Annotated in this window: 76 protein-coding genes and 1 pseudogene; 37 read left to right on the forward strand and 40 right to left on the reverse strand. The window is 71.2% G+C overall.

Annotated features, from left to right (window positions below; translation table 11 throughout):
* The first annotated feature begins 145 nt into the window (after nt 1–145).
* A complete protein-coding gene (locus ACWGDX_RS25465; RefSeq protein ID WP_453629078.1) occupies nt 146–814 on the forward strand; it encodes a TetR/AcrR family transcriptional regulator in 669 nt (222 codons plus the stop codon).
* Nucleotides 815–981: 167 nt separating this feature from the next.
* Here the strand turns inward: ACWGDX_RS25465 and ACWGDX_RS25470 are convergent, their stop codons facing one another.
* On the reverse strand, nt 982–2,121 hold the full coding sequence (locus ACWGDX_RS25470; RefSeq protein ID WP_453629080.1) for a permease: 1,140 nt from the start codon (nt 2,119–2,121) through the stop codon (nt 982–984).
* Nucleotides 2,122–2,374: 253 nt separating this feature from the next.
* Between ACWGDX_RS25470 and ACWGDX_RS25475 the strand changes: the two genes are divergently transcribed.
* The 5 genes from ACWGDX_RS25475 to ACWGDX_RS25495 all read left to right on the forward strand — a co-directional run bounded on the left by ACWGDX_RS25475 (nt 2,375) and on the right by ACWGDX_RS25495 (nt 7,503).
* Nucleotides 2,375–3,718, forward strand: a complete 1,344-nt coding sequence (locus ACWGDX_RS25475) for a helix-turn-helix domain-containing protein (RefSeq protein ID WP_453629201.1) — start codon at nt 2,375–2,377, stop codon at nt 3,716–3,718.
* Between the two features lie 218 nt (nt 3,719–3,936).
* The gene (locus ACWGDX_RS25480) at nt 3,937–4,452 is read left to right on the forward strand and encodes a hypothetical protein (protein WP_453629082.1); all 516 of its coding nucleotides are present in this window, start codon (nt 3,937–3,939) and stop codon (nt 4,450–4,452) included.
* 215 nt (nt 4,453–4,667) lie between these two features.
* Nucleotides 4,668–6,131 (forward strand): flotillin family protein, encoded by a 1,464-nt coding sequence (locus tag ACWGDX_RS25485; protein ID WP_453629084.1) that lies wholly within the window; start codon nt 4,668–4,670, stop codon nt 6,129–6,131.
* 190 nt (nt 6,132–6,321) lie between these two features.
* Complete coding sequence (locus tag ACWGDX_RS25490) at nt 6,322–6,732, forward strand: TOBE domain-containing protein (protein ID WP_363079401.1); 411 nt, start codon at nt 6,322–6,324, stop codon at nt 6,730–6,732.
* A 213-nt stretch (nt 6,733–6,945) separates the two neighbouring features.
* The gene (locus ACWGDX_RS25495) at nt 6,946–7,503 is read left to right on the forward strand and encodes a molybdopterin-dependent oxidoreductase (RefSeq protein WP_453629086.1); all 558 of its coding nucleotides are present in this window, start codon (nt 6,946–6,948) and stop codon (nt 7,501–7,503) included.
* 10 nt (nt 7,504–7,513) lie between these two features.
* Here the strand turns inward: ACWGDX_RS25495 and ACWGDX_RS25500 are convergent, their stop codons facing one another.
* Both ACWGDX_RS25500 and ACWGDX_RS25505 read right to left on the reverse strand, forming a co-directional pair.
* Nucleotides 7,514–8,302 (reverse strand): SAM-dependent methyltransferase, encoded by a 789-nt coding sequence (locus tag ACWGDX_RS25500; protein ID WP_453629088.1) that lies wholly within the window; start codon nt 8,300–8,302, stop codon nt 7,514–7,516.
* A 172-nt stretch (nt 8,303–8,474) separates the two neighbouring features.
* Complete coding sequence (locus tag ACWGDX_RS25505; protein WP_453629090.1) at nt 8,475–9,338, reverse strand: helix-turn-helix domain-containing protein; 864 nt, start codon at nt 9,336–9,338, stop codon at nt 8,475–8,477.
* Nucleotides 9,339–9,813: 475 nt separating this feature from the next.
* Here ACWGDX_RS25505 and ACWGDX_RS25510 point away from each other — a divergent pair, with 475 nt between their 5' ends.
* The gene (locus tag ACWGDX_RS25510) at nt 9,814–10,653 is read left to right on the forward strand and encodes a glycosyltransferase family 2 protein (protein WP_453629203.1); all 840 of its coding nucleotides are present in this window, start codon (nt 9,814–9,816) and stop codon (nt 10,651–10,653) included.
* A gap of 73 nt (nt 10,654–10,726) precedes the next feature.
* A complete protein-coding gene (locus ACWGDX_RS25515) occupies nt 10,727–11,284 on the forward strand; it encodes a hypothetical protein (protein ID WP_453629092.1) in 558 nt (185 codons plus the stop codon).
* 44 nt (nt 11,285–11,328) lie between these two features.
* On the opposite strand, the gene ACWGDX_RS25520 is transcribed toward ACWGDX_RS25515, so the two are convergent.
* Entirely contained in the window at nt 11,329–12,411 is a 1,083-nt protein-coding gene (locus ACWGDX_RS25520) for an aldo/keto reductase (RefSeq protein ID WP_453629094.1), read from the reverse strand.
* Between the two features lie 214 nt (nt 12,412–12,625).
* Nucleotides 12,626–13,567, reverse strand: a complete 942-nt coding sequence (locus ACWGDX_RS25525) for a GlxA family transcriptional regulator (RefSeq protein WP_453629096.1) — start codon at nt 13,565–13,567, stop codon at nt 12,626–12,628.
* A 71-nt stretch (nt 13,568–13,638) separates the two neighbouring features.
* On the opposite strand from ACWGDX_RS25525, the gene ACWGDX_RS25530 reads away from it, so the two are divergent.
* Nucleotides 13,639–14,529 carry an NAD-dependent epimerase gene (locus ACWGDX_RS25530; RefSeq protein WP_453629098.1) on the forward strand — a complete coding sequence of 297 codons (891 nt, stop codon included), beginning with the start codon at nt 13,639–13,641 and terminating at the stop codon, nt 14,527–14,529.
* 169 nt (nt 14,530–14,698) lie between these two features.
* Here ACWGDX_RS25530 and ACWGDX_RS25535 read toward each other — a convergent pair whose 3' ends face one another.
* Nucleotides 14,699–16,081, reverse strand: a complete 1,383-nt coding sequence (locus tag ACWGDX_RS25535) for an EF-hand domain-containing protein (RefSeq protein ID WP_453629100.1) — start codon at nt 16,079–16,081, stop codon at nt 14,699–14,701.
* Entirely contained in the window at nt 16,074–16,520 is a 447-nt protein-coding gene (locus ACWGDX_RS25540) for an ATP-binding protein (RefSeq protein ID WP_453629102.1), read from the reverse strand. Before ACWGDX_RS25540 ends, ACWGDX_RS25535 begins: the two co-directional genes overlap by 8 nt.
* Nucleotides 16,521–16,659: 139 nt before the next feature.
* On the opposite strand from ACWGDX_RS25540, the gene ACWGDX_RS25545 reads away from it, so the two are divergent.
* Genes ACWGDX_RS25545 through ACWGDX_RS25555 form a run of 3 tightly spaced genes read left to right on the forward strand, consistent with a single transcriptional unit; the run spans nt 16,660 to nt 17,874 of the window.
* Nucleotides 16,660–17,484, forward strand: coding sequence for a helix-turn-helix domain-containing protein (locus ACWGDX_RS25545; RefSeq protein WP_453629104.1), 825 nt, complete (start codon nt 16,660–16,662; stop codon nt 17,482–17,484).
* Nucleotides 17,471–17,674: a DUF397 domain-containing protein gene (locus ACWGDX_RS25550; protein WP_453629106.1), complete on the forward strand. Its 204-nt coding sequence runs from the start codon at nt 17,471–17,473 to the stop codon at nt 17,672–17,674. Before ACWGDX_RS25545 ends, ACWGDX_RS25550 begins: the two co-directional genes overlap by 14 nt.
* Nucleotides 17,671–17,874 carry a DUF397 domain-containing protein gene (locus ACWGDX_RS25555; protein ID WP_453629108.1) on the forward strand — a complete coding sequence of 68 codons (204 nt, stop codon included), beginning with the start codon at nt 17,671–17,673 and terminating at the stop codon, nt 17,872–17,874. Before ACWGDX_RS25550 ends, ACWGDX_RS25555 begins: the two co-directional genes overlap by 4 nt.
* 24 nt (nt 17,875–17,898) lie before the next feature.
* Here the strand turns inward: ACWGDX_RS25555 and ACWGDX_RS25560 are convergent, their stop codons facing one another.
* A complete protein-coding gene (locus ACWGDX_RS25560; protein ID WP_453629205.1) occupies nt 17,899–18,243 on the reverse strand; it encodes a winged helix-turn-helix transcriptional regulator in 345 nt (114 codons plus the stop codon).
* 110 nt (nt 18,244–18,353) lie between these two features.
* Here ACWGDX_RS25560 and ACWGDX_RS25565 point away from each other — a divergent pair, with 110 nt between their 5' ends.
* Complete coding sequence (locus ACWGDX_RS25565; RefSeq protein ID WP_453629110.1) at nt 18,354–19,280, forward strand: NAD(P)-dependent oxidoreductase; 927 nt, start codon at nt 18,354–18,356, stop codon at nt 19,278–19,280.
* A 79-nt stretch (nt 19,281–19,359) separates the two neighbouring features.
* Here the strand turns inward: ACWGDX_RS25565 and ACWGDX_RS25570 are convergent, their stop codons facing one another.
* From ACWGDX_RS25570 to ACWGDX_RS25580, 3 genes are all read right to left on the reverse strand, one after another.
* Nucleotides 19,360–19,767, reverse strand: a complete 408-nt coding sequence (locus tag ACWGDX_RS25570) for a hypothetical protein (RefSeq protein ID WP_453629112.1) — start codon at nt 19,765–19,767, stop codon at nt 19,360–19,362.
* Entirely contained in the window at nt 19,764–20,426 is a 663-nt protein-coding gene (locus ACWGDX_RS25575; RefSeq protein ID WP_453629114.1) for a SigE family RNA polymerase sigma factor, read from the reverse strand. The genes ACWGDX_RS25570 and ACWGDX_RS25575 overlap by 4 nt, the downstream gene beginning before the upstream one ends.
* Nucleotides 20,427–20,522: 96 nt before the next feature.
* The gene (locus ACWGDX_RS25580) at nt 20,523–20,927 is read right to left on the reverse strand and encodes a hypothetical protein (protein ID WP_453629116.1); all 405 of its coding nucleotides are present in this window, start codon (nt 20,925–20,927) and stop codon (nt 20,523–20,525) included.
* Between the two features lie 219 nt (nt 20,928–21,146).
* On the opposite strand from ACWGDX_RS25580, the gene ACWGDX_RS25585 reads away from it, so the two are divergent.
* Nucleotides 21,147–21,884 (forward strand): alpha/beta fold hydrolase, encoded by a 738-nt coding sequence (locus ACWGDX_RS25585; RefSeq protein WP_453629118.1) that lies wholly within the window; start codon nt 21,147–21,149, stop codon nt 21,882–21,884.
* 141 nt (nt 21,885–22,025) lie between these two features.
* Entirely contained in the window at nt 22,026–23,057 is a 1,032-nt protein-coding gene (locus tag ACWGDX_RS25590; protein ID WP_453629207.1) for an ABC transporter substrate-binding protein, read from the forward strand.
* A 37-nt stretch (nt 23,058–23,094) separates the two neighbouring features.
* On the opposite strand, the gene ACWGDX_RS25595 is transcribed toward ACWGDX_RS25590, so the two are convergent.
* The 3 genes from ACWGDX_RS25595 to ACWGDX_RS25605 form a co-directional block, all read right to left on the reverse strand.
* Nucleotides 23,095–24,609 carry a lysine N(6)-hydroxylase/L-ornithine N(5)-oxygenase family protein gene (locus ACWGDX_RS25595; RefSeq protein ID WP_453629120.1) on the reverse strand — a complete coding sequence of 505 codons (1,515 nt, stop codon included), beginning with the start codon at nt 24,607–24,609 and terminating at the stop codon, nt 23,095–23,097.
* Nucleotides 24,610–24,719: 110 nt separating this feature from the next.
* Nucleotides 24,720–26,099 (reverse strand): pyridoxal phosphate-dependent decarboxylase family protein, encoded by a 1,380-nt coding sequence (locus ACWGDX_RS25600; RefSeq protein WP_453629122.1) that lies wholly within the window; start codon nt 26,097–26,099, stop codon nt 24,720–24,722.
* Nucleotides 26,100–26,866: 767 nt separating this feature from the next.
* Entirely contained in the window at nt 26,867–28,327 is a 1,461-nt protein-coding gene (locus ACWGDX_RS25605; protein ID WP_453629124.1) for a diaminobutyrate--2-oxoglutarate transaminase, read from the reverse strand.
* A 751-nt stretch (nt 28,328–29,078) separates the two neighbouring features.
* Between ACWGDX_RS25605 and ACWGDX_RS25610 the strand changes: the two genes are divergently transcribed.
* The gene (locus tag ACWGDX_RS25610) at nt 29,079–29,426 is read left to right on the forward strand and encodes a hypothetical protein (protein WP_453629126.1); all 348 of its coding nucleotides are present in this window, start codon (nt 29,079–29,081) and stop codon (nt 29,424–29,426) included.
* Here ACWGDX_RS25610 and ACWGDX_RS25615 read toward each other — a convergent pair.
* Nucleotides 29,383–29,526, reverse strand: coding sequence for a DUF6126 family protein (locus ACWGDX_RS25615; RefSeq protein WP_453629128.1), 144 nt, complete (start codon nt 29,524–29,526; stop codon nt 29,383–29,385). The two genes, ACWGDX_RS25610 and ACWGDX_RS25615, sit on opposite strands and share 44 nt — an antisense overlap.
* Nucleotides 29,527–29,976: 450 nt before the next feature.
* On the opposite strand from ACWGDX_RS25615, the gene ACWGDX_RS25620 reads away from it, so the two are divergent.
* Together ACWGDX_RS25620 and ACWGDX_RS25625 are read left to right on the forward strand one after the other, a co-directional pair.
* Complete coding sequence (locus tag ACWGDX_RS25620; RefSeq protein WP_453629130.1) at nt 29,977–31,086, forward strand: LLM class flavin-dependent oxidoreductase; 1,110 nt, start codon at nt 29,977–29,979, stop codon at nt 31,084–31,086.
* A 2-nt stretch (nt 31,087–31,088) separates the two neighbouring features.
* Complete coding sequence (locus ACWGDX_RS25625; RefSeq protein WP_453629132.1) at nt 31,089–31,778, forward strand: FMN reductase; 690 nt, start codon at nt 31,089–31,091, stop codon at nt 31,776–31,778.
* 176 nt (nt 31,779–31,954) lie between these two features.
* Here the strand turns inward: ACWGDX_RS25625 and ACWGDX_RS25630 are convergent, their stop codons facing one another.
* Nucleotides 31,955–32,362: a hypothetical protein gene (locus ACWGDX_RS25630; RefSeq protein ID WP_453629133.1), complete on the reverse strand. Its 408-nt coding sequence runs from the start codon at nt 32,360–32,362 to the stop codon at nt 31,955–31,957.
* Between the two features lie 183 nt (nt 32,363–32,545).
* Between ACWGDX_RS25630 and ACWGDX_RS25635 the strand changes: the two genes are divergently transcribed.
* From ACWGDX_RS25635 to ACWGDX_RS25650, 4 genes are all read left to right on the forward strand, one after another.
* Entirely contained in the window at nt 32,546–33,436 is an 891-nt protein-coding gene (locus tag ACWGDX_RS25635) for a hypothetical protein (protein WP_453629134.1), read from the forward strand.
* Between the two features lie 88 nt (nt 33,437–33,524).
* Complete coding sequence (locus tag ACWGDX_RS25640) at nt 33,525–34,076, forward strand: DUF7144 family membrane protein (protein ID WP_363079055.1); 552 nt, start codon at nt 33,525–33,527, stop codon at nt 34,074–34,076.
* Between the two features lie 178 nt (nt 34,077–34,254).
* The gene (locus ACWGDX_RS25645) at nt 34,255–35,328 is read left to right on the forward strand and encodes an endonuclease/exonuclease/phosphatase family protein (RefSeq protein ID WP_453629136.1); all 1,074 of its coding nucleotides are present in this window, start codon (nt 34,255–34,257) and stop codon (nt 35,326–35,328) included.
* A gap of 95 nt (nt 35,329–35,423) precedes the next feature.
* Nucleotides 35,424–35,681 carry a DUF2630 family protein gene (locus tag ACWGDX_RS25650; protein WP_453629138.1) on the forward strand — a complete coding sequence of 86 codons (258 nt, stop codon included), beginning with the start codon at nt 35,424–35,426 and terminating at the stop codon, nt 35,679–35,681.
* Nucleotides 35,682–35,750: 69 nt separating this feature from the next.
* Here ACWGDX_RS25650 and ACWGDX_RS25655 read toward each other — a convergent pair whose 3' ends face one another.
* The gene (locus ACWGDX_RS25655; protein ID WP_453629140.1) at nt 35,751–36,191 is read right to left on the reverse strand and encodes an ATP-binding protein; all 441 of its coding nucleotides are present in this window, start codon (nt 36,189–36,191) and stop codon (nt 35,751–35,753) included.
* A 233-nt stretch (nt 36,192–36,424) separates the two neighbouring features.
* On the opposite strand from ACWGDX_RS25655, the gene ACWGDX_RS25660 reads away from it, so the two are divergent.
* Nucleotides 36,425–37,138 carry an AAA family ATPase gene (locus ACWGDX_RS25660; protein WP_453629142.1) on the forward strand — a complete coding sequence of 238 codons (714 nt, stop codon included), beginning with the start codon at nt 36,425–36,427 and terminating at the stop codon, nt 37,136–37,138.
* 94 nt (nt 37,139–37,232) lie between these two features.
* On the opposite strand, the gene ACWGDX_RS25665 is transcribed toward ACWGDX_RS25660, so the two are convergent.
* Entirely contained in the window at nt 37,233–37,637 is a 405-nt protein-coding gene (locus tag ACWGDX_RS25665; RefSeq protein ID WP_453629144.1) for an RNA-binding S4 domain-containing protein, read from the reverse strand.
* 264 nt (nt 37,638–37,901) lie between these two features.
* A complete protein-coding gene (locus ACWGDX_RS25670) occupies nt 37,902–39,962 on the reverse strand; it encodes a PhoX family protein (protein ID WP_453629146.1) in 2,061 nt (686 codons plus the stop codon).
* Between the two features lie 439 nt (nt 39,963–40,401).
* Here ACWGDX_RS25670 and ACWGDX_RS25675 point away from each other — a divergent pair, with 439 nt between their 5' ends.
* A complete protein-coding gene (locus ACWGDX_RS25675; protein ID WP_453629148.1) occupies nt 40,402–41,886 on the forward strand; it encodes a VWA domain-containing protein in 1,485 nt (494 codons plus the stop codon).
* Nucleotides 41,887–42,006: 120 nt separating this feature from the next.
* Here the strand turns inward: ACWGDX_RS25675 and ACWGDX_RS25680 are convergent, their stop codons facing one another.
* A complete protein-coding gene (locus ACWGDX_RS25680; protein ID WP_453629150.1) occupies nt 42,007–43,176 on the reverse strand; it encodes a HAMP domain-containing sensor histidine kinase in 1,170 nt (389 codons plus the stop codon).
* A complete protein-coding gene (locus ACWGDX_RS25685; RefSeq protein ID WP_363079063.1) occupies nt 43,173–43,826 on the reverse strand; it encodes a response regulator transcription factor in 654 nt (217 codons plus the stop codon). The genes ACWGDX_RS25680 and ACWGDX_RS25685 overlap by 4 nt, the downstream gene beginning before the upstream one ends.
* Before the next feature lie 242 nt (nt 43,827–44,068).
* Between ACWGDX_RS25685 and metG the strand changes: the two genes are divergently transcribed.
* Nucleotides 44,069–45,823: a methionine--tRNA ligase gene (metG, locus tag ACWGDX_RS25690; RefSeq protein ID WP_453629152.1), complete on the forward strand. Its 1,755-nt coding sequence runs from the start codon at nt 44,069–44,071 to the stop codon at nt 45,821–45,823.
* Nucleotides 45,824–45,918: 95 nt separating this feature from the next.
* Here metG and ACWGDX_RS25695 read toward each other — a convergent pair whose 3' ends face one another.
* From ACWGDX_RS25695 to aspS, 4 genes are all read right to left on the reverse strand, one after another.
* On the reverse strand, nt 45,919–46,755 hold the full coding sequence (locus tag ACWGDX_RS25695; RefSeq protein WP_453629154.1) for a L,D-transpeptidase family protein: 837 nt from the start codon (nt 46,753–46,755) through the stop codon (nt 45,919–45,921).
* A gap of 22 nt (nt 46,756–46,777) precedes the next feature.
* Complete coding sequence (locus ACWGDX_RS25700; RefSeq protein WP_453629156.1) at nt 46,778–47,710, reverse strand: hypothetical protein; 933 nt, start codon at nt 47,708–47,710, stop codon at nt 46,778–46,780.
* Entirely contained in the window at nt 47,703–48,212 is a 510-nt protein-coding gene (locus ACWGDX_RS25705; protein ID WP_453629158.1) for a SigE family RNA polymerase sigma factor, read from the reverse strand. Before ACWGDX_RS25705 ends, ACWGDX_RS25700 begins: the two co-directional genes overlap by 8 nt.
* 264 nt (nt 48,213–48,476) lie before the next feature.
* Complete coding sequence (gene aspS, locus ACWGDX_RS25710) at nt 48,477–50,249, reverse strand: aspartate--tRNA ligase (protein WP_453629160.1); 1,773 nt, start codon at nt 50,247–50,249, stop codon at nt 48,477–48,479.
* 254 nt (nt 50,250–50,503) lie between these two features.
* Here aspS and ACWGDX_RS25715 point away from each other — a divergent pair, with 254 nt between their 5' ends.
* On the forward strand, nt 50,504–52,819 hold the full coding sequence (locus ACWGDX_RS25715) for an ATP-binding SpoIIE family protein phosphatase (RefSeq protein ID WP_453629162.1): 2,316 nt from the start codon (nt 50,504–50,506) through the stop codon (nt 52,817–52,819).
* Here the strand turns inward: ACWGDX_RS25715 and ACWGDX_RS25720 are convergent.
* The 3 genes from ACWGDX_RS25720 to ACWGDX_RS25730 all read right to left on the reverse strand — a co-directional run bounded on the left by ACWGDX_RS25720 (nt 52,801) and on the right by ACWGDX_RS25730 (nt 55,650).
* A complete protein-coding gene (locus ACWGDX_RS25720; RefSeq protein ID WP_453629164.1) occupies nt 52,801–53,844 on the reverse strand; it encodes an AI-2E family transporter in 1,044 nt (347 codons plus the stop codon). The two genes, ACWGDX_RS25715 and ACWGDX_RS25720, sit on opposite strands and share 19 nt — an antisense overlap.
* 152 nt (nt 53,845–53,996) lie before the next feature.
* Nucleotides 53,997–54,950: a pirin family protein gene (locus tag ACWGDX_RS25725; protein WP_453629166.1), complete on the reverse strand. Its 954-nt coding sequence runs from the start codon at nt 54,948–54,950 to the stop codon at nt 53,997–53,999.
* A 196-nt stretch (nt 54,951–55,146) separates the two neighbouring features.
* Nucleotides 55,147–55,650, reverse strand: a complete 504-nt coding sequence (locus ACWGDX_RS25730) for an SseB family protein (protein ID WP_363079034.1) — start codon at nt 55,648–55,650, stop codon at nt 55,147–55,149.
* 203 nt (nt 55,651–55,853) lie between these two features.
* Between ACWGDX_RS25730 and ACWGDX_RS25735 the strand changes: the two genes are divergently transcribed.
* The 3 genes from ACWGDX_RS25735 (at nt 55,854) to ACWGDX_RS25745 (ending at nt 59,727) form a co-directional block, all read left to right on the forward strand.
* Nucleotides 55,854–57,680 (forward strand): acyl-CoA dehydrogenase, encoded by a 1,827-nt coding sequence (locus ACWGDX_RS25735; RefSeq protein WP_453629168.1) that lies wholly within the window; start codon nt 55,854–55,856, stop codon nt 57,678–57,680.
* A 283-nt stretch (nt 57,681–57,963) separates the two neighbouring features.
* The gene (locus ACWGDX_RS25740; protein WP_453629169.1) at nt 57,964–59,352 is read left to right on the forward strand and encodes a M18 family aminopeptidase; all 1,389 of its coding nucleotides are present in this window, start codon (nt 57,964–57,966) and stop codon (nt 59,350–59,352) included.
* Nucleotides 59,353–59,499: 147 nt separating this feature from the next.
* On the forward strand, nt 59,500–59,727 hold the full coding sequence (locus tag ACWGDX_RS25745; protein ID WP_453629171.1) for a DUF6458 family protein: 228 nt from the start codon (nt 59,500–59,502) through the stop codon (nt 59,725–59,727).
* A gap of 87 nt (nt 59,728–59,814) precedes the next feature.
* On the opposite strand, the gene ACWGDX_RS25750 is transcribed toward ACWGDX_RS25745, so the two are convergent.
* Both ACWGDX_RS25750 and ACWGDX_RS25755 read right to left on the reverse strand, forming a co-directional pair.
* Nucleotides 59,815–61,692, reverse strand: a complete 1,878-nt coding sequence (locus ACWGDX_RS25750) for an NHL domain-containing thioredoxin family protein (RefSeq protein WP_453629173.1) — start codon at nt 61,690–61,692, stop codon at nt 59,815–59,817.
* Nucleotides 61,693–61,830: 138 nt separating this feature from the next.
* Nucleotides 61,831–62,691: a carbon-nitrogen family hydrolase gene (locus ACWGDX_RS25755; RefSeq protein WP_453629175.1), complete on the reverse strand. Its 861-nt coding sequence runs from the start codon at nt 62,689–62,691 to the stop codon at nt 61,831–61,833.
* Nucleotides 62,692–62,858: 167 nt separating this feature from the next.
* On the opposite strand from ACWGDX_RS25755, the gene ACWGDX_RS25760 reads away from it, so the two are divergent.
* Complete coding sequence (locus ACWGDX_RS25760) at nt 62,859–63,683, forward strand: maleylpyruvate isomerase family mycothiol-dependent enzyme (RefSeq protein WP_453629177.1); 825 nt, start codon at nt 62,859–62,861, stop codon at nt 63,681–63,683.
* A 288-nt stretch (nt 63,684–63,971) separates the two neighbouring features.
* Here ACWGDX_RS25760 and ACWGDX_RS25765 read toward each other — a convergent pair whose 3' ends face one another.
* Both ACWGDX_RS25765 and ACWGDX_RS25770 read right to left on the reverse strand, forming a co-directional pair.
* Nucleotides 63,972–65,285, reverse strand: a complete 1,314-nt coding sequence (locus tag ACWGDX_RS25765) for an MFS transporter (protein ID WP_453629179.1) — start codon at nt 65,283–65,285, stop codon at nt 63,972–63,974.
* Nucleotides 65,282–65,953 (reverse strand): GntR family transcriptional regulator, encoded by a 672-nt coding sequence (locus ACWGDX_RS25770; protein ID WP_453629181.1) that lies wholly within the window; start codon nt 65,951–65,953, stop codon nt 65,282–65,284. The genes ACWGDX_RS25765 and ACWGDX_RS25770 overlap by 4 nt, the downstream gene beginning before the upstream one ends.
* A gap of 206 nt (nt 65,954–66,159) precedes the next feature.
* Here ACWGDX_RS25770 and ACWGDX_RS25775 point away from each other — a divergent pair, with 206 nt between their 5' ends.
* Nucleotides 66,160–67,095 (forward strand): D-alanyl-D-alanine carboxypeptidase family protein, encoded by a 936-nt coding sequence (locus ACWGDX_RS25775; RefSeq protein WP_365902212.1) that lies wholly within the window; start codon nt 66,160–66,162, stop codon nt 67,093–67,095.
* 152 nt (nt 67,096–67,247) lie between these two features.
* Here the strand turns inward: ACWGDX_RS25775 and ACWGDX_RS25780 are convergent, their stop codons facing one another.
* Complete coding sequence (locus tag ACWGDX_RS25780; RefSeq protein ID WP_453629183.1) at nt 67,248–67,928, reverse strand: TetR/AcrR family transcriptional regulator; 681 nt, start codon at nt 67,926–67,928, stop codon at nt 67,248–67,250.
* A 161-nt stretch (nt 67,929–68,089) separates the two neighbouring features.
* Here ACWGDX_RS25780 and ACWGDX_RS25785 point away from each other — a divergent pair, with 161 nt between their 5' ends.
* Nucleotides 68,090–69,022: an SDR family oxidoreductase gene (locus ACWGDX_RS25785; RefSeq protein WP_453629185.1), complete on the forward strand. Its 933-nt coding sequence runs from the start codon at nt 68,090–68,092 to the stop codon at nt 69,020–69,022.
* A gap of 289 nt (nt 69,023–69,311) precedes the next feature.
* Nucleotides 69,312–70,793 carry an MFS transporter gene (locus ACWGDX_RS25790; protein WP_453629187.1) on the forward strand — a complete coding sequence of 494 codons (1,482 nt, stop codon included), beginning with the start codon at nt 69,312–69,314 and terminating at the stop codon, nt 70,791–70,793.
* A gap of 55 nt (nt 70,794–70,848) precedes the next feature.
* On the opposite strand, the gene ACWGDX_RS25795 is transcribed toward ACWGDX_RS25790, so the two are convergent.
* From ACWGDX_RS25795 to ACWGDX_RS25810, 4 genes are all read right to left on the reverse strand, one after another.
* A complete protein-coding gene (locus tag ACWGDX_RS25795; RefSeq protein ID WP_453629210.1) occupies nt 70,849–71,406 on the reverse strand; it encodes a GNAT family N-acetyltransferase in 558 nt (185 codons plus the stop codon).
* A gap of 4 nt (nt 71,407–71,410) precedes the next feature.
* The gene (locus ACWGDX_RS25800; RefSeq protein ID WP_453629189.1) at nt 71,411–72,145 is read right to left on the reverse strand and encodes a lasso peptide biosynthesis B2 protein; all 735 of its coding nucleotides are present in this window, start codon (nt 72,143–72,145) and stop codon (nt 71,411–71,413) included.
* Nucleotides 72,138–73,991, reverse strand: coding sequence for an albusnodin/ikarugamycin family macrolactam cyclase (locus ACWGDX_RS25805; RefSeq protein ID WP_453629191.1), 1,854 nt, complete (start codon nt 73,989–73,991; stop codon nt 72,138–72,140). Before ACWGDX_RS25805 ends, ACWGDX_RS25800 begins: the two co-directional genes overlap by 8 nt.
* Nucleotides 73,992–74,062: 71 nt before the next feature.
* Entirely contained in the window at nt 74,063–74,197 is a 135-nt protein-coding gene (locus ACWGDX_RS25810) for an albusnodin family lasso peptide (RefSeq protein WP_453629193.1), read from the reverse strand.
* Between the two features lie 345 nt (nt 74,198–74,542).
* Here ACWGDX_RS25810 and ACWGDX_RS25815 point away from each other — a divergent pair, with 345 nt between their 5' ends.
* Complete coding sequence (locus tag ACWGDX_RS25815) at nt 74,543–75,742, forward strand: twin-arginine translocation signal domain-containing protein (protein ID WP_453629195.1); 1,200 nt, start codon at nt 74,543–74,545, stop codon at nt 75,740–75,742.
* 188 nt (nt 75,743–75,930) lie between these two features.
* Here the strand turns inward: ACWGDX_RS25815 and ACWGDX_RS25820 are convergent, their stop codons facing one another.
* From ACWGDX_RS25820 to pdhA, 3 genes and pseudogenes are all read right to left on the reverse strand, one after another.
* Nucleotides 75,931–77,412, reverse strand: coding sequence for a dihydrolipoamide acetyltransferase family protein (locus ACWGDX_RS25820; RefSeq protein ID WP_453629197.1), 1,482 nt, complete (start codon nt 77,410–77,412; stop codon nt 75,931–75,933).
* Between the two features lie 14 nt (nt 77,413–77,426).
* The gene (locus tag ACWGDX_RS25825) at nt 77,427–78,407 is read right to left on the reverse strand and encodes an alpha-ketoacid dehydrogenase subunit beta (protein ID WP_363079018.1); all 981 of its coding nucleotides are present in this window, start codon (nt 78,405–78,407) and stop codon (nt 77,427–77,429) included.
* Between the two features lie 113 nt (nt 78,408–78,520).
* Nucleotides 78,521–79,672: pseudogene (gene pdhA / locus ACWGDX_RS25830) on the reverse strand (pyruvate dehydrogenase (acetyl-transferring) E1 component subunit alpha); the annotation flags it as partial.
* A gap of 324 nt (nt 79,673–79,996) precedes the next feature.
* Here pdhA and ACWGDX_RS25835 point away from each other — a divergent pair.
* From ACWGDX_RS25835 to ACWGDX_RS25845, 3 genes are all read left to right on the forward strand, one after another.
* Nucleotides 79,997–80,656, forward strand: coding sequence for a response regulator transcription factor (locus tag ACWGDX_RS25835; protein WP_365902330.1), 660 nt, complete (start codon nt 79,997–79,999; stop codon nt 80,654–80,656).
* 170 nt (nt 80,657–80,826) lie between these two features.
* Nucleotides 80,827–81,243 carry a pyridoxamine 5'-phosphate oxidase family protein gene (locus tag ACWGDX_RS25840; RefSeq protein ID WP_453629199.1) on the forward strand — a complete coding sequence of 139 codons (417 nt, stop codon included), beginning with the start codon at nt 80,827–80,829 and terminating at the stop codon, nt 81,241–81,243.
* A 246-nt stretch (nt 81,244–81,489) separates the two neighbouring features.
* Nucleotides 81,490–82,518, forward strand: coding sequence for a phosphotransferase (locus tag ACWGDX_RS25845; RefSeq protein WP_453629212.1), 1,029 nt, complete (start codon nt 81,490–81,492; stop codon nt 82,516–82,518).
* Nucleotides 82,519–82,588: the final 70 nt, after the last annotated feature.

The raw sequence follows: 82,588 nt of genomic DNA on the forward strand, positions 1-82,588 counted from the left end.
CACCCCCCCGCCGCCCCCCGGGGGGCGCCCCCCAATCACCCCCCCCCCCCCCGCCCGCGGGTAGCATCGGCGACCACCGGACCGACCGGTAAAACGCGTGGACGGTACGCGCGGGCGGTACGGATCTCTGGGAGGCGGTGAGCCGGTGACGGGAGCGAGCGAGCGGAAAGGCGCGGCGCCGCTGCGGCGCGACGCCCGGCGCAATCGCGCGCTGCTGACCGAGGCCGCCCGGGACGTCTTCGCCGAGCAGGGTCTGGACGCGTCGCTGGACGAGATCGCCCGCAGGGCGGGGGTCGGCAACGCCACGCTGTACCGTCACTTCCCCGACCGGGGGGCGCTCGTCGAGGCCGTCTTCCACGAGACGCTCGCCGAGACGTCCCGCGCCGGTGCGAAGGCGCGGGAGTGCGAGGACGCCTGGACGGGCCTCACCACGTACTTCGTCTCCGTCTTCGCGGGCCTGGCCGCCGACCGCGGGGCCAACGACCTGATGACCACCGGGATCCCGGGCGTCCCCTCGCTGGAGGCCCTCCACGAGCAGAACCGCGAGACCGTCCGGCTGCTGGTGGAACGCGCCCAGCGGCAGGGCACGATGCGCGACGACATCACCACCGAGGACGTGCTCTTCGTCCTGGCCGCGCTGGGCCGTACCGTACCCGCACTGGCGGCCACCGCCCCCGACGCCTGGCGCCGCTATCTCGGCCTCAGCCTCGACGGCCTGCGCACGGAACCGGCCGGCGGGCTCCCCGCACCGGCCCTGACCCGCGACGAACTCGGCACGGTCCTGAGAGACCTCGGCCCCCACCGCACCCGCTGAGTCGCGTCCCAGGAGAAGGAGAAGGAGGACGACGACGACGCGGGAGCCGTCACCCACCCCCGAGGCGCCCCGACCGCGCCCTTCCCCGCCACAGGCTCAACCACCTCCGCCCCCGCACCCCGTCCCGCCCGCGCGGGCACACGATTCTGCCCCGCGCCCGCGCGCGGTCAGGAGTGGGTCGGCGGTCTGTTCATCGCGCGGAGCATCGCCGGGCCGCCCGTGCGGAGGAAGCGGTGGATCAGGGTCGCGGCGAGGAGGAGGAAGACGATGTTGAGGGCGGTGGTGTAGTTCCAGGAGACGCCCTCGTCCGGGACTCTGGCGTGGGAGTGGTCCGGGACGAGGTCCAGGGCGCCGAAGAGGAACTCGACCGCGTAGCCCGCCGCCGCCATCGCCGTGAAGAAGACCGCGAGGATGAGGGCCGTCATGCGCGGGCCGTAGTACTTCCGGTAGATGTTGAGGATCGGGAGGATCAGGAGGTCGGCGTAGAGGAAGGCGATCACGCCCCCGAAGCTGATGCCCCCCTTCCACAGGACCACGGCCAGCGGCACATTGCCGATGGAGCAGACGAACGAGGCGATCGCCACGAGCGGGCCGATCAGGGGGCCCGTCAGTTTCGCGGCCAGGGGGTGGTCTTCGAGGAAGAAGGCGCTCCAGAAGGAGTCCGGGACCCAGGCGGCGATCGCGCCCGCGATGAGCAGGCCCAGCACCAGGTCGCGCAGGATCGCGGCCCACTCCATGACGAAGACGTGCGCCACCGCGGTACGGCCCTCGGGGGACAGGAGCCGCCGGGCGAACGATCCTTCGCCCGGTACGGACGAGTCCATCTCCGCGTGGCCCTCCATGGAACCGGTCAGGCCCCGCCCGGCCTGGGCCCGCGCCCGCGCGAGAAGCCGTCCGCGCAGGAAGATCCGGAACAGCACCGCCATGATCACGATCATCACCGGCCCGCCCACGAACTCCGCCAGAGTGAACTGCCAGCCCAGCAGCAGGGCCAGGATCACACCCAGTTCGACCACCAGATTGGTGGAGGCGATCTCGAAGGCCATGGCGGCGGTGAAGTTCGCGCCCTGGCGGAAGAGCGAGCGCGCCAGCGCGACGGCGGCGTACGAGCACGACGACGAGGCCACGCCGAGGCCCGTGGCCAGGGTGAGCGTACGGGGACGGTCGTCGCCCAGCAGCCGTACGACGGTCGAGCGGCGCACCACCGCCTGCACCACCGCCGAGAGCGCGAAGCCGAGGATCAGCGCCCAGGTGATCTCCCAGGCCATCGATCCCGCGATGGACAGCGCACGACCGATCGCCGACATGGTCACTTACCTCCCGAAGTGTCCCGCCATCCTCCCCTCGCGCACCCGTCCGGCACGTCAGCGGCACCGGCGCGCCATGGGCCCCTCGGACTCCATGGGTTAGAAAGGCGAGGCGACGCCGACGGCGACCACGACCGCGACAGCGACAGCCACGGGCGCGAACAGGTGGGCTCGGACAGGTGGGCTCGGACGGATGCGAACGGTACGGACAGGAGTCGATGTGACGGGACAGACGGCGGTACCCGACGAGTATCTGACGGGGTACGCGAAGATCCTCGCGGCCGTCGCCTCGACCGGCCGCCGGCTCACCCGGGACGAACTGCTGGCCCGCCGGGAACTGGGGCGGCAGGCCGCCGAAGCCGGATTCGGGCTGCGCGCCCTCGTCGTCGCGCATCTCGCCGAGGCACGCGCCCACTGGCCCGCCACCGCCGCCACCTCGGGCCCCGGCGCGGCCTCGGGCCCCGGCGCCGCCCCGGGCCACAGCGCACGCTCGGCCACCGGCCCAAGTCCGGCCGCCGCGCCGGTCTCCGGGTCCCCCGCCGTGCCGGTCTCCGGGGCGGTCGCCAACTCCCCGACCGGGTCGGTCACCGGGTCGCCCGCCGGGTCGACCACCCGCCCGGACACGGCCGTCGGCCCCGCCCCCGGCCACGCCTCCGCCCCCGGCCACGCCTCCGCCCCCGGCTACGGCTCAGCTCCCGGCTCAGCTCCCCGCTCGGCTCCCGCCCACGGCCCGGTCTCCGCCCGCGGCACCGTCGACAGTGTCCTCGCCGCCGTCGAGCAGGCCGTCGACGCGTTCGCCGAGGGGTACGAACGGGCCCAGCGGCTCGCCATACGGCAGGAGGCCGCCGCGCGCCGGGAGTTCATCGACGACCTGCTGTACGGACGCAGCGATCTGGGGCGCCTGGCGGAACACGCCGAGCGGTTCGGGCTGCGGCTCTCCTACGCGCACGCCGTCGCGGTCGCCGAGGGCGCCGTCCCGTACGACGAGGAGGAACCCGTCCCGCGCGCCGTCGAGGAGGCCCTGATCGGCCGGTTCGGCGACCGCAGCGTGCTGCTCACCACCAAGGCCGGCCGGCTGGTCTGTGTCGCGCCCGGCGACCAGGGGGAGGTCCTGGCCTACTTCGCCAAGCAGGCCTTCGCGGCGACGGACGGCGGCCGGGTCGCCATCGGGCGCCCGCAGCCCGGGGTGGGCGGGGTGGTCCAGTCGTACGAGGAGGCCCTGAACGTCCTCGACCTCGCCGCCCGGCTCGCCCTGGACGCCCCCGTCCTGCACGCCGCCGATCTGCTCGTCTATCCGGTCCTCACCCGCGACCGGCAGGCCATGACCGAACTCGTCCTCGGCACCCTCGGTCCCCTGGAGGCCGCCCGGGGCGGGGCCCAGCCGCTCATCGAGACCCTCGCCGTCTACTTCGACGCGGGATGCGTGGCGGCGGAGGCCGCGCGCCGGCTGTCGCTGAGCGTCCGGGCCCTGACCTACCGACTGGCGCGGATCCACCAGCTCACCGGCGCCGATCCCGCCGATCCCATGCACCGCTACACCCTCCAGACGGCCGTCATCGGGGCGAGACTGCTCGACTGGCCGGCGAAACCATTCTGAGTCCGCAAGCGTGACTACACGTGAGTAAAGGTGAGTGCAGGTGTGTGGTCGCGCGGTCGGCACTCGGCGGCGGGCGGTCGACAGTCGGCACTCGGCATTAAGAACGCGTTAAGACTGCCGGAACCCGGCAATGCGCACTGATGTCCATGGATGGGAACATGGCGCCCTGCCCGAGGGAGACCGCGGGGGATCCAGGGCAGTGGGGGAGGGGGGATCCGATGACCTTGTTTCTGGGTCTCGGCATCGCGGGGATCGTGCTGCTCGTCCTGTCGTTGATCTTCGACGGGATTCTGGAAGGGCTCTTCGGCGGGGTCGGGATGCTCAACGGCCTCTTCGACGGGCTGCTGTCGCTGCCGGTGATCGCCGGTTTCGTCTCGATGCTCGGTTTCGGCGGCGCGATCGTCCAGGGCACCACGGATCTCGGCACGGTACCGGCCGCCGTCGCGGGGGCGGCGGCCGGTGCCGGGGCGGGATGGCTGACCTGGCGGTTCAGCAAGGCGCTGATGCGTGACCAGACGGCGGCGACCCCGCGGGGCGACGATCTCGTGGGCACCGCGGGCACGGTCGTCACCGCGATCCCGGCCACCGGGTACGGCGAGGTGCTGCTGCGGCTCGGCGGCCAGACGGTGAAGTACTCCGCCAAGAGCGAGCAGCCGGTGGCGTACGGGGCGGAGATCTGGGTGGAGGCGACGCTCTCGTCGAGTTCCGTCTCCGTACGCCCGGTCGACCGCTGACCCGCGCGTCCCCGCCCACGCCAAACCCACCGCCCACACCGAACCCACCGCCCACACCGCCCACACCCCCCACGCCGACCACCGCGCGCGCCGCGGCCGGGCCGGCCGACACCCCCGTGCACCAACGCGGCGCGTGGAGCGTGGAGCGTTCCACGCGCACCGATTCGAACCGCTGTCAGAACCGCTGTCCCTCGGGGGGCAAGGGAGAGGCCACCATGAGTCCAGTCGTCATCGCCGTGCTGGGGGTCGTCGTACTCGTCGCCCTGCTGGCACTGACCGTCATCACGCGGTACAAGGTCGCGGGGCCCAGCCAGGCGTTCATCGTCACCGGCCGCCGCGGCAAGCAGTCGACCGACCCGGCCACCGGCCGGGTGTCCATGGACACCAGCGGCCAGAAGGTCGTGGTCGGCGGCGGAGTGTTCGTCGTGCCGTTCGTCCAGCAGAAGTTCACGCTCGACCTGTCCAGCCGGCACATCCCGGTCGCCGTGCGCGGCGCCGTCACCCTGCGCGGGGTGAAGGCCAACCTCGACGGTGTCGCCATCGTCAAGGTCGGCGGCACCGAGGACGCCATCAGAGCCGCGGCGCAGCGCTTCCTGCGGCAGCAGGGCGGCATCGTCGGCTTCACACAGGAGGTGCTCTCCGGCGCGCTGCGCTCCATCGTCGGCCGGATGTCGGTGGAGGACATCATCCGGGACCGGGCGGCCTTCGCCGGGCAGGTCGCGGAGGAGGCCGAGGCGAGCCTGTCCGGGCAGGGCCTGATGCTCGACGCGTTCCAGATCCAGGACATCACCACCGAGGGCTCGTATCTGGAGGACCTCGGCCGTCCCGAGGCCGCCCGCGCCAAGCAGGAGGCCGACATCGCGGAGGCCGTGGCCCGCCGGGCCGCCGAGCAGGCCAGGCTGAAGGCCGAGGAAGAGATCGCGATCGCGCAGCGGACGTTCTATCTGAAGCAGGCCGAGATCAAGGCCGAGACGGACGAGGCGGCGGCCCGCGCGGCGGCGGCCGGCCCGCTGGCCCAGGCGGCGCGCGAGCAGGACGTGCTCGCCGAGCAGGAGAAGGTCGCCCAGCGCCAGGCCGCGCTGACCGACCGCGAACTCGACACCAAGGTCCGCAAGCCCGCCGACGCGGCCCGCTACCAGGCCGAACAGGAGGCCGAGGCACGCCGTATCGCCCTGGTCAAGGAGGCCGAGGCCGACGCCGAACGCTCGCGTCTCACCGGTGAGGGCGAGAAGGCGCACCGCGCCGCGCTCGCCGCCGCCGTACGGATCGAGGGTGAGGCGGAGGCCGCCGCGATCGGCGCCAAGGGCGCGGCGGAGGCGGAGGCCATGCACAAGAAGGCGGAGGCGTTCGCGCGGTACGGCGACGCGGCCGTCCTCCAGATGCTGGTCGAGGTGCTGCCCTCGGTGGTCGCGAAGGCGTCCGAGCCGCTCAGCGCGGTGGACAAGATGACGGTGATCTCGACGGACGGCGCCGGGCAGCTCGCGCGTACGGTCGCCGACAACGTGGCCCAGGGCGTCGAACTCCTCAGTGCCACCACGGGAGTCGACCTCGCGGAGCTGCTGAAGGGCCTGGCGGCGGGCAGGACGGGCGGGCCCGGCGGAACGGGCGCGGGCGCGGTCCCGGCCCAGGTCCCCGCCAGGACCACCGAGGCCAACGGACGCATCGAGGTCACGGACTGACACGGACCGGCGCCGTGACACCGGTGTAGGGGAACGGGGGGATACGGGGGAACAGGGGGAAGCGCCGTGGAGCGGCGCGTGGCGGGGCCCGGCCGACGGGGGAAACCGGCCGGGCCCTTCCGCGTCCCGCCGCCTCCACCACGCCACGGCTCAGCGTCCGCCACGCCACGCCACGGCTTAGAGTGCCGGAATGCCGTCGTACAGCATTGGCCAGGCAGCGGGACTGCTGGGCGTGAGTTCGGAGACCGTCCGCCGCTGGGCCGACAGCGGTCAGGTGGCCATGGAGCGGGACAGTTCGGGGAACCGGGTGATCGACGGGGTCGGCCTGGCCGCGTTCGCCAAGGAGCGGGCGGTGGGGCTGCATCCGGTCCCCGACGAGCCGCTGACCTCGGTCCGCAACGCGTTCGCCGGGATCGTGACGGCCGTGACGCTCGACGATGTGGTCGCCCAGGTGGAGATCCAGTCCGGACCGCACCGGCTGGTGTCGCTCGTGACCCGCGAGGCCGTCGAGGAACTGGACATCCAGGTGGGGGCGTCCGTCACGGCCCGGGTGAAGTCGACCCACGTCCATGTCGACCGACCGCACCAACGCAACGCGTGACACGGGAGATCTCACATCTGATGCCTCAGGCCTGACACCCGGCACCTGACGCCCGACGCGTGAAGCCTGGCGCCCGATCGCTTCTGCCACCCCAACACGCTCCCCCGGCTCACATCAGCGAGGCAAAGACGCACTGTTGGCTCGTATCCGAGATTCCCCCCACCGGCCGCTGGGCACACCAACTGTGGCAGCCGCCTCCCGAGGGGGAATCCGATGAGCCGACCCAGCGTCAGCACCGGCACCGACACCAGTCCCAGTACCGCCGCCGCCACCCCACCACCCCGCGCCGTCTCCCTGCTGCTCAGGGGAGAGGTCGAGCGTCCCGTCGCACTGACCGTCGCGGATCTGCGCGAGCAGTGGCAGCAGCACCGCGCCGATGTCGTCTTCCACTGCGCGAGTGCCGGACCACGGCACCACACCTTCGAGGGTCCGCTGCTCCGCGAAGTGGTCGACTCGGCGAAGCCGGCCTTCGACGCTCGGCGGCGCAAGGACCGTTCACGCTTTCTGCTCGCCGTCACCGGCGGGGACGGGCACCATACGGTGCTCTCCTGGGCGGAGATGGACGCCGACTTCGGGAACGTGCCGATCCTGCTGGCCACCACCATGGACGGACAGAGCCTGGAGTCGGCGGGAAGCCAGCTCGTGGTGCCCTCGGACCGCTGCGGGGCGCGCTACATCAGCGCGATCACCAGCGTCTGGATCGGCGGGGTCGCTGTCGGTGGCGTCGGTGCCGGTGGCGCCGCTGTCGGCGACGCCACCGCCGGGGGATGACCGGCTGGCGTCAGCCGATCCGGGCCACCCCCACGTAGAACGAGCTGTGCGCGTCCTCGGGCGCCGCCGTGTCCTTGTACCAGCGCGGCGCCGTCACCAGTCCGGGGTCCACCATGTCGAGCCCGTCGAAGAAGCGCTCGACCTCGGCGCGGGTGCGCAGCCGCAGCGAGATACCGCCCTTCCCGTACGTGTCGTTGACATGGCCCACCAGCTTCTCCGGCTGGAAGTCGGCCGTACCGTGCGAGAACAGGAACAGACTGCCCGCCGGCATCGCGTCCACCAGGGTGCGGGTGATGCCGTACGGGTCGTCCTCGTCCGGGATGAAGTGCATCAGCGCGATCAGGGACAGGGCGATGGGCCGGCCGAAGTCCAGGACACCGCGCGCGTGGTCGAGTATCTCCAGCGGCCTGCGCACATCGGCCTGGATGTAGTCGGTGGCCCCCTCGGGCGTGCTGATCAGCAGCGCCTCCGCGTGACGCAGCACGATCGGGTCGTTGTCGGTGTAGACGACCCGGGACGCCGGTACCGCCTCCTGGACGATCTGGTGGAGATTGGGCTCGGTGGGGATGCCCGTACCGATGTCGAGGTACTGGTCGACACCGCTCCGGGCGACCCAGGCGGCGGCGCGGTGCATGAAGGCCCGGTTCAGCCGCGCGTCCTGCTTCGAGGCGTCGGGGAGCTTCTTCCCTATCTCCTGGTCGACCGTGTAGTTGTCCTTGCCGCCGAGCAGATAGTCGTACACGCGCGCCGGGTGGGGCTTGCTGGTGTCGACCTGGGGCTTGGGGGTGCCTGCCGTCATCGGAACTCCGTTAACTCCGTGGTGGTGAGTCTGAGCCTGTGGGGGCGTGTGCCGCGTGCGTCGCGTGCGTCACGCCGATCACGTCTGTCGCATCTGCCACGCGCACCTCGTGCGCACCGCGCGTGGCGAACGCATAAGACATAAGGAGGGGGAAGGGGAGCCGGGCCGGGCCTCACAGCTCCTTGCGGAGGTCGGTGAGTATCTCCTTGGTCCGGCGGGCGGACTCCGCGTGGGCGACCATGCGGTCCATCGCCTCCTTGTGCTCGGAGAGCTCACGGGCGTTGTCGAGATAGAGCGCACCGGTCAGATACTCGATGTAGACGATGTCCGGCAGCTCGGGTATCGAGAAACGGAACAGGACGAACGGGCTGTACGTACCCGGATGATGGCCCGAGGCGAACTCTGCTACCTGGAGCGTCACATTGGGCAGTTCGGCCACGTCGAGGAGCCGGTCGATCTGGGTCCGCATGACGGCGGCGGAACCGACGGGTCTCCTTAAAACCGTCTCGTCCATGACAACCCAGAAGATCGGCGGGGCCTCCGCGCGCGTGAGCAGCTTCTGCCGCTCCATCCGCAGCGCGACCCGGCGCTCGATCCGCTCCGGATCGGACTTGCCGATCTCGCCGAAGGCCATGACGGAACGCGCGTAGTCCTCGGTCTGGAGCAGACCGGGCACGAAGTGCGGCTCGTAGCAGCGGATGGTCTTGGCCGCGCCCTCAAGGCTCACATAGCCGCCGAACCAGTCGGGCAGCACATCATGGAACCGCTGCCACCAGCCGGGCTTGACGGCCTCCTCGGCGAGTTCGAGGAAGGTGGCGCGCTCGTCGTCGGGGAGACCGTACGCGGACAGCAGTATCTCGATGTACGGGATCTTGAGCGCGACCTCGGACATCTCCATGCGCCGTATGGTCGCGGCGGTGACACGCAGCAGTTTGCCGGCCTCGTCACGGCTGAGCCCCGCGCTCTCGCGGAGGGACTGGAGCTGCTTACTGAGGACGAGTTGCCCGATGGTAGGTGCGGAACGCGGCTCGCTCACTCTCCACCACCGACCGCCACCGCCATGCGGAAAGTCTCCCACAGCGGCCTGATCAAGGACATGGCGGTACGACGGATGTGACGAGGGCCCTACGGGCTTACGGCATACGGGAGTTACCGGGCCGGGGCGGCCGAGGCGGCGAGGGCGGCCGGGAAGCCGGGGCGGAGGCCGCCAGGGAGCCGGGGCGAGGGCAGCCGGTGAGCCGGGGCGGCGGAGGCACACACGAGCACCTCCCGGGCCCGCACACAACGACGCGCGCCCCTCACACGGAGTGACAGACCGATGGGACCGATCACAGGAACGCACGACGGGAACAGGCGGCCACCGAGAGTAAAGATGAACTAATGGCGTCGAGGGGGATACCTTGCAGTAGCCGTGGGATGGCCCCCGGCGGTTAGCATCGAGTTCCGCCGTTACCGAGAGCTGGGGTGATCTGGACGTGTCCCGACCACGTGTAGGTGTGGCCGTGCTGACCATGGGAACCCGGCCCGTCGAGCTGCGTGCCCTGCTGGACTCCGTCGCCAAGCAGCGCGAGCCCGCCGCCCGGATCGTCGTCGTCGGCAACGGCGCCCCGCTGCCCGAGTTGCCCGACGGGGTTGTCGGAGTGGAACTGGAGCGAAATCTCGGCGTCTCGGGCGGTCGCAATGTCGCTCTGCGTAAGCTCCGCGAGACCGGCGACATCGACGTACTGGTGGATCTGGACGACGACGGTCTGCTGATCGAGGCCGATGTGATCTCCCGCGTCGCCGATCTGTACGAGGCGGATCCCCGGCTCGGCATCATCAGCTTCCGTATCGCGGACGAGACCGGCTTCACCGCGCGCCGGCACGTGCCCAGACTGCGGGTGGACGACCCGATGCGGGGCGGGGAGGTGACCACGTTCCTGGGCGGCGGTCACGCGCTGTCCATGGCGATGCTGGACGAGACCGGCGGCTGGCCCGACGAGTTCTTCTTCACCCACGAGGAGACCGACCTCGCGTGGCGCGCGCTGGACGCGGGCTGGACGATCCGGTACGAACCGGAGCTGGTGCTCCAGCACCCGCGCACCGCACCCTCCCGGCACGCGGAGTTCTACCGGATGACCGCCCGTAACCGCGTCTGGCTGGCCCGCCGCCATCTGCCCGCGCTGCTCATCCCGCTGTATCTCGGCACCTGGATCCTGCTCACCCTGGCCCGCACCCGCTCGGCGAGCGGCCTGCGCGCCTGGTTCGGCGGCTTCTTCGAGGGCGTACGCACCGCCTGCGGCACCCGTCGCCCGATCCGCTGGCGCACCGTGGGCCGCATGACGGCCCTGGGCCGCCCCCCGGTGATCTGACCCACCCCCGCTCACCCGCTCACCCGCTCACCCACTCACCGGGCGTACCGCAGGTGTCCCTGATGTCCTGTTCATGGTGACTTGGAAACCGGACACACACCTTCAGGACGACCCCGGCAGCTCCGATGTCACCGATATCACCGGTATCGAGGACGGGGGGCGGGGGACGGGTGACGGGAGCGCGGGTGTGGCTTGGAGTGTGGGCGGTGAGGGGCGGGTGACGGTGGTGCGACTGCTGCACCGGTGGCCCGACCGGTACGGCGTCGTCGGCTATACGACCAGCGGCCGGTACGGGGAGACCGCCCTCGTCGGTGATGTGCCCGTCCCCGGTGTTCCCGGTCTGAGTCTGATGGACGTGGCCGCCCGGCACCGGCCTGACCTGATGTACGGGTCGACCGGCACCGAAGGCTTCGCCGAGGCGTGCTGGCTCATCTCCGTCGGGTGGAGCGCCCGCACCGTCCCCAAGCCCGGCACACTCGAACTCCCGCACGCCGCCTGGACCCTGGACGTCGACCGCACGGTTGACCTGGGCGTAGTCATGTACGGCCACATCCGTCTCCATATCGGCCGCCTCACCCTCACCGACCCGGACGAGATGGCCCGCGCCCGCGCCCTCGCGCGGTCTCAGTAGCGGACGACGCTCAGTAGCGGACAGCGCTCGGTCGCGGACGTCGCTCAGTAGCGGACGGCGCTCTGGAGCAGCGGCGGGTAGACGGTGGAGGGCTCGCCGTCGACCGTCGTCCCCGCGAACTGGAGCATGGTCCGCTGCGCCCCGTGCATCGGCGCCGGGTAGTTCAGGGCCGGGGCCGAGACCTCGTCCAGCCGGTGGAGCTGTTCGGGGGTGAGGGTCACCTCCAGGGAGGCGAGGTTGCCGGTCAGGTGGTCCACGCGCCGGGCGCCGACGATCGGTACGACGGTGCCCTCGCGCTCACGCAGCCACGCCAGCGCGACCGCCGCGGAGGTGGTCCCGAGTTCGTCGGCGACCGCGGCGACCGCGTCGATGACCACGAACTCGTCCTCGTCCGGACCGCCCACGAAGGCCGTACGGGCGGAGTCGGTGACCTGGTGTCCTCGCCGGTACTTGCCCGACAGGAAACCGTTCTTCAGCGGGCTCCAGGGGACCAGCGCCATGCCCTGGTCGCGCGCGAGCGGCGCGAGTTCACCCTCGACGGTGCGCGCCAGCAGCGAGTACTCGACCTGGAGCGCGATCAGCGGGGTCCAGTCCTTCAGCAGCGCCGTGGTCTGCGCCTGCGCGGTCACCCAGGCCGGGGTGTTGGAGAACCCGATGTAGCGGATCTTGCCGGCCCGCACGAGGTCGTCCAGGGTGCGCAGCGTCTCCTCGATCGGTGTGTGCCGGTCCCAGTTGTGCAGCCAGTACAGGTCCAGATGGTCGGTCCGCATCCGGCGCAGGGACTCGTCGAGCTGGGCGATGATCGAGCGGCGGCCCGCACCGCCGCCGTTGGGGTCCCCGGGGAAGAGGTTGGCGAAGAACTTCGACGCCAGGACCACACGGTCGCGCCGCCCGGGACGGGCCGCGAACCAGTCACCGAGGATCTTCTCCGAATGGGTGTTGGTGTAGAAGTTCGCGGTGTCGATGAAGTTGCCCCCGTGATCCAGATACGTCGCCAGGATCCTCTCCGACTCCTCGACGCCGCATCCGGCGCCCCCGGGATCCTCTCCGAAGGTCATCGCGCCGAGGGCGAGCGGACTGACCCGCAGCCCCGATCGGCCGAGCGTGACGTAGTGGTCGAGCGGCATCAGCGTGCTCCCATGCGTGTCGGAACGGTCTCGGAATTGCTCATCTCCATCGAAGCGCGCGGTGCCCGCGCACAGTAGACCGATCCGCGCGAGCTCTTGCACGATCCTCTCCACCTCGCCCGGATCAGGCGCGGTGTCCGTGGGGAGCGCCAACCTCAGCGGGCGGCCTCAGCGGGCAGCACGGCGGGCGACCTCAGCAGGCAGGCGGGCAGCCTCAACGGGCCGCGCCGCTCGGCGCCCGGTTGAAGCTCGCGCGATAGGCCGTGGGGGTCAGTCCCACCCGGCCCGCCATGTGCTTGCGGAGGGAGTCCGCACTGCCCAGACCGCTCCTCCGCGCCACCTGATCCATGGGCAGCCCCGTGGTCTCCAGCAGCTCTCTGGCCCGGTCGACGCGCCGGTGCAGCAGCCACTGGAGCGGGCTCAGCCCGGTCTCCGCGAGAAAGCGCCGGCTGAGGGTGCGCACGCTCGTCCCGGCATGACCGGCCAGCTCGGCCAGGGTGAGCGGACGATCGAGGTGTTCGAGCGCCCACGCACGAGTGGGGGCGAGCGAGGTGCCGCGCTCCGGCGGCAGCGGTGTCTCGATGAACTGGGACTGCCCGCCCGGCCGTACGGGAGAGACGACCGCGAGCCGCGCGGCCGTGTTGGCGACCGCCGCGCCGAAGTCGATTCTGACCAGATGCAGGCACAGATCGATCGCGGCGGCAGCCCCCGCCGAGGTGAAGATCCCGCCGTCCTCGACGAAGAGCAGGTCGGGCTGCACATCGACGGACGGGAAGCGAGCGGTGAGGTCACCGGCCAGCTCCCAGTGGGTCGTGGCGCGCAGCCCGTCGAGCAGACCGGCCTGGGCCAGTACGAAGGCACCCGTACACAGGGAGGCGATCCGCGCGCCGGTGGCCGCGGCTCTCCGCAGGGCGTCGAGGGTCTCCGGGGGAGCCTGCCCGCCGCCGCTGCCGACGGCGATGACCGTGTCGGCGCCCGCCGCCGCGTCCAGGCCGTCCGGCACCACGATGTCGGGGCCGCCGACGGTGGGCATCGGGCCGGGCCGCGCCGTACAGACGCGCACGTCGTAGTGCGGAACGCTGTTGAACACCATCAGCGGGATCGAGACGTCGAAGCCGAGCACGGGCGGCACGATGACTGCGGCGACGCGGTGCATGGCCAGAACCTCCGGAGGGTTGGCATTCCGGCCACTATCGTACGAGGGCGTGCCGCGACACCGTTTCCGGCATGAGATCTCATGTGATCGTGGGTCGCGGGGCCGCCGCGTCGAGGACCGCTCTGCTGCTGGCCGGGGACGGTGAGCGGGTACGAATGGTCAGCCGGACCGGCGGCGGACCGGACCACCCGCTTGTCGAAAGGATCGCCGCGGACGCGACCGACACCGACCGGCTCACCGCGCTCACGGAGGGCGCCGACACGCTGTTCGCCACCGCCGTGCCGCCGTACCACCTCTGGCCCGAGCGGTTTCCGATCCTGTCGGGGTCGCTCCTGAGCGCGGCGAAGCGGACCGGGGCCGCGTACGTCATGCTCGGCAACCTCTACGCGTACGGGCCCGTGAGCGGCCCCATCACGCCGGACTTCCCCCTGACCGCGACCGGCCCCAAGGGGCGTACCAGAGCGCGCGCGTGGGAGGAGGCCGCCGCCTCGGGGGTGAAGGTCACCGAGGTGCGGGCCGGCCAGTTCTACGGCGCGGGCGCCTTCTCGGTGTTCAGCTACATGGTGCAGCGGCAGGTCCTGGAAGGAAAACTGGTCCTGGTGCCGCAGGAACTCGACGTGCCCCACAGTTACTCGGCGATCGGCGACACCGCGCGCACGCTGGTCGCCGCGAGCCGCGCCGAAGAGGCGTACGGCCGGGCCTGGCACGTGCCCACCGCGACCCTGTCGGTCCGGGAACTGGCCGTGCGGCTCGCCGAACTCGCGGGGGCACCGCTACCCCGGATGGAGGAGATGACCGAACGCGATCTGACCCTGCTCGCGTTCACCGACCCGTTCTGGGCGGAAATGCAGGAGGTACTCACCAAGCCCGGCAACCCGTTCGTCGTCGACCACTCCGAGACCGAGAAGGTCCTCGGCGTGAGCGCCACCCCGGCGGACGACGTGCTCCGGGAAGTGATCTAGAGCGGGCCCGTCGTGCGGCCCCTCCATGCGGCCCCGTCATGCGGTCCGGTCCAGGCTCGTCCCGGCTCGTCATGGCCGCGCATGACTGGCCGACTGACCGACCGACCGGGAGCCCGTCGCGCGGGCTCCCGGTCCGCCCCGCTGCCGCCCGTGAGGGAAGCCGCCGGGCTCAGATGTGTCCGAAGAAAAGGCTGCCCGGGGCGTCCGGGTCGTTCGAGAGGAAGTGCTCGCGCACCGCGCGGATGAACTCCTGGCGCGAGATCGCGCCGTCCCCGTCGGTGTCCAGCCTGTGGAACGCGTCCATCGCGTCGGGCGCGTCGGTCCTGCACACGTCCGTCAGGAAGCGGGCGAACTCGTCCTTGCCGATCTCGTTGTCGCCGTTGACGTCGATGACATCGAACATCGCGTGCCCGCCGCCCTCGGTCACGTTGAGACGGCTGGTGTCGATGACCGCGAGACGGCTGGCCGTGACGTACTGGTCCTTCGTGAGCCGGTCCCCGTCCACGCCCGCGTGACGCAGCAGCTCCAGCCAGTAGATCTGGTAGAAGGTCCGGAGCGCGCGGGCCCGGCGGTCGTCCTTGCCGAGCTTGTACGCCGTGATGTAGCGGTCGGCGAGGTTCTGGTAGTCCGACCAGTCCAGACAGCCGTCGTGGTTGGCGTCCAGGGTTTCGAATGAACGCTCGATCTTGGCGGTGATGATGTCCTGCGTGACAGTGGCCATGGTTCCGGTTCTCCGAGAGTCGAGTGACGTGGGAAAGATCATCGTCGCGTGGTCCGCGACCCGGCCGTGCTCAAGTCGCGCTCCCTTCACTCCTTCGGGTACGCGATCATCACTCACCGCCGACCACCTGGGCGCATCGCCCGTCGAGGGCCGCGCCGTCCGCCTCACATACGCCGCGTGCTCCGCCGCCAGATCCACCAGCGTGTAGGCGCGCAGCCTCATGATCAGCTGCCCGGCCAGCACCCAGTGAAGGCGCCAGCTGTCGAACGGCACGCCGTCGGCGGAGTACGCCACGGGCAGACGACCGTGCAGGCGGTACAACGCCCCCTGCACCCCGCCCAGTTCGAACGTCCGCACCCGTAACGCCACATAGCTCCTCCGCAGATGCGGACAGGCCTGTACGGAGGTCACCGCGCACGGCACACAGAGCGGCGGATGCCCGGTGATGAATTCGGCCGACCATGTCTCCCGGTCGTCCGCGTCCTCGCCCACCAGCCACAGCGTCCCGTCCTCGGTACGGTCCGCCGGACCCCCGCAGACCTGGCACAGCAGCTTCCGCATCGCCCGCCGCTGCCGCAGGAAGTGGACGTCCCCGAACACCGGCCGGCCCTTCCCCGGACTCAGCCCGACCCGTTTCCACAGGATCCCGCGCGCGTCGCGGTCGTGCGGCAGTTCGTCCGCGTAACGGATGCCCCGGTCATCGGCCAGGACCACGGCGGGCAGGATCTGTTCCGACGACCACCGCGTGATGTACGGGACCACATCCGGCCGCGCGAACACCCCCAGGGGAGGTGGTTCCGTCCCCACGTCCATGCCGCCTTGCTCAGCCACGCTCGCAAGCCCCCTCGCCCGGCGCCGGGAGCGACAGGGCAGCCCACACCATCTTTCCCGGGCCGCAGCGTTCGGCGACCCCCCACTCGTCCGCGAGCGCGCTCACCAGCACCAGCCCGCGCCCGTCGGACGCGTCCGCCTCGGGCGTACGCCTGCGCGGAAGCTCCGGCGACGCGTCGTGCACCTCGATCCGCAGACCGGCCGGCCTGCGGAAGTAGTGCGTCTCGATGGTCTGCTCCGGTACGACCTGGGCGTGCCGCCCGGCATTCGTGAGCAGTTCGGACAGCACGAGGAGAGCCGAGTCCTCCAAGGCCGCCAACCCCCAGTCGGCCAGTGCCTTGCGCAACTCCAGCCGCGCGAGGGCGACGCACCTCGGATGGCTGCTCCACCGCAGCACAACGGCGTCGTCCGTTTGATTCCGTTGCCGATTCACCCTCATGTCAACGCTTCCTCCACGCCCTTGCCACCTGCCGCTTTCGCTTTCTGTGACGAACTACTCACAGAGTGATAGGTGGGCCGCTACGCTGGCTAGGAGTGGGGGGTTGACAACGGTCGCATCAGATGAAGGAGTTGATGGCATGGCGGAAGCCAGTAAGCCGCGCACCCCTCGGCAGAAGTACGGCGAGGAGCTGAAGCTGCGTCGGATAGCAGCGGGCATGACCCAGGAGATGTTGAGCGAGATCGTGGTGTGTTCGGCCACGCTGATCAGCCACTTCGAGGCGGGACGCCGACTGCCGAACCCCGATGACGCGAAGCGCATCGACGCGGCGCTGGGTACGGACGGGTTCTTCGCGCGGTGGCTGAAGGATCTGGACTCCAAGTACGCCGAACACTTCGCGGGAGTGGCGGAGTTGGAACGACAGGCGACGGAGATTCGCCACTACGGTTCGGCGCTCATCCCTGGTTTGCTCCAGACGAAGGAGTACGCGCGAGCGATCTTCCGTTCATGGCGGCCGAACTACTGGTCGGATGATCTGGATCAACTTGTTGTCAACCGCATGGAGCGTTTTCAGGTGCTGGAAAGCCTGAAGAGGCCCGTAGTGTGGACCTTGTTGGACGAGGCAGCGCTCAGGCGCAAGGTCGGCGGTCCGCAGGTCATGGCCGAGCAGCTCCGCAAGATCGCGCAGATGGCAGAGCTCGGACGGCTGCGGCTGCATGTTCTGACGTTCGATGCGGGAGAACACGCCCTGGCCGAGAGCATGCTGTACCTGATGAACTTCGAGGACGCCCCACCGATCGCGTACGTCGAAGGCCTTTACACAGGGCACTTGATGGACCAGCCCCGTCTGGTGAGCAATTGTCAGGCGGCCTACGATCTGGCGCTAGGCGATGCGCTGTCGCACAAGGATTCACTCGCCCTCGTCAGGGCCGTAGCGGAGGAATACGAGCATGAGCAGCAGTGAGCAGTTCGTCCGGTGGCGCAAGTCCAGCTACAGCGGAGGCGGCAACGGCGACTGCCTCGAAGTAGCGGACGGATACGCCAGCGTTCCCGTCCGGGACTCCAAGAAGCCGACCGGCCCCACCCTGCTTTTCCAGCCCGCCGACTGGACGTCGTTCATCGAGTCACTCAAAGCGGAGGGTCTTCGAGCATGAACATCGGCGACCGTTTCATCGGGTGGCGCAAGTCCACTTACAGCGGGGCCAGCAACGGCGACTGCCTCGAAGTCGCGGACGGGTACGCCGACATCCCGGTCCGCGACTCCAAGAACCCGACCGGGCCCACGCTGCTGTTCCGACCCACCAACTGGTCGTCGTTCATCGACGCCGTCAAGGCCGAGGCCCTGACCGGCTGACAAAGGTCCGGTGATGTCATGGACTCACCGGACCTTTCCGAGGACGTGCTCCCGCCCCCACAAGCTGAGGGGCTGGAGCGCGGACCCCAGGGCGACGCCGGATTCGGTGAGCGCGTACTCGACGCGCGGAGGAACCTCGTCGTACACCTCGCGGGACACGATTCCGTGCGTCTCCAGTTCACGGAGCTGGGTGGTGAGGACCTTCTCCGTCACGCCGGGGAGCATCCGGCGCAGCTCGCCGAAGCGGCGCGGGCTGTCGTCCAGCGCCCAGAGGATCAGGACCTTCCACTTGCCGCCGATCACGTCCATGGCCGCGTCGATCCCGCAGTGATACGCGTCGGGCGCGCCCGGCCTGCCGACAGTCACCATCGTGCCCATCCGCTCCTCTCCCGGTCCGACCTGGTCACATACCTCGGGGAAAGCGCCCACTTCGAAGTGCGTACTTGCTGGTCCCCGCGTTATTGGCGAGCTTAATCGCCATGACGCACAACACTTCTGACGTTGCTTCCGCTTCCCGCACCCTCCCCTCCCTCCCCTCTCTCACCCTCCTCGGCCTCGGCGACATGGGCTCCGCCTTTGCTCGTGCCTGGCTCGCCGCCGGGTACTCCCTCACCGTCTGGAACCGTACGGCGAGCCGCGCCGAGCCCCTGGTGGCCGAGGGGGCCACGCTCGCAGCGAGCGCCGCCGAGGCGGTGGCCGCGAACACGCTGGTCGTGACCTGTCTGCTGGACGACGCCTCGGTCGGCGAGACGCTGGAGGGTGTCGATCTGTCCGGCAAGGACCTGGTGGACATCACCACCGGAACCCCCGCTCAGGCGCGGGAACGCGGGGAGTGGGCCGAGGGGCGCGGGGCACGGTTCCTGAGCGGCGGGATCATGGCCGTACCGCCGATGATCGGGGTTCCGGAGGCGGGCGGTTATGTCTTCTACAGCGGGTCGCACGAGGTGTTCGGGGCTCACCGGGCGGCGCTGGCGGTGCCGGGCGGTACGCGTTTCGTCGGTAAGGACGCCGGACACGCGGCGCTTCAGGACGTGGCGCTGCTGAGCGGGATGTACGGCACGCTCGCGGGTGTCACGCACGCCTTCGCCCTGGTGCTCGGGGAGGAGGAGATCGCGCTGAAGGAGTTCGCGCCGCTGCTCTCCGGCTGGCTGACGGCGATGGCCGCGTCCGTCGAGCAGATCGCCGGACAGCTGGAGAGCGGCGACTACACGTCGGACGTCGTCTCCAGCCTGGCCATGCAGGTCGCGGGGATCAAGACCTTTGTGGGCACCGCGCACGAGCAGGGGGTCAGCCCGGAGCTGCTGATGCCGTACTTCGAGCTGATGAAGCGCCGGGTCGAGGACGGTCATGCCGCGGAGGGCTTCGCGGGAATGGTGGGTCTGCTGGTGCCGGGCGACCGGGGCTGAGGACGACCGGGGCTGAGGACGACCGGGGCTGACCCAGGGGTCCGTCCCGTTTCCCCGGATCACCGTCACCCGCTCACCGTCACCCGCTCACCGGTGCCCTGCCCGGTTGGCTTGCGACCGGCTGCCCTGTGACCGGCTTGGCCGGCTGACCGGCGGGCCTGCCGTCGGTGCCGGGCTCCGGTGAGGGCTGGGACTCGGGCTCGGTCGTACGGGGCACGGGCGCCGGGTCGGTGGCGGTGGGGGACACCGGCGGAGGCACGGGACTGGCCGGGCCCTCCTGGGGGCGCTCCCCCGGCAGGACGAGCAGCACGCACGCCACGGCCGCCGCCAGCGCGAGCAGCGCCAACGCGGCGGCCCTGACCGGCGGTCGGCGGGCCGCACCGGCCGACGGCGGGACCGGGCGGCGCAGGTCGGGGAGGCCGACCGTACGGGATCCGGCCTCCAGGGCGTCCCGCAGACGCCGTTCCAACAGGTCCTGGTCGCTCATCGGGCCATCAGCTCCAGCTCTCTGCCGAGGGCGTCGAGCGCCCTGCTCGCGGTGGACTTGACCGTGCCGCGGGAGACCCCGAGGGTGTCCGCGATCTGCGCCTCGGTGAGATTGGACCAGTACCGCAGCACGAGCACTTCGCGCTGGCGTCTGGTGAGGCGGCGCAGCGCCACGAGCACTTCCCGGTGCTCCTCGCGGAGCAGTACGTCCTCCTCGGCCGGGGGCGCGTGGCTCTCCCGTTCCGGTATGTAGGCGCGTACGGTCCTGCGGCGGCGCAGGACGGAGCGCGCGCCGTTGACGACGGAGGTTCTGACGTACGCCTCCGGGTCGTCCAGGCCGGTGAGGCGTTCGCCGTACCGCCGGAAGAGCGCGGCGAACGCGTCCTGGACGACGTCCTCCGCCGTGGGGAGGTCGTCCACGAGGAGCAGTGCCAGCCGGACGAGCTGGAGCCGGCGGTGGTGGTAGAGGTCGTCGATCGCGGCCGTGGTCCAGGGCGGTCCGGTGAGGGCGGTCGGCAGGTCGCGTCTCTCGGAGAGGCTGCGCAGCAGCAGGCGCCAGGCGCGGCGGAGCGCGCCGTCCGCCTGGGGAGCGGCGGAGGGCGCCGGGTACGTCGCTGTTGCGGTCGCTCTCGCTCTCGCGGTCGCTGTCGCTGTCCTCATGGGTCTCCTGGACGGGGAACGAGCCGGGGGGCCGCCGGGGGCCGCCGGGTCGTCGCCCGGCGGCCCCTGGGGGAAGTGCTACTCCACCGGGAAGTGCTACTTCACCGGAGAGGGAACCGGGGACGGCTGGGTGGGCTTGCCCGGTACGGGCTTCGCGGGGGCCGGCTTGCCCGGTACGGGGTGGGCGGGGGTGCTCGGTACGGGGGTGGGCTGTGCGGAGGCCGGTACCGGCTTGGCCGGAGCGGGCTTGGCGGGGGCCGGGGCCGGTACCGGCTTCACGGGGGCGGGCTTGGCGGGAACAGGCTTGGCCGGGGCGGGCTTGGCCGGGGCGGGGACAGGCTTCACCGGCGCGGGCTTGCTCGGCACAGGCTTGGGCGAGTCGGCCTGGGCGGCGGTCATGACTCCGCCGACAGCCAGCGCGGCGACCGCCACGGACGTACCCAGGACCAGCTTCAACCGGCCCCGGAAGGCGCTGCGTACAGCGGTGTGACGTGCGGACATACCGTTCCTCGAATCATCTCGGCGGTGGACGGACATCTGACGGGCAGATGGACGGACAGGTGGAGGCGCCTCCACCCCGACAGACGTGCGTCCCACGCTGAGGTTGCGGGTCGGACGGAAGACTTTTCGCGCCGGGGCGGACCGGACGCACAGCGTGATGATTACGTCGCTTTCCGTACGGAAGTGCGGGAGCAAATGGGGCTGTTAGCCTCGAAAGTGATGTCCGAAACATTTCTGCTGATCCATGGAGCGTGGCACGGCGGCTGGGCCTGGCAGCCGGTGGCCTCGCGGCTGCGGGCGGCCGGTCACCGCGTCCTGGCGCCCACGAGCCCCGGGCTCGGTATCGACGACGACCCGCGCGGGGTGACGCTCGCCGACTGCGTCGACGCCCTGGTCGACCATGTCGAGCGCCGGAACCTGACGGATGTCACGGTCGTGGCGCACAGCTGGGGCGGTTATGTCATCGGCGGGGCGGAACGGCGGCTCGCCAGGAGACTGAAACAGGTCATCTTCTACAGCGCGTTCGTGCCCCGGGCGGGCGAGTCGCTCCGGGACGCGCTGCCGCCCGGACACCGGGCCGCGTTCGACGAGTCGAGCCGTGCGTCGGCGGACAACACGGTCACCCCCACGTTCGAGTTCTTCGCGTCGAGCCTGATGCAGGACGCGGACAAGGCGACGGCACGTGTCGTGTACGAGCTGCTCCGCCCGCACCCGTACCGGACCGTGACGGACGCGCCGACCGCCGACATGACGCCCAGCGGTGTCGATGTCGCGAGCGCGTATGTGGTGGGCGCGGAGGACCACGGGCTGCCGCCCGGGGAGTACGGATGGGCTCCGCGTTTCCCGGACCGGCTGGGGGACGTACCCGTCGTGCGGACGCCGGGGAGCCATGAGGCGCTCTTCACGCGGCCGGACGAGCTGGCCCGTACGCTGCTCGGTCTCGCCGACTCCGTTTGAGCGGGCCGCACTTGGCACCGCTGTGCGCGTGCCCCTGTATGTCCGTGGCACGACCGTGACGGGGGGGCAGGGGCCCGGCTAGGGTCAGGTTCCCCTTACTTCTGTCACTTCTGCCAGGGAGGCCTCCTCATCGTGTCCACCGTGTCCCGAACGGCCCGTGTCCGCCGCCGTATCACCGTCGCGGGCGCCGCCCTCGCGTTCGCCTTATCGCTCAGCGCATGCGGCGGTGATGGTGGTGGTGACGGCGGCGGTGATGGCGGTACCGGCGGCCAGGGCGCGTCCGGCACCGACACGGCTCCCGGCACCGGCAACGGAGGCGACACGCACTCCGTCAAGACGGTGATGGGCGAGGTGAAGATCGCTCACGCGCCGGAGCGGGTCGTCGTGCTGGACACCGACGCGCTCGACTCGGCGGTCACGCTCGGAGTGACGCCGGTCGGCGCCACCACCGCCGTGGACAAGGCGCCGTTCTCGACGTACCTCCCGGCCGACCGGCTCAAGGACATCAAGCCGGTCGGTCTGATCGCCCAACCGAACCTTGAGGCGATCGCCGCGCTGAAGCCGGACCTGATCCTCAGCAGCAAGGTCCGCGACGGGAAGAACTACGCCTCGCTCTCGAAGATCGCCCCGACCGTCTTCACCGACACCACCGGGCCGACCTGGCGGGAGAACTTCCAGCTCCACGCGGACGCGCTCGGCAGGAAGAACGAGGCCGCGGCGGTGGTCGCGGACTACGAGGCGCATGTCAAGCGGCTGACGGAGGCGCTGGGCGGGGTGGCGAAGGCGAAGGAGACGAAGGTCGGCTTCGTACGGTTCGTGGAGGGCGCGGACACCCGTCTCTATCTCAACGACACCTTTGTCGGCTCACTCCTCAAGGACCTCCAGGTCGGGCGGCCCGCCAACCAGGACACCACCGGCTTCTCGCTCGACGTCAGCCCCGAGCAGATCGACAAGGCCGACGCCGATGTCATCTTCCACTCCACCTACGGCGACCCGGAGAAGGCCAAGGAGACGGCCACCGTGGGCGGTCCGCTGTGGAAGAACCTCGACGCGGTGAAGAAGGACATGGCCTTCGAGGTCGACGACAACCTGTGGATGCTGGGCATCGGTTACACCGGCGCGGGCCAGATCCTGGACGCGATGGAGAAGAGCTTCGTCTCGGCCGCCCGGTAGTGGGGTGGGGCGTTGGCGGGGTGGCCGCGCTTGGTGCTCACGGTGTTCCGGGTGCTGTCGGTACTCCGAACGTCGTCCAGGCGGCGCGTTCGGGGACCCGTAGCACCGTGCGGCCCGCCGCCGCGTTCAGGATCGTCGCCGCCCGCCACGCGCCGAGGGTGAGATCGGGGGCGCCGACCCCGTGCGTGTGCAGCTCGGCGTTCTGGACGTACAGCGCGCCGGTCACGCGCGGGTCGAGGGCCACCCGGTACTCGCCGTCGATCCGGTAGCGGCCCTTCTCGTCCCAGACCACCAGTTTCGCCAGCGTGTCCAGGAAGTCCGGCCGCGCCGCCGCGTATCCCGTGGCCGACACGACCGCCGAGGTGCGCACCTCGAAGACCTCGTCCTGCTCGGTGTGCCGGCACGTCAGCAGATAGCCGCCGCCGTCCGCCGGGCCGGTCGTACCCCCGGGCCCCGGCAGGCCCTCCGCGTTCTCGACCGTGACGCCCGGGTGCAGGGCGGCGCGCGGTTGCGTACCGCCGATGGTCCGCTCGTACAGCTCGTCGTGGATCTCGGCGAGCGTCTCCTCGCTGACGCCCTTGTAGAGCTGCCACTGTTCCCGTACGAGCTGGTCCCGCCGCTGTTCCGGCAGGGCGCGGAAGTAGCGGACGTAGTCGGGCGTGAAGTGCTCCAGGCCGATCTTGGAGTACTCCATCGGCGCGAAGGCGGGAGTACGGGCGAGCCAGCGGACGAACGGACCGCCCCGGCCGTCGCCGTCCTGCTGACGCAGAAGGTCGAGCACGACCTCGGCGCCGGACTGGCCGGCGCCGATGACAGTGACGTCGTCAAGTCCGGCGAGCCGTGTCCGGTGGGTGCGGTAGTCGGCGCTGTGCAGTACGAGTCCGCTGTGCGGGGACGGCAGGGTCGGCGTGGACAGCAGCGGGCGGAGCGGTTCCGGGACGACCGGCTGCGTGCCGACGCCGAGCACCACCTGCCGTGCCCGTACCCGCGAGAGCGAACCGTCCGCCGAGCGGTGCGTGACGGCGAAGACCCCCTCGCCCGTGCCTCCACCCGTGCCTCCACCCATGCCCTCCCCCTCCTCCCACTCCAGCTCCGTGACGCGCGCGTCGAAGCGGCAGGACGGCAGGCGCCCGGCGACCCAGCGGCAGTAGTGGTCGTACTCGCGGCGCGGTATGTGGAACCGCTCGGAGAAGAAGAACGGGAACATCCGGTCGTGCTCGCGCAGATAGTTCAGATAGGACCAGGGGCTGGTCGGGTCCGCCATCGTCACCAGGTCGGCGAGGAAGGGGACTTGGAGGACCGTGCCTTCCATGAGCAGCCCGGGGTGCCAGGAGAAGGCGGGCTTGGCGTCGAGGAAGAGGGTACGCAGGTCGGGGGCGCCGTCGCAGAGCGCGGCGAGCGACAGATTGAACGGGCCGATGCCGATGCCGAGGAGGTCGTACACGGTCGGGTCGGTACGTATGGACGCGGTGCGGGTGGACGCGGTGCGGGCGGGGGCGGTGCGGGTGGACGCGGTGCGGGGGTGGGCGGTGCGGGCGTGGTCGTTCGTCATCGTGGGCCTCCGATGTGGACGGGTCGTTCGGACAGGTCGTTCAGTGACCGGGGGGCGGGCGCCGGGGGCGGGGACGGGCGGCCGGGGCAGGCGCCGAGCCGGGGGCGGGTTCAGCGCCGCGCGTCCTCCTCGGCGCGGCCCGCCGCCACGACGGCGTGCAGAAGCCGGTCCACCTGGGCGGGGGTGGTGTGCGGATTGAGCAGGGTGAGCTTGAGGCGTACGCGGCCGGGGCCCTCGCCGGGAAGCTCCGTACGGCCGACGACGGCCCGGCCCTCGCGCAGGAGGCGGCGGCGGAGCGAGGCGTTGATCGCGTCGACTTCTGTCTCGTAGGCGGCGTTGGACGCGTCGGACTCGTCGGCCGCGTTGGACGGCAGGTAGCGGAAGAGGAAGGCGGTGAGCACCGGTTCGGCGTGCAGATCGAGCCGGGGGTGGTCCCGTACGGTCCTGGCCCCCGCCACCGCCAGATCGTGGCAGGCGTCGACCAGCCGGCCGAGTCCCTCCCGGCCGAGCGTCCGCAGTGTCACGGCGATCTTGAACGCGTCGGCGCGGCGGGTCGTACGCAGCGAGAGCCCGAGCAGGCTCGGGTAGCCGGCCTCTTCGTCGTCGGCCGGGTTGAGATAGACGGCACGGCGCGCGAGCGACGCGTATGTCTCGGACCTGCGGACGAGGAAGACCCCGGCGGCGGCGGGCTGCCAGCCGAGCTTGTGCCAGTCGAGCGAGACGGAGTCGGCGAGGGCGAGACCGTCCAGCAGCGGCGCGAGCCGGTCGGACAGCAGGGCGCCGCCGCCGTACGCGGCGTCCACATGCAGCCACGCGCCATGCGCGGCGGCAAGCGCGGCGCAGGCGCGGAGCGGGTCGACGGCGCCGGTGTCGGTGGTCCCGGCGGTCGCCACGACGGCGACCGGCAGTTCGCCGCGCCGGGCGCAGCAGTCGAGGGCGGCGGCCAACGCGTCCGGATCCATACGGAGTTGACGGTCGACGGGGACGGGCAGCACGGCGTCCTCGCCGAGACCGAGCAGGGCGGCGGCGCGCTGTACGGAGAAGTGCGCGGCGGCGGAGGCGAGGATGCGGGGCCGGGGCGCGGGGGCGGGGGTGAGGGCGTGGCCGGGGGCGTGGGCGCGGCTGGGGGCGGGGGCGAGGTCCGGGACCCCGGTCATCTCCACCTGGCGCCCGGTGGCGGCGCCGAGGATCCGGTCCCGGGCGAGCATCAGCCCCATCAGATTGGACTCCGTACCCCCGGAGGTCAGCACCCCGGCGGCCGACTCCGGGTCGTACCCGACGAGCCGCGCCAACTCCTTGAGCAGCAGGGTCTCCAGGGTGGTCGCGGCGGGCGCCTGGTCCCACGAATCCTGGGAGGGATTGAGCGCGGAGACGGCGAGATCGGCGGCGACGGCGACGGCGAGGGGCGGGCAGTGCAGATGGGCGGCACAGGCGGGATCGGCGGGATCGGCGCTCCCTTCGGCAAGCAACGCGGTAAGCCGCGCAAGCACCGACGATTCCCCGGCCCCGAGCGCGGGCCCGTCGGCCCCCGGGGTCGGGGTCGGGACCCCGGACGCCTGCGGCACGACGGCGCCCCCGCCTGCGGAGGCGGGGGGTTGGGGCTTCGGCCCCGGGTCCGACGCGAGCGCGGGACCCTCGGCCCCCGGCCCCGACGCGGCCGGGAGGCCGGCCCCGGGCGGGGCGTCGCCTCCGCCTGCGGACGCAGGGGGCTGGGTCACGGGACCCTCGGGCCCCGACCCCGACGCCACCGGGGGCCCGGCCCCGGGCGCCTGCGGCAGCACAGCGTCAGCCCCGCCCGCCGGGGCGGGGGGCTGGGGCCCCGGTCCCGGGGTCCAGGGGCGGAGCCCCTGGTTACGGGAAGGGGCGGGGTGGGGGAAAGACACCCCGGCCCCCTCCCCGAACGCCTCCACCACCGCCTCCGCCAGCTCCCCCGGCCGCCCCGCCCCAATCGGGCCGCCTCGGCGACGCGCGCCCTCGGCCAGGGCGTTCAGGACGGTGTCCAGCAGCGGCCCCAGCGCCTCGGCGCCATCGACTCCGCCCGACAGGGCCGTATCCCCGGCGCCAATCGGGCCGCCCGCACCACCCGGCCGCCCCACCGCACGTACGAAGTCGTCCACGGCACCGACACCCGGCATGAATCCAGCGCCGAGCGCGTCGCCCGGGTCCTCACCCAGCTCTCCACCCGGCCCCGCGTCCGGCCCCGCTCCCGGCGCGGGGACCTCCGGTACCGCCACGTCCACCCGCCCCCCGTCCGTCGTCACGAGCACCGCCCCCGCCCCACCGGCGCCGACACCGGCGCCGACACCGGCGCGGGCACAGACCCGGACCCGACCCCGGCCCCCGCCCCCGACACCGCCGCGATCGCGTCCGTCAGTCGGTCCAGCACCGCCTCCGTCTGCTCGTCCGTGATCACGAGCGGCGGCAGCAGCCGTACCGTGGCGCCGAACCGTCCGCCCAGTTCGACGATCAGCCCACGGTCGAGGCAGGCCGCCCGTACCCGTTCCGCCACTTCCGGCGCGGCCGGACGCGCCCCGCAGGAGTCCAACGGCCCCTCCGGGTCGACCAGTTCGATACCGATCATCAGACCGCGTCCCCGGACGTCACCGATCACCGGCAGCTCCGGGCGCAGCCCCTCCAGCCGTGCCGTCATCCGCGCGCCCACCGTCGCCGCACGCTCGACCAGACCCTCCCGCGCCACATACCGCAGCGTCGCCGCGCCCGTGGCCATCGCCAGCGTGTTCCCACGGAACGTCCCGGTGTGGGCGCCCGGCAGCCAGCCGTCGTACTTCTCGTCGTACACGATCACGGCCAGCGGCAGACTCCCGCCGATCGCCTTCGACATCACCATCGCGTCCGGCACGATCCCGCTGTGCTCCACCGCCCAGAACGCGCCGGTGCGGCCGACCCCCGTCTGCACCTCGTCCACGATCAGCGGGATCTCCCGCTCGGACGTGATCCGCCGCATCTCCCGCAGCCAGCCGTCCGGCGCCGGCACCGCGCCGCCCTCGCCCTGGACCACTTCGAGGATCATCGCGGCGGGCGGTACGACACCGCCCGCCGGGTCGTCGAGCAGCCGTTCCGTATACGTCGCCGCCAGTTGCGCGCCGCGCTCGCCGCCGACCCCGAACGGACAGCGGTACGCGTACGGATACGGCAGCCGGGTCACCTCCGCCCCGCCGCCCGCGACCCGCTCCTTGACCGCGACACTGCCGGTCGCGGCGAGCGCCCCCGCCGTCATCCCGTGGTACGCGCCGGTGAACGCGAGCACCCCGCTCCGCCCGGTCGCCGTCTGCGTCAGCTTCAGCGCCGCCTCGACCGCGTCCGTACCCGCGGGCCCGCAGAAATGGATCCGCGCGCGGTCCGCGAAGGCGCCCGGCAGGGTGGCGAAGAGCGCGTCGGTGAAGTCGTCCTTCTCCGGCGTCGCCAGATCGAGGACATGCAACGGTGCCCCGCTGTCCACCGTGCGGCGGATGGCCTCCAGCACGACGGGATGGTTGTGGCCGAGGGCGAGTGTCCCCGCGCCGGAGAGGCAGTCGAGATAGCGGCGCCCGTCGGTCCCCTCGACCGTCAGGCCCTTGGCGCGGACGGGGACGATCGGGAACGAACGGGCGTACGTACGGGCCGCGGATTCCCGGGCGCGCTGCCGCCCCAGGACGGCGCCGGCGTCGACGGCGGAACGCCCCTCGGCGGGCAGGGTGGTGTGGGGCGGCACGGTCATGACACGGCTCCGGGGTCTCGGGAGGGAACGACGAGAGGGAAGACCAAGGGAAGGACCAGGAGAAGGACGAAGGGGCAAGGGGGAGGGAGAGGAAGACGGCCGGACCGGCGGACGGGCGGGCAGGCAGGCGGACGGGCAGGCCGCACCGCCCGTCCGTCCGTCCGTCCGGCGCACGGCGACCTCACAGCCGACGGACGAACGCGCGCATCGCGAACTCCTGGCCGTAGCCGTCCCTATGGGCTGTGCCAAGGATCCGGCCCGATTCGTGTGCGGCCTCCACCCCGGCAAGTGGTATGTGTCGTATGGCCAGTTCACCAGACCGGGTGACATGGCAAGACGTCTCCCCCTCTGACGCGCCCTCCGGAGCGGGCGGTAAGTCGGCCGGATCGGCGGACCGGGGCGCGGCGGAGGGCGGGTACGGGACGGACACGGCTCGCTCTACCTTGGGGTGGGGGGCGGGAGAGACGGAACGGAACGCAACGAACAGACTGAATGGTCCGGATGGAGTGGACGCGCGCCAAACGCCTGCGGGACGGGTCGCGCCACCAACCACCTTGTTGGGACTCGTTGGAACTCCCGCGACGGACTCAGCGGACTCAGCGGTTTCGGTGGACTCGGCGGACTCGGCGGATTCAGCCCAAATGACACTTAGGCGAGCCTAACCTAATCGCCGCCTGAGAGGGTATCAAGCCTCCCGAACGGCCGCGCGACCTTCGCGGGAGTACGTTGGACGGGAGGAGGCGAGCGCGTCATGAGCAACTGGATCAGCGTGGTGGTGATCCTGGGCCTGATCGCGGTGGGATTCGCGGTGATTCACCTGCTCAACGGACAGCACAGGGAACGTATCGCCACGTACGGCTTCGGCCGGTCCCTCTGGAATCCGCAGAAGCGGGCGGCGCCCCCGGCCGAGGAGCCCCTCGCCCCTCCGCCCGCCGCTGCCCCTGCCCCGGCCCCCGAGCGACCGGAGCAGCACGAGCGGCACGAGCGGCACGAGCGACCGGAGCGAGCCACCCACCGGGACGCGGGCCGTCACTGGCCGAACGGGCTGAGCGACCTCATTTCTGGGCGTGCTCACCGACGTAGAAAAGCAGCCAGATGAACCCGGCGAAGAGGTGCGTCCCGAAGATGTAGAAGAAGACGCGGAGGGCGACTCCGCGCTCCTTCCAGCTCTCGCTGTCGTCGGTCTCGCTACCGCTCATCACAGACCTCCTGCCGGGGCGCTTCCGGGGCTCAACCCGGTACGGGTACGCGGTCGGGCACGCGACACGGGCACGGCCGACACCGGTTCCAGCGTACGGGCACACCCGCCGCGCCGCCGATGACGGCCGCTTCGGGCTGCCCCGCGACGGCCGCCTGCGGCTGCCCCGAGCACCGCCTCGCCGACCAGGCCGTACCGCCCTGCCGTACCGCGCACCGCCGCGCCGACCGGGCCATACCGCCCTGCCGTACCGCCGCGCCGTATCGCCCCACCCCGCGCCCCCGCCCCGCACCGGGGGCATCCGCATGAGCGCACCGACGGCGTCCTCCCGCGCGCCGCCGGGCGCAATCGCGCTGCCGCGCCGGGCGGAATAGGGGGCGGCGGGTCGTCGTTACAGGTGGCAGTTTAAGATTCAACCAATCCACCCTTCGAGAGGCGAGAGGTAAGCGCGATGCAGTTCGGGATCTTCACGGTCGGCGATGTCACGGCCGACCCGACCACGGGACGTACGCCGACCGAACACGAGCGGATCAAGGCGATGGTCGCCATCGCGCGGAAGGCCGAGGAGGTGGGGCTCGATGTCTTCGCCACGGGCGAGCACCACAACCCGCCCTTCGTCCCCTCCTCGCCCACGACGATGCTCGGCCATATCGCCGCCATCACCGAGCGCCTGATCCTCTCCACCTCCACCACCCTGATCACCACCAACGACCCGGTGAAGATCGCCGAGGACTTCGCGATGCTCCAGCACCTGGCCGACGGGCGCGTGGATCTGATGATGGGGCGCGGGAACACCGGTCCGGTCTATCCGTGGTTCGGTGAGGACATCCGCCAGGGCATCCCGCTCGCGATCGAGAAGTACGCGCTGCTGCACAAGCTGTGGCGCGAGGACGTCGTGGACTGGGAGGGCAAGTTCCGTACCCCCCTCCAGGGCTTCACCTCGACGCCCCGCCCGCTGGACGGCACCCCGCCGTTCGTCTGGCACGGCTCGATCCGGTCGCCCGAGATCGCCGAGCAGGCCGCCTACTACGGGGACGGCTTCTTCGCCAACAACATCTTCTGGCCCAAGGAGCACTTCCAGAAGCTGATCCGGCTCTACCGCAAGCGCTATGCCCACTACGGGCACGGCACCCCGGAGCAGGCCGTCGTGGGCCTCGGCGGCCAGGCGTTCATCCGGAGGAACTCGCAGGACGCGGTACGGGAGTTCCGGCCGTACTTCGACAACGCGCCGGTGTACGGGCACGGGCCCTCGCTGGAGGAGTTCACCGAGCAGACCCCGCTGGTCGTCGGCAGTCCGCAGGAGGTCATCGAGAAGACGCTGTCCTTCCGTGAGTCCTTCGGCGACTACCAGCGCCAGTTGTTCCTGATGGACCACGCGGGCCTGCCGCTGAAGACCGTGCTGGAACAGCTCGACCTGCTGGGCGAGGAGGTCGTGCCCGTACTGCGCAAGGAGTTCGCGAGTCTGCGGGCGGCGGGTGTCCCGGACGGACCCGTCCACCCGGCGGTCGCCGCCCGCAGCGCCCGTACCGATCGCAGTGAACCCACTGCCAAGGAGGTCTGACCATGGGGGCGTTGAAGCTCGTCGCCGTCTCGGCGGGGCTGAGCAGGCCGTCGTCCACCCGGCTGCTGGCCGACCGGCTTTCGGAGGCGACCGCGCGCGAACTGGCCGCCGCCGACCGCAAGGCGGAGGCCGAGGTCGTGGAACTGCGCGAGCTGGCCGTCGACATCGCGAACAACCTGGTCACCGGGTTCCCGTCGGCCGCGCTGAGCGCGGCGCTGGACCGGGTGACCGGGGCGGACGGTCTGATCGTGGTGACGCCGGTCTTCGCCGCCTCCTACAGCGGGCTGTTCAAGTCGTTCTTCGACCTGGTCGAACCGGACGCGCTCGCCGGAACGCCCGTGCTCCTCGGGGCGACCGGCGGCACGGCGCGGCACTCACTCGTGATGGAGCACGCGCTGCGCCCGCTCTTCACGTACCTGCACGCGCTGACCCTGCCGACGGCGGTCTTCGCGGCGACCGACGACTGGGGCGCCGGGGCCGACACCTACGCGGGCGGGCTGCCGGCCCGGATCGAGCGAGCGGGCGGCGAGTTCGCCCGGCTGCTGGGAACGCTCGCACCGGCACGGGCAGAAGGCACCGGCGCGGACGGCGCGGAGGGCGCGAGCGAGAGGGGCGAGGCGGGCGGGTTGGACGAGGCGGGCGACCTCGATGACGTCGTGCCCTTCGAGCAGCTTCTCGGGAAGCTCACGTAGGGCCACGGGCCCGGACGGGCTCGTCCGGGCCCGGAGAAGCCCGCCGCCACGCGCAGCGCCTCCTGCGCGCGATGTACGGACCGCCGCGCGGGACACCTCCCTCCCGGCCCCCCGCCGCCGACGCCATGCTGGACCGGCCCTGGCGAGGCCGGTCGAAAAGTCGGGGTTCTCGGAGGTCAGGGTTCTCGCATATAGAACGCGTAGAACGTGATGATGACCGTCCCCGCGGCGAGCGCGAGCCCGATCCCCGACGACAGCAGCACGCTGTGCCCGGTCAGGCTGTACAGGAAGCCCATCGACCCGCCGACCAGCACGCCCCAGGCCGCGGCGCGCACCTCCCGCATCAGGGTGTGCTGCACCCGGAGGAGTCCGAAGATCAGCAGGGCGAGGAGCGCGCCGGATATCAGCGCCAGAGCGAGCTGTCCGTAGGTGGCCGGTCCGCCGCCGCGCGCGATGTACGCGGCGTACGCGGCGTAGATGATGCCCAGGAGAAGCGGTATCCCCAGGATGTGCGGAGACAGCCGGAACCGCTCCAGTGGGGAGACACGGCGGCGCGTCGGCCGCGTCGGTGCCTGAGTGGCCATGACAGGGCGCTCCTTCCCTCGTCCCCCCGCTTTTCCCCGCGCCCCCACTCCTCCAGCGCACACCCGCCCGTCGTACCCGTCAACCCGGCCTCGTCGTACCCCGTCACCCCCGTCACCCCCGGCGCTCACCGGGTCGGCGGCGCACCGCTCGCGCCGGGCGCCCGCGCCACGTTCCCTTGAGGAGTGCGGAGCTATCTCTCCACGGCGCTGATCGTCCTGCTCGCGGTCCTCACCCCGCTGAGCGCGATCGCGGCCTGGGCCGATCTGGAGATCGGCGACACGGGCCGCTTCGTCTCGACGATGGCGCCGCTCGCCTCCGACCCGGCCGTGCAGGGCGCCGTCGCCGACCGGGTGACCGACCAGGTCATGACGCAGATCGACGTGGGCCCGCTCCAGTCGGGCGTACGCGAGCTGCTGCACGAGGCCGTGCTGTCGTTCTCCACCACCGAGGCCTTCAAGAACGCGTGGACGACGGCCGCCCGTGCCGCGCACACCACCGCGCAGCAGGTCCTGGCCAGCGGTGGCGGTGATGCCGTGTCCATCGATCTGGCGCCCGTCACCCAACAGGTGAAACGGCAGTTGATGGCCGACCGGGTGCCGTACGCCGACCGGATCCCCGTACGGCACAGCGAGATCACCGTCCTGAAGGCCAACGGGCTCGGTGTCTGGCGCGATGTGGCCCGGGGGCTCAAGGCGGCGGGTGTCCGGCCGGCCGTGGCGACGGTCGTGCTCGCCCTGGCAGCCCTGCTGCTGGCCGTACGCCGGCGCCGGCACCGGGCGCTGACCGGCGTCGGTCTCGCGTTCGCGGCGGGCGCGGTGCTCCTGGGCGTCGTCGTGGCGGTGGCCCGTACGACCACTCTGGGGAATCTGCCGGACAACGGTGACCGTTCGGCCGCCGCCGCCATCTACGACGCGCTGACCGCCTCCCTCCGTACGGCGGCCTGGTGGATCCTCGCGACCGGGCTCGCCCTGGCCGCGATCGGCTGGCTCATGGGCCGACACCGGCGAGCGCCGCCGGTTCCGCCGGGGCGCACGCCCGTACCGGTGGGGGCGGGGACACCGGACCGCCCCTGACCTTGTCCGATCTCGGCTTTACTGAATCTTTATGCCGAGCACCCCCACCCAAATGTCCCTTTTGCTCCATTTGGAGCACCATGGGCTTATGAGCCAGAACACAGCACAGAGGCCCCCCACCACGGGCATGGGCACAGGCGCAAGCACAGGAATGGGCACGGGGACCGGCACCGGATACGGCGCGGGGACCGGCGCTCATACCGAGAGAAGGGCCGCCTACGCCGTCGGCGGCAGTTTCTTCGCCGGTGTGCTCATGGTGGTCATGGGAGCGACAGCCATTCTGCAAGGGGCAGCCGCGGTCAGAAGGGACCGGATCCTCAACAGCGTCTCCGGCTACGCCTACGGGTTCAACCTCAGTTCATGGGGCTGGCTGCACATAGCCCTCGGAATCCTGGTCGCCCTGGTGGGACTGGCGATTCTGATGCGTATCCGGCCGGCGCGGTACGCCGGTATTGCGGTCGCCTCGCTGATCCTCGTCTCGCAGTTCATGTATCTGCCGTACCAGCCCGTCTGGGCGGTCGTGGGCATGGCCCTGGCCGCGTGGATCATCTGGGCGCTGGCCACGGACCGCGGCCCGTTCGGCGCCGCGCCGGGCACGGGAGCCGGCGGAGCCGGCACCGGGTCGACCGGCAGAACCTGACGCTCCGCTGACGTCAACGCCCCAACGCCCCATCCCCGACACCACGTACGCGCGTACGGGAACAGTGGCCACGGTCACTGTCCCCGTACGCGCGTACGCGTCCGTACACGTCCGTACGCTGTGTGTGACGTCCCGCGTGCCGGGGCGGAGGAGATCGTGCGAGCGAGAGGCCGGGCCCTTGGACACCGCGAGCAGCAGAACCGTCGCACGTGACCCGCTCGACGACCCGCCCCCGCCCCTCGCGCGACCCGCCCCCGAACGGCTGCTGATCTGGGCGACGGGCCTCTCCCTCGCCGCGGCCACCGCGCTCGTCGGCTGTCGCGCGATCGGCGTCGACGGTGTCACCCCCGTCCCCCAGCTCCTCGCGTTCCTGCCCTGGTCGCTCCTCCCCATCGGCGTGGCCGCCGTGTTCACCGCCCTGCTCCGCTGGCGCGGCGGGCTGGTCTGGGCGCTGGTGCTGCTCGCCGTGGCGGGGTGGTTCGGACTGCCGTACGGTTCCCAGACCGGGGCCGGGGCCGGCGACAAGGCCGGTGGCGGGGCCTCGGCCTCAGGGCCGGAACAGGCCGCCATCGCCCGGATCGACGTGCTCACCTCCAACGTCGAGTTCGGACAGGCGACGCTCGGACTGATCGAGACGGTCCGCCGCGAGAGACCGGACCTGGTCTTCGTCCAGGAGTGCGAGTACATCTGCGCCCAGCTCCTCAACACCCGTATTCCGCGGGCGGACTATCCGTACCGCCATATCGTCAAGGCCGGCCACGCGGAGGGCTCGGCGATCCTGTCCGCTCTCCCGCTCACCGACACCGAGGGCATCGAGGGCACGCTCTCCATGCCCGGTTCGGAAGCCGTCGTCGGGGGCCGTGCCGTACGGCTCCAGCTCGTCCACCCGCTGCCGCCCATCCCCGGCGGGGTCGGCTCATGGCGCCGGGAGCTGGGCCGTATCCGTACCTACGCCGCCGCGCACCGGGACGCTCCCCTCATCCTGGCGGGCGACTTCAACGCCACCCGGGACCATGCCGCCTTCCGGGCCGTCCTCGACGACGGCGAGCTGCGGGACAGCGCCGCTCTGGCGGGCGCGGGCCGCACCCCGTCCTGGCCCGCCGCCGTTCCCCGGCCCCTGGGCGCGCAGATCGACCATGTGCTGATCAGCGAGGACTTCTCCGTACGGCGGGCCCGCTTCCTCGATCTGGCGGACACGGACCACCGGGCCCTGCTCGTCGAACTCGATCTGCGCGCCCCCGCGCGACGGTGACCGCGACGGGGCGACCACGACCACGACCGTAACCGCGACCGTGACCGCGACCGCCGAAGGTGCGAGGGGCCCGATACGGCGGGAGGATCGGAACTATGAACGCGGGCGGCAAGAACGACAAGATCCTCGACACCATCGGCTCCCTCGTCGCCGAGGAACGCTCCCTGCGCGACCGTTCGACACGGCACCTCGGGCTCGGCGGCGAGGACCAGGAGCGGCTGCGCGCCGTCGAGGTACAGCTCGACCAGTGCTGGGATCTGCTGCGCCAGCGCCGCGCCAAGTCGGAGTTCGGCGAGAACCCCGACGAGGCGGCGGTCCGTCCGCCGAGCGAGGTCGAGGGATACCAGGGCTGACCCCGCCGCCCGAGGTACGGGCGGAGCCGGCAGCCGGCAGTATCGCCTCCCCCCGGCCATGGACGGCACTCACCGGTCGGGCACTTTGAGCGTCAGCCAGACCCGCTTCCCCGGCCCCTGCCGGGGCGCCACCCCCCAGTCGTCGGCGAGCGCGGCGACCAGCGCGAGCCCCCGCCCGCACTCGTCGTCCAGGCCCGGATCGCGTGGCCGCGGCAGCAGATCCCCGGCGTCCTCGACCTCCATTCGCAGCAGCCCGTCCCCGCCCCCGCGGCGCAGGGTGACGGCGATCTCCCGGCCGGGCGGGCTCCCATGGCGCAGCGCGTTGGTGACGAGTTCCGACAAAAGGAGGGCGGCGGTCGCGCCGGGCTCCTCGGGCAGGTCGAAGTGCGCGTGCAGAGTCTCGCGCGCGCGGCCCACACTGCGCGGGTGGCTGGGAAGGCGGAACGTCAGGTGCTGGTCGCGCCGGTTGCGATGGTCGTACTGGTCGAGCTGCTCACCGTCGAGGTTCATGGGAAGGACTTTCCCTGAAGTACGGATTTTACTTTCCGTGCAACGGTGATGACTCAAAGGAGTCAGGCGAGGAGTTGGACGAATCCCACAACGGCCTTGGAGGCAAGGGGCGTTAGGAGAACGGCGTCCTCAGGAATTCGTCTCCGGTCCGCAAACACACCGGAATCCGTGTGACCGAGCGCCGACTACCTGGGGGCACGTACGTCTTCCGAGTCCTGGGCGACACTGGTCGAGTGATTGTCGAACGCGCGTATGCCCATCTCTCCTCGTACGACGAGGAGACCTGGCCCTGGTCGGTGCCCTGCGTCCGGCAGTTGCTCGACGAAGGGCTGCGCTTCACCGCACCGGTGACCTTTCTGGTCGGTGAGAACGGCTCGGGTAAGTCGACCCTGGTCGAGGCGCTGGCGGAGGGGTTCGGCCTGGACTCCTACGGCGGCTCCCACGACTGGCGCTACGCCTCCCCGCGCGGCAAGTCGACGCTCGGCGAGCGGATGAGATTCGACGCCGCCTCGGGGCGCGGGCAGCGTATGGTCACCAGCTGGTCGGCCCGCAAGGGCTTCTTCCTGCGTGCCGAGACCGCGCTGGACGCCCTGGGCAGGGAGGGGTTCTCGCCCGACTCCGTCAGCCATGGTGAGGGCTTTCTCGCGGCGTTCCGCGGGAAGTTCCTTCACGCCGGGCTCTATGTTCTCGACGAACCGGAGGCAGCGCTCTCCTTCTCTTCGTGCCTCGAACTGGTCGGGCACATCGACCGGTTGGCCAAGGAGGGCGGCCAGGTCATCTGTGCCACGCACTCCCCGTTGCTGACCGCCCTGCCGGGCGCGGACATCGTCGAGGTCGGCGAGCACGGTATGCGGAGGGTCGCCTGGCGGGAGCTCGGCGTTGTGGACCACTGGCGCCGCTATCTCGCCGACCCGCACGCCTATCTGCGGCACATCGTCGAACCGTAGGCCCGTAGGCCCGTGGGCGGCGTCCCCCTCAGCTGTCGCCACCCGGGCGATGTACCCGTCGGCGGACCCAACCGGAGCCCTTGCGCCCAGCCGCTCAGTGTCCTTGCAACCGGTCCAGATCCCTGCGGTCGCGCTTGGTCGGCCGGCCCGCTCCCCGGTCGCGCAGGGCGACCGGCACCGTCAGTTCGCGGGGCGGGGGCGGCGGGCTGTTGTCCACGTAGCACTCCACCGCCACCGGGGCGCCCACCCGCTTCCGTACGGTCCGCGACACCACCACGATCCGCTCGCGCCCCGCGTGCCGCAGCCGGATCTCGTCGCCCGTCCTGACGGCGTACGCGGGTTTCACCCGCTCGCCGTTGACCCGCACATGACCCGCCCGGCAGGCGGCGGCGGCCTGGGAGCGCGTCTTGGTGAGCCGTACGGCCCAGATCCAGCTGTCGACCCGTACGGTCCCTCCGGTCGTCCCGTCGCCCGGTACCTCAGAAGCCACAGAAGTCATACATCGAGAGTAGGCGCCATAGCGCCCACGGGCGGCGCTGATGCCGTGGTCGTACACCGGTGATCCGGCGGAGCAGGTCACGGCGTTCCGCCGGGGCTCCTGACCTGGCAGGCGGGGTGACGCCGGTCCGAGACGGCGCCACCCCGCGACTTGCCGGATGGGTCCAGAGGCCGTACGGCTCAGGACTCGTACGGAGCCCTACGGAGCCGTACCGAGTCGTACGGAGCCGCACGGAGCCCTACCGAGCTGTACGGCGGGCGGCGGTCAGACGCCGATGTCGCCGCCGTCCTTGCGCCAGACCACCACGACCGACGGACGGACCATCCTGCCCGGTCCGTCCGGCCACGCGCTCGCGGGCTTCTCGACGGTCGCGCCGTCGATCTCGCCCGGGTGCTGCACGGCGACCAGGACCCGGCGGTCCTGGATGACCGGGCCACAGGTCTCGGCGCCGTTCGGCATGGTCATGAACTGCTTCAGCTCACCGCGCCGCTCGCCCTGCGTCGCGACACCGAACAGACCGTCGTGCGTGCCGAGCGCGTTGCCGTCCGTCGAGATCCACAGGTTGCCGTGCGGGTCGAAGGCGACATTGTCGGGGCAGGAGATCGGGCTGACCTTCTCCTTGGGGAAGCCCGCGAAGTAGGTGGCCGGGTCCTTCGGGTCGCCCGCGACCAGGAAGAGCCGCCAGGCGAAGCCGTCCGCCGCCGGGTCGTCCCAGTTCTCCGCCAGCTCCAGGATATGACCGTGCTTGTTGGCGTTACGGGGGTTGGCCTCGTCGGCGCCCGCCTTGCCGGCCTTGCCGCGGTCGGTGTTGTTCGTCAGCGCGACATAGACACGGCCGCTGCGCGGCGACGGCTCGACGTCCTCGGGACGGTCCATCTTGGTGGCGCCGACCTTGTCACCCGCGAGGCGCGTGAAGACGTACACCTCGTCGGCGGTCATGCCCGGGACGTGCGAGACATCGCCGGTGGCCAGCGGGATCCACACGCCGGAACCGTCGAACTCGCCGTCGCTCGGGAGCTTGCCCGTGCCGTCGAACTCGCCCGCCGGGCTGTCGCCGGTCAGCTTGGCGACATACAGCGTGCCCTCGTCGAGCAGCGTCAGGTTGTGCTGGTGGGCGGCGCGGCTGCTGCCCTGCTTCATCCGCTTCGACGAGACGAACTTGTAGAGGTAGTCGAAGCGCTCGTCGTCGCCCATGTAGACGACGGGGCGGCCGTCGGCGGTGAGACGCGGCTGCGCGGCCTCGTGCTTGAAGCGGCCGAGGGCGGTGCGCTTCTTGGGCGTCGAGTCCGGGTCGTACGGGTCGAGCTCGACGACCCAGCCGTGGCGGTGGACCTCGTTGGGCTCCTGCTTGAGGTCGAAGCGCTTGTCGAACAGCTCCCACTTGCGCTCGGTGGCGCCGGTGCCGATGCCGTACCGCAGATCGGTGGGGCTGGAGGCGTTGGCGAAGTACTGGTTGAAGTTCTCCTCACCGTGGAGCGTGGTGCCCCAGGGGGTGGTGCCGCCCGCGCAGTTGTTGAGCGTGCCGCGGACCCGGCTGCCCGTACGGTCGGCCGAGGTGCGCAGCAGCTCGCTGCCCGCGGCCGGGCCGGTGAGCTGGAACTCGCTGGTGGCGGTGAGCCGGCGGTTCAGCTCATGACGGGTGACGGCGGTGAGCTTGCCGCTCTTGCGGTCCTCCTCGACCACGACGACGGAGATGCCGTGGGCGGCCCACGCGATCTCCACCTGCTCGCGGGTCGGGGCCGCCGCGCTGTACCCCTTGAACATCAGGATCTCGTCCGTGTACTCGTGGTTGGCCACGAGTACCTGACGTCCGCGCTCGCCCTTCAGCGGCAGCAGGCTCAGGAAGTCGTTGTTGTAACCGAACTGGCCGGCCTGCGCCTTGGCGGTCTGCCTGTCCGGGTCGAAGGCCGGGGCACCGCGCAGGATCGGGTCGCCCCAGCGGATGAGCACGCTCTGGCTGTGGCCGGCGGGGATCGTCACCTGGTCGGCGACATTGGGCGCGACGGGGGCGAAGCGGAGGCCACGGGCGCCGTCCGGGGTGGGGGTGTGGCCGTGGCCCTTGCCGCCCAGCGGGGTCGCGTTGGCGACGGACTCACCGGGGCCGCCGACGACGACCGCGCTGCCCGCGGCGGCGGCGACGGTCACGACGGCGGCGGTGCGCATCATCGAACGTCTTGACAGGGCACCGGCGATGATGTCGCCGGCGTACTCGTTGTCGCTCGTGTTGGGGACCTCGTGGAAACACGCGTCGCCGCAGCGGTAACGGCAGGTCAGAGCGGACCGACCGCCCGGGTGTGAGTTCATCAAGGGCAGCAGTTTGCGCACTTTCGCCTCCGTGGGTGTGGTGATTCGGCGCGCGCCCCGCGCCGACATGGCCGACAGGCTGTCGGGATGTCTCGGCCGTGACGGTAGGGGGGGCGCACAGCACGACGGCGGCGTCACGATGAACGAAACATGAACGGGGAACGACCGCGTGGTCTGGGGAGGGTAATGGCCCACCGGGTGCGGGCCGATACGGGCGGGGTGCGGGCCGGACGACGGAAGAGGGTGCGGAAGGGACGCACAAGGAGGCGCGGAAGGGGGCGCCGGGCGCTACGGGAGGCCGGTACCGTCCTCCCCCATACGTGGGCCCGCGCGGCCCGCGGAGGCCGCCCCTGCCGTAGATCATCGGGGCGGCCGCTAACCTTACGTATCCGCCCTGGCCAGGGATGCGCCATATTCCCCGGCGGCGGACCGCACCCAACTGATCTGAAAGGCCTCGCCCATGGGCATTCGGAGCTTGCTGCGCAAGGTGTTCGGACGCGACCGTGCGGAGGAGCGTAACGAGTCGACGGCCTCGGTGCCGTCGCAGGCCGGAGGCGGTACGGAGGCGGCGGAAGCGGCCCACGGGACCGGCACGGCCGACCTGGCGGATGCAGCCGACGCGACCGAAGCGGCCGATACAGCCGACGCGGCCGATGTGACGGCGAAGAAGACCGCCACGGCCGCGGCCGCGACGACCCCCTCGGCGGACCAGGGCGCGACCGTACCGGCGCCGTCGGTCGAGGCGGCGGCGGCGGACCTGGTGGCCGCGGCGTTCGACAACCCCCGGGCGCCTGAACAGGATCCGAGCGTGCCGTCCCAGGTGTCCCGCGCCCACGCGCCCGAGGACCCGGAGCCGCCGAAGCCCCCGGTCACGGTGACGGTCCCGGCGCAGTCGTCAGCGGAACCGGACCCCACGGCACTCGCGCCCGAGCCCGAGCCCGAGGCAACCCCCGCCCCGGCGGCGGAGGTTCCGGCCGCGGCCGAGCCCGAGCCCGTACCGGCACCGGAGCCCGTACCGGCGCCCGAGCCCGTGCCTGCGGCCGGGACAACACCCGCAACACCCGCAACACCCGCCCCCGCGGCCGAGGTTCCCGCCGTGACCGAGCCGGAGCCCGTGCTCGCGGCCGTGGCCGAGCCGGAGCCCGCGCCCACGCCCGAGGCCGCCGAGGAAGCCGTCTCCGGGGCCGAGGCCGTCGCCGCGACCACCACCGCCGACACGGCCGCGACCGCGACCGCCGCCTCTGCCTCCGCCTCCGGCGACGGGCGCGCCGCCTTCTCGCTCGCTCGCGTCAAGTCCCGTGCCCCCGGGCTCGCCGAGCACTACAAGGCCGCCGGCGCCGCCCTCAAGAAGCTCGGTCTCAACGGCGAGCGGGCCACCGTGTATCTGGTCCTCGACCGGTCCGGGTCGATGCGTCCGTACTACAAGGACGGCAGCGCCCAGCACCTCGGCGAACGGGCGCTCGCGCTCTCCGCGCACCTCGACGAGAACGCGACCGTGCCCGTCGTCTTCTTCTCCACCGAGATCGACGGGACCGGCGAGATCGGCCTCGACTCGTACGAGGGCAAGGTCACCGAACTGCACAACTCCCTGGGCCGGATGGGACGGACGCACTACGACCGCGCCGTCGAGGAGGTCCTGGCGCTCCACGAGAAGTCCGGCTCCACCGGGCCCGCGCTGGTGATCTTCCAGACCGACGGCCCGCCCAACGCCGTACGCGCCGCCGAGCAGGCCTTCGCCGACGCCGCCGGACTGCCGCTCTTCTGGCAGATCGTGGCCTTCGGCGAGGAGGACGCCAAGGGTTTCGACTTCGCGCGCAGGCTCGGCGCGGACGCGGCCACCGGGAACGTCGGATTCCTGCACGCGGGCCCCGTTCCGAGCGAGCTGCCCGACGCCACGTTCTACGGCGAACTGCTCACCGCCTGGCAGACAGCCCGCACGAGCTGACCCCCCGGCAGACCGCCCGTACGAGCCCGTACGAGCCGCCCGCACAAGCCGCTGCACGCACGCGCGGGCCCGTACGAGCCCGTACGGAGCCGGCCGCGCCCCCGCTGCCGTCGGTCCGCGTCACCCCGACGCGGCCGGCGGCAGCGTCACGGTGACCTCCAGACCGCCGCCGGAGCGGCCCGGCACCGCCGTGACCCTCCCTCCGTGCGCCACCGCGATCGAGCGCACGATGGACAGACCCAGCCCCGCGCCCCGGCCCATCCGGTCCCGGCCCTCCCCGCGCCGGAACGGTTCGAACAGCGCCGGGATGCCGTCCTCCGCCACCACGGGCCCGGTGTTCCGCACCACCAGCGCCGCGCCGTTGACCTCGACGTCCACCGTCCCGTCCGGCACGTTGTACGTCACGGCGTTGGCCAGCAGATTGCCCACGAGCTGCCCGAGCAGCAGCCGGTTGCCCCGTACCGTCCCGCCGCCGATGACCGACACGACCCGGTCCAGGCCGAAGCGGGCCGCCTCCTCGGTCACCGCCTCCCCCAGATCGACCAGCTCCTGGTCGTCCACCTCGCGCTCGCTGCGCGCCAGCACCAGCAGCCCATCGATGAGCTGTTCGCTGCGCCGGTTGTTGTCCAGCAGGGTCTGCTTCGTACGGGCCAGCTCGTCCGGCGAGCACATGTCGTCGAGACCGACCTGGATCGCGGTCCGCTGCGTCGCCAGCGGGGTCCGCAGCTCGTGCGAGGCGTTGGCGATGAACCGGCGCTGGCTGTCGAAGGCCTTCTCCAGCCGCGCCAGCAGCGCGTCCAGCGTGTCGCCCAGTTCCTTCAGCTCGTCGTCGGGACCGCTCGCCCCGATCCGCTCATGGAGATTGTGCTCGGAGAGCCGGCGGGCCTTCGCCGTCATCGTGTGCACCGGCCGCAGCACCCGCCCCGCCGTCCACCAGCCGACCACCACCGCGCACGCCGCCATCACCAGCAGCGCGGCGACCGACCAGAAGAGCATCTCGTCGGAGGCCGCGTCGGTGACCTTGTCGGTGAGCCGGTAGACGGTGAGGGGCGCGATCCGCTGCTCGCTGATCAGTCCGCGCACCGAGGAGACCGGCAGCGCGGGTCCCACCTGGGCGGGTACCACCCGGGCGACCATCTCCTGGGCCTCGTTCTGGGTGCCCGCGCCCGCGAGCAGATTGACGACGGTCAGCAGACAGCCGCCGAGGACGACGAAGACCCCGCCGTAGACGAGGGCTATCCGGGTGCGGATGGTGGAACGGGGGGCCAGGGCGAGCGCGGTCGTCTTCACAGCGCGTATCCCACACCCTGCACCGTGCGGATGAGGGGAGGTTCGCCGAGTTTGGCCCGCAGCTTGCTCAGACAGACCCGTACCGCCCCGGTGAAGGGGTCCGCGTGCGCGTCCCAGGCCCGCTCCAGCAGTTCCTCGGCCGAGACCGGCGCGCCGTCCGCCTCCAGCAGGATCTGGAGCACCGAGAACTCCTTGGGCGACAGATCCAGCGCCCGCCCGTCCCGCGAGACCGTCCGCCGTACGGAGTCGAGCCGTACGCCGTGCCGCTCCAGCAGCGGCGGTACGGGCCTGGCGCTGCGCCGCCGCAGGGCGCGCACCCGGGAGACCAGCTCGGGGAAGTCGAAGGGCTTGCCCAGATAGTCGTCGGCGCCGAGATCGAGCCCCTCGACCCGGTCCTCCATGGAGGCGGACGCGGTGAGCATCAGAATGCGCGTACGGGACGACTCGGCGACCAGCTTGCGCGCGACGTCGTCGCCGTGGACGCGGGGCAGATCGCGGTCGAGGACGACGACGTCGTAGTCGTGCAGTCCGAGATAGGCGAGGGCCGCGTCCCCGCTGTACACGGTGTCGACGGCGAATCCCGCGCGCCGCAGTCCGGTCGCCACCAGTTCGGCGAGGACCTCCTCGTCCTCGGCGACCAGTACCCGCATGCTGTCGTCCCTCGCCTCGTGCCCCGCCTCGCGTGCCTCGTGCCCCGCCTCGCGCATGATGCCCTTCTCCTCCCAGGATGGGCCTGTCTACGGCACGGGGTGTTTCGCAAAGCTCTCCCCGGCCGCCGCCCCCGCCCCCGCCCCCCACAAGTCGGGCGACCCGTGTCCGGAGGGTCGGATACGATATTGACATTCCGTAGACCAATCGGTCACTCCGTGTAGCGACTTGGGAGCAGCCTGCAATGGCTCGACACCTCATCACCAGCGCCCTTCCGTATATCAACGGGATCAAGCACCTGGGCAACATGGTGGGGTCCATGCTCCCGGCGGACGTGTACGCCAGGTACCTCCGCCAGCGTGACCACGACGTCCTCTTCATCTGCGCCACCGACGAGCACGGCACCCCCGCCGAGCTCGCCGCGAAGGAGGCGGGGGTCCCGGTCGATGTCTTCTGCGCCGAGCAGCACGACGCCCAGAAGGCCGTCTATGACGGCTTCGAGCTGAAGTTCGACTACTTCGGCCGCAGCTCGTCCGCGGAGAACCGCGAGATCACCCAGCACTTCGCGCGCAGGCTCAAGGAGAACGGCTTCATCGAGGAGCGGGCGATCCGCCAGGTCTTCTCGATCGCCGACGACCGCTTCCTCCCGGACCGCTACATCGTCGGCACCTGCCCGCACTGCGGTTACGACAAGGCGCGCGGCGACCAGTGCGAGAACTGCACCCGTGTCCTCGACCCGACCGATCTGATCGAGCCCCGCTCGGTGATCAGCGGCAGCAGCGAGCTGGAGATCCGTGAGACCACGCATCTCTTCCTGCTCCAGTCGAAGCTGGCGGGCGAGGTCGAGGCCTGGATCGACGAGAACGGCGCGGAGTGGCCGCAGCTCGCCTCGTCCATCGCGCGCAAGTGGCTGACCGAGGGCCTGCACGACCGCGCGATCACCCGTGACCTGGACTGGGGCGTGCCGGTCCCGGCCGACACCTGGCCGGAGCTGGCCGCCGAGGGCAAGGTCTTCTACGTCTGGTTCGACGCCCCGGTCGAGTACATCGGCGCGACGAAGGAGTGGGCGGACGCCGCCCGGGACGGCGAGACCCGCGACTGGAAGTCGTGGTGGTACGAGGCCGACGACACCGTTCGGTACACCGAGTTCATGGCCAAGGACAATGTCCCGTTCCACACGGTAATGTTCCCGGCCACCCAGCTCGGCACCCGTGAGCCCTGGAAGAAGGTCGACTACGTCAAGGCCTTCAACTGGCTGAACTACTACGGCGGCAAGTTCTCCACCTCGCAGAAGCGGGGCGTCTTCACCGATGCCGCGCTGGATCTGCTGCCCGCCGACTACTGGCGCTACTTCCTGATCGCCAACGCGCCCGAGTCGGACGACACGTCCTTCTCCTGGGAGCACTTCACCTCCACGGTCAACAAGGACCTCGCCGACACCCTCGGCAATTTCGTCAACCGCGTCCTGTCCTTCTCGCGCAAGCGCTTCGGCGACGCCGTGCCCGCCGGGAAGGCGGCCGGCGAGGCGGAGGAGAGGCTCGGCCAGGAGATCGCGCGGCTGCTCGCGGAGTACGAGGGCCACCTGGAGTCGCTCCAGTTCCGCAAGGCGGCGGCGGCGCTGCGCGCCCTGTGGTCCGCGGGCAACTCGTATCTGGAGGAGAAGGCCCCCTGGCTGGAGATCAAGACGGACGAGGAGGGCGCCGCGCTCACGCTCCGTACGGCGATGAATCTGATCCATCTCTACGCGGTCGTCTCCGAGCCGTTCATCCCGGCGTCCGCCAGGGCCATGCGCGAGGCGTTCGCGCTGACCGGTGACACCGCGAGCTGGGTGACGGCCGAGGAGGCGCGGTCCCTGACGGCGGTCCCGGCCGGTACGGCGTTCACCGTGCCGCCGGTGCTCTTCGCCAAGATCACCGATGAGGATCTGGCGGCGTACAAGGAGCGCTTCGGCGGCGAGGAGCCGGCCGCTCCGGCGTCCTCGGAGCAGTCGGCCATGTAGCACCCGCGCCGCGCCCGCCGGTCCCATCGGCGTCACGGGCGGCACGGGCGGCACGGATGCCGCAGGCGTCACGGGCGAGACGGGCGGCGCGGACTTCACAGGCTCAGCGAGGCCGCGTCGCCCATCACCACCACCGGGCGCTTCGCCGGGTCGAGCGTGCGCAGCAGTTCTTTCATGCGCCAGCGCGGCAGGGCGACACAGCCCTGGGTGGGGCCGCCGTGGTCCACATGGAGCCAGATACCGCCGCCCTTCTCCTGGCCGAGCGGCCGGGTCCAGTCGAGCGGGGTGGTGCCGGGAACCCGGTTGTAGTTGATCGCGATCACGTAGTCGAAGGTCCCTTCGAGCGACTCGCCCTCGAACCCGGTGCCCTCCGCCTCGAAGGCGCGCCCCCGGTCATAGGGGAGCTTCGAGCCCGGGTCGGGCAGTTTGCCGCCCGCGTCGGTCAGATCGAACACTCCGATGGGCGAACGCAGATCCCCCTCGACATGGTCGTCGGTCCAGCCCTCCCGGGCGTTGTGCGCGGGCCACCGGTCGGAGATCCGCCGCCAGCCGGTGACCGGGTCCCGCTCGTAGACCATGACGACGGAACTGTCCGAGTCCATGTCCGCGCCCCGCACCACCACGGCCTGACCGGTCGTCTCGGGGATCCGGGCGCGGGTCTCGGGACCGAGGCCGGAGATCTCCTGCGGCTCGACGGTCTGCGGCTCGACGGTCTGCGCCTCGGGCGCGGAGGCGCCGGTGGGGCCTTCGGAGGCGGCGGTGTCCGGGCTCCCCGTGGCCGTCCCGCCCGGCGCGGACCCGACGTTGTCGGCGGTGTCCGCGGTGCCCGCGCAGCCGGTGAGCAGCAGACCGGTGACGAGCAGCGCGGCGACCGGCACCGCGGCGACCGGCCGCGGTCCTCTGCGAGCGGGACGGAGAGAGCGGACGGACATAGACGGGCCTCTCATTTCTCGTTCAGGGGAAGCTCGGCGGTCGGGTCGGCGGGGAGGCCGTCCCGGTTCCCTTGCCGAAGTCTGCGCCGGTGACCATCGCGCTGACGTCCTCGACGGTCCCCGGCGCGTCGCCGGAGACACAGAGGGTGATGGCGACGGCCGTGGCGGGGACGGTCTTGTCGCCGAGAAGACCGGTGAACTGCCTGGTCCCGCCGATGACACGACAGTCCGGCGACGGATCGTCCGACGCGTGGAGCACCGGGGGCCGCTGGACCTTGGCCGGCGTCGCGAGCCCGTTCAGCGGTTCGAAGGTGACCAGGGCGCCGCCGGGCGGGAGCGACCGCACCGGCAGACACCCGCCCTTCGTCTTCGGCACGCAGGGCCGTCCGTACGCGGTCAGCGGCTCGGACGAGACATAGCCCAGGGCCGTCAGCTTGAGCCCGCCGTCCTCCGGCATGTCCAGCGCCCGCCAGTGGCCGGGCAGCCGCAGGACCAGACCGGCGACGGGCTCGAACCGGTACCGGTCCCCGGGGGCGGGCGGCTCCTGGGTCGAGGTCGGGCTCGGGGTCGGCGGGGTCGGGCTCGCGGTGGGGTCCTGGCTCGCGGCCGAATCCCGCCGTTCGGTCACCGAGGGCCCGGGGGCGGCGGGCGACAGCGGCTGGGGGCCGCCGCGCAGGACACCCGGTAGGAACGTTCCGGCCAGTACGAGCCCGGTCACGGCCGCCGCGGCGGCTCCCCCCGTACGGCGCCTCCGCCGGGCCCGGCGGACCCGCTCCCGTACCCGGCGCAGCCGCTCCTCGGGGGCGGGCAGCCTGGGCACGGCCCGTTCCAGCAGAATCCTCAGCTCCTGCTCCTGCTCCTGCTCCTGCTCCTGCTCCTGCTCGTACGCCTGCGCCCGCTCGCGCTCCTCCCCGTCCCCGTCCCCGTACCCATCTCCGTAACCGGGCTCACCCATGGCGCTCACCGCCCGTCACCGACGCGGGCAGCGACGCCCGCAGGGAACGCAGCGCCCGCGCCGACTGGCTCTTCACGGTGCCGGGGGAACAGCCCAAGGCCTCGGCGGTGTCCTCGACGCTCAGATCCTCGAAGTACCGCAGGACGACGACCGCGCGCTGCCGCACGGGCAGCGCCCGTACCGCCGCCGCCAGCGACTGCTCCAGATCCACATGCTCGTACGCGTCGACGGTCCCGGCCGTCTCCGGCAGCTCCCCGTAAGGCAGCTCGCCGCGCCATCGCCGCCGCCACCAGGACGCGTGCAGATGCACCAGCGCCTTGCGCACATAGGCCTCCGGCCGGTCCCCGGCGATACGCGACCACTTCGGCCACACCTTCGCCAGGGTGCTCTGGAGCAGGTCCTCCGCCAGATGCGCGTCCCCGGTCAGCAGCCACGCCACCCGCAGCAGTCGCGGTCCCCGGGCGGCGACGAACGCCTCGAAGTCGCCCTCGCCCGGATCCATCGTCGCGCCCCCGCCGTCCTGTTCGGTTTCCCACGCCTGTGAAACGCCTCGGCGCACCGATCGGGTTGCACCGGCGGGAGAAGTCACCCGGGCAGGAAGGCACCCACGCAGCCGTCCAGGTACGGGAAGAGGCCCGGGACCTGTTCGGGACGCTGTTGGGAATTAACCAACAGCGTCCCTTTCGGTGCCGGGCCTCTCGCCTCTCCCGCTCGTACCGCCCGCGCTCGCGGCGTCAGGCGTTACCCGCGGGGTTTACTCGCGGGGTTACTCGCCGGACTTGGCGGCCGGCTTGCGCAGGGCGATGTTCAGTTCGCGCAGACGCGACTCCGCCAGCTCCGTCGGGGCGCCCATCATCAGGTCCTGGGCGTTGCCGTTGAGCGGGAAGGCGATCGTCTCGCGGATGTTCGGCTCGTCGGCCAGCAGCATGACGATACGGTCCACGCCCGGGGCGATACCGCCGTGCGGCGGGGCGCCGAGCCGGAAGGCGCGGAGCATGCCCGCGAACTCGTGCTCGACGGTCTCGCGGTCATAGCCCGCGATCTCGAAGGCCTTGATCATGACCTCGGGCTCATGGTTCCGGATCGCGCCGGAGGAGAGCTCGATGCCATTGCAGACGATGTCGTACTGCCAGGCGAGGATGTCCAGCGGGTCCTTGGTCTCCAGATCGGCCAGACCGCCCTGGGGCATCGAGAAGGGGTTGTGCGAGAAGTCGATCTTCCCGGTCTCCTCGTCCTTCTCGTACATCGGGAAGTCGACGATCCAGCAGAACCGGAAGACGCCCTCCTCGAAGTGCCCGGAGCGCTTGGCCGCCTCGACCCGGACGGCGCTCATGATCTTGGAGACCTCGTCGAACTCGCCCGCGCCGAAGAAGACGGCGTGGCCGGGGGTGAGACCGAGGCGCTCGGTGAGGACCTTGACGTTCTCCTCGGTGAGGAACTTGGCGATCGGGCCGCTCAGCGCGCCGTCCTCGCCGACCCGCACCCAGGCCAGGCCCTTCGCGCCGTGCTCGACGGCGAACTCACCGAGCCCGTCGAAGAACTTGCGCGGCCGGTCGGCGGTGTCCGGGACCGGCAGCGCGCGTACGTGCTTGTCCGCGAACGCCTTGAACTCGGAGCCCTCGAAGACGTCCGAGATGTCGGCCAGCTCCAGCCGCGCCCGCAGGTCCGGCTTGTCGTTGCCGTACTTCAGCATCGACTCGCGGAACGGGATCCGGGGGAACGGGGAGGTGACATGACGGCCGCCGCCGAACTCCTCGAACAGCTCGGTCATCAGCTTCTCGATCGGGCGGAAGACATCCTCCTGCTCGACGAAGCTCATCTCGACGTCGAGCTGGTAGAACTCGCCCGGCGAGCGGTCGGCGCGGGCGTCCTCGTCGCGGAAGCACGGCGCGATCTGGAAGTAGCGGTCGAAGCCCGAGATCATCAGGAGCTGCTTGAACTGCTGCGGGGCCTGCGGCAGCGCGTAGAACCTGCCGGGGTTCAGCCGGGAGGGCACCACGAAGTCACGGGCGCCCTCGGGGGAGGTCGCGGTGAGGATCGGGGTCGCCATCTCGTTGAAGCCGAGCGCGGTCATCTTGTGCCGGATGGCGGAGATCACGGCCGTCCGCAGCATGATGTTGCGGTGCATGCGCTCGCGGCGCAGATCGAGGAAGCGGTACTCCAGGCGCCGCTCCTCGTTGACGCCGTCCTCGGTGTTGATCGTGAACGGCAGCGGGCCCGCCGCGCCGAGGATCTCGACCTCGGAGACCTCGATCTCGATCTCGCCGGTCGGCAGCTCCGGGTTGACGTTCTCCGCACCGCGCGCGGAGACCGTGCCGTCGATCCGGACGACCGTCTCCTTGGTGAGCTTGGACAGCTCCTCGTTGGCGGCGGTACCGGGCCGGGCGACGAGCTGGACCAGACCGTAGTGGTCGCGGAGATCGATGAAGAGGATGCCGCCCAGGTCTCGGCGATTGTGCAGCCAGCCGCTCAGCCGGACGTCGGTGCCGACGTCAGAGGCGCGGAGCTCGCCGCAGGTGTGGGACCTGTACCGATGCATCGTCGTTTCATCCAGTCTTAGCAAGTCGGGTCGTGGCACGTCGGGGTTGGTACGCCCGGCGTTGGCACGTCGGGTGCGTCAGGTGCTGCGGTGCGTCAGGTGCTGCGGACCGGGGCCGGTCCCGCCGGACTCCGGCGGCCGGTGTGATCCGCGGTACAGCACAACAGGACGAAGCCGTACCGCACAACAGGTTACCGCCCGGCCGCTCCGCCCCTCGGTGGCGTTCGCTCCTCGGATATTCATAAAGTGGGACAATGCGCACCGAGGATGTCCTGTCCGCGATCGCGACCGGTCTGTGGCGCTGGGACAACGCCTCCGGGACGGTCAGCTTCGACGCGGAGGCCGCCCGGCTGCTCGGGCTGCCCGCGGAGCCCGTGGTGCTCACGCTGGCGGCGGCGCGTGCCCGGTTCCACCCCGTCGACTGGAACGAGATCAACAGCATCGTGCATCTCGCGATCGCCGAGCACACGCTCGCCGAGGCCCGGCTGCGGATCATGGACGCGAAGGGCAAGGTGCTCCGTACCGTACGGTCCCGGGCCAAGACGGTCGTCAGACGGGAGCCCGAGGGTCCGCCGTACGTCGAGCTGTACGGCACGATCCAGGAGGTCGCGGAGGTGCGCCCGGGGACCGCCGTCGAGGGCGGCTCGGTCACCGGCGACTGGCGCCGCTCCCGCGAGGCCTTCCTGCTCGACGCGGGCCGCGCGCTGGCCGAGGCCCGTTCGACCGCCGAGGTGCTGCGCGTCGCCGCCTCCCTGTCCATGCCGGGCTTCTCGCCGGACGGGCTGGCGGTCTTCGGCGTCTCCGGCGAGCGGCTGACGATCATCGGCCACCACGGGCACGACCCCGGGGTCGCGGCCCCCTTCGAGGACATGACGCTGGACACGGACTATCCGGCGGCGGAGGCCGTACGGAGCGGGCGGGCCATCTATCTGCCGTCGCCGGAGGCGTACGCGAGTCGCTACCCCGCCACCTGGCACTATGTGCGCCGCTTCGGGCGGCGCTCCTGGGCGTATCTCCCGCTGGTCGTGTCGGGGCGCACGCTGGGGTGCTGGATGGCCGCGTTCGAGCACCGGGTCGCCTTCTCGCCCGACGAGCGGTCCGTGCTGACGACGGTGGCGCGGATGCTGGCGCAGGCGCTGGCCCGCGCCGGCATCGCCGAGACCGAGCGTGAGCTGTCGCTGGGCCTCCAGCGCACGATGATGCCGACGGTCGGGCCGGAGATCCCGGGGATGACGGTGGCGGCGCGGTATGTGCCGACCGGCGGCGGGCTCCAGATCGGCGGCGACTGGTACGACATGATCCCGCTGCCGGGCGGGACGGCGCGGCCCGACGGGGGTGGCGGACGCGGCTCCGGCGGAGGCGGCCGGGGCTCGGGCGGGGGCGGACGGGGCGCCGGGGGAGGCGGCCTGGGCGCCGAGGGCTGGAGCGGCGGCCGGTTCGCGCTGGTCATCGGGGACGTCCAGGGGCACGACGTACGGGCGGCCGGACTGATGGGGCAGCTCCGGGTGGCCCTGCGCGCCTACGCCTCCGAGGGACACCGGCCCGACGCGGTGCTCTCCCGGGCCTCGCGCTTCCTCGCCGGGCTCCAGCACTATCCGGGGCCGGGCGGGAGCGGCGGCGCGCCCGCGGAGCTGAGCGAGGACGAGTACTCCCTGGCCGGTCCGCGCTTCGCGACCTGTCTCTATCTGGAGGTCGATCCGGAGGCCGGCACCCTCGACATCGCCCGCGCGGGCCATCCGGACCCGGTGATCCGTACGTCCGACGGGACGGCGGTCGTACGGCAGACGGCGGGCGGACTGCCGCTCGGGATCGAGGTGGACTCGGACTATCCGACGACCCGGCTCGGTCTGGAGCCCGGCGAGACGCTGATGCTCTGCACGGACGGGCTGATCGAGACCGGCGGACACGATCTGGCGACCGGCTGGGCGCGGCTGCGGCCCGTCCTGGAGGAGCACAGCGGCGAGTCGCTGGAGAAGCTCGCCGACGCGCTCGTCCAGGCCGTGCACGGCCCCACCTCGCACTACACGACCGGGCCGCTCGCGGACCGCCGCGAGGACGACATCGCGCTGCTGCTGCTCTCCCGGGACCGGGCGCCGGCCCGCGGGGTCCACAGGACGACACGGCGGACCGCGCTGACCGTGGCGCAGGCCGAACCGGAGCGGATCGCGGGGGCGCGGCGGCAGGTGCGCGATCTGCTGCACGACTGGGCGTCCGGGGAGCAGATCGACTCCGCCGAGCTGATGGTCTCCGAGATGCTCACCAATGTGCTGGTCCACACGGACAACGACGCGCTGCTGCTCGCCGAGGCGGTCGGCGAGCAGGGGAACCGCCGGCTGCGGGTCGAGGTCGCGGACACCAGCGACGATCTGCCGCACCGCAGACGGCCGGGGGAGCTGGCGTCCAGCGGGCGCGGGCTGCTGCTGATGGAGATGCTGGCGGACGCGTGGGGGGTGGATCCGCGCGGCGACGGCAAGTCGATCTGGTTCGAGCTGTACGAGTGCGCGAACGAGGCCCTGGAGGCAGCCGAAGGGGAGGCGGGGGTGTCGGGGGCCTACGAGGCAGGGCCGTAACGGGTCCGCAGCTCGGAGAACACCCCGAACGCGGCGGCCGTCAGCGGTACGGCGAGCAGCATCCCCAGAATCCCGGCGACACTGGCGCCCGCCGTGATGGCCAGTATCACCACGGCCGGATGCATCTGGACCGTACGGCTCTGGATCATCGGCTGGAGCACATGCCCCTCCAGCACCTGCACGGCGAGGACCACCCCGAGCGCCCAGAGCCCGGTCACCCAGCCGCGGTCCGCGAGGGCGACCAGCACGGCGACGGCGCCGGAGAGGAAGGCGCCGAGATACGGGATGTACGCGCCGACGAAGACCAGCGCGCCCAGCCCGACGGCGCCGGGCACCTCCAGGAACAGCAGGCCGACGGTGATGCAGACCGCGTCGATCAGGGCGATGACGGTGGTGCCGCGCATAAAGCCCTCGACGGCCCCGAACGCGCGTCGCGCCATGGCTTCGAGGGTCTCCCCGGTCTCGCCCGGCGCGAGCGAGCGCAGGGAGTCGGCCACCTTGTGGGAGTCCCGCAGGAAGAAGAACATCAGCAGCAGCGCGAGCACGGCGGTGGCGATCAGCTCGCCGACGACGCTGATACCGGTGAGCACCCCGGAGGCGGCGGTGGCGCCGAACTTCCCGAGCAGGGTCTTGGCGTTGCCGACCACATCGTCCAGCGAGGTGCCGGCCGCGCCGAAGTGCTTGCTGAGGTCCTTCCCGGCCTGCTTGAGCGAGGAGCCGATCTGGTCACCGCTGTCCACGAGCGCGCTGACGACGATGTATCCCGCCCCGCCGACCACGGCCACGACGGCGACACAGGTCAGCCCGGCGGCGAGCGACCGGTTGAGCCGCATCGCGAGCAGCCGCCGGTAGAACGGCCCGAGCAGCGCGGTACCGAGGATGGCGAGCAGTACGGGCGTGACGGCGGTCTTGAAGGTGATGGTCAGCCAGATCCCCACGGCCCCCACCCCGGAGACCACCAGCGCCACCGCACACCACGCGGCGAGGCGCCGGGCGCTCTCGGGGAGGACGGACGGCGAAAACATCTCCACCCCCCTACCCGACCACGCCCCCACCCCCCTGTCCCCCGCGAATGCTCTGTTCGGCGCACGGGGAGCCCGGGGGCCGGGCACGCCTCCGCCGTGCGGTGTGGCGCTGCCGCACGGCGGAGGGGGTGGGGGCGGGGCGCCCCCGGGGGTTACGCGCCGGCCGCCGGGACCGTGCCCAGGCGGCCCGCCTGGAAGTCCTCGAAGGCCTGCTGGAGCTCCGCGTGGCTGTTCATCACGAACGGACCGTAGTGCGCCATCGGCTCACGGATCGGCCGGCCGCCGAGCAGCACGATCTCCAGGTCGGGGGTGTTCGAGTCCTGCGACTCGTCGGCCCGTACCGTCAGCGAGCCGCCCGCGCCGAAGACCGCCGTCTGTCCCATGCGGACCGGCCGCCGGTCGGTGCCGGCCGAGCCGCGGCCCGCCAGTACGTACGCGAGACCGTTGAACTCCTCCCGCCACGGCAGCGTCACCTCCGCACCCGGCCGCAGCGTCGCGTGGATCATCGTGATCGGTGTGTGCGTGATGCCGGGCCCCTGGTGTCCGTCCAGCTCACCCGCGATCACCCGCAGCAGCGCGCCGCCGTCGTGCGAGGTCAGGAGCTGGACCTGACCGCCGCGGATGTCCTGGTACCGGGGGTTCATCATCTTGTCGGACGCCGGGAGGTTCACCCAGAGCTGGAGCCCGTGGAAGAGCCCTCCGGACATCACCAGCGACTCCGGCGGAGCCTCGATGTGCAGCAGCCCCGAACCCGCCGTCATCCACTGCGTGTCACCGTTCCGGATGGTCCCGCCGCCACCGTTGCTGTCCTGGTGGATGAAGGTCCCGTCGATCAGATACGTGACGGTCTCGAAGCCGCGGTGCGGGTGCCACGGCGTGCCCTTGGGCTCGCCCGGCGCGTAATCCACCTCACCCATCTGGTCCATCATGATGAACGGGTCGAGGTGCTGGTAGTTGATCCCCGCGAACGCGCGGCGCACCGGGAAGCCCTCGCCCTCGAACCCACCGGGCGCGGTCGTGACGGTGAGCACGGGACGGGCCACGGCGTCGGCCGGAGCCGCCACCCGGGGCAGGGTCAGCGGGTTTTCGACGGTCACAGCGGGCATGGGGGCCTCCTCGGTTTGTCCTGTCCCAATTTAGTTGAACGGTGAACATCTGACAAGGCTCCCTTCATTCCCGTACCGCCCCCGGGCACGACTGAGGCCCGTACCGGAGCGGTACGGGCCTCGAAGCAGGCATCAGACAGAAGCGGCGGCCGGCCGCGCGGATCAGCCACGCATACCGATCAGCCGCGCATACGGCTCAGCCGTACATACGGCGCATCGCGAAGTCCACCATCTGCTCGACCGCCTTCGCGTCGAACACCATCCGGTGGTCGCCCTCCATGTCGAGCACGAATCCGTACCCCGTCGGCAGCAGATCGATCACCTCCGCGCCCGTGATCACGAAGTACTTCGACTCCTTGCCCGCGTACCGCCGCAGCTCCTTGAGCGTGCTGAACATCGGGATCACCGGCTGCTGCGTGTTGTGCAGCGCCAGGAACCCGGGGTTGTCCCCCCGCGGGCAGTACACCTTCGACGTCGCGAAGATCTGCTGGAAGTCCTCGGCCGACAGCGACCCCGTGGTGAACGCGCGCACCGCGTCACCGAGCGACGGAGGCGACGGTTCCGGATAGAGCGGCTGCTCGCCGTATCCACCGATGCCCGCGCCGGCACCGCCCATCTGCTGATGCTGCTGCGGTGGCGGCTGCTGCGGCGGGTGCACGTACTGCTGCTGAGCGCCCGGAGTCTGGTCGTAGCCGTACATGACCGCAAGAGTACTGAGGAATACCGCCCCGGGAAGCCCCGTCGACCTCGTCACAGAAACCCGATCGGGGTTGCATCTTATTACCGATGGGTAGCATCATCGGAGCTACTTACCGGTACGCGTGTATACGGGGAATCCGCCGGCGTCCACGCCCCCGGCCTCCTCGTCCTTCCTCACCGATCCTCACCTACGGAGTCGTCGCCATGGGGCACTACAAGTCGAATCTCCGCGACATCGAGTTCAACCTCTTCGAGGTGCTCGGGCGCGACAAGCTGTACGGCACGGGACCGTTCGCGGACATGGACGTGGAGACCGCCAGGAGCATCCTCGAAGAGGTCACCCGCCTCGCGGAGAACGATCTCGCGGAGTCGTTCGCGGAAGGGGACCGCACCCCTCCGGTCTTCGACCCGGAGACCGGCACGGCACCGGTGCCCGCGGCCTTCCGGAAGAGCTACCAGGCCTATATGGACTCCGAGTACTGGCGTCTCGGCCTGCCCGAGGAGATCGGCGGCACCACCTCGCCCCGCTCCCTGATCTGGGCCTACGCGGAGCTGCTCCTCGGCGCCAACCCCGCCGTGTGGATGTACGCGTCGGGCCCCGCCTTCGCCGGCGTCCTCTTCGAGGAGGGCAACGAGGCGCAGAAGAAGGCCGCCGCGATCGCCGTGGAGAAGCGGTGGGGCTCCACCATGGTCCTCACCGAGCCGGACGCGGGATCGGATGTCGGCGCGGGCCGCACGAAGGCCGTTCCGCAGGAGGACGGCAGCTGGCACATCGAGGGCGTGAAGCGCTTCATCACCTCCGGTGAGCACGACATGTCGGAGAACATCCTGCATTACGTCCTCGCCCGCCCCGAGGGCGCGGGACCCGGCACCAAGGGCCTGTCCCTCTTCCTCGTACCGAAGTACGAGTTCGACCCGGAGACCGGCGAGCTGGGCGAGCGCAACGGCGTCCACGCCACGAACGTCGAGCACAAGATGGGCCTCAAGGTCTCCAACACCTGCGAGCTGACCTTCGGCGACCGCCACCCCGCCAAGGGCTGGCTGATCGGTGACAAGCACGAGGGCATCCGCCAGATGTTCCGCATCATCGAGTTCGCCCGGATGATGGTCGGCACGAAGGCCATCGCCACCCTCTCCACCGGCTATCTCAACGCGCTGGAGTACGCCAAGGAGCGCGTCCAGGGCCCCGATCTGGCCCAGTTCATGGACAAGGCCGCGCCCAAGGTCACCATCACGCACCACCCCGATGTGCGCCGCTCGCTGATGACGCAGAAGGCGTACGCGGAGGGCATGCGCGCCCTCGTCATGTACACCGCCTCCGTCCAGGACGAGATCGCCGTCAAGGAGGCCGAGGGCGAGAACTCCAAGGCGCTGCACGGGCTCAACGACCTGCTGCTGCCGATCGTGAAGGGATACGGCTCGGAGCGCTCGTACGAACAGCTCGCGCAGTCCCTCCAGATCTTCGGCGGCTCGGGATATCTCCAGGAGTACCCCGTCGAGCAGTACATCCGGGACGCCAAGATCGACACCCTCTACGAGGGCACCACGGCGATCCAGGGGCAGGACTTCTTCTTCCGGAAGATCGTCCGGGACCAGGGCCAGGCGCTGAACTCGCTGGCCGAGGAGATCAAAAAGTTCCTCGCCGTCGGCACCGGCGGTACGGAACTGGCCCCCGCCCGCGAAGCGCTCGCGAAGGCCGCCGCCGATCTGGAGGCGATCGTCGGCCGGATGCTGACGGATCTCACCGCCACCGGCGAGGACGTCAAGAACATCTACAAGGTCGGGCTCAACACGACGCGGCTGCTGATGGCCTCGGGCGATGTGGTCGTCGCCTATCTGCTGCTGCGCGGCGCGGCCGTGGCCTCGGAGAAGCTGGAGACGGCCGCCGCGAAGGATGTGGCGTTCTACCAGGGCAAGATAGCGGCGGCGAAGTTCTTCGCGGCGAACGTCCTGCCGGACGTCTCGACGCAGCGCGCGCTGGCCGAGTCCGTGGACGACTCGCTCATGGAACTGGACGAGGCGGCGTTCTAGGGAGTCCAGGGCGCGGCGCGGAAGTAGCGGGCGTCGCGCGGAAGCGGCGCCGTCCGCCCGGAGGGCGGGGCCCCGCGGGCGGCGCGGTGCGAGCAGAAGGGGGCACTCTCCTCGTGAGGGGTGCCCCCTTTCCGTTTCGACCGTCTCTCGACCGTCCTTCGACCCCCCGTCGGCCCTTCGTCCGTGCCGGTTCTCCCCATGTGCGGAGCTTGTCCCGCCCCGGCGGAGGCCGTTGCAGCCGGTGACGGGCCCGGTGTCCTGGGCCGTCGTTATGGTGAACCCCATGAGCACTTCCGCCCGCTTCGACCGCGGCCACACCGACGACCTCATGTCCTTCCTCGCGGCCAGCCCGTCGCCGTACCACGCGGTGGCCAATGCCGCGGAGCGCCTGGAGAAGGCCGGCTTCCGGCAGGTGCTGGAGACGGACGCCTGGGACGGGTCCGCGGGCGGGCGGTTCGTGCTCCGGGGCGGGGCGATCATCGCCTGGTTCGTACCGGAAGGCGCCCCGCCGCACACCCCCTTCCGGATCGTCGGCGCCCACACGGACTCCCCCAATCTGCGGGTGAAGCCACTGCCCGACACCGGTTCGTACGGCTGGCGGCAGATCGCGGTCGAGATCTACGGCGGGACACTGCTCAACACCTGGCTGGACCGGGATCTGGGGCTCGCGGGCCGGCTCACCCTGCGGGACGGCTCGCACCGGCTGGTCAACATCGACCGCGCCCTGCTGCGCGTACCGCAGCTCGCCGTGCATCTCGACCGCTCGGTCAACACCGACGGTCTCAAGCTGGACCGGCAGCGGCACATGCAGCCGATCTGGGGCCTCGGGGAGCCCGAGGAGGGCGATCTGATCCGCTTCGTGGCCGAGGAGGCCGGGGTCGGCGCCGAGGACATCACGGGCTGGGACCTGATGCCGCACGCCATAGAGCCGCCCGCCTATCTCGGACGCGACCGCGAGCTGGTCGCCGGGCCCAGGATGGACAATCTGCTGTCGGTGCACGCGGGTACGGCGGCGCTGGCGGCCGTCGCCACCGGCTCCGGGGGATCCGCGAGGTCCGAGACACCCGGGGCGGCGGGATCGGCCGGGGCTGCCGGACCGGCCGGGGCGGCCGGGGGCAGGAGTTCCGGCACCCCGTCGCTCCCGTACATCCCCGTCCTCGCCGCCTTCGACCACGAGGAGAACGGCTCGCAGTCGGACACCGGCGCCGACGGCCCCCTGCTCGGCACGGTGCTCGAACGCTCGGTGCTCGCCCGCGGCGGTACGTACGAGGACAGGGCGCGGGCCTTCGCCGGCACGGTCTGTCTGTCGTCGGACACCGGCCACGCCGTGCACCCCAACTACGCCGAGCGCCACGACCCGACGCACCAGCCACGCGCGAACGGCGGCCCGATCCTCAAGGTCAACGTCAACATGCGGTACGCGACGGACGGCAGCGGCCGGGGCGTGTTCGCCGCGGCCTGCGAGAAGGCGGGCGTGCCCTGGCAGTCGTTCGTCTCGAACAACTCGATGCCCTGCGGTACGACGATCGGCCCGATCACCGCGGCCCGGCATGGAATCCAGACCGTCGACATCGGAGTGGCGATCCTCTCCATGCACAGCGCGCGCGAGCTCTGCGGCGCGGACGACCCGTATCTGCTGGCGAACGCGCTGGTGGCGTTCCTGGAGGGCTGACGGTTCGCCGCTGATGGTTCGGCCGCTGACGGACGGCTGGCAGACGGCTCACGGACGCCTGGCGGACGGCTCCCGCATGGTGGTGCCGAACCGGGGTACCCGCACATGGCCCGGAACGACCACCACTCACACAGGAGGCTGGGATTCATGGGCCTAGGCGGATGCATCGTGCTGCTCGCGGTGGGAGCGATCCTCACCTTCGCGACCGACTGGGAGGTCGACAGCGTCAACCTCGATCTGGTCGGTCTGATCATGATGGCGGTCGGCCTGATCGGTATCGCCACCTTCACCAGCATCGCCCGCCGCCGGCGGGCGATCATACCGCCGGTCGCCCCGACCGTCGTGGAGCGGGACGACCACCGCACCGGTTACTGACCGGCCGGGCCGCCGGACCGGACCGGACCGCCGGACCGGACCGCCGGTTCGCCGGACCGGTCACCCGGACCGGTCACCCGGCCCCGCCTACGCGTCGAGCCCGGCCAGTACGAGACCCAGACGGGACGTTCCCGACTCCGTGACACGGACGGGAACGCCCCAGTCCTGCTGATGGACATGGCAGGCCGGGTACTCGTTGGCGGGGTCGTCGTCGCAGGACGCCGCCATCGCGGAGACATGCAGCACGCCCTCCGTGACGCCCTCGGCCAGTACCAGCTCACGGCTGAGGTCCGTACCGGCACCGCCGCCGTCCGCCAGCAGTTCGGGCGGGGTGGCGGAGACCAGCAGCCGGGTCGAGGGACCGTAGCGCGTGTCGAGCTTCTGGCCGCCCGGCGCCGTGAAGACCACGTCCAGCAGGAGCGCGCCCGGGGCGACATCGGTGGCCGCCCGCCGCGTGCGATGGGCGACGGCCTCCACCCGTACCGCCTCGTCGGGCAGCCGCAGCCGGGTCAGCCGGTGCCGGGCGGACTCGACGACGACGATGTCCTCACCGACGAGCACCGCGTCACTGGGCTCACGCAGATCCGTCGCCAGCGTGGTCACCTCGCCCGTCGCCGGGTCGTAACGGCGCAGGGCGTGGTTGTACGTGTCCGAGACGGCGACGGAGCCGTCGGGGAGCGCGGTGACGCCCAGCGGGTGCTGGAGCAGCGCCTGTGCGGCGGCGCCGTCACGGTGTCCGAAGTCGAAGAGCCCGGTGCCGACGGCCGTACGGATCACGAACCCGCCGTCCGCACCGCCCTCCCCGCCCTCACCCTTCTCACGCTCCCGCTCGACATAGCGCAGGGCGCTGGTCTCCGAGTCGGCGATCCACAGCCGGTCCTCGGTCGCCGCGAGCCCCGACGGCTGGGCGAACCACGCCTCGGCGGCCGGCCCGTCCACCAGCCCCTCGTTGGTGGTACCGGCCGCGACCTCGACCGTCCCGGTGGCCGGGTCGTACGTCCAGAGCTGATGGACCCCGGCCATGGCGATCCACACGCGCCCGGCCCACCAGGCGACGTCCCACGGCGAGGAGAGGGCCACCTCCAGGGCGGGTCCGGCGGCCGGTGAGCCCTGCATCCACTGCCTGCCGGTCCCCGCGACGGTCTCGATCGCGCCGGTGGCCGGGTCGTAGACGCGCAGCGCGTGGTTCACGGTGTCCGCGACGATCACCCTGCCGTCGGGCAGCAGGGCGAGCCCCTGCGGTTCGCTGAACGAGTCCGGCCCGAAGCCGCGCTCGCCGTTGCCGATCCGCCGCACGACCGTCTCGCCGTCCGGCGCCAGCTCGACGAGCTGATGGCGGGTGGAGTCGGAGACGAGGAGGTTCCCGCCGGGCAGCACCAGCGCCTTCCCGGGGAACCGCAGATCGGTCGCGACCGGCTCCGGGGGAACGTAGGGCCCGTCCCCCCGCCGCAGCGTCCCCTTCGCGGCGTGCTCGGCCTCCAGCTCCTCGACCAGCCGCGCGATGGCGTGCGCGTGCCCCTCACCCGCGTGCTGGGCGACGACATACCCCTCGGGGTCGACGACCACCAGCGTGGGCCAGGCCCGTACGGCGTACTGCTTCCAGGTCGCCAGCTCGGGATCGTCCAGCACGGGATGGTGGACCTCGTACCGCTCGACGGCGTCGACCACGGCCTGGTGCTCCGCCTCGTGGACGAACTTCGGCGAGTGGACACCGATGATCACTACGGTGTCCCGGTGCTTCTCCTCCAGCTCCCGCAGCTCGTCGAGAACATGCAGACAGTTGATGCAGCAGAAGGTCCAGAAATCGAGAATGACGATGCGTCCCCGCAGGTCGGCGAGGGTGTACGAGGTGTCGCCCGTATTGAGCCAGCCGCCCTTGCCGATCAGTTCGGGGGCCCGCACGCGAGCGCGGCGGGACGGGGCCGGGGTGGTGGCGGAGGCCGGGGCGGGGATCGCGTCGTTCATGGAACATAGGGTGCCATCCCCGGATGAACGCCGGATCACGGCCTTACGAAGCCGCCCCCGCCTGCGAGCGAGCGAGCGGACGGACTGACCGGCCCGGACCACGCGTGCGGTCCGGGCCGTGTCAGGCGCGGGTCCGTGTCAGGCGCGGACGCGGGGCGGGGGCGTCAGGCCCAGGCGGCGGTCCTTGAGGGCCGGGAACTGTTCGCGTGTCGTCGCCACGCGCGTCAGATCGAGGTCGGCCGTCAGGATCTCCTCGTCCGCGCCCGCCTCCGCCAGCACCTCGCCCCAGGGGTCCACGACGATGCTGTGCCCCGACTGCTCCACCCCCGCGTGGGTCCCGGCGGTGGCGCAGGCCAGGACGTACGACTGGTTCTCCACCGCCCGCGCCCGCGCCAGCAGCGTCCAGTGCTCGCGGCGCCGGGCCGGCCAGCCGGCCGGGATGACGAGCAGCCGCGCGCCCGCGTCGACCAGCCCCCGGAACAGCTCGGGAAAGCGCAGGTCGTAGCAGGTGGCCAGGCCGAGCGTGGTCTCCTCCGCGCCCTGTCCACCGCCGCCGTCACGCCCGTCCTGTCCGCCGGCGGGGAGCGTGAGCGGCACGGTGACCAGTTCCCCGCCCGCGCTCATCAGCGTCGCCTCGCCCTTGTCGAAGCCGAAGCGGTGGATCTTGCGGTACGTACGGACCGGCTCACCGGCGGGGGAGAGCACGAGCGAGGTGTTGTAGAGCGCGCCCCCGGCGTCCCGTTCCACGAAGGAGCCGGCGTGCAGCCAGACCCCCGCGTCGCTCGCCGCCTTCGACATCGCCTGGAAGGTGGGTCCGTCCACCGGCTCCGCCTCCCGCTCGAAGGACTCGTACGCGAAGGCGCCGACCGGCCACAGTTCGGGAAGGACCACCAGGTCAGCGGTGCCCCGCTGCTGGCGTACCAGGGCCGCGACGCGCTGTCTGCGCGAGTCGACCGATTCGTACGGATCTACTGCGATCTGGATGAGCGAGGCGCGCACAGTACCACCGTCCTGGCATTCGAGCCGTCAACACGGGCCTACGATCGTCACACGAAAGCACTGCCGGGGTGCCATCGGGCAGCGTAACTTAGCTGCCGAACCTCCCACGCAGCCCGCAGCCAGCCCAGCAAGCCAGCCCGCGTACCGCAGAACCGCCGAGGGGTCCCGTGACCGTACATCCCAGCCTTCAAAACTACGCCGATGCCTGGACCCACTCCATCGAGGCCATATCCGAGCTGGTGCAGCCGCTCGTCGAGGGCGAGTGGAGTTGGCGCACGCCGTGTCCCGGCTGGTCCGTACGGGACATCGTCTCGCATGTCATCGGCATGGAGAACGAGTTGCTCGGGGACCCGCGGCCGATCCACTCGCTGCCGCGTGATCTCTACCATGTGCAGAGCGAGTTCGCCCGCTACATGGAGATGCAGGTCGATGTGCGGCGGCACCACACCGCGCCGGAGATGACCTCCGAGCTGGAGTACACGATCATCCGCCGCAACCGGCAGATCCGGAACGAGACCCGCTCCCCCGACACCATGGTCCGGGCGCCCCTCGGCAAGGAGCAGACCCTCGAAACGGCCTGGCGGGGCCGGGCGTTCGACGTCTGGGTGCATGAGCAGGATCTGCGGACGACGCTCAACAAGCCCGGCAATCTCGACTCGCCCGGCGCGCTGATCGCCCGGGACGCACTGCTCGCCGCGCTGCCGAAGGTGGTCGCCAAGGACGCGGGCGCGCCGCCGAACTCGGCGGTCGTCATCGATGTGAGCGGTCCGGTGGAGTTCCTGCGCACGGTCCGGGTGAACGCGGACGGCCGCGGTTCGATCGACGGCTCGCCCTCGCTCGGCCCGCTGGTGACGCTGGCGATGGACTGGGAGACGTACTTCCGGCTGGCGTGCGGCCGGGTGCGGGCCTCGGCGGTCGCGGACCGGATCAAGATCGACGGCGATGACGAACTGGCGACGGCGATCCTGCGCGAGTTCGCGGTGACGCGTTGACGCGGTGACGCGGTGACCCGTTGAGGCACTGGGGCACAGGGGCGTTGAGGCGGTGAGGCGGTGACCCGCCGGGGCGTTGGCGCCTCGGGTCGCGGTGGGCTGCTGGGCGTGTCGGGCGCGACTGGGCGTCGGACGCGTCGCGGCGCCGCCGCCGTACCGGCACCGGACTCCGGACTCCGGACCCGGGACCCTTCGCCGGGACACCGGGCACCGATCGCCGTGAGGCGGGCCGCGTCCGCCGGCCCTCGCCGTACGTACCGGCCCGCACGCCGTACGTACCCGCCGCCCTCACGCCGGTACGTGCACGGCCTCCACCCGGCTCGCCACCAGTCGTTCCCGCTCCCGCCGGGCCGTCCGCGCCCGCAGCCGCAGGATCTGTACGATCCCGAGCGTTTCGAGGACGAAGACGGACGAGAACGCGATCCGGAAGTTCCCGTCGGTCGCGTCCAGCAGGACGCCGACCGCGAAGAGCGTCGTCATCGAGGCAACGAAACCGCCCATGTTGACGATTCCGGAGGCCGTGCCCTGACGCTCCGGCGGGTTCGCGGGCCGGGCGAAGTCGAAGCCGATCATCGACGCGGGTCCGCACGCGCCGAGGACCACGCAGAGCGTGATCAGCAGACCGGTCGGGGCGTGGTCGCCGGGGTACGCGATCGTCGTGGCCCAGAACAGCGCCGTCGCCCCGACCGTACCGAGGACCAGCGGGGCCCTGGCCCGGTGGTGGCGGGCGATGACCTGCCCGTACACCAGGCCCACGGCCATGTTGGAGAGAACGACGAGGGTGAGCAGCTCACCCGCGACGGCCCGGGACAGTCCCTGTGCCTCGACCAGGAACGGCATGCCCCACAGCAGCAGGAACATCATCGCCGGGAACTGCGTGGTGAAGTGCACCCACAGCCCCAGCCGGGTGCCGGGCTCACGCCATGACTCGGCGATCTGCTTCCGTACGTAGGCGGCGCCCGCGTGCTCGGCCGGGGGCGGCTCATGGCCCTCCGGGTGGTCCTTGAGGAAGAGCAGCAGCAGGACGAGGACGAGCACACCCGCCAGCGCGCTGCCCGCGAAGGTGGTGGTCCAGCCGAGACCGTGCAGGGTGCGGGAGATGAAGACGGTGGAGACGAGATTGCCCGCCATGCCGAAGAGCGCGGCGACCTGTCCGATCATCGGCCCGCGCCGGGCCGGGAACCAGCGGGTGCCGAGGCGCAGCACGCTGATGAACGTCATCGCGTCACCGCAGCCGAGCAGGGCGCGGGCGGCGAGGGCCGTGCCGTACGAGGGGGCGAGCGCGAAGCCGAGCTGTCCGACGGTGAACAGCACCACGCCGATGGTCAGCACCTTCTTGGTGCCGAGCCGGTCGACCATCAGGCCGACGGGTATCTGCATGCCCGCGTAGACGAGAAGCTGGAGTATGGAGAACGTCGCGAGCGCGGAGGCGTTGACGTCGAAGCGGTCGGCGGCGTCGAGGCCGGCCACGCCCAGACTGGTACGGAAGATGACGGCGACGAAGTAGACGGCGACGCCGATGCCCCAGACCCAGGCGGCGCGACGGCCGCCGGGCGGGTCTCCCGGAAGCGTGAGGGCGGGGGAGCCCGCGGTAGCGCTCACCGTGCCTCACCCCTGACCAGCACCTGGACCCGGCTGATGTGACGGCGCAGACAGGCGGCGGCGCCGTCGGCGTCACCGGTCCTGATGGCGTCGAGCATGTCCGCGTGTTCGGTGATGTTCTTGGCGATACGGTCGGGGTGCGCCTCCATCACGGCGACGCCCATCCGCAGCTGCCGGTCCCTGAGCTGGTCGTAGAGCCGGGAGAGGATCTGGTTCCCCGCGTGCCGCACGATCTCGGCGTGGAAGCAGCGGTCGGTGGCGGCGACGGCGGCGAGATCCCCGTCCACGGCGCGCTGCCGCTGCTCGTCGAGCAGCTCCTCCAGCCGCTCGATCAGCCGCGCGGAGGCCGGCACGGCCTTCCGTACGGCGAACTCCTCGACCAGCAGGCGGGTTTCGACGACATCGGCGATCTCCTGCGCCGAGACGGCGAGCACGAGGGCGCCCTTCTTGGGGTAGAGCTTGATCAGCCCCTCGACCTCCAGCTTGAGAAGAGCCTCGCGCACCGGCGTCCGGGACACCCCGACGGCCTCGGCCAGCTCCCCTTCCGTCAGCAGGGTGCCGCCTTCGTAACGGCGGTCGAGTACGGCTTCCTTGATATGGCTGTAGACACGGTCTGCGGCGGGCGGTCGCTTCACGGGAACGGCGGGAGCGGCAGCGGCGGAAGGCATGCGCACAGCTTAGATACAACAGGAACGCACGGGCAGGCGCGTCCGGGATGCGGACGGGGCGAAAGGGGCGCGTCCGGCGGCGCGTTCGATGGCATTCGCGTGCATCCATTCGGGGTGTTCGTGAGTCTCAAGACGGGGCTCTTCTCTCCAAGCGGTCCCGTTCTGGCGCATTTCAACGCATTCGCGGATTCGGAGCGTTTCTTTTGATGTCCACCCTCCTGGGCGCACGCAGAGCCGCTGTGGTCACGGTCACACTCACCGCCGGCGCGCTGCTGTCCGTCTCGTCCCTGGCCGCGCCCGCGCAGGCCGCCGCCGCCCCGTCCATCGGTGGCAAGGGCGGGTTCGTGCTCAACAACGCGACCGGCGCCACGGTCTACGGCAAGGCCGCCGACACCCGGCGCCAGATGGCGAGCACGACGAAGATCATGACGGCCGCGGTGGTGCTCACCACCAAGGGCGTCGACCTCAACCGCAAGGTGACCGTCAAGAAGGCCTACCGCGACTACGTCACCAAGCAGGGCGCCAGCACGGCGGATCTGCGCACCGGCGACAAGGTCACCGTGCGCCAGCTGCTGTACGGGACGATGCTGCCCTCCGGCTGCGACGCCGCGTACGCGCTCGCCGACACCTTCGGCACCGGCTCGACGACCGCCGCGCGCACCAAGTCGTTCATCGCGAAGATGAACGCGAAGGCCACCTCGCTCAAGCTCAAGAACACCAAGTTCGACTCGTTCGACGGCATCTCGCAGAGCGGGAAGAACTACACCACCCCGCGCGACCTCGCGAAGATCGCGCAGTACGCCATGAAGAACGCGAACTTCCGCGCGGTCGTCAAGGCCACCTCGTACAAGAGCACCGCGCCGACCAGCACGGGCGGCAAGCGCACGTACACCTGGTACAACACCAACAAGCTGCTCGGCTCCTACAAGGGCGCCATCGGCATCAAGACCGGCACCGGCACCGCCGCGGGCCCCTGCCTGGTGTTCGCCGCCACGCGCGGGAGCAAGACCCTCGTCGGCGTCGTCCTGAACGGCGCGGACCGTTACAAGGACGCCGCCAAGCTGCTCGACTACGGCTTCGGCTCGTCGACGGCGAAGACGATGAAGCTGCGTACGCTCCCGGCGGACGCGCAGCGCGACTGATCTCGCGCGTCCGGGGGGACGAGGGCCGCGTCACGGAAGCAGCACTCCGGCGCGGCCCTCACGCTTACGCCCACGTCGGCCCTCGTGCCGGCCCTCACGCCGACGTGAGCGAACCGCGGCGCGGCGCGGCGGTCGATGTCACCGTCGGCGGGTCAGCGTGAGGCGCGTACCAGCAGGCCCGTGAGCAGCACCTCGAACATCTCGCGCAGCGTCTCGGTGAAGTCGAACCGCATGGTCGCGAGCGACGGGTCGGCCTCGTACGCCGCCAGCATCGCCGCCGAGGGCTGGGTGTGCGTCCATACCGCGCCGGTCGTCAGCATGACCGCGCCGCCGAACCGCACCGCGTCGGGCTCGCCCAGTTCGGGCAGATGGGCGCGGAGGATCCGGACCAGGACACCGATGTTCGTGAGCGCGGCGCGCTTGTACTCCGCGGCGACCTGCGGGGAGACATTGCGTTCGAGCACCGCGGCCTGCGCGCTGACCAGGTCGCAGAGGACGGGACGGTCCGCCAGCGAGGTCGCGAGCGCGGCGGCGAGCCGGTCGGCGCGCCCGGGGAGCGGGGCGGCGGCGTCGACCAGGGCGGGGAGCGCGCCGTCCAGGTGCTCCAGCCATTCGCGCGAGGCGACGTCAAGCAGTTCGAGCAGCACGGCCTCCCGGGACTCGAAGTAGCGCAGCACATTGGATTTGGCGAGGCAGACGCGCCGGCTCAGCTCATTGAGACTCACCTGCGCCACGGACATCTCGCCGAGCATCGCGGTCGCCGTGTCGAGGATCGCCTGTCTGCGCGCGGCGCGCTGCTCGTCACTGCGGGCGCGCTGGAAGGGCATGGTCATGACCCCAGACTACAGACCCCCGGTCTGTTGTTATCGGACCAGCGGTCTGATAGCTTCGCTGACAACAGACCGCCGGTCTACTCGGAGCCCCGACCCGGCCCCGGTCCTCCCCACATCCCCTCGCCTGACCTGACCTCACCTGACCTCACCCTGGAGCCACCATGTATGTCGTCCCCGACCAGACCGGGAAGCTCACCGTCGTCACCGGCGCCAACAGCGGCACCGGCAAGGAAGCCGTACGCCGTCTCGGCGCCGCCGGTGCGCGGGTCGTCATGGGCGTACGTACCGTCGCCAAGGGCGAGCAGGCCCGCGCCGAGATCCTCGCCGAGCACCCGCACGCCCAGCTCGAAGTGCGCCGGATCGATCTTGCGGACCTGGCCTCGGTGAAGGAGTTCGCGGACGGGCTCATCGCCGACGGCACACCGCTCGACCTGCTGGTCAACAACGCGGGGGTGATGGCGCCGCCCACCCGGATGACGACGGCCGACGGCTTCGAACTCCAGATGGGCACCAACTATCTCGGCCCCTTCGCGCTGACCGTACGGCTGCTGCCGCTGCTGCTCACCGCCCCGGCGCCGCGCGTGGCCACCATGAGCAGCGGCACGGCCAACTACGGGCGGATCCACTTCGACGACCTCCAGTGGGAGCGCCGCCGCTACAGCCCCAACCTCTCCTACGCGCAGTCCAAGCTCGCGGATCTGATGCTCACCCAGCAGCTCGCCGTGATCGCCGCCGAGCGCGGCTGGCCGCTGCTGAGCACCGGGGCGCACCCGGGCTACACCCTCACCAATCTCCAGACGACGGGCCCGAGCCTCGGCCGCGACAAGCCGTCGCGCGGGCAGGGCCTGCTGTCGGCCCTCGACTTCCTGCCGTCGCAGGCGCCGGAACAGGGGACGGAACCGCTGCTGTACGCCGCGACCAGCGCCGACGCGGTGGCGGGCGGCTATTACGGTCCGAGCCGACGGTTCGGACTGGTCGGCCCCACGACGACGGCCCGTACGACCCGCAGGGCACTGGACACCGCGGCCAACGCGCGGCTGTGGGCCGAGTCGGAACGGCTCACGGGGGTGACCGCGCACACGACGGTCGCGTAACCGCGCAGGCGGGCGCGGTACGGACCACGCCGGGGGCAGCGGTGCGGACCACGCGGGGGCGGGCGTGTCAGTCCGGGCGGCGGAGCGTACGGCCGTACGCTGAGGCGGCGGCCCGGGGGACCCCGGGCGTCGCGAGACCTCGGGCCTCGCGCCACGAGGACAGCGTCCCGCCACGAGGACGGCGTCGCACCCCAGGGACGGCACAAGAGACGGGACAGGGACGGCCCGGCGCCGGTGCCCGGGTCCGACCGGGTTCGCGGCCCTCACCACCCCGGCCCCGGAGGCGTCCTTGCGGTCCAGCCCATCCCCACCGCATCTGTTCGACCGGGTCCCGCTGGCCGGGCGCTATCCCGCCGCCGTCGCCCTCGTGCTGCTGGCGCTGAGCCCGTTTCTGATCCTCACCACGGCCACGACCCTGATCGGACCGCGGCTCCTGCGGGACCTCGGCGCGACACGGTTCGAGTTGCAGCTCACCAGCGGTATGTCCAACGCGGCGTACGCGTTCGGCGCGGTGGCCGCCGCGGATCTCGTACAGCGGGTGGCGCGCCGGCATGTCTATCTCGTCTGCGAGGCCGGCTTCGTGGCGAGTTCCGTGCTGGCGCTCAGCGCCCCGGGGATCGGGCTGTTCGCGACCGGGGTGATCCTCCAGGGGCTCTGTACGGGGATGCTGCTGGTCTGCGCGCTGCCACCGCTGGTCACGGGTCACCCGATCGGGAGACTGGCCACGACGGCGGCCGTGGTCAGCCTCGGCCTGTTCGGGATGGTGGCCTTCGGGCCGCTGGTGGGCGGGCTGGTCGGCAGCCTGGGCGGCTGGCGGCCGCTGTTCGCGGGGCTCGCCGCGCTGGCGGCGGTCGGACTGACCGTGGGCGCTCTGTCGTTCGAGGTCAATGAGCCGCCTGCGCGCCGGGCACGGTTCGACTGGCTGGCCATTCCGCTGGCGTTCGGCACCACGGCGCTGCCGTTCTTCGGGGTCTCCTGGCTGACGCGGGGCTCGTTCGGTGACCCCGCGTTCTATCTGCCGGTCGTCTGCGGACTGATCTGCGGGCTCTTTCTGGTGGGGGGTCAGTACAGGAAGGCCACTCCGCTGATGCCGGTACGGCCCATCAGCAATACGCTGCCGGTCGTCGGGACGCTCAACGCGATGCTCGTCGGGGCGTGCTTCACCACTCTGCTGGAGCTGACCGAGGCCTATCTGACCGACGAGGCGCGCTACTCGCCGCTGCGCGTCGGCATGCTCGTCACGCCGCAGATCGTCGGGGTGTTCGTCGCGGCGGTGCTGTTCCGGCGGCTGGTGGCGACCCGCTGGACACCGTATCTGGCGCTGTCGGGGACGGTCGGCGTGGCCATCGGCGCCGCCGTGCTGCTGGCCGCGTCCACCTCGAACGCGTCGGCCGTCGTCCCCGTCGCCGCGCTCTTCCTGGGCTTCGGCGCGGGCGCGGGCGTGACGCCGGGGCTGTTCCTGGCGGGCTTCTCCGTACCGTCGGCCCAGATCGGCCCGACCTTCGCCCTGGTCGAACTGCTCCGCTCGGAGGCGGCGTTCCTGGTCGGCCCCGTCCTGCTGCACGCCGCCCTGACGACCGGGCTCGCGCGGGGCTTCCATCTCACCGTGACGATCATGCTGGCGATCACGGTGACCGGCGCGCTGCTCCTGGTCGTCCTCTACCTCCTGGGCGGCGCCCGCCCCCAGCCCCCCGACCTGGAGTCCTGGCTCTCGGGCCGCTCGACGGCCTACCACTCCCCGGCCCTGGCGGCAGCGATCCGCAAGAAATGACACCACCACGCCGACCCGGTCCCGGCCGCGAACGGCCCGACACCCGCGAACGGGACTACTCGGGCAGCAGCGGCACGATGACCGAGGGGCCGCCCCAGTCCTTCGCGAGGGCGTCCATGATGATCTCGTCGCAGACCTGCCCGAGCCAGTATCCGGCCTCGCGGAGCGTTCCCGCCGTGCGGAAGCCGGCCTTCCGGTAGGCGCGGACACCCGCCGTGTTCGGGGCGAGGACCTTGAGCCAGACCATCCGGAGATTGGTGATGTGGAAGGCGTAGTCGAGGGTGAGCCGGGTCGCCAGGGTGCCGAGACCATGTCCCCGCGCCTCGGGAGCCAGCATGATCACGTATTCGGCGGTCCGTACGGCGTGATCGGGCAGGAGCGTGGTGACACCCGACGGGACCGGGCTCCCGGACGTCAGGTCGTAGACGGTGAACCGGATGTTGTCACCGCGGAGTTGATGAACCATGCCCTCGGTACGGGCTTCCAGGGACTCGGGTCCTTGGCGTCCGTAACCGACGAGAAGAGCCGGGTCCTGCTCCCAGCGCCAGTAGGTCTCGACCAGGTCGGCACGGTAGGGGCCGAGTGCACAGATCTCGTTGCCGATCCACAGGATCGGGTCAGGGCTGGCGCTGATGACGGCCTCCGATGGTGAGAACGGGCGTACAGGCGAACGTCGAGCGCGGTTCGCCGACAGGAATACCGTCCACAGTCTGTACCCAGGCGTGCAGACGTACGGGGTCGGGCGCGACGCCATGGCACCACGTGACAGCGAGCCGACGTGAGGCCAGCAGCAGGACGACGGCTGCGGACTCCTCCAAGCAGGCGGTACGGCCCGGGGAGTACCAGCCGATGTGCCGAACGTCGAGGACCGTCGTGTTCACCTGGGCAGTGGTGGCGGCGCGGTGGCAGATCGACGCGGCCGCCGCGAGCGTTGCCGTGACGCGGTGCATGGCCGTCGCCGCGGGTCCCGCCCTCCTGACGGCGAGGACGGACGCCAAAGCGGTAGCCGCGGCGACGCCCGACCGATGGGGAGTACGCGGAGGACGGCTGATTCCGGCCGGGTGTTCGGCACTTCCCCAACTCGCAGGAGCGGAGCGGGCAGTGACCGGGGCGGGCCATGGCGTCGGACCCGGCGCGGGCACCAGCAGACCGTCGGCGAGCAGCCGTGCGGCCAGCGCGGGAGCCATGGCATCCAGGCGTCCGGTGTGGGCGGCGCTCCGCCACAGGACTGTGGCGGCGGGCAGGAGACACCGGGCGCGACCGGTTCGGTAGTCGATGAGGACCAGGACATGACCGAAATCCACGGCACGGACATGGTTCGGGGAGGTGGCGAAGCAGGGCAGATCAGTCATGCGTGCTCCTCGTCGGCGTATCGCTCCATACCGGTCCGGGGTTCTCGTGGTGCGCACGTAGCCACGCTTCGGCGCTCAGCGCCTGTTCGAGCGTCGCCAGCGGCATCGGGATGCCCGCGGCGGCCTCACGCAGACGCCGGCGCAGCCGGCCCGGGTCGATGAGCCCGAGGTGGGCGAGGTGACCGTCCGCAAGATCGAGGAGTTCGGGCAGATTGACGCGCAGTCCTGCGTAGTGGTCGGCGTCGAAGCTGCCCTTCGTGGTACGGCCGGCGACCGCAGGCGGCAGCAGGTGCCGCATCGCACGGCCGAGGAGCGGTTTGTATCCGTGGACAGGCGGACGGTGTTCGATCGGGGTCCGCAGAACCGTGTCCATCACGCGCGGGTCGAGAAAGGGATTGTGCAGTTCGATGCCGCAGGTGGCGGCAAGCCCGACATCGGAGACGGCGGTACGGGCGACCTCGCGCACCTCGTCCACGAGGATCCGGACCGCGGCGTCCAGACCGGTCAGGGTGTCTTCTGTGTCAGCAATGCCGGCCGCCCCGCCGGCAGCGTCGGCCAGAAGCCGCAGGGCCGCGGGCTCGGCCCAGTCGGGCATCGGCAGGAGCGTGAACCAGCGGACATCGCCGCGGTCGCCGGTGGGCCGGACCTGGAAGGCCGGGGTGTCGGCGAGATCGGCGAGTGATACGGCGAGATCGGTCAGGGCATCCCGGCGGCTGATCCGGGCCATGGCCGCGGCATCGCGCAGGAGCGGTGCGACCGGGCAGTGGCGTAGACGGGCCCAGCCGAAGGCCTCACGCACCGCCCGGGGCCATTCGCCGTGGCGCACGAGATCGGCAAGGTGGGCGGGCGGCTGGAACAGGACGCTGTCACCGCCGTCGCCGGTCAGATGGGTCCGGCTGCCGAGACGCCGGCGCATCCAGCGGAACTGACCCGTCAGCCGGGCATGGGTGAGGGTTGAGGGGGCGGGTTCGTCGGTGGCCGGTACGGCGGTGATCCGGGTGTAGGGCAGATGCTCGGCGGACAGCGGGAGGAGATGGTGGGCGATGCGGTCCGGATACGCGGCGGACGCCAGCCGGGCGTAGTGGAGATCCGCTCCGCTCTCGTCACCTTCGGGATGGACGGTGACGGCGTCGAGGCGGCGCTCGCCCGGCAGGGATGTCGCGGCGAGGACCGCGACCGTGGTGGAGTCCAGGCCACCGGACAGGTCACAGGACACGTCGTGGCCGGCTTCCGTCCGCAGGGTCACCGCCGCCGACAGAACTTCTCGCAGCCGATGGTGCGGCCGGCCGGGAACAGGATCAGGACGCCATCGGACAGTGCACCGCGGGCTGCCGCCGTCGACGGGCAGTTCGATCCGGCTGCCCGGTGTCAGCTGCTCCACACCGTCGAAGAAAGTACGCAGGCCTGCCACCGTCGGTACCGACGGCGTGAGGATGGAGCAGACGAGCCGCCGGGTGTCCACAGGCGCCGAGATGAGACGGGCGAGCACCCGGGCGGAGGTGGACCAGACCCAACCGTCCCGCCAGGCGGCCGCGTAGAGGGGCAGAGCGGCGGCGGGATCCGTGTGCAGCACCAGCCCGGCCGGGGTCTCTTCGACGACTGTGTACGCACCGGGCCACCGCCAGGCGATATCGGCCGGCAGCGCGGTATCGGCCAGGCGGCGCAGATCGACGGGCGTGGCACCGCACCAGCCCAGAAGCAGAACACGCCGGTACCCGCCGCGTGCCACGACAGAACGAGCCGGGGCGTCGCCGAGCCTCCAGACGGAGGATCCGGCACTGATGGGCACGGCACCCTCAGGCCGAAGGCAGTCGTCCCCGGTTCTGCTGAAACCACCGAAAGTCATGAAGTCTCCCTGGGGGGCACGTTGAGTACGGTGCCCGGCACCGGGTTCCCGAGGCCGGGCACCCAGGGACGTCAGCAGTTGTAGGCGCGGCGTTTGTCCTCGCTCTGCCCACGGCCTTGGCCTTCGGTCAGCTCGACGACATCGCCGAGTTCCACCGGCAGCAGCTCGTCCTCGCCGCTGGTTTCCGTACAGGTCCCGTCGTTCATGGTGATTCCTCTCTCCAGAACAAGACTGCGGAAGGGGCCGTCCGAGGACCGGTCGGGCCGGAGACACGGAGCAGCCGGAGACGCGGAGCATGGGGGTATCGCACGGTGGGAAGAATGCGATGTCGTCCGATCGCCCACATGCACGTGCACAGTCAACTCGCCCCCGATACGCCATCTCTGGTGCCGCGAGCGGGTGCGTTTTCCGTGCGGGGCCGCCCGGGGGTGCCAGGATCAGACAGTGGACGGTCGGACGCTTGGGGGGCGGGCATGATGGCACCAGATGGCATCGGCGCCATGCTGAGAGGACTTCGCGAGGCGGCAGATCTCACCCGCGAGGAACAGGCCTTGGTCTTGCAGAAGGCCCAGGACGGCAAGTGGTTCGACCCGGAGAACTTGAAACGCTGGGAGACCGAACGGCGTCTGCCCGTCCCGAGGTGGCACCAACTGCTGGCAGACGGATACGGGCGGCCGGTGGAAGAGATCGTCCGGGCGGTAGCGGCTTCCAGGCGCCGACGCAGGCTTGAGCGCCGGGCGGCCGGCGGTGAGGGAGAGGAGGGTACGGCGGTGAACCGAAGGAAGTTTCTGGGCGCGGCGGGGCTGGCGACAGGGAGCGTCGCTCTGCCCGGTATAGCGGAAACACGTCGAGGCATCGACGTCGGGCTGTCCGGTTCCGACGCCGGTGATCTCGCCTACCTCAATGAGGCGTTCGAACGCCATCGGAGTGGCTACCAGGGGCGTCCGCCGAGCGCTGTGCTCGCACGAATGCGCGACGACCTGAATCTCCTGCGCGAGGTCCTCGGCCGCCCTCACCCTGCCGACGCCCGCGCGGCACTGGCCCGTACTACGGCCGGAATCACTGGCCTGGTCGCGATCATCCAGCACGACCGGGGCGACCAGCGTGACTCGCACGGCTGGTTCACCACCGCCGCACGAGCGGCCCGCGAGTCCGGCGACCGTCACATGCTCGCCTGGGTCCTGGCCCGGCACGCGATGGTCCCCCTCAACTATGGGGCGCCAGATGCCGCCGCCGCGCTGGCCACCCGGGCCCGTGTCGAAGCCGGCCGGACGCCGACCGCCGCCGCCGCGCTGGCCGCCGCGGTCTCCGCGCGAGCACTCGCCGCCACTGGTGACCACATGGCGGCGCTCCGGGCCGTGGCCGACGCGCGCGGCATCGCCGAGAACCTCGACACCGCGCAATCGGCCGATACCTGGTTCGGCTATCCCCAGCAGAAGCACCACGTCCATCTCTCCCAGGCGTTCACCCTCATGGGCAGGACACTTGAGGCATACACCGAGCAGGAAGCCTCCCTGGCCCTCAGCCGCTCCCAGTCCGTCATGACCCGCGCCCTGCTTGCCATGGACACCGCGACCTGCCTCCAAGCGGACGGAGACTCCACGGCGGCAGCCGACATGGCCGTGGACGTCTGGCGGCGACTGCCGGAGGCGTACCGAGGCGGACTGGTCCAATCCCGGGCCGAAGCCCTGCACCACACACTCTCCGGTGCGGCCCGTACGCGGCTGGGCGAGGTTCTCGTAGGCCGTTAGCCGGGAGCCCTTCGGGCGAGTTCCGGAGCTGGGCCGGCTCGACAGGCTGCCTGGTCCCTCCAGAGGTCCCCGTGCATACGCGGCTTACGAGGCTGTGGCCGGGGCCCGTACTGCACGCGCGTCCGGCCCCGGAACCCGTGGTGTGGGTTTCGGGGCCGGACGGTGGTGTTGCGGGGTGGGCGGGTGGGTCAGGCCCAGGTGATCAGGCGCTTCGGCTGTTCCAGGATCGCCGCCGTGTCCGCGAGGAACCTGGAGCCCAGTTCGCCGTCGATCAGGCGGTGGTCGAAGGAGAGCGCCAGGGTGGTGACCTGGCGGGGTTTGACCTTGCCCTTGTGGACCCAGGGCTGGAGCTTGATCGCGCCGATCGCCAGGATCGCGGACTCGCCCGGGTTGAGGATGGGCGTGCCCGTGTCGACGCCGAAGACGCCGACATTGGTGATGGTCACCGTGCCGCCCTGCATGGCCGCCGGCGTGGTCCTGCCCTCACGGGCCGTGGAGACCAGTTCGCCCAGCGCCGAGGCCAGTTGGGGCAGGGTCTTGTCGTGCGCGTCCTTGATGTTCGGCACGATCAGTCCGCGCGGGGTGGCGGCCGCGATACCCAGGTTGACGTAGTGCTTGACCACGATCTCCTGGTTGGCCTCGTCCCAGGCGGCGTTGACCTCGGGGTTGCGCCTGATGGCGACCAGCAGCGCCTTGGCGATGAGGAGCAGCGGATTGACCCGCAGGCCCGCCATGTCCTTGTCGGACTTCAGCTCCTCGACCAGCTTCATCGTGCGGGTCACGTCGACGGTGACGAACTCCGTGACATGCGGCGCGGTGAACGCGCTGCCCACCATGGCCGCCGCCGTGGCCTTCCGTACCCCCTTGATGGGGATACGGGTCTCCCGGCCGGTGCCGGCCGGTGCCACGGGTGCCGGTACGGCCGGTGCCACAGCCGTTGGCGCCGGTGCCACGGCCGGGGCCGTCGGCGCCGGCGGTTCGCCCACCAGCTCCGTCGGGGCGATCGCCGCGTACACGTCCTCGCGGGTGATGATCCCGTCCTGGCCCGACGGCGTGACCGTCGCCAGATCCACTCCGAGATCCTTGGCGAGCTTGCGCACGGGCGGTTTGGCCAGCGGCCGTCCGGCGGCGGGCGCGCCCACGACCGGTGTCGCACGGCCGTTCAGCTCCGCCTGGACCGCCGCGGCGGCCGCGCCTCCCGTGGTCTGCCCCGGCACGGAAGCACCCCTGCGCGGGCGGCGCTTCGTCGACGACTCGGCCACTCCGTAGCCGACCAGCACCGGCTGACGGCCCGTCGGCCCCGCGGCGGCCGAAGCGGCCGTCGCGGCCGGGGCAGCCGTCACAGCCGCGGGCGGCGACGGCTCGGGCGCCGCCGCCGGAGCGGGCTCACCGCTCCCCGGCGCCACGTCCACCGTGATGATGGACACGCCGACATCGACCGTCGTGCCCTCCTCGAAACGCAGCTCGTGCACCACCCCGTCGTACGGAATGGGCAGTTCGACGGCCGCCTTCGCCGTCTCGACCTCGCACACCACCTGGCCGTCGGTCACCGCGTCGCCCGGCTGTACGTACCACTTGAGGATCTCGGCCTCGGTCAGGCCCTCGCCCACATCGGGCATCCTGAACTCGCGGTAGCGAGCCGTGGAGCCGGTGGAAGTATCAGCAGTCATGGTCACGGCACTCCTCAGTACGCGAGCGAGCGGTCGACGGCGTCGAGCACCCGGTCCAGGCCCGGGAGGTACTCGTCCTCCAGCCGGGCCGGCGGATACGGCGCGTGATAGCCGCCGACCCGCAGCACCGGTGCTTCAAGATGGTAGAAGCACCGCTCCGTGATCCGGGCGGCGATCTCCGCTCCCGAGCCGTAGAAGACGGGCGCCTCGTGCACCACGACCAGCCGGCGCGTCTTCTCCACCGACGTCTGGATCGTGTCGAAGTCGATCGGGGACATCGAGCGGAGATCGACGATCTCCAGCGACTTGCCCTCCTCCTCGGCCGCCGCGGCGGCTTCGAGGCAGACCTTCACCATCGGACCGTACGCCGCGAGCGTGAGATCCGAGCCCTCACGCGCCACCCGCGCCCCGTGCAGCGGACCCGGGATGGCCTCGGTGTTGACCTCGCCCTTGTCCCAGTAGCGCCGCTTCGGCTCGAAGAAGATCACCGGATCATCGGTCTGGATGGCCTGCTGCATCATCCAGTACGCGTCCGACGCCGTGGACGGCGAGACGATCTTCAGACCCGCCACATGCGCGAACAGCGCCTCGGGCGACTCACTGTGGTGCTCGACCGCACCGATGCCGCCCCCGTACGGGATACGGATCACCACGGGCAGCTTGATCTTGCCCAGCGCGCGGGCGTGCATCTTCGCGAGCTGCGTGACGATCTGGTCGTACGCGGGGAACACGAAACCGTCGAACTGGATCTCCACCACCGGGCGGTAACCGCGCAGCGCCAGACCGATGGCCGTGCCGACGATGCCCGACTCGGCGAGCGGGGTGTCGATGACCCGGCCCTCGCCGAAGTCCTTCTGGAGCCCGTCCGTGACCCGGAAGACACCGCCGAGCTTGCCGACGTCCTCGCCCATGATGAGGACCTTGGGGTCGGTGTCGAGGGCTTTGCGGAGCGACTCGTTGATCGCCTTGGCGATCGGAAGCTTCTGTACGGCCATGATCAGCGACCCCCTTCTCGAACACCCGCGACACCCGTGACACCTGCGGCACCCGTAGCACCCGTAGCACCTGTGACACCCGCCGCGGCGATCGCGGCGTCGGCCGCCGGGTCGGCGTCCACGAACGACGCCTGGTACGCGGCGAACTGCGCACGCTCCTCGTCGACCAGCGTGTGCCCGTCGGCGTAGACGTTGTCGAAGATCGCCATGGGATCCGGGTCGGGCATCGCCCGTACCGCTTCTCTTACCCGCTTCCCGAGCGTCTCGCTCTCCTCGTCCAGGGCCGTGAAGAACGCCTCGTCCGCCTGGCCCTCCCCCTCCAGATACCGGCGCAGCCGCAGGATCGGGTCCTTGGCCTCCCAGGCCTCGCGCTCCTCGTCCGCGCGGTACTTGGTCGGGTCGTCGGAGGTGGTGTGCGCGCCCATGCGGTACGTGAAGGCCTCGACCAGCGTGGGCCCCTCGCCCCGGCGGGCCCGCTCCAGCGCGGAGCGGGTCACGGCCAGACACGCGAGTACGTCGTTGCCGTCGACCCGGACGCCCGGGAAGCCGTAACCCTGCGCGCGCTGGTAGAGCGGCACGCGGGTCTGCTTCTCGGTCGGCTCGGAGATCGCCCACTGGTTGTTCTGGCAGAAGAACACGACCGGCGCGTTGTAGACCGCGGAGAAGGTGAACGACTCGGCGACATCGCCCTGGCTGGAGGCGCCGTCCCCGAAGTACGCGATCACGGCGGAGTCCGCGCCGTCCTTGGCGACGCCCATGGCATAGCCCGTGGCGTGCAGCGTCTGCGAGCCGATCACGATCGTGTAGAGATGGAAATTGTTGGTACTGGGGTCCCAGCCGCCGTGGTTCACACCGCGGAACATGCCCAGCAGATTGGTGGGGTCGACCCCCCGGCACCAGGCGACACCGTGCTCACGGTAGGTCGGGAAGACATAGTCGTCGTCGCGCAGCGCGCGGCCCGACCCGATCTGCGCGGCCTCCTGGCCCAGCAGTGATGCCCACAGTCCCAGCTCGCCCTGGCGCTGGAGCGCCGTGGCCTCCGCGTCGAAACGGCGGGTCAGGACCATGTCCCGGTACAGCCCGCGCAGCTCGTCCGGGGTCAGGTCGATCTGGTAGTCCGGGTGCTCGACCCGCTCGCCCTCGGGGCTGAGCAGCTGTACGAGCGGGGGCTCGGAACTCTGTGGCTGCGGCGTCCTCTTCGCGCTGGCGCGCTTGGTGCCGCTGCTGCGTCGCGGTTTGCGCGCGGCAGTGCTCTCCACGGTCACGTGCGTGCTCCTCCGTCTGTCCGGCCCCCGGGATCCGCCGGGAACCAGTGCGGCTCGCCTGGACCCGCCACGGGCACGGGGTGGGTGCGACGCGGTCGGGACAGGCGTGACAGGTGCCCCGGCGAGCGCTCTGTCACAGGCACGTTACCCAGTGGGCCGCATTACTGCGAAACCCCATCTGACCTGCAATTTTGCTTGGATTTCCAAGTAAATCGACAAAGTCTGGAACAACCACTGGTCACAGCCTCGCAGGCCGCCGGAACAACGGCACGTTATCCCGCTGATCTGCGGCAGGGAAGGGGTGAGTGTGTGAGACTGAATTCTGTGCACCAAGAAGGAAAAATCACGGTATTTCTCGTTGATGACCATGAAGTCGTCCGCCGGGGGGTCTACGAACTTCTCTCCGTCGAGGACGACATAGAGGTCGTAGGGGAAGCGGGCACGGCGGCGGACGCCATGGCCAGGATCCCGGCGACGCGCCCGGATGTGGCCGTGCTGGACGTACGGCTGCCGGACGGCAGCGGGGTGGAGGTCTGCCGCGAGGTCCGTTCGCGGGACGAGAGCATCAAGTGTCTGATGCTCACCTCGTTCGCCGACGACGAGGCGCTCTTCGACGCGATCATGGCCGGGGCCTCGGGTTATGTGCTCAAGGCGATACGCGGGAACGAGCTGCTGACGGCCGTACGGGACGTGGCGGCGGGGCGCTCGCTGCTCGACCCGGTGGCCACGGCCCGGGTGCTGGAGCGGCTGCGCAGCGGCAGCGGCCCCAAGGGCGACGACAAGCTGGCCTCGCTCACCGACCAGGAACGCAGGATCCTGGACCTGATAGGCGAGGGCATGACGAACCGCGCGATCGGGGAGCGGCTGCATCTCGCCGAGAAGACGATCAAGAACTATGTCTCCAGCCTGCTCTCCAAGCTGGGGATGGAGCGGCGGTCGCAGGCGGCGGCGTATGTGGCGCGCCTCCAGGCCGAGAAGAATTGAGCGGAACAGCGCCGGCGAGTCGACGGGGCCGGCCGTACGACGGGGCGACGGGGCCGCCCGGCCGGTCGGGGTTACCTCGTCGGACCCTGTCCCAACCGGGACCAACGTCCCTCGGTTGAAGGGCCGCGTCCTCTGTTGACGAGGCGGTTCCGTGACGGAGAGTGGACAACATGTCCACCGAGGAAATCCGCGCCATAGAGCTGCTCAACCGCGTGTCGTACGGACGCGTCGCGACGAGTATGCGGGCCATGCCGTTCGTGGCCCCCGCTCGCCATGTGGTGACGGGCGGCTCGGTCCTGCTGCGTATGCACGCCGGTCACGGCTACCACCGGGCCTGCGGCGGCGGAGTGGTGGCGTACGGCGCGGACAACTTCAGCAGCGACGAGCCGGACCGCTGGTCGGTGCAGTTCACCGGCACGGCCGAGATCATCCAGCCGACGGCTCCGGAGCTGGAACTGTTCGGCGGGGGCCCGCACCGGGTGGACGGAGAACCGTTCGATCCGGTGTATATGCGGCTTGTACCGCAGTTTGTCACCGTACATACGCTCGACTACTCCCGAGAGCGACAGAGCCAACACGCTGCGTGATCTAACATCTGACAAGTGCCGCGCTCATATGAAATCGCTGCGCCTGCTGCGACCGTTGTCATCCCTCAGCCCGTTGCCGCTCGTGCCAGCCACGCAAGCCCTGTTCCCGCAATCCCCGTAAGCCCCGCAGTGCCCGTTAGCCCCGTAAGTCCCGCAGTGCCTGTAAGCCCCGCAGTGCCGTTAAGCCCCGGCGTCCACGCACCCCCGGCAATCCCCGTAAGCCCCGCGTTACCTCAGGCTCCCGCGATCCCGGGCGCCCGCGCCGGGGACACCGCTCCCCCCGTCCGTACGCTGCTCCGCCGCTACCGGAACACGGGCGAGCCGCTGTCCTGCGAACCCGTCGCCCAAGGGCTGCTCAACCACGGCTACCGGGTCCGCACCACACACGGCTCCTACTTCCTCAAGCACCATCTCGACGGCGATCACCCGGCCATCACCCGCCAGCACCGCGCCACCCAGCGGCTCCAGGCGCTCGGCGTGCCCGTCGCGCCGCCCGTCGAGAACGCCGACGGCGACACCGTCTCGGTCATCAAGGGCCGCTGCTACGCCCTGCACCCCTGGGTCGAGGGGCGCCATCGCGACGGCACCCAGCTCACGACCGACGAATCACGGCACCTCGGCGGGCTCCTCGGCCGTGTGCACACCTGTCTGGAGCGGGTGATGGAGCCGGACCCGGCGCCGCTCGCGTACGACAGCCTCTACGACAGCCCGGACCCCGCCGACACCTTCGAGCTGATCGACGAACTGCTGGCGCTGGCCCGTGGCCGTACCCCCCGGGACACCTTCGACGCCCTCGCCGAGCACCGTCTCGTGGAACGCCGCGACCTGCTGGAACGCCATGCCCACCGCCGTCCGCGCCCGGGAGCCGAACCGGCCACGGGCTGGGTGCACGGCGACTTCCATCCGCTGAATGTGCTCTACCGGGGCGAGGAGCCGGCCGCGATCGTCGACTGGGACCGGCTCGGCGTACAGCCACGGGCCGAGGAGGCCGTAAGGGCCGCGGCGATCTTCTTCGTACGGCCGACGGGCGAACTGGAGCTGCCGAAGGTACGTGCCTACGCGCGCGCCTACCGCCGCGCGGCCGGAGCCGCCGCCTCCGAACTGGCCGCCGCCGTCCACCGGGTGTGGTGGGAGCGGCTCAACGACTTCTGGGTGCTGCGCTGGCGCTATCAGCTCGACGACCGGCGGGCCGACCCGCTGTTCGCGGCGGTGTCGGCGCTCGCGGTGTGGTGGACGAGGGAGTACGACGCGGTCTGCGAGGCCTTCGCGGAATGACGCCCCGCCCCGCCCCGCCCCGGGACCGGCCGACGCGACGCGGGGCGCCCCGGGACCCCGGGGCCGGGAT

The sequence above is a fragment of the Streptomyces sp. NPDC055025 genome (assembly GCF_053608565.1).

Bases quoted from the DNA above. Each gene is read 5' to 3' on its own strand.
- ACWGDX_RS25470 (WP_453629080.1), bottom strand. From the start codon at position 2,121: ATGTCGGCGATCGGTCGTGCGCTGTCCATCGCGGGATCGATGGCCTGG.
- ACWGDX_RS25480 (WP_453629082.1), top strand. From the start codon at position 3,937: ATGACCTTGTTTCTGGGTCTCGGCATCGCGGGGATCGTGCTGCTCGTC.
- ACWGDX_RS25485 (WP_453629084.1), top strand. From the start codon at position 4,668: ATGAGTCCAGTCGTCATCGCCGTGCTGGGGGTCGTCGTACTCGTCGCC.
- ACWGDX_RS25490 (WP_363079401.1), top strand. From the start codon at position 6,322: ATGCCGTCGTACAGCATTGGCCAGGCAGCGGGACTGCTGGGCGTGAGT.
- ACWGDX_RS25495 (WP_453629086.1), top strand. From the start codon at position 6,946: ATGAGCCGACCCAGCGTCAGCACCGGCACCGACACCAGTCCCAGTACC.
- ACWGDX_RS25500 (WP_453629088.1), bottom strand. From the start codon at position 8,302: ATGACGGCAGGCACCCCCAAGCCCCAGGTCGACACCAGCAAGCCCCAC.
- ACWGDX_RS25510 (WP_453629203.1), top strand. From the start codon at position 9,814: ATGGGAACCCGGCCCGTCGAGCTGCGTGCCCTGCTGGACTCCGTCGCC.
- ACWGDX_RS25515 (WP_453629092.1), top strand. From the start codon at position 10,727: ATGGTGACTTGGAAACCGGACACACACCTTCAGGACGACCCCGGCAGC.
- ACWGDX_RS25520 (WP_453629094.1), bottom strand. From the start codon at position 12,411: ATGCCGCTCGACCACTACGTCACGCTCGGCCGATCGGGGCTGCGGGTC.
- ACWGDX_RS25525 (WP_453629096.1), bottom strand. From the start codon at position 13,567: ATGCACCGCGTCGCCGCAGTCATCGTGCCGCCCGTGCTCGGCTTCGAC.
- ACWGDX_RS25530 (WP_453629098.1), top strand. From the start codon at position 13,639: ATGAGATCTCATGTGATCGTGGGTCGCGGGGCCGCCGCGTCGAGGACC.
- ACWGDX_RS25540 (WP_453629102.1), bottom strand. From the start codon at position 16,520: ATGAGGGTGAATCGGCAACGGAATCAAACGGACGACGCCGTTGTGCTG.
- ACWGDX_RS25545 (WP_453629104.1), top strand. From the start codon at position 16,660: ATGGCGGAAGCCAGTAAGCCGCGCACCCCTCGGCAGAAGTACGGCGAG.
- ACWGDX_RS25550 (WP_453629106.1), top strand. From the start codon at position 17,471: ATGAGCAGCAGTGAGCAGTTCGTCCGGTGGCGCAAGTCCAGCTACAGC.
- ACWGDX_RS25555 (WP_453629108.1), top strand. From the start codon at position 17,671: ATGAACATCGGCGACCGTTTCATCGGGTGGCGCAAGTCCACTTACAGC.
- ACWGDX_RS25560 (WP_453629205.1), bottom strand. From the start codon at position 18,243: ATGGTGACTGTCGGCAGGCCGGGCGCGCCCGACGCGTATCACTGCGGG.
- ACWGDX_RS25565 (WP_453629110.1), top strand. From the start codon at position 18,354: ATGACGCACAACACTTCTGACGTTGCTTCCGCTTCCCGCACCCTCCCC.
- ACWGDX_RS25570 (WP_453629112.1), bottom strand. From the start codon at position 19,767: ATGAGCGACCAGGACCTGTTGGAACGGCGTCTGCGGGACGCCCTGGAG.
- ACWGDX_RS25575 (WP_453629114.1), bottom strand. From the start codon at position 20,426: ATGAGGACAGCGACAGCGACCGCGAGAGCGAGAGCGACCGCAACAGCG.
- ACWGDX_RS25580 (WP_453629116.1), bottom strand. From the start codon at position 20,927: ATGTCCGCACGTCACACCGCTGTACGCAGCGCCTTCCGGGGCCGGTTG.
- ACWGDX_RS25585 (WP_453629118.1), top strand. From the start codon at position 21,147: ATGTCCGAAACATTTCTGCTGATCCATGGAGCGTGGCACGGCGGCTGG.
- ACWGDX_RS25595 (WP_453629120.1), bottom strand. From the start codon at position 24,609: ATGACGAACGACCACGCCCGCACCGCCCACCCCCGCACCGCGTCCACC.
- ACWGDX_RS25605 (WP_453629124.1), bottom strand. From the start codon at position 28,327: ATGACCGTGCCGCCCCACACCACCCTGCCCGCCGAGGGGCGTTCCGCC.
- ACWGDX_RS25610 (WP_453629126.1), top strand. From the start codon at position 29,079: ATGAGCAACTGGATCAGCGTGGTGGTGATCCTGGGCCTGATCGCGGTG.
- ACWGDX_RS25615 (WP_453629128.1), bottom strand. From the start codon at position 29,526: ATGAGCGGTAGCGAGACCGACGACAGCGAGAGCTGGAAGGAGCGCGGA.
- ACWGDX_RS25620 (WP_453629130.1), top strand. From the start codon at position 29,977: ATGCAGTTCGGGATCTTCACGGTCGGCGATGTCACGGCCGACCCGACC.
- ACWGDX_RS25625 (WP_453629132.1), top strand. From the start codon at position 31,089: ATGGGGGCGTTGAAGCTCGTCGCCGTCTCGGCGGGGCTGAGCAGGCCG.
- ACWGDX_RS25630 (WP_453629133.1), bottom strand. From the start codon at position 32,362: ATGGCCACTCAGGCACCGACGCGGCCGACGCGCCGCCGTGTCTCCCCA.
- ACWGDX_RS25640 (WP_363079055.1), top strand. From the start codon at position 33,525: ATGAGCCAGAACACAGCACAGAGGCCCCCCACCACGGGCATGGGCACA.
- ACWGDX_RS25650 (WP_453629138.1), top strand. From the start codon at position 35,424: ATGAACGCGGGCGGCAAGAACGACAAGATCCTCGACACCATCGGCTCC.
- ACWGDX_RS25655 (WP_453629140.1), bottom strand. From the start codon at position 36,191: ATGAACCTCGACGGTGAGCAGCTCGACCAGTACGACCATCGCAACCGG.
- ACWGDX_RS25665 (WP_453629144.1), bottom strand. From the start codon at position 37,637: ATGACTTCTGTGGCTTCTGAGGTACCGGGCGACGGGACGACCGGAGGG.
- ACWGDX_RS25675 (WP_453629148.1), top strand. From the start codon at position 40,402: ATGGGCATTCGGAGCTTGCTGCGCAAGGTGTTCGGACGCGACCGTGCG.
- ACWGDX_RS25685 (WP_363079063.1), bottom strand. From the start codon at position 43,826: ATGCGGGTACTGGTCGCCGAGGACGAGGAGGTCCTCGCCGAACTGGTG.
- metG (WP_453629152.1), top strand. From the start codon at position 44,069: ATGGCTCGACACCTCATCACCAGCGCCCTTCCGTATATCAACGGGATC.
- ACWGDX_RS25695 (WP_453629154.1), bottom strand. From the start codon at position 46,755: ATGTCCGTCCGCTCTCTCCGTCCCGCTCGCAGAGGACCGCGGCCGGTC.
- ACWGDX_RS25700 (WP_453629156.1), bottom strand. From the start codon at position 47,710: ATGGGTGAGCCCGGTTACGGAGATGGGTACGGGGACGGGGACGGGGAG.
- ACWGDX_RS25705 (WP_453629158.1), bottom strand. From the start codon at position 48,212: ATGGATCCGGGCGAGGGCGACTTCGAGGCGTTCGTCGCCGCCCGGGGA.
- aspS (WP_453629160.1), bottom strand. From the start codon at position 50,249: ATGCATCGGTACAGGTCCCACACCTGCGGCGAGCTCCGCGCCTCTGAC.
- ACWGDX_RS25715 (WP_453629162.1), top strand. From the start codon at position 50,504: ATGCGCACCGAGGATGTCCTGTCCGCGATCGCGACCGGTCTGTGGCGC.
- ACWGDX_RS25720 (WP_453629164.1), bottom strand. From the start codon at position 53,844: ATGTTTTCGCCGTCCGTCCTCCCCGAGAGCGCCCGGCGCCTCGCCGCG.
- ACWGDX_RS25725 (WP_453629166.1), bottom strand. From the start codon at position 54,950: ATGCCCGCTGTGACCGTCGAAAACCCGCTGACCCTGCCCCGGGTGGCG.
- ACWGDX_RS25730 (WP_363079034.1), bottom strand. From the start codon at position 55,650: ATGTACGGCTACGACCAGACTCCGGGCGCTCAGCAGCAGTACGTGCAC.
- ACWGDX_RS25735 (WP_453629168.1), top strand. From the start codon at position 55,854: ATGGGGCACTACAAGTCGAATCTCCGCGACATCGAGTTCAACCTCTTC.
- ACWGDX_RS25740 (WP_453629169.1), top strand. From the start codon at position 57,964: ATGAGCACTTCCGCCCGCTTCGACCGCGGCCACACCGACGACCTCATG.
- ACWGDX_RS25745 (WP_453629171.1), top strand. From the start codon at position 59,500: ATGGGCCTAGGCGGATGCATCGTGCTGCTCGCGGTGGGAGCGATCCTC.
- ACWGDX_RS25750 (WP_453629173.1), bottom strand. From the start codon at position 61,692: ATGAACGACGCGATCCCCGCCCCGGCCTCCGCCACCACCCCGGCCCCG.
- ACWGDX_RS25770 (WP_453629181.1), bottom strand. From the start codon at position 65,953: ATGCCTTCCGCCGCTGCCGCTCCCGCCGTTCCCGTGAAGCGACCGCCC.
- ACWGDX_RS25775 (WP_365902212.1), top strand. From the start codon at position 66,160: ATGTCCACCCTCCTGGGCGCACGCAGAGCCGCTGTGGTCACGGTCACA.
- ACWGDX_RS25780 (WP_453629183.1), bottom strand. From the start codon at position 67,928: ATGACCATGCCCTTCCAGCGCGCCCGCAGTGACGAGCAGCGCGCCGCG.
- ACWGDX_RS25785 (WP_453629185.1), top strand. From the start codon at position 68,090: ATGTATGTCGTCCCCGACCAGACCGGGAAGCTCACCGTCGTCACCGGC.
- ACWGDX_RS25800 (WP_453629189.1), bottom strand. From the start codon at position 72,145: ATGACTGATCTGCCCTGCTTCGCCACCTCCCCGAACCATGTCCGTGCC.
- ACWGDX_RS25805 (WP_453629191.1), bottom strand. From the start codon at position 73,991: ATGACTTTCGGTGGTTTCAGCAGAACCGGGGACGACTGCCTTCGGCCT.
- ACWGDX_RS25810 (WP_453629193.1), bottom strand. From the start codon at position 74,197: ATGAACGACGGGACCTGTACGGAAACCAGCGGCGAGGACGAGCTGCTG.
- ACWGDX_RS25820 (WP_453629197.1), bottom strand. From the start codon at position 77,412: ATGACTGCTGATACTTCCACCGGCTCCACGGCTCGCTACCGCGAGTTC.
- ACWGDX_RS25825 (WP_363079018.1), bottom strand. From the start codon at position 78,407: ATGGCCGTACAGAAGCTTCCGATCGCCAAGGCGATCAACGAGTCGCTC.
- ACWGDX_RS25840 (WP_453629199.1), top strand. From the start codon at position 80,827: ATGTCCACCGAGGAAATCCGCGCCATAGAGCTGCTCAACCGCGTGTCG.